Here is a 115343-nt window from a genome sequence, read left to right on the forward strand (position 1 = left end):
GACGCCGTCTGGGGCGGCGCGGCCCGCTGTTCGCTCGGCTTCAACGTCAGCCGGGGCGGCCGGGCGGCCTTCCTGACCGCCGGCCACTGCGGGAAGGCCACCGCCGAGTGGGCCGAGGACAAGGGCGGTTCACGGGCCGCGGTCACCGAGACGTCGGTCTTCCCCGGGCACGACTACGCCCTCGCCCGCTACACGGACGGCACCCCCCGTCCCAGCGCCGTCGACCTCCACGGCGGCGGCACCCGGGTCATCACCCGCGCCGGCGAGGCGCGTCCCGGCGAGCGGGTCCAGCGCAGCGGCTCCACCACCGGCGTGCGCGGCGGCACCGTCACGGGCGTCGACGCCACGGTCAACTACGAGGAGGGCCGGGTGGAGGGGCTGATCGAGACGGACGTCTGCGCCGAGCCGGGGGACAGCGGCGGACCGCTCTTCGACGGCGGGACCGCGCTCGGCATCACCTCGGGCGGCACCGGCAACTGCCGTACGGGCGGGAAGACCTACTACCAGCCGGTGCGCGAGGCGCTGCGCGCGCTGGGCGCGTCGATCGGCTGACGGCGGCGGGACGGGCCGGAAGCCGCACGGGCCGCGGCCCCCGGACACACCTCCACGGTGTCCGGGGGCCGCTTCACGTGCCGGTTCCCCACGGGTTCACGACCTGGGCCGTCGCTCCGGCCGGGGTCAGAACTCGAAGACGATGCCCTTGCCCGCCTTCAGCTCACAGGTGTTGCCGAAGGTGTGCTCGAACTTGACGCGCTGACCCTCCCAGACGCCCTCGGCGGTGACGACGTAGGGGTTCCACTCCTTGGTGCAGGCCGTGCCGGCCTTCACCTTGGTGATGTCCTCGAACTTGCCGCCGGCGGCGCGCAGTTCGTTGCAGGCCCCGCGGGCGTCGGGGTGCGTCCCGCCCGGCTTCGGCATGCAGGTGAGGGTCACGGCGCGCTGGACGCCGGAGTTGGTGGAGCTCTCGCCCTGGGCGACGGTCAGTACGAGCGCTGAGGGCGCGTACAGACTCTGCTGGGCAGCGGGCGCGGGCGCGGTGGCGGGTGCCGCGGTCGCGCTCGTCCCGGCGCCCACCAGGCTGCCCAGGATCAACGCTGACCCCAGGGCGATCCCCCCAGTGATGTACCGCATTCCGAACACTCCCTTGTTCGTGGGTTCCGATAACGACCGGCAGTCTGGCCCAACCCGGGCATGAACGCACATGGATCGATCACTTCCAGTCGTCACATGAAAACAGTCGGTAGTGGCCGGAATTGAGCACCCGGCGGTGCGGTCCCGGGGCGGTGTATGCGATCCGGGGCGGGGCGGGCGCCCGGTCCGGGGGAGAAGGGGCGAATTGTTGTTTCAGGAGTATTGACCTGCGACGATGCCTTGCCATCGTTGACCATGGCGGGTTCACGCCTCTGAAACGCAGGGTTGACGCCGGGGAAATCGAAGAATCCGGCGCCGGGGGGCTCCAGTCGGCGGGCGGGGGAGGCCCGGCCGAAAAGAGGGGCCCGCACGGGCCGGGGCGGGTTTCCGGACGGCCCCGGGGCGGCGCAGCAATGACCGAAGAGCGGCCATCCCGACCGTCTGGTATGCGGGTTCGCGTCAACTCACGGGACTCTTCGGCCTCTTGCGCTCGTGGAACACCGCGCACCCCAGGGTCACCAGGGCCCCGGCCGCCGCCCAGGCCGCCAGGACGAGCAGCGGACCGGTCAGCGCGTTCCCGTCGAAATACGCCAGGGAGCGGGCGGACCAGGTGCCCGCCCCGGGCGGGAGCGCCGGGCCGATCGCCCGCCAGAAGGGCGGCAGCAGGGGGTAGGGGTAGGCGCCGCCCGCGCTCGGGTTGCCCAGCACGACGACGATCGCGATGGCCAGCCCGATGCCGACGACGCCGGCCAGCCCCTGGAGGGCGAGGGTGAGGGCCGCGACGGCGAGGACGACGAGGGTGCCCAGCCCCCACAGCGGGGCGATGCCGGCGGGCAGCGCGTCCAGGACCGGCCCGGTGATCACCGCGCCGAGCAGGCCCGCGGCGGCCGCGTAGAGCAGGAGCGCGCCCAGCCGGATCACCGCCCGGCGGGGGTTCGCGGGCCGGGCGCCGGCGCTGATGGCGATGATCGCGGCGCACAGGTAGCCGCCCACGCACCAGCCGACCACCAGGTAGAAGGAGGTCAGCCCCCGGGCGTCCCCGGCGGCCGCGGGCGCGACGTCCTCGACCCGCACCGTCCGCTGCCGCCCGGCCTCGGCCCGTCCGACGACCGCCTCCGCGGCCTGGGCCAGCGAGGCGCCCGCCCCGCCCGCCACCAGCAGGGTGTCGGTGGTGCCGCGCGGGTCGGTCACCAGCGCCGCGTCGAGTTCGCGTGCGCGGATCCGGTCCGCGGCCCGCCCGGCGTCCTCCTCGGCGCCCGGGTCCAGGGGCCGGCCGGGCAGGGCGCCGAGCCGCTCCACCAGGGCCGCCCGGGTCTGCGCCGGCGCGACCACGCCGAGCCGGATCCCCGACGGCACCGGGTGGTGGAAGGCGCCGACGTAGGAGGCGATGAACGCGAGCTGGAGCAGCAGCACCCCGGTGACCAGGAGGGCGGCGTGGCCGGTCACCGCGGTGCGGACCTCCCGGGCGAACGCTCTCATGCCCCCGAGCCTGCGGGGAGCGGCGGGGCGGCGCAGGGCGGGCGGGCCGTTCGAGTGGTGGTGAACGGTGACGCGCGGTGGCGAGCGGTGGGGGAGGAGGGGCGCGTGCAGATGTTCGTACGGATGTTCGATGTGTGGTCTATGGTGGAGAGAAGGGGCGGAAATCAGCCAAGGGGGCGATGACGGCACGGCAAGGAGGTGCGATGACCCATCCCGCGTTCACGCACCTGCGCACCGCGTCGGGCTTCTCGGCGCGGTACGGCGCCTCGCACCCGGAACGGCTGGCCGAACGGGCCGCGGAACGCGGCCTGGACGCACTCGCCCTCACCGACCGCGACACCCTCGCCGGCGCCGTCCGGTTCGCCCGCGCGGCGACCGCGGCCGGCGTCCGCCCGCTGTTCGGCGTGGACCTGGCCGTGGCGCCCGCCGGCACCGCGGACACCCCGGCGGCGCGCCCCCGCACCCCCGTGCGCGGCGGCGCCTTCGTCGACGAGTCCGCGCCCCGGGCGGTCTTCCTCGCCCGCGACGGCGCGCTCGGCTGGGCCGCGCTGTGCGGCCTGGTCACCGCCGCCCACGCCGCCCCCGGGGAGCCGCGCGGCGGCCCGCCCGCGCCGCCCCGGCCCCTGCTGTCCCGTACGGACCTCGCGGCCGCCGCGGCCGGGCCGCGCCCCCCGGTGACCGTGCTGCTCGGCCCCGACTCCGAGGTCGGCCGCGCGCTCGCGGCCGGCCGCCCCGACCGGGCCGCCGCCCTGCTCGCCGCCTGGCGCGAACTGTACGGTGACGCCCTGCGCCTGGAGGCCGTCTGGCACGGCCGCACCGGCACCGGCCCCGGCTCGCTGCGGCTCGCCGCCCGCACCCTCGGCCTCGCCGCCGAAGCGGGCGTACCGGCCGTCCTCAGCAACGCCGTGCGCTACGCCGACCCCGGGCAGGGCCCGGTCGCCGACGTACTCGACGCCGCCCGGCGGCTCGTGCCCGTCGACTTCCGCACGCCCGGCGCCCTGGACTCCGGCGAGCGCTGGCTCAAGGCCGCCGGCGCCATGGCGGAGGCCGCCGGGCGCGTCGCCGAGGCCGCCGGCCTCGGCCCCGCCGGGGCCCGCCGGCTGCTGGCCGCCACCGAGGAGACCGCCGCGGCCTGCCGCGTCGAGCCCGGGGCCCATCTCGGCCTCGGCTCCGTCCACTTCCCCGAACCCCACCTCGTCGGGGCCCGCCTGCGCACCGCCGACCGGGTGCTGCGCTCCCGCTGCGACGCCGCCATGGTGCTGCGCGGCTACGCGGGCCGGCGCCCGTACTGGGACCGGCTGGCGGAGGAGCTGGACATCATCCGCCACCACGGCTTCGCCTCGTACTTCCTCACCGTCGCCCAGGTCGTCGACGACACCCGGGCGCTGGGCATCCGCGTCGCCGCCCGGGGCTCGGGCGCCGGCTCGCTCGTCAACCACCTGCTGGGCATCGCCCACGCCGACCCCGTCGCCCACGGCCTGCTGATGGAGCGCTTCCTCTCCCGCGGCCGCCGTGTGCTGCCCGACATCGACATCGACGTCGAGTCCGCCCGCCGCCTGGAGGTCTACCGGGCGGTCCTCGGCCGCTTCGGCGCGGAGCGGGTGGCGACCGTCGCCATGCCCGAGACCTACCGGGTGCGGCACGCGGTCCGGGACGTCGGCGCCGCCCTCGGCCTGCCGCCGGCCGACGTGGACCGGCTGGCCAAGGCCTTCCCGCACATCCGGGCCCGCGACGCCCGCGCCGCCCTGGCCGAACTGCCCGAACTGCGCGGCGTGGCGGCCGGGTTCGGGCGGCACGGCCGGCTCTGGGAGCTCGTCGAGGCCCTCGACGCGCTGCCGCGCGGCGTCGCCATGCACCCCTGCGGCGTCCTCCTCTCCGACGCGGCCCTGCGCGGCCGCACCCCGGTCGTGCCCACCAGCGGCGAGGGCCTGCCCATGTCCCAGTTCGACAAGGACGACGTCGAACACCTCGGGCTGCTCAAGCTCGACGTGCTCGGCGTGCGCATGCAGTCCGCGATGGCGCACGCGGTGGCCGAGCTCGAACGGGCCACCGGGCGGCGCGTCGACCTGGACGACCCCGCCCAGGTCCGCCCCGGCGACCCGGAGACCTACGCGCTCATCCGCTCCACCGAGACCCTCGGCTGCTTCCAGATCGAGTCGCCCGGCCAGCGCGACCTGGTCGGCCGGCTCCAGCCCGAGACCTTCCACGACCTCGTCGTCGACATCTCGCTCTTCCGGCCCGGCCCCGTCGCCGCCGACATGGTCCGCCCCTTCGTCGCCGCCCGGCACGGCCGCGCCCCCGTGCGCTACCCGCACCCCGACCTCGCCGGGGTGCTGGCCGAGACCTACGGCGTGGTCGTCTTCCACGAGCAGATCATCGAGATCCTGCGGATCATGACCGGCTGCGACCGGGGGTACGCGGACGAGACGCGCCGCGCGCTGTCCGACCCCGAGCGGGTGGGCGAGGTGCGCGCCTGGTTCGCGGAGCGGGCGGCCGGGCGCGGGTACACGCCCGACGTCGTCCGCCGCACCTGGGAGATCGTCGAGGCGTTCGGCTCGTACGGCTTCTGCAAGGCGCACGCGGTGGCCTTCGCGGTACCGACGTACCAGTCCGCCTGGCTGAAGGCCCACCACCCGGCCGCCTTCTACGCCGGGCTGCTCGCCCACGACCCCGGCATGTACCCCAAGCGGCTGCTGCTGGCGGACGCGCGGCGGCGCGGGGTGCCGGTCCTGCCGCTGGACGTCAACCGCTCCGACACCACCTATCGAATCGAACTGGTGTCCGGAGAGGGTGCGCGTGGTCGCTACGGGATCCGGCTCGCCCTCTGCGACGTGCACGGCATCTCCGAGGCGGCGGCGGCCCGCATCGCCGCCGGCCGCCCCTACAGCTCCCTGTCCGACCTGTGGCTGCGCGCCCGCCCCGGGCGGCCGGTCGCCGAACGGCTCGCGCGCGTCGGGGCGTTGGACGCCTTCGGGCCCAACCGGCGGGATCTGCTCCTGCACATCGCCGAACTGCACCGGCTGCACGGCCGGGTGCCCGCCGCCCAGCCCGTCCTGGTCGACGAGGCCCGGACCGGGCCGCTCGGCCTGCCCGACCTCGACGCGGCCGAGCGGCTCGGCGCCGAGCTGAGCGTCCTCGGCATGGACGCCTCGCGCCACCTGATGACCGAACACCGGGACTTCCTCCGCGAGTTGGGCGTGCTCCCCGCCGCCCGGCTGCGCGCCGCCGCGCACGGCGAGACCGTCCTCGTCGCCGGAGCCAAGGCCGCCACCCAGACGCCGCCGGTGCGCTCCGGCCGCCGCGTCGTCTTCGCGACCCTCGACGACGGGACGGGCCTGGTCGACTGCGCCTTCTTCGACGACTCCCACGCGGCCTGCGCCCACACGGTCTTCCACTCCTGGCTGCTGCTGGTCCGCGGTGTCGTCCAGCGCCGGGGGCCGCGCAGCGTGAGCGTGGTGGGGGCGCGGGCATGGGATCTGGCGCGGCTGGCGGAGCTGCGGTCGACGGGCGGACTGGGCGCGGTGGCCGGGGAGTTGTCGGCGCCGGCGCCCGTGCCGGACGCCGCCCCGCGGCGGCACGTCGACCTGCCCACGGGGTACGCCATGCACCCGTGGGCCGACCTGCGCCCGGCGGGCGAAGGGGCCGCGACCGGACGGAAGCTGTGGCACGCGAGCCGGGGGAGTGCGGGATGAGTGCGGTGAAGCGTACCCGCGGGAGGTGCGCCCCGGACCCGCCCTCTCCCCGTCTCCCCGGGGGCGGGCCCCCGGCCCCCCGCCCGCCCTTCGGGCGGAGCCCCCACGTGCCGGACGGTCCGGGCCGGGTCACCGCCCCGGGTCCCGCGGCACGGCTTCGCCGCGTCCGCCCCCAAGCGCCGGACGGGCAGCCCGTCCGGGCTTCGGGGGCGGCGCCCGGGGGGCGGTCCGAGGGGCGGTCCGAGGGGCGCGGCCCCGACTCGGCCCGTCCGGCGTTCGGGGACGAGGCAGCGCGGCCGCGCCGCGGGCCGGTGGGTACGGCCCGGACCGGGGGTCCGGGGGACGGGGCAACCGGCGGGGCGCGGGGGCCGGGCCCCGCCCGCCGGGAGCCCGTGGGGGCGCGGCCACCGTCCCACCGCGCGGAGCGCGGTGCCGGGCCGGGGGACGGGGCCCCGGAGGAAGCGGGGGAAGGGCGGGGGCGGGGCGCCCTCTTCCTGCACGTCCGCATCCGGCGGCGGCGCGGCGGCGAAGGCGGCCTGCCCGAACTCATGGCCGTCCTCGGGCGGTTCACGCCCGTCGCGCAGGCGCTCCCGCCGTGCGCCGCGGTCGCCCGCGTCGACGGCGCGCTGAGGCTGTTCGGCCTCGGCCCGGCCGACCTGGCCCGGAGGCTGCGCCTCCAGGCCGCCGCCTGGTACGGCCTGGACACGGCCGTCGGCATCGGCCCGTCCTGGACGGTGGCGGCCACCGCCTCCTCCCGCACGGGCCCGGACGGCGTCCGCCACGTACGGCCGGAGGACGTCGAGGACTTCCTCGGACCGCTCCCGGTGGGGGAGTTGTACGGGATCCGGCGGACGCAGGCCGAGGAGCTGGGCCGGCTCGGCGTGGAGACGATCGGGCAGCTGGCCGCCCTGCCCCCGGCGACCGCCCTGCGGATCCTGGGCCGGCAGGCCCGCCCGTTGCAGGAGCGCGCCCGGGGCGGCGACCGCCGCGCGGTCGTCCCGGGCCGGGCGACGGAGACGGTCGGTGTCCGGGCCGACTTCGCGGAGGACACGCTCGACGGCCCGCGGGCCCGCGCCACGGCCCTGCGGCTGGCCGCGGAGCTGGGCGCCCGGCTGCGCTCGCGCCACCAGGCCGCCCGCTCGGTCACCGTCGTCGTGCGCACGGCCGACCGGCGCGAGCTGTCGAGGACCCGGACGCTGCCCGCGCCCTCGCCGCACACGGACGACCTGCGCGAGGCCGTCTACGGCATCCTCGACGGATTCGGCCTCCAGCGGGCCCGCATGCGACGGATCGGCCTGGTCGCCGACGCCGTCGACGACACGCAGGCGCACACCCAGCTCACGCTGGACCGCGCCCGCGAGGCCCGGCTGCGCGTCGAGCCGGTCATCGACGCCCTGAACGCGCGCTACGGCCCCGGCACGATCGGCCCGGCCGCCGCCTTCGCGGCGTAGCCGCGGACGCGCCCGGAGGGGCGACACGTCGCACGAGTGCACGTCAAACGCCTTGACGAATTCATGACCATCCCGCAGCCTACTCGCAGGTAAGTTAACGACCTTTCAGCGCACGGCCGCTCATGGGCCGCTGTGCCGATGCCGTGCACCCTTCGGCACCCCCCACCCGCCCCCTCCCCTCACATCCCACCTGCGAGGAGACCTCCATGTCCGGAATGCGAAGACTGTTCCGCGCCCTGGGCGCGTACCTGGCCGCCCTGGCCCTGGTCCTGACCGCCGGCGCCGCCGCGACGGCGGCCCCCGCCCCCGCCGCCGGACGCACCGTCAGCAGCGGCTGGAACGACTACTCCTGCAGACCCTCGCCCGCCCACCCCCGCCCCGTCGTCCTCGTCCACGGCACCCTCGGCAACTCCGTGGACAACTGGCTCTTCCTGGCGCCCTACCTGGTGAACCGCGGCTACTGCGTCTTCTCCCTCGACTACGGCCAGCTGCCCGGCGTCCCGCTCTTCAACGGCCTCGGCCCGGTCGCCAAGTCGGCCGAGCAGCTCTCCGCGTACGTCGACCGGGTCCGCGCGACGACCGGCGCCGACAAGGTGGACCTCGTCGGGCACTCCCAGGGCGGCATGATGCCGCGCTACTACCTCAACTTCCTCGGCGGCGGCCCCAAGGTCAACTCCCTCACCGCGCTCGCCCCGTCCAGCCACGGCACGACGCTCTCCGGCCTCACCAGGCTGATGGACAAGATCCCCGGCGCCCGCGAGGCGATCCACGGGGTGACCCCCGGCCTCACCGACCAGGCCCTCGGCTCCGCCTTCCTCAAGAAGCTCAACTCCCGCCCCGACACCGTCCCGGGCGTCCGCTACACCGTCGTCGCCACCCGGTACGACGAGGTCGTCACCCCCTGGCGGACGTCCTTCCTCTCCGGCCCGAACGTCCGCAACATCCTGCTCCAGGAGCGCTGCGCCGTCGACGTCTCCGAGCACCTGGCGATCGGCACGGTGGACCGCGTGGCCTTCCACGAGGTCGCCAACGCCCTCGACCCCGCCTACGCCACGCCGTCGAGCTGCGCCTCCATGGTCACCGGCTGACGCCCCCGGTCACCCCTCGCCCTCGAACTCGCAGCACACCTCGTGCAGATGCCCGGCCTTCGCCGCGACCGTGACCTCGACGGGCCGCTCGTGATCGCTGTAGACCACGCGGAACGTCCGCAGCACGGGCAGGTCGCCCGGCAGCTCCAGCGCCGAGAACTGCTCCTGGGTGGGCACGCGGGCCGCGACCCGGTCCACCCAGCGGCGCGGCGGATGGCCGAGTTCCGCCAGGAGGGCGGGCGTTCCGCCGGGGATCCGGCCGCGCTCGGCGATCGCGGTGCCGCGCGCGATGTCGAGCGGGTAGAAGGACTTGACCAGCTCCGCCGGTTCCCCGTCGGACAGCAGCAGCCGGGACCGCATCAGCACCGGCTCGTCCCGGGCGAGGTTGAGCGCCGCCGCGACGTCCGCGGGCGCGGCCACCTCGGCGACCTCCAGGAGCCTGGCGCGGGACCGGCCGCCGGCGTCCGGATCGGCGTACGCGCCGGCGGGCGCCGTCCGCTGCCGGTGCGGGCGGACGGTGACCGCGGCGCCCGGCCGTCCCACGACGAGACCCTCCGCCTTGAGGGCCTGAAGCGCCTTCTGCACCGTGGCGTTGGAGGCGCAGAACCGGTCCTTGAGCCGCTGGGTGGAGGGCACCCTGCCGTCCGCCGGCAGGGTGCCGGACATGATCTCGTCCCGCAGGTCCGCCGCGATGCGCTGGTGGAGCGGACGCCGGTCGGACGCGCCGGCCCCCTCGCCGCCGTTCATGGATGCTGCCTCCCGCAGGGTCGCTCGCGCTACCCCCGAACCCTACTGCGCCGCGCCAACTGCCCGCTCACCAGGCGCCCTTGCCGCCTGTCGCGAACAGCGATAGGGTCGCGCACCCCGGGCGCCTTCGCGCACGGGCGGTCCGTTGTGCCGTGTACCACTGGGGAGTTGAGCGATGCGTGATCCGCGCATGTCCGTCCGGGCCACAGGCCGCCGCGTCGCCACGGTCACCGTGACCGGTGACGGCGTCCGCGTGGGCGACGTGGTGGCGATCGGCGGGATTCCGCACCGGGTGCGGGACGTCCGGTGCGTCCTCCCGGCGCGCACCCGGCTGGAGTTCGAGGACGGCAACGCGTACGTGGTGGGCCGCTCCCACCCCATCGAGGTCGCGCGGGCCTTCCCCTTCCCCGGGCCGATGCCGTCCGGCCCCCGCCGCTGACCCGTCCTACCCCGCGGCCGGCGCCGTCGTGCGGGCCATCTCGAACTCCCGGGCGTCCTCGCCCTCCCGGACCGACTGCACCGCCCCCGTCCGGACGAAACCGTGCCGGGCGTAGAGCCGTTCGGCCGGGTCGTTGCCCTCGGTGACCCACAGCCGCAGGCGGGCGAAGCCCTCCTCGGCCGCGCGGGCGAGGGCCGCTCCGACGAGCAGGCCGGCCGCGCCGCGGCCCCGGGCGGAGGGGGCCACCCACATCGAGACCAGATCGGCGTCCCCGGCGGACTCCGCGGGCACCACCGAGACCAGGCCGCACGGCTCGCCCCCGTCCTCGGCGAGGAAGGTGCCCCGCCGGGCCAGGCGCCCGCGCCACGTCTCCTCCGTGAACGCCTTCTCCCCGGCCCAGGTCGAGCAGAAGGCGTACGGCGCGTCGGCCAGGGCGGCCAGCCGGACCGTCCGGTACAGCCGCCACTCGTCCGGGGCCAGCGGGCGAACCGTGATGTCTGCCATGGGCGGACCCTGCCACCCGGCGGCGCGCGGGCGCAAACGGTTTTCCCCGGCGCGTCCGGCACGCACGGGCGCGGTCGACATAACGGCCCATAAGGTCCGTACGGCGGAGGTGAATTGACATGCTTAGGGCTGCCTAACCTAGTCTTTCCCGGTGTGACCGAGGCCCGCCGCACCGGTGCGACCGCACGGCCGGGACTCCTCGCGCTCCGTCCCACCGACTCCGTCACCTGGGGCTTTCCGTCGGGTCCGGCCCAGCGCCGCCGACGGGGACCGGATCGACCGTGCGTGGTGGAATGTCCGGCTTCCCGTCGATGGGAGATCTCATGAGCGACCGCCGTCCCGAGCCCTCCGCCCGTCCCGCCATACGCCCCCACGAACTCCCCGACGCCGCCGAGCGCGAGCTCCTCGCCCGGGTGCTCGACGCCCTCCTCCGCGAGGACGCCTACCGGCTGCGCGGCACCGCGCACCGGCACCGCCGTCCGGACGGGGACTGGCTGGCCCTGCGCGCCGGGGGACGCGTCGTCTGCGTCCCTGTCACCGGGGACGGCCTCCGCGAGCCGGTCCGGGTCCGCCGGCCGCTGCTGGAGACCGGCGGCGCCACCGTCACCCGGCTCGCGCCCGCCCTGGCGGTGCTGCGCTCCGCCGCCGGGCCCCGGGACCGGCCGGGCTTCGACGCGTTCGCCGCCGAGTGCGCCGAGGAGCTGGAGGCCCTGCGGCTGCGCGAGCGGCTGCGACCGGACGTCGCCGAACGGCTCGCCGCCGCCCACGGCCCCGGCCCCGCCGCCTGGAAGGGCCCGCGCGGCTCCCTCGCCTTCGACACCCTCGCCGCCTTCCGCCCCCACCCGCTCCACCCGGCCGGCCACGCCCGCTCCGGCCTCGCCCCCGGCCAACTCACGGGCCACGGGCCCGCGTTCCACCCCGGCTTCGCGCTGCGCTGGCTCGTCCTGCCGGACACGGCGCTGCGCACGCGGCCCGCGGACCCGCCCGCCTGGTGGCCCACCCCCGAGCGGCTCGGGCTGCCCGGCCCGGCGGACGGCCGCACCGCGCTGCCGGTGCACCCGCTGACCGCCGGCGAGCCGCTCGCCCGGGCGCTGCGCGCCCTCGGCGCGGAGGGCGCCCACCTCGCCGACAAGTCCCTCTGCGACGTGGTGCCGACGCTGTCCGCCCGCACCGTCGCCCTGGCCGACGACCCCGCCCTCCGCCTGCGGCTCCCGCTGGGGGAGCGGCGTCCCCTCCCGCCCGGCTCCCTCGCGGACGGCGCGGTGACGCAGCGCCTGCTGGAGGAGGTCCTCGCCCGCGAGCCGCGGCTCTCCCCGGCCGTCCTGCTCGCCGACGAGCGCACGTACCTGGACGCCGGACACGGGCTCCTCGCCGCCCTGGTGCGCCGCCGCCCGGACGGGCTCGCCGGCGCCCACGTCGTCCCCGTCGCCGCGCTGCCCGCCCGGGCGCCCGGCGGCGGCACGGTCGGCGACGCGCTCGCCGCCCTCTACTACGGCGGTTCGCCGCGCGCGTTCCTCGACGCCTACGCGGCGCTGCTCCTCGACTGGCACACCACGCTCTTCTCCTACGGCGTGGCCCTGGAGTCGCACCCGGGGAACGTCTCGGTGGTGCTCGACGCGCCCGGCGGCCGCACCCGGCTCCGGCTGCTGTACGAGGACCACGGCGGCCCGCGCGTCAACGCGGTGCGGCTCGCCGCCCGGCTCGGCGGCCAGGCCGCCGACCTCCTCGGCTTCGCCGACCGCCGCGTCCTCGCCGGGCACGACGGGCCGGTCGCCGACCTCTTCGCCGCCGTCACCGTCCACCAGTGCGCGGGCGCGCCCGCGGCCGGCCTCCTCGGCGACGACGGCCCGTCACTGGTGCGCGACCGGCTCGCCGAGGCCGTGGACCGGCTGGAGCCCGGCCCCGCCGCGGTGCTCCGCGCCCGGGTGCTGGACGCCCGGCTGCTGCCCGTCCAGGCGATGCTGACGGCCGGGACCCTCCGCGCGGGCGCGGCGGAGGAGACCAAGCACTATGTGAACGGACCCAACTACCTGCGGCGACCGGCGGGCCGAACGGCCGATGGCTGATTCCGTACGGGTTTTACGAGGCAATGGTTGGTACATGCATCTATAAGGCGTAGCGTCGCCACGAACCAACGGGGGCCCCGACCACCGCCACGAAAGGGGACACCGCGCCATGTGCGGAATCACCGGATGGATCGCCTTCGACCAGGACCTCACCGCCGACCCCACCGCCCGTCCGACGCTGGAGGCGATGACACGGACCATGGCGCTGCGCGGCCCGGACGCGGAGGGGGAGTGGGTGGACGCCCACGCCGCCCTCGGCCACCGCCGTCTCGCCGTCATCGACATCGAGGGCGGCCGCCAGCCCATGCTCGTCCAGCGCGACGGCCGCACCCAGGCCGTCGTCACCTACAGCGGCGAGGTCTACAACTACCGCGAGCTGCGCTCCGAACTCGCCTCCCGCGGCCACACCTTCCGCACCAGCAGCGACACCGAGGTCGTCCTGCACGCCTACCTGGAGTGGGGCGAGGGCTTCGCCGAGCGCCTCAACGGCATGTACGCCTTCGCCCTGTGGGACGCCCGCACCGAGGAACTCCTGCTGGTCCGCGACCGGATGGGCATCAAGCCGCTCTACTACGCGCCCACCCCCGACGGCGTCGTCTTCGGCTCCGAGCAGAAGGCCCTGCTCGCCCACCCCGCCGTGCGCTCCGTCGTGGACGCCGAGGGCCTCGCCGAGGTCCTCGCCTTCGTCAAGACGCCCGGCCACGCGGTCTACCGCGGGCTGCACGAGGTCCGTCCCGGCCACATCGTCCGCTTCCGCCGCGGCGCCGCCCCTTCCGTCCGCCGCTACTGGGCCCTCGAGGCCCACGAGCACACCGACGACACCGACACCACCGTCGCGCACATCCGCGAGCTCCTCGACGACATCGTCGCCCGCCAGCTCGTCGCCGACGTGCCGCTGTGCACCCTGCTCTCCGGCGGCCTGGACTCCTCCGCCATCACCGCCCTCGCCGCCAAGGGCCTCGGCGCGGCCGGGCGCGGCCCGGTGCGCTCCTTCTCCGTGGACTTCGTCGGCCAGACCGAGAACTTCGTCCCCGACGACCTGCGGTCCACCCCCGACGGCCCGTACGCCCACGCCCTCGCCGAGCACGTCCGCTCCGACCACCGCGACATCGTCCTCGACACCGCGACCCTCATGGACCGCGGCCACCGCCGCGCCGTCCTCGCGGCCCGCGACATGCCGCTCGGCTTCGGCGACGGCGACACCTCCCTCTACCTCCTCTTCAAGGCGATCCGCGAGCAGTCGACGGTCGCGCTCTCCGGGGAGTCCGCGGACGAGGTCTTCGGCGGCTACAAGTGGTTCCACGACCCGGCCTCCGTCAACGCCGACACCTTCCCCTGGATCGCGGCCGGCGTCGCCGACACCTTCGGCGGCGGCCGGAGCGGCGGCTACGCGGCCCTCCTCGGCAAGGACGTCCTCGACGCCCTCGACCTGCCCGGCTACATCGACGCCCGCTATCGCGAGGCCCTCGCCGAGGTCCCCCGGCTCCCCGGCGAGACCGGCCACCAGAAGCGCATGCGCGAGATCAGCTACCTCCACCTGACCCGCTTCGTCCAGATCCTCCTCGACCGCAAGGACCGGGCCAGCATGGCCACCGGCCTGGAGGTCCGCGTCCCCTTCTGCGACCACCGCCTCGTCTCCTACGTCTTCAACACCCCCTGGTCCATGAAGACGTTCGACGGCCGCGAGAAGTCCCTCCTGCGCGCCGCCGTCCGCGACGTCCTCCCCGCCGCCGTCGCCGACCGCGTCAAGAGCCCCTACCCCTCCACCCAGGACCCCCGCTACGGCGAGGCCCTCCGCGCCGAACTCCGCCAGCTCGCCGCCGACAAGGACGCCCCCGTCCGCCACCTCCTCGACGACTCCGCCCTCACCACCGCCCTCTCCCCCGACTCCGGCACCCGCTACCGCGGCGCCACGGAACTCGTACTGGGCCTGGACGCGTGGCTGCGGGACGGGGGGATCGATCTGAAGCTGTGATCCACCCCCGGTGGGGCGGCCGGCCGCCCCACCGGCCCGCCGGCGGCGTCCGTCACCGGCCCGGCGCGGCGGCCCTCCGGGCGAGCCGCGCGGCCGCGGCGCCGAGCGCGCCGCGGAGGTCGTCGGCGTCGGTGAGCACGTTCCACCGCCCGTCCCGCGGGAAGCCCCATACCCGGTGGCCCGCGTATCCGCCCGGCGGCGGCACGAACAGCTCCGGCCTCTTCTGGACGGACGCCGCCAGGGCCCTGCACGCCCCGGCGCGCGGCGTCCTGTACGCCGTCGTCTGCGCGGCGGGGCCCGCCAAGGACGCCGGGCGGCTGGTCACGGCCGCGGTGGAACGCGGCTGGGACGTCCGCGTGATCGCCACACCCGCGGCCGCCGAGGGGAGTTCATCGACTGTGCCGGGCTGGAGGCGGCCTCGGGGCGCCCGGTGCGCAGCACGTGGCGCCGCTCCGGGGAGGAGAAGCGCAACTCCGCCCGCCGACGCGGTCGTCGTGGCCCCGATGACGGTGAACACCGCGAACAAGTGGGCCGCGGGGATTGCGGATACGTACGCGCCGGGGGTCGTGGCGGAGGCCGTCGGGCTCGGACTGCCCGTCGTGGCCCTGCCGTTCTGGTCGACGGCCCTCGACGGGCATCCGGCGACGCGGCGTTCGGTCGAGGTGCTGCGCGGGACGGGCGTCCGGGTGTTGTACGGGGAGGGGGAGTGGCTGCCGCATCCGCCGGGCACGGGCGGACAGCGGCTGGATGCGTACCCGTGGCGGCTCGCCCTGGACGCCGTGAACCGGTGTGCGCGGCCCGCTCCTGCGAGCCGTGCCGGCGGCGCGACCGCGCGGAGCAGGCGTCGGTGACCGCAAGCCGGCCCCGGGCGGAGCCGGACGGAGCGGCCTGCCGGCCGGGCGCCGCCCGCTGACGCACAATGGGGGACCGTACAACCGCCCCACCAGCCAGGAGTACCGACATCGTGACCCTGCACGTGACCGTCGACCAGGACGCCCCCGAACCGCCCTACGAGCAGATCCGGGCCGGGATCGCCGAGCAGGTCCGCTGCGGGGAGCTGCCCGTGGGGTACCGGCTGCCGACGGTGCGGGGATTTGCCGGGCGGCTCGGGGTGGCGGCCAACACGGTGGCGAAGGCGTACCGGGTGCTGGAGGCCGACGGGGTGATCGAGACGCGGGGGCGCAACGGGACGTTCGTCGCGGCGGCGGGGGACACCGCGGAGCGGGAGGCCGCGGCGGCCGCGCGTGGCTATGCCGAGCGGGCCCGGCGGCTCGGTCTGGACCGGGCCGCGGCCCTCGTCGCCGCGGAGGAGGCGGTACGCGCCGTGTACGACGCCTGAGTTCGGGCGGAAGCCGTCCAAACCGTACGGCCCGCCGATACCCTTGCGGTGATGGGACGTCATGCCGGGGGGCCGTGGTTGTCGAAACGGGGGCGGTGGCGCCTGCTGGCGCTGCTCGCGGCCGTCGCGTGCGCGCTGGCCCTGCTGTTCACGGTCCGGCTCGGCGGCGGGGGATCCCGCGGCGGCGGGGCGGGCCACGACCGGCGGGCCGCGGTGGGCTGGGGCTTCACCCACACCAAGTACAGCGCCGACCGCGGCGAGGACGGCGCCCGGCGCACGGCGGCCGGGCTGCTCTCCGCCGACCCGATGCCGCAGAACCAGCACATCATGGGCTGGGGAGCGGACAACCCCGAGCCCAGACCGGGCAGTTACAACTTCACCGACCTCGACCGGCGCGTCGCGCTGATGCGCCGCACCGGCGCGACCCCGGTCCTCACCCTGTGCTGCGCGCCCGACTGGATGAAGGGCGGCGGAGCGCGCACCGACTGGTCCCAGAAGTCCCTGGAGAAGGCGCCGCTGCCGGCCCACTACAAGGACTTCGCCCACCTCGCCGGCGTGGTCGCCAAACGCTACCCCGACGTCCACCACTTCATCGTCTGGAACGAACTCAAGGGCTTCTACGACGAGTCGCGCAAACGCTGGGACTACGAGGGCTACACCGAGCTCTACAACCTCGTCTACGCCGAGCTGCGCAGACAGCGGGACGACGTCCTCATCGGCGGCCCGTACGTCGTCATGGACAGCAACTCCCCGGCGTCCGCCTCCAACGCCTCGTCCCTGCAAGGCCCTTGGGGCGTCGTGGACCAGCGCGCCCTCGACGCGCTCCTCTACTGGAACCGGCACAAGACCGGCGCCGACTTCGTCGTCGTCGACGGCTCCAGCTACACGAGGGACGGCAGTCTGCTCCTCCCCGACGAGTTCCGCGCCACGCAGAAGTTCGCCGACGTGACGGCGTGGCTGAAGGACGCGACCGGCCTGCCGGTGTGGTGGGCCGAGTGGTACGTCGAGCCCCCCGACGCCCAGGACAACCGCGCCGGCTGGACCGAGCCGCGCCGGGTCGCCGTCCAGGCGACGGCCATGATGCAGATGGCACGGGCGGGGGTCGCGGGGGCCTTCTACTGGAACCCGGAGAGCGACACCGGGGCGTGCCCGGGCTGCCTGTGGAGCAGCACCGAGCTGAGCGACGGGGGGGCGGGGCTGCCGATGATGGACCTGCTGGCGCGCTTCGGGAAGGTGTTTCCGCCGGAGGCGGGGGTGCGGGTGCCCGTCGTCGAGGGCGAGGCGCGGGCGCTCGCCGGGCGGGGGGCGACGCTGGTCGTGAACACGACCGATCACGGGGTGAGTGCGAAGGTGGACGGGCGGGGGATGGAGCTCGGGGCGTACGAGGTCCGCTGGCTCACGCCGTAGCGTCCGCCGGCCTCCCCTCCCCTTCCCTCCCCTTCCTCTCCCGGCAACGGCAATCGGCTACGACATCGTCGCCAGCCGCCACACCAGCACCGCCCCCAGCACCACCAGCAGCGGCACGGAGAACCAGAACGAGCCCTGGAGCCAGCGCAGTTGGCGGACGCCGGTGCGCATGCCGACGCGCGTCAGCTCCCGGACCGTGAGGAGGACGAGCAGCAGGAGCGCGGCCAGGCCGCCGACCACCGAGACCGGGTTCCAGGTCACCCGGGGGCCGGGCGGGCCGGGCCGGGGGGCGGGGGCCGTGCCGGAGGGCGGCGAGCGGAGCTCGTACAGGACCGCGTCCGGGTTGGAGAGGACCGGGCGGAGCTGCGGGCTGGCGCCGAGGGACGAGCGCAGGCGCCCGTCCCAGTCCGCCGCGTAGCCGGCGCTGAGTTCGAGATTCGCGGACTGGCCGCGGTTGACGACGAGGTAGGAGTTCGGGCCGGCCGCGCGGAGGGCCTTGACGAGGGCCGCGGCGCCCGCGGGCCCCGGGTCCCGGGGGGCGAGCGTCGGCTCGTACAGGACGCGCTCCATGTCCCGCGCGCCCCAGGGGAGCGCGGGGGTCACGTTGTTGACCGGGTCGCTGCTCATCCAGAGCAGCCGCACCGTCGGACGGTCGTGCGCGTACACGTAGTCCATCGCGGCGACCTCCCCCGCCCGCACCCGTTCGAAGTCCTCGTTGCCCCAGCGGGCGACCAGGAAGCCGAAGGCGAGCAGGAGCCCGGCGGTGAGGGCCGCCAGCGGGGCGGCCAGGGCGCGGCGGCGGCGCGCGGCGCCCGGGAAGAGCGCCAGGGCTGCCAGCACGCACGCCCCCGGGACGGCGAACAGGAAGACGCGCAGCGCCACTTCGCCGCCGTAGGACTGCATGCCGAAGGCGAGGAAGGGGACGCAGGTCAGGACCGCGAGCGAGACGTCCGAGAGCCCCGCCCGGCGGCGGCGCCACCAGCCCGCGGCCGCGAAGGCGAGCACCCCGCCCGCGAGGGCGACCCGGACGTACAGGACGAGCTTGTGGACGGGGTTGCCGCCCTCGATCCGCCCGGAGACCGACGAGGAGACGTTGCCGCCGAGCGAGCCGAGCCCGCCGAAGAGTTCGTCGAAGTGCCCGGACCAGTACGGCTCGGCCAGGAAGCCGATCCACACCGCCAGCATCACCCCGCACAGCAGCGGCAGCCCGCGCAGCACCGAGCGGCGTGCGAGCACCAGGGCGGTCACCACGCCCAGCATGACGAACGGGGTCAGCTGGTGGGACGCCACCGAGGCGGCGAACAGGGCGATCAGCAGGGCCAGCAGCGCCGTCAGCTCCCGCCGCCCGGCCGGCTCGACACGCCGCTCACCGGGCACCCGCCGGCCCGGGAGCTGGCCGGGCCAGCGGAACCAGACCAGCAGGACGGCCACGAAGAGCAGATAGAAGAGGTAGTTGAGGGCCTGGGGGGAGAAGTAGTCCTGGCCGACCCAGCCGCAGAGCGCGAAGAACCACAGCGCCGTCCACTTCGCCCGCCACCCCGCCCGGACCGCCCGCAGCAGCAGGGCCAGCGGCGCCAGGCACGCGAGCTGGACGGCCGACGGCCACCAGCGCAGCAGCTCGGTCAGGTCGTGGACGCCGCACGCCCGCGCGGCGAACGCGGCGAGCGCGAAGAAGCCGGGCCAGCTCCAGCGGGCGTCCAGGTCGGGCGCCGCGGTGCCGGTGCGGTCGATGTGGTCGAGGAAGCCCAGGTGCTGCCAGGCCGTCGCGAAGCGCGGCCGGTCCTCCAGCACGGCCGGCAGCGCGTGCAGGGACACCACCGTCGCCAGCAGGACGGCCGTCAGCAGCCAGGTGCGCGGCCGGGCGGGGACGAGGGCGGCGGCGAACGCCGCGACGAGGACGGCGGTGCCCACCAGCGTCGTGGTGGGCAGGACGGAGACCAGGCCGAGCCCGCCCATCCCGTCCAGGTTGACCTCGCCGAGGGCCTTCAACGGCGTCCAGTACAGGGCGAGTCCGGACAGCAGGAGCAGCGCGACGCCGGTCTCGGGGCGCCACCACGCGGGCGGGCGCCTGCCCGGGGAGGGGCGCCACCACGCGGGCCGGTGCCGGGCGCCCCTGGCGTCCTCCGCCGGACCGTCCGCCGGCGCCCCGTTCTCCGCCGCCGGCGCCGGGCCCTCGGCCCTCGCCCCCGCCCGCAGGACCAGCGTGTCCGGCGACGGCCGGACGTCCGGCCGCCGCTCCAGGTGGTCGAAGTCCAGCCGTACGCCCAGCGGCAGCGTGTCCGCGTCGAGCGCGGCGCGCAGCGCCCAGCGCGTGCCGTGGCCCGGGGCGGGCTGCGCCGGTTCCTCGTGGCGCGCCGTGCGGTCCGGGAGGTCCGCCAGGTCGCCGTCCGGCGCCGTCGCGTCGGCCGCCGCGGGGCGGCGGGCCGCGCCCGGGGGGGAGGCCGCCCGGAGGATCCCGCGGAGCTTCACCGCCGCGATGGAGACGATCACCGTGAGGCTGGAGATCTCCGCCACCCCCGCACCCGTCAGCCCCATGCGCGGCAGGAGCAACAGCGTCAGCCCCAGCACCAGCAGGCACAACAGCCCCTGGAGATAGGCGAGTCCGGCCGTGCGGCTCTGCGCCCGCAGCACCGCGAAGTACGTCTCCATCACCACGCGCAGCGCCGCCCCCGCCGCGAACCACCGCAGCAGCGGCGTCGCCTCGGTGTAACCGGGCCCGAACGCCGCGAGGATGTACGGCGCGAGGAGGAACAGGCCCCCGCACACCGGTGCCATGATCTTCGCCATCCGGCGCAGCGCCGCCCGGCAGTTCTCCGCCAGCCGCTCCGGGTCGTGCGAGCCCTCGACGGTCAGCGAGGCGCCCATGTTGATGGCGAGCAGGTTGACCGTGCCGCCGATGGTGGAGGCGATGTAGAAGTACGCGTTCTCGCTGGAGCTGATCTGCGCGGCGACGAGCACCGGCACCAGGTAGACGACGGCCAGCGAGAACAGCGACCCGGTGTAGTCCCCGGCCAGGAAGCGGCCGATCTCCCGGGCGCCCGCCGGGCGGGCGGTCGCCTCCGTGGCCCGTACGTGCGCGGGCACCAGCCGCCGGAACACCAGCCAGCCCAGCGGCAGGACGGACGCGCCGATCGACACGACCCACGAGACGAACACCCCCGACGCCGGCAGCACCGTCGCCAGCGCGATCAGCAGCGCCAGCTTCACGGCCGAGAAGACGGTGTTGCCGACCGGCACCCACACCGCGCTGCGCAGCCCGGTCAGGACGCCGTCCTGGAGGGTGAGCACGGACCAGGCGATGACCGCGGCGGTGAAGCCGAGCCCGTGCGAGAGCCCGCCGAGCACCCGGTAGGACGGCCCCCACCAGCCGAGGGTGAGCAGGAAGACGCCCGCCGCGGCGGCGACGATCACCGAACTGCCCGCGTAGGTGCGCAGCACCAGGCGGCCGGTGGTCCGGCCGGCGACGGGGATGAAGCGGGCGAGTGCCCCGGTCAGGGTGACCGCCGTGAGCCCGGCGAGCAGCTTCATCGCGGCGATGGCGGCCGAGCCGCGGCCGACGGACTCCTCGCTGTAGTAGCGGGCCGCGACGAGCCAGAAACCCACCCCGAGGACGGCGCTGATGCCGGTGTTGAGCATCAGCGCGAAGGCGTTGCGGAACAGCTGGCTCCCGTCGCCCCCGCCGCGTCCCGGCAGCCGTAGCCTGCGGCCCGCCGGTTCCACCGTCCGCTCCTCGGTCCGTGCGGACAGCCCCGGTTCGGAGGTGTCCTGTGTGGACGTGTCAGCCACGCGTCTCTCTGGCCCTTCCGATGCTTGCCGTGCTCGCCGTTCTCACCAGCCGCCGGGCCCCCCGGACGACCGCGTACCCCTTGGTCAGGGCCCGGTCGGCCGCGAACAGCCGGCCGACCGCCCGGCCGTGCACCATGCGCTCGAAGTCGCCGGCCGAGGTGGTGCGGCGCACGGTCACCCGCCGCAGCGCGTACGGGCCCTGGGCGCGCTCCGCCAGGCCGTTGCCGACCGCGAGCGAGATGCCGAAGCCGGCCGCCCGCACCGCCCGCCGCACCCGGCGGCTGGAGTAGCCGTAGGGGTAGGCGAAGGAGACCGGCGGCCGGCCGAGTTCACCGGTGAGTATGTCGCGGCACCGCTCGATCTCGAACGCCAGCCGCGCGTCGGCGAGTTGATCGAGCTGCGGATGTGTGTGGCTGTGCCCGCCCGCCTCGGCGCCGGCCGCGGTGAGGTCGCGGAGCTGGTCCCAGGTGAGCATCACGTCCAGGGCGCCGGCGGTCTCGTGCTCCCCGCGCAGCCAGCCGGTGGAGACGAAGACCGTCGACGGGAAGCCCCGCGCCGCCAGCACGGGGAGGGCGTGCCGGTGCACGCCCTCGTAGCCGTCGTCGAACGTGATCAGCACCGGTTTCGGCGGCAGCGGCCGCCGGTCCCGCCAGGCGGCGGCCAGCTCCCGCGTGGTCAGCGGCACGAAGCCGGCCGCGTCCAGCACCGCCATCTGCTCGGCGAACGCCTCGGGGCGCACGGAGAGCCCGCGCGCGGCCCGGGAGGGCGCGTGCGCCACGGAGTGGTACATGAGGATCGGCACGGGGCCGCCGGTGTCCGTCATGCGACGGCCTCCTCGCCGCCGGCGCCGGCCGGACGGCCCGTGCCGGCCGCCGGAGCGCCCGGCACGGCCGCCACCGCGAACCGCCCCGCCCCGCGCCGCGCGCGGGCCAGGCCGACCGCGTAGCCGCCGGTCGTCACGGCCAGGCCAGCGACGATCGCGCCGGCCCGGCCCGCGCCCCCGGCGCGCCCGAGCAGCGCGTCGCGCAGGCCGCGCACCACGCCGGCCGGGAGCACGCGGGTGGTGTAACGGCGCTCGCTGGCCAGTCCGTCGCGCGTGCCCACACTGTGCGCCACCAGGGCCTTCGAGAGGCCCTCGGCGTACGCCCGCGTGCGGAAGTAGCCGAAGCGCTCCCGCTCGGGCGGCACCCGGTGGTGGATGACGGAGCGGTCGTCGATGAGCAGCACCGCGTCCGGCACGGCCCGGCACAGCCGGATGCACAGCTCGGTCTCCTCGCAGCCCAGCGGCAGCCGGTGCCCGTCGCGCCCGATGCCGCTGGCGAACCCGCCGACGGCGAGCAGGCCCGATCTGCGGAACGAGGCGTTCCCGCCGAGGACGTTGCGCACCCGCACCCGGCCGGGCGGCAGACCGCGGTAGGTGCAGCCCACCACCCAGTCGAACTCCTCCGGGAACCAGGCGGGCCGCCCCCGGGAGGCCCACACCGGTTCGGTCCGGCCGCCCACCGCCATCACCCGGGGGTCGGTGTAGCCCTCGGCGAAGTGCCGCAGCCAGTCGCGCTCGGCCACCGCGTCGTCGTCGAGGAAGGCGATCACCTCGCCGGAGGAGGCGGCGACGCCGGTGTTGCGCCCGGCGGACAGCCCGCGCGGCCCGGCGTTGGCCAGCACCCGTACGCGGCCGTCGTCCGCGTAGTGCCCGGCGAGCCGGCGCAGCAGCGCCGGGTTGTGGTCCACCACCACGAGGGTCTCCAGCGCGGGGCGGGACTGCGCGGCCACCGAGGCCACCGCGGCGAGGATGTCGCCCCAGCGGTCCTCGGTGTAGACGCAGATGACCACCGACACGTCCGGCGGCGCGTCCGGCGTCGCAGCGTTCAAGAGACTTCCCCGCGGCTCGCGGCCGGGGCGATCGCCAGGGCCGGGCGCCCGGGGCGCTTGCGCCGCCGGGAGCCGCGCTCGCGCAGGATCACCCTGAGGACCCGCAGCCCGTCGCGCACGGCGCGCAGGTTGCTGGCCCCGTGGATGCGCACGAACTCGTGACTGGGGATCTCCTGCACCTTCAGGCCGGCCTTGACCACTCTGATGTTCATCAGCGTCTCCACCTCGAAGCCGGCGCAGTCCAGGGCGATGTCGTCCAGGACGCGCTTCCAGAAGGCGTTGTAGCCGTAGCACAGATCGGTGTAGCGGGCCCCGAACTTGTGGTTGACGAGCGAGCACAGGACGCGGTTGCCCAGCTTGCGGACGGGCGTCATGTCGTCCGTGCCGCCGCCGTTGGCGAAGCGGGAGCCCTTGGCGAAGTCGGCCCCGCCCACCAGGGCGGAGACGTAGCTGACGATCTCGCTGCCGTCGGCCGAGCCGTCGGCGTCGACCATGACGATGATCTCGCCCGAGCACGCGGCGAAGCCGGTGATCAGGGCGTCGCCCTTGCCCTTGCCGCGCTGCTCGACGACCTTGACCGAGGGCCACAGCTCCCGGGCCACCTTGACGGTGTCGTCCGTGGAGTTGCCGTCCACCAGGACCACCTCGTGGATCCAGGAGGGCAGGGTCTTGAAGACGTACGGCAGGTTCTCCGCCTCGTTCATCGCCGGGATCACCACACTGACCGGCGGCGCTATGGCGAACTGCGCGGTCACCGGGCGGTACTGGGCGGGTGGTTCGAGCGGGCGGCCGGATTCGGCCCGGCCGTCGGATGCCGGGGCCGGGTCAGAAGCCTGACCGGCCGCCGGGCGCAGGAACGAGCTCATGAGTCTCTGTTTCCCTCTCGTCCGGTGGACCGCCCGCCCCCGAGCGGTCCCTTGAAGTGTCCGGTTCGAAAAGGGGGTCTCGTCCTGCCTCGTACGACGGCGGAACCGCCGTGCTCACAGGGCGAGTTGGCGAGTAGCACAGGCCGCGCGGCACGCGACCCGGACCGGCTGGGCCGGCCGGGCGCGGCACCCCCTGCCGCGCCCCGCCCCGGAACCATCGCGCGGCGACTGGAACCCCTCCCCGGAGCCGCAGGAACTGATGGACCGATGCGGGTAGATGTACGACGGTATTGAAGCTTGAGACTGTATGGCAAGAGGTGAGCCGGACTCTCCTCCTTTGGTGTCCTTTGTTCCTGACGTGCCGTCCGCTGTGCGGACGCGCGCGCCGGAGCGCCCTGCCGTTTACGCGCCCCGCCTGAGCCGCCCCACCTGCTTGAGCAGCCGGTCGGCGGGTTCGAAGAGCTGGGGGCGCGCGAGCACGGCGTTGCGCAGCGCGCGCACCGGCGCACGCCGCGCCCGATACCCCAGGGCCACGGGGTGACGTCTCGTCACCCACCCCTCGGAGACGCTGAGTTCGCGCGTCTTCAGGGAATCCTTGTACGCCTTGCCGCCCCGCCCCAGGTCCAGGTACGCCAGCCCCGCCGCGGCCGCCCCCTCCGCCATCCGCACATGCAGCACCAGCCCCGGGGAGTACTTCGCGAAGTCCGGGTCGTACGCCGGGAACCAGCACGCCAGCACCGTCGGCGACCGCAGCCCGAAGTGCGCCGCCACCGGCCGTCCGCCCGCGTACAGCACGGACAGCAGGCCGCCGAACGACGCGGAGCGGGTGTGGAAGAGCTGCTCGACGAGATGGGATATCCAGGGGCGCGCGAAGCGGTCGCTGCGCCCTGTTCTTCGGTACTGCGCCGACTTCCAGGCGATCAGCCGGCGCAGCACCGCGGGATCGCGCTCGTCGTGCACGTACCGCACCCCGCCGGCGTCGCGGCCCAGCCGGCGCTCCTTGGCGAGCGTGGTGCGGGTGAACTTGGGCGACTGCTTGCGCAGCTGCGCCAGGTACGACGGGAAGCCCTGCTCCACGTCGATCACGGGCGAGGCGAACGAGCCGGAGGCGCTCGCCTCGAAGGGCTTCTGGCCCTCCACGAGATGGTCGAACTCCCACAGCGACAGCCCGCACGCGTCCAGCAGTTCCCGCGCGTCCCACTGGAAGCCGGGCCGGTGCACCAGGCCCTGGGCGTCCGAGACGCCCAGCCCGACCGCCCGGCCCACGCCCAGGGAGGTGCGCTGGTACGGGAAGAACGCCGCGGGCACCCCCTCCTCCCGCACGACCGCTATCCGGGTCCCGCGGCGGCAGCGCCCCACCGCGAGCGTGAACTCCGGTGCGAGGAAAGGATTCGCGAGCTGCGGCGAGCCGTCCTCCACCGCCCGGGCCTGCATGGCCGACCACGCCGCCCGGTCCGCGGCGGTCAGCTCGCCGGGGCGGCGCACGCTGATGTCCACGTCAGGACGTCCGGCTTCCCGTGGAGCGGCCCCGATGGCGCCACCCGTGGGCGAGCAGGAAGAGCAGCAGGCTGACGGCGCCGACGGCGGCGACGCCGCCGCGCACCGACCAGCTGTGCAGCGCGAGCATGGTCTGGGCGGTCAGCAGGTCGACCGCGACCGCCCCGCCGCCGGCCACCACGGCCCGGCTCAGCGGGTCGAGCCCGCGCAGCGCGGCCGCGATCCCGCAGGCGGGCGCGGTGAGCAGGAAGAAGAGGGTGAACGGGGCCCGCAGCGGCGAGCCGATGTCCGCGAGCGCCAGCGCCGCCCCCACCCCCGCCATCGCGACGGCGGCTCCCGCGACCACCGGGAGCGAGTCCGCGGCGGGCGGCCTCCTCCCGGAGCGGCCGGGCGGGCCGGTGGTGGCGGACGGGGCGGTGGTGCCGGACGGGGCGCCGTCCGGTGCGTGACCGTCCGCGTGACCTTCGATGGTGTCGATATGGAGTTCACCGGGATCGCTGAAGCTCTGCATTGGCGACTTAGCCCCCCGAAGCGCCGGATGCCGGGCTTCAATGTCGCGCAACGGGCGAAGGCCGTCAAGATGTGAAGGGCGTGCGAACGGCCTTCGGCCGATGCCTTCGGGCGCAACCGGAAGCCTTCCGTCGGATGAACGCCGGAGAAATCTGTTTTCCCGTCATTTCACCGTCGTACAAGGGTTTCCGGCCGTCGCACGGGAGAGCCCCGGCACCCCCGTTCGAGTGGTGGCGGACGGCGTCGTGGTGAAGGCGGCGGGCGGACGGAGTTCACGACGTGGCCACCCGGGCAGGGGATCATCGCAAGTTTTGACATGGACACTTCCAGCAGCCCCGTGGCGCTGCTACCACGGGGATGGCAGAGAACCCTTGCTAGGGAGGATCCATGAACGTGCACCGCCTCACCGGTGCCGCATCGGCCGTGGCCCTCACCGTCCTGATCGCCCTCACCGGGACCGGCGCGGCGCACTCCGCGCCCAGACCCGCCGCCGGCCCGGCCTACGTGGCGCTCGGCGACTCCTACTCCTCGGGCGTGGGCGCCGGTTCGTACCAGGACGACGCCTGCAAGCGCAGCGCCAAGGCGTACCCGGCCCTGTGGGCCGCCGCGCACGGCCCCGCGTCCTTCGCCTTCACCGCCTGCTCCGGGGCCCGCACCGGCGACGTCCTCGGCAAGCAGCTCGCCCCGCTCACCGCCTCGACGGGGCTCGTCAGCCTCAGCGTCGGCGGCAACGACGCCGGCTTCTCCGACACGATGACCGCCTGCGTCCTCGACGACGACCAGGCGTGTCTCGACAAGATCGACACCGCGAGCGCCTTCGTCCGCACCCAACTCCCCGCCAGACTCGACGCGGTGTACGACGCCGTCCGCTCCAGGGCGCCCCGGGCGCGCGTCGTGGTCCTCGGCTACCCCCGCTTCTACCGGCCGGCCGCCGACGACTGCGTCGGCCTCAGCGAGACCAAGCGGACGGCCATCAACGAGGCCGCGGACCTGCTCGACTCCGTCATCGCCGGCCGGGCGGCGGCCCACGGCTTCTCCTACGGCGACGTCAACACCACCTTCAAGGGCCACGAACTGTGCTCCGGGAGCGCGTGGCTGCACAGTGTGACCTTCCCCGTCGACGAGTCGTACCACCCGACGGCGGGCGGCCAATCCGGCGGCTACCTGCCCGTGTTCACCTCGGCCGCGACCCGCTGACGGCGGGGACGGCACCCGGTGCGCGACGGCCGTACCGCCCTGCGCGCGTTCGTCCGCCGGCCGGTGACGGACCCGGCCCGGCCGGTAACCGGCCCCGGACGGACGCCCGCAGCGGCCGCCGGGCGTCGCGCATCCCTCCCCGGGGCGAGCGATTGGGGGTGAATGTACCGCAACGGAGGGTGATTTCCGCCCGGTCGGAAAGGTTCCGGAACCCCGCGATGAGCTGGGGATACGGCAGGTTCACGCCAGCGGCGTCAACCCCCTTGACGGGGTGGTGAATCCGTTCGCGGATGCGCGGGTGACGCGATGGGGCGATAGGGTTACCCTGCCTTGGCCGGGTGCCTCGTACGGGTGGGGAGTCTCATGGACCAGATAGCAATGCGCAGCAGGCCGCGCGTGCCTGCGATCGATTGCGGGAGCGGCGCGTCCAGCGCGCGCCTCGACCGCCACCTCGCGGTGCTGGGTGGCCCCGCCCTGGACCGGCGCGAGGTGGAGGGCGCGACCCTGCTGATGCGCGAGCTGACGGCGCGCGACCACGCGCCCGCGGCCGGACCGAGCCGGACGGCGCGGGTGTCCCTGTTCGCGCCCCTGCGCCGGCTGCGCCGGTCGCTCTTCGGCAGCCGCAGCTGACGCCCCCTCCCGCCCCGCACCCGGCACCCCGCCCTCCCGGCCCGTTCCCGCGCCGCCGGCCGTCCACCCGACCCGTCCGGCACGCCCCGGCGGCGCGGCGCCTCAGTGGGCGTCGACCGTGACGGTGAAGGAGAAGCGGTCGCCGCGGTAGTGGATGCGCGCCACGTCCACGACGCGGCCGTCCCCGTCGTAGGTGACACCCGTGTAGTGCAGGATCGGGCTCAGCAGCGGTACGTGCAGCAGCCCGGCGGTCTCCGGGTCGGCCAGTCGTGCCTCCACGGTGTCCGTGATGCGGCTGATGCGGACGCCGAGTGCGTCGCGCAGCACCTTGGTCATCGGCCAGCGCGTCAGGTCGTCCAGGTCGATGCGGCCGGCCAGCTCCGGGTGCACCAGGTTCTCCGCCCAGTTGACCGGCTCGTCCGTCTCGCCGTCCCGCCGCAGCCGGCGGAAGGCGACCGCCTCGGACAGCCCCGGGAAGTGCTCCGCCAGATCGACGGGGACCGGGGCCGGGCCGTGCCCGAGGACGGTGGTGCGCTCGCCGGACTGCTGGGCGACGATCGCGTCCACCGAGCCGAGCAGCCGCACGGGGGAGCCCCGGCGGGCGCTCGGCTCGATGAACGTCCCGCGCCGGCGGTGCCGGCTGATGAGCCCCTCGGCCTCCAGCTCCTTGAGCGCCTGCCGCATCGTCAGCACGCTCACGCCGTAGTGCGCGGCGAGCGCGTCCTCGGTGGGCAGCCGCAGCGGATCCCCGGGGCGGCGCCCGAGTATCGAGGCGCGCAACGACTGCGACACCTGGTACCACAGCGGCAGCTTGCGGTTGAGCGCGAGGGAGTCGGGGGCGAAGACGGTCACGGGCAACTCCGGCTCTGCGGGCGGGACGACGGGCGGGTGGTCAAGGGCGGTAGTGCCGCTCCAGACCCTGCCACACGCCGTCGTATCCGGCCTGGAGGTGCCCGGCACCCGCGGCCTGCCCGGTGAGCGTCACCGGCCAGCGGGTCTCGAACATGAACGCCAGCCCGTCGTCGATCTTCTGCGGCCGCAGCTCGGCGGCGCTCGCCCGGTCGAACGTCTCCCGGTCCGGCCCGTGCGCGGACATCATGTTGTGCAGCGAGCCGCCGCCGGGGACGAAACCCCCCTCCCCGGCCGTCTTCGCGTCGTAGGCGCCCTCGATCAGGCCCATGTACTCGCTCATCACGTTCCGGTGGAAGTACGGCGGGCGGAAGGTGTCCTCGCCCACCAGCCAGCGCGGCGCGAAGACCACGAAGTCCACGCCGGCCAGGCCCGGGGTGTCGGACGGCGAGGTCAGCACCGTGAAGATCGACGGGTCCGGGTGGTCGTAGCTGATCGTCCCCAGGACGTTGAACCGGCGCAGGTCGTAGACGTACGGGACGTGGTTGCCGTGCCACGCGACGACGTCGAGGGGAGAGTGGTCGTACGTCGCGGCCCACAGGTTGCCGCAGAACTTGTTGACCACCTGGACCGGGCCCTCGCGGTCCTCGTACGCGGCCACCGGCGCGAGGAAGTCCCGTGCGTTCGCCAGGCCGTTGGCGCCGATGGGGCCCAGGTCGGGCAGGACGAAGGGCCGCCCGTAGTTCTCGCAGACGTAGCCGCGGGCCGTGGCGTCGAGGAGCTCGACGCGGAAGCGTATGCCGCGCGGGATCAGGGCCACGTGCCCCGGCTCGGCGCGCAGCAGCCCGAACTCGGTGCGCAGCAGGAGGCCGCCGCGCTCGGGGACTATCAGCAGCTCTCCGTCGGCGTCGCTGAACACCCGGTCCGTCATGGAGGAGTTGGCGGCGTAGAGGTGGATCGCCATGCCGGTGCGCTGCGTCGCGTCGCCGTTGCCGCCCAGCGTCCACAGCCCCGCGAGGAAGTCGGTCCCGGCCGGGGGCTCGGGGAGCGGGTTCCAGCGCAGCCGGTTGGGGTCGGGGACGGTCTCGGTGAAGGGGGCGCCGCGGAGGCCGCCGTTGTCGACCCGGGTGAACGGGGGGTGGGCGGCGGACGGGCGGATCCGGTACAGCCACGACCTGCGGTTGGTGTGCCGGGGTTCGGTGAAGGCCGTGCCGCTGAGCTGCTCCGCGTAGAGCCCCAGGGGGGCGCGCTGCGGGGAGTTGCGCCCTTGGGGGAGGGCGCCGGGGGTGGCTTCGCTGCTGTGCTCGTTGCCGAAGCCGGGCTGGTAGGTGAGGGTTTCGGCCGTCTTGCGGGCCTGTTCGTCGTTGTCCGTGCCGGGCATTGAGTGCTCCCACGTGCCGGAGGAATCCTATGGGTGACCGTAGGATTTGGGGGTGCGGTGCGTCAATGTCGTGCGGCGGCTCTTTTTTCTCCCCGCCCCGCCCTTTCACCGTTTCTCCCGGGGCTCCGCCCCTCGGCCCGGGGCGGCGGGGCCCACTGCGCTGCGCGCAGGCGGCGGGGGCTTCGCCCCCTGCGCCCCGTTGTGGTGCTGCGCCCCTTGCCCTGCGGGGGCCGCGCTGGGCGCGGTGGCTGGACCGCGCTGCCGCGCGAGGGGCGGGGGATCGCGCTGCGCCCCCCCCCGCACCGGGGCTTCGCCCCTGCACCCCACCGGGGGCTTCGCCCCCTGGACCCCTGCGAGGTTGCGCCCCCTGGCCCCCTCTTCGGGGCTGCGCCCCGGACCTCGCAACCGCGCTTCCCGAATCTCCAGACCGGTACATCTGGAGTGATCTTTGGTGGCGGTATCGACGCAGGTCAAGGGCGCTAGGCAAGGTTCGCTCCGCACGGGGAGCATGGAGAACAACACTACCCCCCTCGCAGGGACCGTCTTCAACGAGACCCTGCGGGGGGGGCGCTGTATCCGGCTGTCCGTCCTGACCGACGAGACCACCAGCCCGGAGCGGCAGCGCGAAGCATGTGACCGGGCCGCCGCGTTCTACAACATCGACTTCGGCGCGGGAGACGACCTCCGGGAAGTCGTAGACCTGGATCTGTCCGCGTCCAAGCTGTCCCCCTTCGCCGTCCGCAGCTCGGCATGTGGCTGTCCCTGCCCGGTACTTCGACGCCTTGGTGTGGTGACGGTTTGACCGGGCCATCCGGTCCATGGACGACATGCACGAGCCGGGCAAGTGGGCCAAGCAACACTGCAAGGTGATCGTGTTCGCCGAGGGGATCGGCAACGGCGCACGGATGATCTTCGACTTCCGCAACCCGCTCGACCCCATGTCGCAGCTTCAACTGACGATGCTCGCGTTCGCGGCCGAGGTGGAATCCACCAGTATCAAAGAACGCGTGATCGGTGCACAGTCCGCCATGCACAGGATGCCGCTCCGGTGGCGGGGCGGCGGACGGCCCGGCCCCGTCGGCGGGACTCCGGCGCGATGCTCATGCGGCGGGCGGGTCGTCACCCGGCCGCACCGCAAGTTTCGCAAGGACCCGCCGCCTTGGTACGAGGAGATGCACGCCCGGGAGAAGCACGCGCACTCGTCCCGGCGGATCCGCGTCGAGCACGGTATTGCCCACCTGAAAGACTGGCGCACCCTCGCCCGCCACCACGGTCACCGCGAAACCCTGCCGGAAACCATGCAAGCCGTCGCAGCCGTGGTCTCTCACCGGCAAAGCGCCACCAGGCCGTTGGCACGAACAGTTTGATCACAAGGCGCGACTCGACCGACGACGCGCCACGGCCACCTGTGCACGAGCTCGTCAGCCCTATACCGGGTTAGCGGGGCTTTGCCACGCCCAGGAGCAATCCACCCCGGCGCGCTCTGCTCGGGGACTGGTGTGCGGCGGCCTCATCCGTGTACCGGTTTGAGGGCCAGGCCGATCCTTCACCGTGCCGCAGTTGCCCTCTTCAGCGCATCGCGGTGCTCCCAAGTCCACGGAGCCTCTCGCAGCTCGGCCGGTAGCCCCGCAAGCCCTGCCGTGATGTGGTCCACGGCATCCGAATACCGCGCGAGCCCCAGGTTTGCCAGGCCCATGTTCAGGCGGTTGAACTCAGGCGTCAGCCAGTAGGCCGTTTCCGGCGGCGGCAGCGCCGCAGCCGTATCCACCAACCCCTCCGCGGCCTCGACCATGCGAAGGGCGTCGTCCCTCTCCCCCAGTTCTGCCAGGCCGGCAGCCGCCTGGAGCATGTCTCCGAGGCGCTGAGCGGGATGGGCGCCAGGCGTGTAGGCGGCAGCGGAGAACCAGCGGGCCATGCCTCGTGGGCGCCCCTGCTGGCGTGCGAGGTACCCCTTGAAGTTGAGCGCCTGGGCAGCCAGCGTGCCGTTCCCTGCTTCGTCAGCCAACTCAACGGCACTGTTGAGGAGTTGCACCGCTTTCGAGTCCTGCCGCGCCTGGGCGAGCAACCACCCACCGAACTGGACGAACTCCGAGGCGACTTCCGCGAGACGGTCACGGTGGGGTCCACGTGCTCCCTTGAGCAGGCGGGTGACCTCCTTCATCTGCGCCAGGGTCGCAGGGATCACAGACTGAGGCTTGACCGTGTCATCCAGCCGTCGATATGCGGCAAGCACCCCCGCCAAGGCGTCCACAGTGCCCGCATCGAGACGCAGACGAAGCCACGAGGGAGGGACCCCCGAACGGCACGCTTGTTGTGGATGAGCGCTCCGACCGGGGCGGGGGCGGCGTCGTGATGGGGCATGAGGGGCCGAACGTTCAGCTCCGGCCCCCGCGCGGGGGAAGGGAGCGGGAAGCGGACCCCCGCAAGTTGCGCCTGGCCACCGCCAGCGAAAGGCGGGAGTCGGGTGCGGGGCAGTCGCGCCCCACGTTCGTCGGCAACCGGTACAGCGGCATCGTGCGGGAACGCCGATGACCAACCTGCGTCCCACCTACCAGTACCCCCGCCCGCTGACCGGGGTCACCCGCTCGTCGGACACCGTGCTGCACACCTACCGCGGCGCACCGCTCGGAAGCGGGGCGACAGTGCGTCAGCCGACAAGTGCGCGGACGCGTACGTCAAGCACCACCACAACCGGCACCCGGGGGTCTGGTGACCACCGGAACGAGCGATCAGCGCATCCGATGGACCGTCGCTCTGAGGCTCGTCGTCGTCCTGGTCGCCGCAGTGGGAGCGGCCGTCTTGTGGCTCGCCGTGCACGGCACGGTGCGCCGGTAGCGGAGGCGTCGATGAGGCTCGTCACTCTCCCTCCACTCGTCCAGGGCTGCAACACCTGCCGGGCCTATGCCGAGATGATCACGACGGCGCTCTTCCGCGGGGCAGCCTCGACGGCCACAGCGGGACGGTACGGCCTTGCGGATCATCTGTGTGAGGCCCACGGGATCGAACCGGCTCCCATCCCCGGGTACGCGGTGCGATCCGGTGACACGGTCATGGACGCCGAGGGCGACGAGTGGATGTTGGTGCGCCGCGCTCCCTGGACCCTTGCCTCTCCGCTCACCCCTCAACGGGCGGGGAGGCAGGCTTAACCCCCGCTTCTATCGGTGGCCTTGGGCCCTGTACGGCTGATCGGGGCGGGTGGCAGAGGCCCGGCCGGCTGCGGGGTCGCTACCGCACCGGCCGGGCGGGGCCCGTTGGGCACAGACGGCCGGCCGGGGATACAAGTGAGTAGCCCGCAGAAGGGGAGACGCCATGGGTTCAACGCCGTGCACGACCTGTACCGGATCCGGGTACGTGACCGACGCCGAAGGCCTGACCCACCAGTGCACCGACTGCGGTGGGACCGGGCGTATTGAACACAGCTAGGCGGCGGAGGTAGCCATGTGCAGCAAGTGTTTCAACGTGGGGTACATCAACGAACAGCTACAGAACGGGACGCGCCTGGTGCATCCGTGCCCGGCCTGCAACAAAGCCGAGTCGGACAACCGTGAGCCCCGCAGGCAGCCTGCCTGGCTCAGCCGTCTGTCCGGCGCAGACAAGTCCCGTACCAAATAGGTAAGGAGTGAAAGGAAGAGGGCTCTGGGACACAAACCGGGGCCCTCAGTCACCTGTGGCCCGGCCTGTACTCACAGGCCTCCGACGCCGGTCGGTGCCCGATGGTGTCGGCAGTCAGCAGACCGGGGCCGCGACCAAGTGTCCTTCGCGTCCTCGGCTGGGCGCTCCGGCTGCTTCTGCCCGCCCACGGCGAGCACCGCACCACCGCCACGGCAGATCCAGAGTTCGTCACCGTTCCCGTCCGTATGTCCGTCTGGCAGAAGCCGTGGAGGGGCCCGAGCAGGGCCGAAGCCCGAGAGGTCTCCCACAGGACCGTACGCCGTAGTGATGGACCGCCGTTCCATGGGCTGGACGCCTGTGGCCCCGGGACGCACCCCCGATCGACCTTGCACACGGCTGGGTGGAAGAGCCGCACGACGGTACCGGCTGGGTCGTCGGCCCCGGCCCCTCCCCGCGCGCGAGCACCGATTCCGCGCTCGTTCCGACGCTGGAAGCGGCCGGGTGGTGGCTGCTCGGCTACTGGGCCCGCAACGGCGACTGAGCGCATACCGGGGTCTGTCGGACTCCCACCCCCGCGTGGTAGCAAGCAGAGATCACCACGGGGGGCAGCCACCAGGGGAGGGACCATGCAGCAGAAGACCAAGACGTGGCTCGGCGCTGGAGCCGTCGTGTTGGCACTCGAGGGCGGGGCGGGGAGGGGAAACCGCGCCGGGCGCGACGGCGTCAGTCGGGGAACGGCAGATGCACCACCACCAGAGCCAACCCACCCAGAACGACATCCCGCTCCGCCGCCCCCAGCCCGTTCCACCGCGACGACTGCCACATCGCGAACCACTCCCCGCCGATCGCGATGAAGCCGAGCCCGAAGAGCAGCAGGAACATCACGAGGCCCAACGACGCGGTGCGGCGGGCGCGTTCGTAGCCGGTGCCGCGCCGCCGGGACGAGCGCAGGGAGGTCAGCCACCGCAGGGTGGCGAGGGTCAGGACGGCGGCCGTCGCCGCCTCCCAGGCGATGATGAGGACGTAGGCGAGGTCCTGGAGCGAACGGACCGTGACGGCCCGCCACATGAGGTCCTCGTCCCCGAACGTCGTGTCCATCGCGAGGACATGACGGACGAACTCCCGGTTCGTACCGAAGTCGGTCACGTTGCCGAAGACGACCAGCAGCGTGTACACCGCCACCGTCCCCGTCAGCACCGTCGCCGCCACCGGCAGCCCGCCCAGCCGCCACACCCGCTCCGGCACACGCATCCGCGCCCCCTCCCAGGTCGTTCCCGCAGCATGCCCGGCCGCGCCGCCGTGTACGCGCTCGGTAGGGTGTTCGTCCTGCCGAGGGGGCCCCACCGGGGCCGGAAGGGGAGGGGAACGGATGGACGCGGAGGCCGGGCGGGGCGGGGAGCGGGCCGAGGAGTGGGCGGACGTCACCCCCGACGCGGCCCGGCGGCTGCTCGCCGCCGCGGTCGAGGCGTTCGCCGAGCGCGGCTACCACGCCACCACCACGCGGGACATCGCCGGCCGGGCCGGGATGAGCCCCGCCGCCCTCTACATCCACTACCGCACCAAGGAGGAACTCCTCTACCGCATCAGCGGCGTGGGCCACCGGCTCGCCCTCGACATCATCGGCCGGGCCCGCGACGGCGCCGGCAGCGCGGCGGAGCGCCTGGCGGACGCGGTGCGGGCCTTCGTGCGCTGGCACGCGGAGCACCACACCACGGCCCGCGTCGTGCAGTACGAACTGGGGGCGCTGGCCGAGGAGCACCACGCGGAGATCGTCGGCACGCGCCGGGAGACGGACGCGGCGGTGCGCGCGATCGTGGAGGACGGCGTCGCGGCGGGCGAGTTCGACGTCCCCGACGTGCCGGGCACCAGCCTCGCCCTGCTGTCGCTGTGCGTGGACGTGGCGCGCTGGTTCCGCGAGGACGGCAAGCGCACCCCGGAGGAGGTCGGCGACCTGTACGCGGGGCTGGCGCTGCGCATGGTGGGGCACGGGGGCGGAGCGTGACGGTCGTGACGGTCCCGCGGCGCGCGGCCGCCGCGGGACCGCCGCCTCACACGGCCGCGTACCGCGGCTCGCACGCGTACCGCCGGGCCGCGGACAGCGCCGCGGGGGTCAGGACGGCGACCGGCACGACGATGCCGCAGTCGGTGCAGACCGGCCCCTCCAGCGGGTAGCGCTCCAGGTCGGTGCGCCATTCGATGTGGTCCTGGGCGCAGACGGGGCAGTGGTCCCCGGGCGCCGACTCCATGGCCGTGATCACCCGGCGCAGCACGTCCGCGAGGCGGGCCCGCGGTGCCAGGGCGGGCGTCGCGCAGGGAACGATGTCACAGCCGCCCCAGGTGTTGCGGTGCCACTCGTCCACCGCCCCGGGCTGGCGGATCCCGTCGTGCTTCTCCCGGCGGCGCCGGCCGGCGAACTCGGCCTCGTAGGCCAGCCAGACCTCACGGGCCTCCTCCAGCTCCGCCAGGGCCCGGACCAGCCGGGCGGGGTCGGGGGAGCGGTCGTCGGGAGCGAAGCCCGCCTGGGCGCACAGGTGTTGCCACGTGGCCCGGTGGCCGTACGGGGCGAAGCGTTCGAGGCACTTGCGCAAAGAGGTCCGTCGCAGAGCGATCGTGTTCCCCGGATTGCGTACCTCTCGTGCGAGAGCTCTGAAACCTGCCACTGCATCCCACCTCCGGCGGTGCGGACTCGGACGAGAAACGACGGCCAAACACGGAAGGGACGTATCGCGGCGCGAATCGGATCCCTCCGGACGGCGCGAGCCCTCTCCGTCGTCGCCGGGGAGGACGCGCCCCGCTAACGCATGCCCCGTCCGGCCATCAGTACGACCCGCGCCAGCTCCGCGTGGCAGATGTCGCTGTGCGCCCCGGCGGGCGGGCCGCCGCGCCGCACGACCTCCCCTGCGTCGACGTTCGCGCAGCCGGACGCCGGGAGGGCGCCCGCCAGGGCGTCGGCGAGGGAGAGCGCCGCGCAGCCGGGCACGGCGCGCATCCCGTCGTGGCCCATGGCGCCCCACCGGGACTCGTCCAGTCCCAGCAGCGATTCCGCGTCCCCCGCCAGCCGGGAGGCCAGCGGGTAGAGCGTGCCGAGCGCCGTGTCGTGCCGGGACCAGCAGCAGGCCACGGTGCCGGCGATCCGCTCCGGCGCGTCGCGCAGCACGCCGGAGCGGCCGGGCGCGAACGGCAGCCGGGGGGTGAACGCGTAGTGCGAGAAGGCGCCTTGGAGCAGAGTGAGCGACTGGACGCGGACGCCGTCGGGGAGTCCGCCGGGCGCGAACGAGACGAGCCGGGCGCCGAAGCTGTGCCCCGACAGGTGCACCTTCAACTCCGGTGCCCGCCCGGCCAGTTCGCCCAGCGCCGGGCCGAGTCCCTGCCGGCCCACCACACCGGCCCGGCGCTTCATCTCCCAGTACGTGCCCTGACGCAGCAGTTCCAGCGCACCCCGCCAGACATGCTTGAGCACACCGCCGAACAGGCCGGGGGCGGGTGGGGCGAGGGACTCCAGCGCGGTGGCGAACGCGTCGCAGACCTCCACCGCGCTCTGGGTGAACATCACCGGGACCATGGGCTCCGAGTCGGTGTCCCGCACCCAGGCCCCGTCCTCCGCCCCGGAGCGGTCGGCCTCCCGGGGGCGCGGGCTGACCAGCGTGCGCACCAGCCCCGTGAACTCCTCCAGCCGCGCCCGGTCCGCCGGTTGCCGCTCGGCCAGTTCGGCGAGGCGGCCGACGACCGCGTCCCGCCCGGGGAAGGCGAGCGTCAGCGCCTCCCGGGTGCCGGGCGGCAGCCCCGGCCGGCCGGCGGCGGGCGCGACGGGGAGCCAGCCGGGCACGTCCTCGTCCGTGAACCGCATGGAGGGCCAGACGATCCCGCAGTACCCGAGGCGCTCTTGGGCCGGGAACGTGGCGAAGAAGGCGTCGTACAGCCGGGTGGCCGTCGAGCGCGTGTTGTTCCAGCCGTGGGCGAAGACGACCAGGTCGGTGAGGTGTTCGTCGGCGGCGCCCCGGAGCAGCGCGTCCAGTTCCCGCCGGTCGGCGCGCCCGTTCTTGTCGAAGGTCAGTTCCCAGTACGGCCGCACGCTGATGCCCGCCATGGCGTCTCCTGCCCCTCCGGTGTGGAGCGCATGGTCCTGCCGGTGCCGGGTGCTGTCCAGAGCGGCGCGGGATGGTATCGCGTGCGACGGGCAGGTGTGCGAGTGGCAAGATCCTCCGGGGGACGCCGCGTGCCCGGCGCGGCACCGCAGTCGAGGAGGGGTGGGGTTCAGTGGGGCCGACGAGGAGAGACGCGAGGACCGCTTCCGGCGGCCGGCCGGTGCCGCGGCGGCTGCTGGCCGCCGCGACCCGGCTCTTCGCGGACCAGGGCTACGACCGGACCTCCGTCCAGGAGATCGTCGAGGCGGCCGGGGTCACGAAGGGGGCGCTGTACCACTACTTCGGCTCGAAGGACGATCTCCTGCACGAGATCTACGCGCGGGTGCTGCGCGTGCAGCAGGAGCGCCTCGACGCGGTGGCCGCGTCCTCGGCGCCGGTGGCGGAGCGGTTACGGGCGGCGGCGGTGGACGTCGCGGTGACGACGATCGAGAACCTCGACGACACGAAGATCTTCTTCCAGAGCATGCACCGGCTGGGGCCCGAGAAGTACCGGCAGGTGCGGGCCGAACGGCGGCGGTATCACGAGCGCTTCCGCGCGCTGATCGAGGAGGGGCAGCGGGAGGGGGTGTTCAGCGGGGCCACCCCCGCGGATCTCGTGGTCGACTACCACTTCGGGTCGCTGCACCATCTGAGCAGTTGGTACCGGCCGGACGGGGCGCTGACGCCGCGGGAGGTCGGGGAGCATCTGGCGGATTTGCTGCTGCGGGCGTTGCGTCCGTAGGGGGTTTTGCTCCCCGCCCCGCCCTTTCACCGTTTCCCACCGCTCTGCCGCGCGGGGTGTCCTCAAACGCCGGACGGGCTGAACCGGCCCGTCCGGCGTTTGAGGACAAAACCGCGGCGTAGCCGCGCAGAAACGGTGAAAGGGCGAGGCGGGGAGCACAACCCGGGCCACCGCCCCCTACGCATGGCAGGACAGCGGACGCCCCCCGTTCATCTCCGCCATGTCCCGCAGGACGGCGGGAAGATCCAGCGGCGAGCCGTCCAGATCCGCGTACGCCCGGTGCAGATTGCCCACCAGCCGCTCGCTCTCCTTGAGCCCGGCGAACTCGCCGAGGTCGGCGTCCCGGGCCACCTCCAGCGGGGTGCGGCCCGCCGCCCGCCCCGCGGCGGCCAGTTCCGAGACGTACCGCAGGTACCGCTCGACCGTGTCGAAGACGCCGGGGTCGGTGACGGGCCCGTGCCCCGGCACGACCACCGACGCGTCCAGCCCCCGCAGCAGCTCCAGCGCCCGCAGCGACCCGCTCAGCGACCCGAAGGGGATGAAGGGGGTACCCCCGTTGAAGACGAGGTCGCCGGTGAAGACGATGCGCTGCCGCGGCAGCCAGACGACGGTGTCGCCGACCGTGTGCGCGGGCCCGGGGTGGAAGAGCCGCACCTCCGTGTCGCCGAGGTGCAGCGTGAGGGAGTCGGTGTACGTGAGCGTCGCGGGGGTGATGCGCACGTCGCCGTACTCCACCCACGGCCAGATCGCGTGCAGTTGGTGGCCGACGGCCAGCGTCTGCTCGCGGCAGCCGGCGTGGCCGACGACGGTCGCCCCGAGCGCGGCGAACACGCCGTTGCCGTACGTGTGGTCGCCGTGGTGGTGGGTGTTGACGACGAGGGACGGCGCCGGGGCCCCGCTCCCCGCGATCGCGTCGCGCAGGAGCTCGGCGCGCCGCACGGTCGGCGCGGTGTCGATCAGCAGCGTCCGGTCCCCGTCGGTGACGAACCCGGCGTTGTTCAGGCACCAGCCGCCGTCCGGCTGGACGTACGCGGTCACGCCGGGCGCGAGCGGCACGGTGTAGGGCTCGGGGACCGCCGAGGGGCCGGACACGGCCTCGGGGGTCGGGGACGTGTGGGTACTGCTCGCCATCTGCGCCTCTCCTCGTCGCCGGACAGGCCGTCAGAATACGGGCATGCCCGGCTGAGGGGCGTTCAGGAGCCGGGCCGCAGCCCGTCCCGCAGCCGCTCCAGCAGCGCGTAGAGCGCGGTCCGCTGCTCGGCGTCGAGCGCGTCCAGCGCGGTGTGCGTGGCGTGCATCCCGGCCCTGACCCGGCGGATGGTCTCGCGCCCCTCGTCCGTGGCGACGACGTTCTTGACCCGGCGGTCGGACGGGTCGGGCTCGCGGCGCACCAGGCCCCGGGCCTCCAGCCGGTCGACGATGCCAGTGACGTTGGAGGCGTCGCACACCAGCAGGGTGGCGAGGCCGCGCATGGGGACGGGGCCCTTGAGGTGCGCGAGCAGCTTGGCCTGGACGCCGGTGAGGCCGTGCCGCGCGGCGGAGGCGGAGAAGTCCTGCCACTGGGCGGTGCCGAGGGCCGCCACCAGTTCGAGGAGCCGCTCCTTGGTCGGGGAGGTCGGGGCGGTCATGCGGCCCAGTCTACTCAAGAGCTTGAACCCCTAAACCATTAACTTGACTACCTCAAGTATCGGGTCTAGCTTTGCCCGGTCGTCGGTGCTTGAAGACATCAAGCATTCAGCTCCTGAAGCATTCGGTACCCACCCGGAGGAACCCCCCATGTCCCCGTCCGCGTCGGCCCCGCCGAGAAGGCCGGCCCCGCCGAGAAACGAGACCCTGATCGTCTTCGCCCTGAGCCTCGCGGCGATGGTGGTCTCGATGATGCAGACCCTGGTCGTCCCGATCCTCGGTCTCATCCAGCACGACCTGGGGACCTCCTCGGCGAACGTCAGCTGGGTCACCACCGCGACCCTGCTGTCCGCCGCCGTCTTCACCCCGCTGCTCGGCCGCTTCGGCGACCAGCACGGCAAGAAGAAGACGCTCGTCGGCGTCCTCGTCGTGATGGTCGCCGGGTCCGTCCTGGCCGCCGTGACCCACTCCCTGCTCTGGCTGATCGTCGGCCGGGTGCTCCAGGGCGCCGCCACGGCGATCTTCCCGCTGGCGCTCTCCGTCCTCCGCGAGGAGATCCGCCCCGCCCGGCTGCCCGGCGCCATGGCCATGGTCAGCGGCACCCTCGCCTTCGGCAGCGGCCTGGCGCTCGTCGCCACCGGCCTGCTCACCTCCGGCGACGACCCCGACTACCGCAGCGCCTTCTGGCTGGCCACCGGGCTGGCCGCGCTCGCCCTGGTCGCCGTCGCCGCCCTCGTCCCCGCCACCCGCGAGACCACCGGCGGCCGCACCGACGTCCTCGGCGCCCTCGCCCTGGCCGCCACCCTCGTGCTGCTCCTGCTGCCCGTCACCCAGGGACACGAGTGGGGCTGGGGCTCCGGCCGCACCCTGGGCTGCTTCGCCGGCGCCGTGGTCACGGCCGTCGTCTGGGTCCTGGTCGAGCGGAAGGTGCGCGAACCGCTCGTCGACATGCGGATGTTCGCCCACCGGCCGGTGCTCTTCGCCAACCTCGCCGGGCTGCTCGTCGGCTTCGGCTCCTTCGCCCTCTTCATCGGCGTCTCCTACCTGGTGCAGATGCCGTCGGCGGTCGCCGGCTACGGCTTCGACGCGACCGTCCTGCGCGCCTCCGTCGAGTACCTGCTGCCCAGCACGATCGTCTCGCTGCTGGCCGCGCCCGTCGGCGGCAAACTGGTGCGGCACCACGGCCCGCGCCCGGTCCTGCTGATCGCCTCCCTGATCGGCACCGCCGGCTTCGTCTGGATCGCCCTCGACCACGGGCACACCGTCTCCGTGATCGCCGCCGGGATGTGCGTCGGCGCCGGCATCAGCTTCGGCTACGCGGCCATGCCCGCCGTCATCGTCACCAGCGTCCCGCCGCACCAGACGGGCATAGCCAACGGCATCAACTCCATCTCCCGCTCCACCGGCAGCGCCATCGGCAGCGCGATGATCACCACCGTGCTCGCCTCGAAGAGCGTCGGGCACCTGCCGCCGGGCGCGCCCGCGCTGCCCGCCGAGAGCCAGTTCACCCTGACCTTCGTCATCGCCGGCACCGCCTTCCTGCTCGTCTCGCTGGTCGCCTGGCCGGGACTGCGCGGTGCGCACGCCCCGCGCCCCGCTGGGGTGGCGGGCTCCGCCCCGGCGTCGGACGCTGAAACCGCAGGCGCCACGCGCTGAACACGAGACCGAGGAGCGTCAACATGAAGGCTGTCAGCTACCGCGCCTACGGCGGGCCCGAGGTCCTGGAGTACGGAGAGGTCCCCGAGCCCCCGGTCGGCCCGGACTCCGTGCTGGTCAGGGTCCGGGCGGCGGCAGTCAACCCGGTGGACTGGAAGGCCCAGGCGGGCTATCTGGACGGGATGATCGCCCCGGTCTTCCCCGTCGTCCCCGGCTGGGACGTGGCCGGCACCGTCGAGCGGCTCGGTGCGGACACGCCCGAGCTGGCCGTCGGGGACGAGGTCATCGGGTACGTCCGGGAGGACTTCCTCTCCCGGGGGACGTACGCCGAGTACGTCGCCGCGCCGGTGCGGACGCTGGCCCGCAAGCCGCGCAACCTCACCTTCGAGCAGGCCGCCGGGCTCCCGCTGGCCGGCCTCACCGCCTACCAGGCGCTCCGGGCGGCCCGGCTGCGGCACGGCGAGACGGTGCTCGTGCACGGCGCGGCGGGCGGGGTCGGCTCGATGGCGGTGCAGCTCGCGCGCAACGCGGGGGCGCGGGTGGTCGGGACGGCGAGCGAGCGCAACCACGCGTACCTGCGCTCGCTCGGGGCCGAGCCCATCACCTACGGGGAGGGGCTCGTCGACCGCTTCCGGGCGCTCGCCCCCGAGGGCGCGAACGTCGTCCTCGACCTCGTCGGCGGCGGTGTCGTCACGACGTCCTCCCACCTCACCGTGCCGGACGCCCGCCTCGTCTCGATCGCCGACCCCTCGGTCACGGAACTGGGCGGCCGGCTGCTCTGGGTCCGCCCCGACGCGGCCGATCTGACCGCCCTGACCCACCTGGCGGAGCGGGGACGGCTGTGCGTGGAGGTGGCGGAGGTGTTCCCGCTGGAGCGGGCCGGGGAGGCGCAGCGGCGCAGCGCGGAGGGCCACACGCGGGGCAAGATCATCATCGTCCCGTAGGGGTGCGCGGGCCGGGCCGGGGGGCGCGGCCCGCGGGCCGGGGCGGTCTCAACGCCCGCGGCGCCACTCCCGCAGCCGCCGGTACGCCTCCAGCCCGTCCGGCACCCACGCCCACTCCCGGAGGCGCGCCTCGAGCTCCGCCTCCGGGAGGAAGGCGTGCCAGGCCACCTCCTCCGCCTGGGGACGCACCGGCACCTCGCAGCGCACCTCGTACACCCCCGACCACCACGACCCCACCCCCTCCTCCTCGAAGAGGAAGCGGAAGAGCGGCGTCGGCGCGGGGAGGCCGGAGACGCCCAGTTCCTCGGACGCCTCGCGCAGCGCCGCCGCGTCGTACGACTCGCCCGTCCCGAGGACCCCGCCCACGAACATGTCGTACCGCGACGGGAAGATCAGCTTCCGCACCGTCCGCCGGTGGACGAAGATCCGCCCCTGCGGGTCGCGGACCTGGACGAACGTGCAGCGGTGCCGCAGCCCCCGCGCGTAGACCTCGCCGCGGGGCGCCTGCCCCACGACGCGGTCGTGCTCGTCGACGACGTCGAGGATCTCGTCCGCGGCGAGCGGTTGCGGTACATCGGTCATGTCAGCCATGAGGCCATCACATCAGCGCGGCTGGAGATCCCGCACCCTCTCCTCGGCCAGCCCCCGCGGCATCGCCGGGTGCCGTCCGATCAGCACGATCCCGACGACGATCGCCGCCAGCCCCGCCGCCTGCCAGGCCAGCGCCCCCGGCGAGGTCCGCAGCCGGTCGCCGAGGAACCCCACCCCGCAGAGGATGCCGGCCAGCGGCTGGGCGGCGGTCAGGGCGGGCAGGGACATCCGCAGCGGCGCCGTCTCGAAGGCGCTCTGCACCAGCACCAGCCCGGTGACGCCCAGCGCCAGCACCGCGTACGGCTGCCAGCTGACGATCAGCGCGGCGAGCCCGCCGTGCGTCCAGCGCTCGCCGCTGACGCGGGTCAGCGCGTCCTGGACGCCGTACAGCAGCCCCGCCGCCACGGCCAGCGTCGCCGCCTCCGCGCTCATCCGCAGCCGCTTGGAGACCGCCGCGAGGACCAGCGCGCCGCCGATCATGACCCCGACGATCAGCCAGTGCCGCAGCGGATCGGTCACCGAGTGGCCGCCCTGCGGCCGGCCCGCGACGATGAACGCGGTCACGCCGCCCGCCAGCAGCCACAGCCCGCCCCAGCCGGTGAGGCCCAGCGGCTGCTTGGTCTGCCAGCGGGAGAGGGCCATCGCGAACAGCAGGTTCGTCGCGAGCAGCGGCTCCACGAGGGAGATCTCGCCGCCGCCCAGCGCGACCGCGCCCAGCGCCATGCCGGCGACCATCAGCCCCAGGCCCGCCAGCCAGCGTGGCATCCGCACCAGGTCGAGCAGCAGCCGGAAGGAGAGGAAGTCGCTCATGGGGGCCCGCTGCGCCGCGTTCTGCTGGAGGACGAAGCCGAAGCCCAGGCAGAGGGCCGCGCTCAGGGCGAAGGCGAAGACCATGTGTCGCGCACCTCAAGACCGGCCGGAGGTCGGGGACTTGACCCGAGAACGATAGCCGCCTCACGGGCACTGTGCGGAACGAGTACCCCCCTTTCGGACGTTCATCCAGATCCGCCCGGGTCGCCCTGCGGGTTCCCGCCACCGCCCTTGACGGAAGCTGTGACTAACGCTTTGCTGTCCGTGATCAACAGCTGCACTGGAGGACCGTGGAGGACGCCCACCGATGACCCCTCCACGCCCCCTGGGCCGCTCCCGGCTCGGGGGCGGACGTCCGTCCTTCGACCCCGCGCTCGACGACGCCGAACTGGTCACCGTCCGCGACGAGCTGGCCCGCGGCCGCTGGGCCGAGGCCCGCAGGCTCCTCGCCGAGACCGGTGACGACTGGGACCGCCGCGGCCACCGCCTCCTCGTCCTCGGCCGCGTCCCGGCCGGCACCGCCTGGGCCCGCGAGTGGCAGCTCGCCGAGCCCGACAGCGCCGACGCCGCCGCCCTCCTGGCCTGCGCCGCCGCCCAGCAGGCCGCCCGCCGCCGGGAGGACCCCGAGCGGGCCCGCGCCCTGTGCGCGGCCGCCGCGCGCCTGGCGCCCCTGGACCCCACCCCCTGGCTGGCCCTGCTCCTCCTCGCGCACTCCGGCGCCGTCGACGACGAGCCCGCCCGCCACTTCGGCCAGGTCCGCGCCCGCCACCCCGAGCACCACCACGCCCACCACCTCATGGCCGCCGGCCTCGCCCGGCACAAGGCCGACCACGACGACCCCCTGCACGAGGTCTACGACTTCGCCGCCTGGGCCGCCGAACAGGCTCCCGCCGACTCCCCCCTGGCCCTCCTGCCCGTCGTCGCCCACGCCGAGCGCTACCGCGCCCTGGCCCGCGCCGGCGTCCTGCCCCGCGACCCCGCCGCCTCCGGCCACTGGACCGGCCGCCGCGCCCGCCAGGTGCTGGGGGCCGCCTTCGACTGGTGGCTGGAGTGGGACGTCGACGACGTCGCCGAGGACGGCGAGCGGGCCGCCGGCACCACCACCCACCCCCGGCGCAAGGTCGACCTCAACCACCTCGCCCACGCCAAGTTCCACGAGGGCCGGCTCGCCGAGGCCGCCGCCCTGCTGATCAGGATCGGCCCGCACGTCACCCGGGCCCCCTGGTCCTACCCCGACCGCGACCCTGCCGCGGCCTACCGCGCCGCCCGCCGGGCCGCCCTCGGCTCCCGCTGACCCCCCACCGCCGACCCCCGCACCCCCCCACACGACGAAGGACGACCCAGCATGCCAACGGGCCGCACGACACCCGCCGAGATCCACACCTTCAAGGGACAGGAACGGCGCCTGCGCGCCGACCGCATCGGCCTCCCCGGACTCCTCATGTCCGTCGTGGCCGCCAGCGCCCCCCTGATGGTGACCACCGGCGGCATGCCGGTCACCTTCGGCGTCCTCGGCGTGGTCGGCTCACCCCTGCTGTACGTGATCCTCGGCCTGGTCCTGCTGCTCTTCAGCTTCGGCTACGCCGAGATGAGCCGCCACGTCCACAACGCCGGCGCCTTCACCGCCTACATCGCCCGCGGCCTCGGCGGCACCGCCGGCGCCGCCTCCTCGATCGTCGCCCTCGTCTCCTACAGCGCCATGCAGTGCTGCATCTACGGCCTGTTCGGTTTCGAACTCTCCGGGCTGATCGCACGGCACCTGGACGTGACCGTGGCCTGGTGGATACCCGCCCTCGCCGCCGTCGTGGCCGTCGGCGTCCTCGGCTGGCTGAAGATCGACCTCAACGTCAAGGTGCTGGGCGTCCTGCTGCTCGTCGAGGTCGTCATGGTCCTCGTCTTCGACGTCGCCGGGCTCGGCTCGCCCGGCCCCGAGGGCCTCTCCCCGCGCGCCTTCCACCCCGACACGCTCGCGGGCCCCGGCCTCGGCACCGCCTTCTGCGGCACCATCGCCTCCTTCGTCGGCTTCGAACAGGCCGCCGTCTACTCGGAGGAGACCAGCCGCCCGGGCGTCGTCGTCGCCCGCGTCACCTACCTCGCCGTCGGCTTCGTCGCCGTCTTCTTCGCCCTCAGCGCCTGGGCCCTCACCGTCGCCGCCGGCCCCTCCCGCATCCACGAACTCGCCCTCCAGGAGGGCCCCAACCTCCTCTTCGGCCTCACCGAGGACCGGCTCGGCACCGGCTTCACCGACGTCATGCACCTCTTCTACGTGACCGGCATGTTCGCCGCCATGCTCAGCTTCCACAACGTCGTCGCCCGCTACGCCTTCGCCATGGGCCGCGAGGGACTGCTGCCCGCCGCCGTCGGCCGCACCTCCCGCACCAGCGGCGCCCCCGCCCACGGCTCCCTGCTCCAGAGCGGCGTGGCCCTCGCCGTCGTCGCCGTCTTCGCCGCCACCGACGACAAGCCCGCGGGCGACCCCACCGCCCCCGTCCTGCGGCTGTCCAACTGGCTCGGCAACGTCTGCGCGCTGGGCGTCACCGTCCTGATGATCGCCGCCTCCGCCGGCGTCGTCGTCTTCTTCGTCCGCCGCGGCGCCGCCCGCGCCCAGGCGTGGCGCCTGGCCGCCTCCGCCGTCGCCGGCCTCGCCCTGACCGCCATCGCCGTGATCAGCGTCCGCGACTTCGACGCGCTCGTCGGCTCGGGGCCGGACTCACCGCTGCGGTGGGCGCTGCCCGGCATCGTCCTGCTCGCGCTGGTGGCCGGACTGACGCTGGGCCTGGTCCTCAAGTCGGTGCGCCCCGAGGTGCACGCCCGCATCGGGCTCGGCAACGAGGCGTTCCAGCTGGAGAAGGCGGCGGAGGAGGGGCGTTAGCCCCCCGGCGGGCGGGAAGTCCGGGGAAACGGCCCGGACTTCCCGCCCGCCCGCAGCCGGCGCTACGGCGTCCGCGACCAGGGGGCGGTCTGCCGGTCGTCGCGGATCAGGTCCGTCTCGTGCTCCTCGCCGCCCTCGACCGTGACGACCCGGTACATGTTGTCGTGGAAGACCCAGTACCAGTTCTTCTTGCCGGGCACGGCCTGGACCGCCTCGACGCGCGTGACGCCCTGGAGGGACGGCCAGTCGGTGAGCATCCGGTTGGCGTCCCCCACCGGTCCGTCACGGTGGTCCTCGCCGGCGGGGGCGACGGCGATCCTCCGGTAGCGCTGGTTCCCCGGTCCGTCGGGGCCGACGAACGCCCAGTAGTGGTACCGGCCGTCGGGCCCGGGCTGCCAGGCGGGGTCGGGCAGGAAGGCGTCCACGCGGAGGGCGGAGTTGAGGGACGTCCACGTGAACACCATCATCCGGTCGGGGCCCGCCTTGGCGCTGGTGTACGGCGCGCTGTCCTTGACGGTGATGTAGCGGGAGTACTGCGACCCGTTGAGGGTGTGGAAGACCCAGTACGCGCTCTTCCCCCCGGAGCGCTGCTCGTCGGGGACGGGCAGGATCGTGTCGATCCGGGCGACGCCCTCCAGGGCGGGCCAGGACGACAGCGGGCCCGCGGTCTCGACGACGACGCCCGTCTTCGTGTCGTCGCCCGTGGTGAGCGCGGAGCGCTCGGCCGTGCCGACCTGGACCGTGCGGATGGTCCCCTGCTGGAAGGTCCAGAAACGGTCCTTCGCGTCGGGCACCGGAAGGATCGCGTCCACCGGCACGCTCTGCCCGGGGAGCGGCCGCGGCCGCTGCTCCTCCTGCCCGCCGGTCTGCGTCAGCTCCTCGGGGAGCCGGGCCCCGGGGTCGCCGAGGGCCAGGCGCTTGAGGGTGCTGATGGCGGGGACGAAGGCGTAGACGGCGCCCCGGGTGCGGACGAACGGCTTGAAGTCCAGCGGGATCGCGTCCCGTACGCCCGCGTTGGTGCGGCACTCGAAGGTGACCGTGCCGTCGTTCACGCCCTTGAGCTGGCCGCTGACCATGGCGTCGGGGCCGGGCTTGTGCTCCCGCTCGGGCGGGAAGTCGGACTCGTTGATCCAGTCGTGCTGGACGAACTCGAACTGGCCCACCAGATCGGCCTGGTAGCAGACGAAGGCCAGGCCGCGCTCGCCGTCGGGGCCCATCGCCGGGTCGTTGCTCATCGGGTTGAAGGGCCGGCCGTAGGGGATCCCGCGGCGCATGATGCGGGCGGTGTCGATGAGGTCCTCGGGGACGAACTCGCCTTTCTCGAAGAGCCCGTCGCGGGGGTTGGTCTTGCGCAGGTGGGAGAAGAGCGGCGTCCTCAGGCCGTCGACGTCGTCCTGCTTGAAGGCGAAGTCGTTGGTGGGGCCGGGCATGCAGTCCTGCTTCTCGGGGCAGAGGGCGACCGGGGTGCCGTCGCGCCAGCGGCCGACGTAGCGGGCGGCCAGCCACTCCTGGGTCTTGTCACCGGTGACGGCCTTGAGGTCCTGGAGCCGTCTGAGGTGGGTGGCGACCTGGGTCCACCAGCCGGGGACGTCCTGTTCGAGGCGGCGCAGCACCTGGAAGGAGCCGTTGCCCATCCAGGCCGGGATCCGGTCCACGGCCGCGGTCGCGAGGTTGTGCCTGGGGGCGCCCGGGAGCCCGATGACGAATTCGCCGGCGGGGATGAGGCGGGTGCCGGGCTTGCCGTCGACGTAGCCCTTGCGCTGCGGGTCCTCGGCGTCGAAGCCGGCGACGCCGGGCTGGCTGGTGCCGTCGACGAAGCCGAAGTGCTCCTTGCCCTCGGCGTCGCCGTGCAGGTGCTGTCCCTCCTGTGTGTAGACGACGGTGGCGTTGGCCCGGCTCAGCGCCAGCTTCTGCCGTTCCACGGCGCTGTCGAGGCCGTCGGGGTCGTCGGCGGCGACGGTGAGGACGGCGTGGATCTCGGTGCGGTAGGGGCTGCCGAAGTCCCAGTGCTTGGGGTCGCTGTCGTCGGTGTCGCCCAGCAGGAGCGCCCGGTCGCGGTCACCGGGGCCCTGCATGAACGCCTGGAGCGTGTCGCCGGTCCGGGCCTCCTGCTCCAGCAGGTCGTCCTTGCCGGTGAGGAACTGGAGGCCGGGGTAGGTGAGGCTGAGGCCGGTCCAGACGGCCTTGAGGTCGGGGTTGCCGCCGCCGGTGGCCTTCCTGGCCTCGCTGTAGCGGGCGTTGAACTCGGCCACCTTCCTGGTCGTGGCGATCTCCGGGGTGATCCCGCCGATCCACTCCCGGGCCGACCGGGGGTCGCCGAAGTTGATGAGGACGAGCCGTACGTGGTCCTTCTTGAAACCGGCCAGGACGTCGCCCTGGATCTCGGTGTTCTCGCGCAGGGAAAGGCCGTTGGTCATGGGTGATCCGTTCGTCGTGCGCTGATCGGGAAGGAGGCGCGGGCGTCCGGGGGCGCTCGCGGGCGTTCGGGGGGGGCGTGCGGGGGCGTCCGGTGGCAACGCCCGGGCGCGGGCCGCGCGTTCACCGCGAACGGCCCGCGCCGGCCGCGCGGGGGAGGCGGATCAGGCGTTCGGCCTCAGCTGGACCCACTGGGCCTCGCTGGGCACGCCGTTCCCGTCGAGCAGGAAGAGCATGTAGTAGCCGGGCGGGGCGTCCTGGGCCGACGGCGGGGCCTGGAGGCTCAGCGCGCCGCCCGCGTTCGCCCGGATCGGCAGCTCCAGCCGGCGCTGGCTGGTGTCGACGGCGTGCGTGGACGTGACGGGCGCGACCAGGACGGCCTTGGCGGCGCGGGTCGGGGTGTTGGTGTCCACCCGGAACGTCGCGCCGTACGCCACCGGCCCGTTCGGCGCGTTCCGCAGGTCGGGGCGGCTGCCCTGCTGGAGGTAGGGCGGCTCGAAGATCTCGATGGTGCCGTTGTAGCCCGACTTGATGTTCGGGTTGGCGGCCATCTGCTGGAGCTCGTCACCGGTGACCATGACCCGGCCGTCCGGCAGCAGCACCGCGTTGGAGTGGTAGCCGCGCGGCAGCCGCTGGGCCGGGCCGATCGTCCACCTGCCGCTCGCGTCCCGGGTCTCGGTGTAGCGGCGCTTCATCCACTCCTCCGAGACGTTGGGGTTGAGGAGGCCGGCCCCGTAGTCCCTGATGTGGAACGCCCCGTTGACGGTGAACAGGTTGCCGTTGGGCAGGATGAGGGTGTCATCCTGCGTGCGGCTGTAGTTGCGGGGGGTCTCCTCGGTCCACTGGCCGCCGTTCGGGCCGCTCGTGAACTTGAACACCTTGTTGCTGTGGTTGTCGCCGCCGAGGACGAGGACCGAGTCCGGCCCGTTGGTGCCGTTGGGGAGCGGGACGGCGGATCCGTAGAGGCGCATGCCGCCGTCGGGCCGGGCGGGCAGCCCGGCGCGGGTCTCGTTCTGCGGGTCGAAGGCGAACTGCTCGCCCGCCTCGCGGCCGAAGCCGTAGACCTTGCCGTCGCGCAGCGCGAACAGGTGCGGGTAGTCCTGGGTGTACGGGGCCTGCACCCGCCACGCGTCGAGCGGCTGGCGCTCGGGGGCCGGCGCCTTGTCCGTCAGGACCGGCATCGTCCTGGCCGGGAAGCGCTCGATGAGCGTGGACGGGGTGCCGTAACCGGTCTCGCGCTGGCCGGACATGATGAGCTGACGGCCGTCCGCCGTGGTGACCACGCCCGGGTACCAGCGGCCGTGCCGCATGTCCTGCTGCCGGTGCCACGTCTCCGTCCACGGGTCGAAGACGAACGCGAACCGGGCGCCCGCGCCGTCCCGGTCCGCGCCGAAGTTGCCGCCGAAGACGCCCACCATGCCGTTGGGCAGGTAGGAGTGGCCCGCGCAGAAGACGGGCGCGGCCCGCCGCACGCCCGTGTCGTCGTCCATGTCCACCTCGGGCGGCGGGACGGCCTTGAAGGCGCTCGGCCCGGTGCCGGCCTTCGGGTCCCAGACGTAGGCGCGGCCGGTGTTGTTCTTGCCGACCTGCTGGGTGGGCGCGGGCTCGATCGTCGGGTTGCTGTTGAACATCTCGAACGAGAACACCAGCACCTTGCCGGTGGGCAGCAGCGCGACGTGGTCGCCGAAGTCGGGGGAGGGGAAGTAGTCCGTCCACTTCCCGAACTGCCGGACGTCGTACGGTGCGTTCTCCTGCGCCTGCGACGCGGTCAGGTCGTTGAAGCGCTGCGTCCGCATGGACTGCGGATAGGTGTCGTCGGCCGCCACGAGCCGGCGCCAGGCCAGCGCCTCGGCCTCGTCCTTGCCGAGGGCGGCCACCTCGGCGGGCCGGACGGCGGCCCGCAGCCGCGCGGGAGCGAGGGACGGGGCCGTCGGGGTGGTGGTGGCGGGCGCGGGGGTGGACAGCAGGGTGAGGGTCGACAAAGCGATCACGGTGGCGGCGCCGGCCGCGAGCGCCGTCCTGGGTCTTCTGCGGGACAGGGCTCTTCTGCGGGGCAGGGGTCTTCTGGGAGACATGGGGCTCCTCGGGGAGACGACTTCGCTGTGCACGCAGTGCAGCACGCCCCGTAGTCATGACTGGGTAGACATACCGGTAATAGCATGAATATTTGTCGATATGGGCCACGTCGCGTGTCGACTTACTGACCCTGAGTGATCGAATGGCCGCCCCCGTCCACCCCTCGCCAGGAGGTCCGCATGTTCAGCAAGTCCGGGATCGTCATGGCCGCCCTCGCCGGGATCGTGCTCCTCGCCGCCGCGACCGGCGGCGGCTCGGCGGCACCCCTGCACACCGGCAACGCCCCGCACGCCGTCACCGGCCCCGTCCTCACCGGCGGCGCCGACGGCAGACCCCACCTCCTCCAGTGTCCGCCCTCGGAATGGGCCTACGGCGGCGGCTACACCATCACCCCCGGCGCCGGCCGCCAGCTCGGCACCCAGGCCGCCGATGTCCTGGAGAACCACCCCTCCGACAACGGCACCGGCTGGATCGTCGCCGTCCGCAAGGACCACTGGCGCGCCCCCTGGGGCATCGAGGCCTCCCCGGCCGACCTCACCGTCCACGCCGTCTGCACCGAGGGCCAGGGCGGCCCCCACGGCGGCTGACCGGAACCGCCGGAAGCGGCCCCGGGCAAAGAGAAGAGCCCCGGCTGGGCCGGGGCTCTCTCCGTGGTGTCCGAGGGGGGACTTGAACCCCCACGCCCGATAAAGGGCACTAGCACCTCAAGCTAGCGCGTCTGCCATTCCGCCACCCGGACAAGGTGTCTGTCTTCGCGGGGTGTTCCCCGCGGCGACATGGAAAACAATACCAGGCTTCCGGGGGTGCCCGATCACCCCGGCCGGCGGCCGGGCTCCGGCCCGACCAGCGGTTCTTTGCGGGAGTGTGTCGGCGGGATCACGGCCTTGGGGGGCGGGGGCCACGGGTAGCAGGATGGCGGCGGGCCCTGCCGGGCCCCGCGCCGGGCCGTTCCCGGTACCGGCGCCGCAGGAGGAAGCCAGAGGAGGCAGCGTGAGCGCGGAACACACGTCGGGTGCCGAGAGCGAGGTCGTGGATCTCTGCCGGGACCTGATCCGCATCGACACCAGCAACTACGGCGACCACTCCGGGCCCGGTGAGCGCGCCGCCGCCGAGTACGTGGCCGAGAAGCTCGCCGAGGTGGGGATCGAACCGCAGATCTTCGAATCCCATCCGGGGAGGGCCTCGGTCGTCGCCCGGATCGAGGGCGAGGACCGCTCGCGGCCCGGGCTGCTCATCCACGGGCACACGGACGTCGTGCCGGCGGACGCCGCCGACTGGACGCACCACCCCTTCGCGGGCGAGGTCGCCGACGGATGCGTGTGGGGGCGCGGGGCCGTCGACATGAAGGACATGGACGCGATGACCCTCGCGGTCGTCCGCGAGCGCATGCGCACCGGCCGCAAGCCCCCGCGCGACGTCGTGCTCGCCTTCCTCGCCGACGAGGAGGCCGGCGGCACCTGGGGCGCGCGGTACCTGGTGGACAAGCACCCCGGGCTGTTCGAGGGCGTCACCGAGGCGATCGGCGAGGTCGGCGGCTTCTCGTTCACCGTCAACGAGGACCTGCGGCTGTATCTGATCGAGACGGCCGAGAAGGGCATGCACTGGATGCGGCTCACCGTCGAGGGCACGGCCGGCCACGGCTCGATGACCAACACGGACAACGCGATCACCGAACTCTGCGAGGCCGTCGCCCGGTTGGGGCGGCACGAGTTCCCCGTCCGCGTCACCAAGACCGTACGCTCGTTCCTCGACGAGCTGTCCGACGCGCTGGGAACGTCGCTGGATCCCGAGGACATGGAGACGACCCTCGCCAAACTCGGTGGCATCGCCAAGATGATCGGCACCACGCTGCGCAACAGCGCCGCCCCGACGATGCTCGGCGCCGGCTACAAGGTCAACGTCATTCCGGGGCAGGCCACCGCGCACGTCGACGGCCGCTTCCTGCCGGGCTACGAGGAGGAGTTCCTCGCCGACCTCGACCGCGTCCTCGGCCCGCGGGTGCGGCGCGAGGACGTGCACGCGGACAAGGCCGTGGAGACCGGCTTCGACGGCGACCTGGTCAAGGCGATGCAGACCGCGCTGCGGGCGGAGGACCCCATCGCGCGGGCCGTCCCCTACATGCTCTCCGGCGGCACCGACGCCAAGTCCTTCGCCGACCTCGGGATCCGCTGCTTCGGCTTCGCCCCGCTGAAGCTGCCGCCGGAGCTGGACTTCGCCGGCATGTTCCACGGGGTGGACGAGCGGGTGCCCGTCGAAGGTCTGACATTCGGGACGCGCGTGCTCGACCGGTTCCTCGACGCGTGCTGAGCGGGTCCGTATCCAGTCCTGAACAGTCGTCAGTTTGGCGGGAGTTGGCGTCTCTTAGCCGGAAAGAGTGAACAGTCTCACGGTTACGTAGCCCTATTACCTTCCTCTCGTTACAGGGTGTGCGGTCCGCGGCTGGGACCGCATCCCAACAAGGAGGAACCCAATGCTCAAGAAGGTCGTCGCCACTGCGGCTGCCACCGGTGGTCTCGTGCTCGCGGGCGCGGGGCTGGCCGCCGCCAGCGGGGGCGCGCAGGGAGCTGCTGTGAACAGCCCCGGCGTCGTTTCGGGCAACGTCATCCAGGTTCCCGTCGAGGTGGACGCGAACGTGTGTGGCAACACCATCAACGTCGTCGGCCTGCTCAACCCCGCGACCGGCAACGTCTGCGTCAACAAGTGATGTTGCCCCTCGCCGGGTGAGGGTATGGAGAAACCGGGCGGCTCCGGGAGCGCGCGCCACGCGCCCCGGAGCCGCCGGGCTTTCGACCCGGACACCGCGTGCGGGCTCGGCGCCCGCGCGCGTTCCGTATGGCAAGAAGCAGCAGAGGGGCAAAGCAATGCGACAGGTCGCAAAAAAGGGCCTGCTCTCCGCGGCGGCGGCGGGCACCGTGCTCGCAGCCGCGGGTGGCTACGCGTACGCGGACTCGGGCGCCCAGGGCGCCGCCGCGCACTCCCCGGGCGTCGCGTCCGGGAACACCGTCCAGGCGCCGGTGCACGTGCCGGTCAACGTCTGCGGCAACACCGTCAACGTCGTGGGCCTGCTCAACCCGGCCACCGGCAACACCTGTGTCAACGGCGGCCACGGCCACCACGCGCACGGTGCGCACGGGTGGCACGGTGAGCACGGCCAGGGGCACCACGGCGGTGGCGCCCAGGCCGACGGCGCGGCGGTGAACTCACCCGGCGTCGTCTCCGGCAACGTCATCCAGGCGCCGGTGCACGTGCCGGTCAACGCCTGTGGCAACACCGTGGACGTCGTGGGGGCGCTCAACCCCGCCACCGGCAACACCTGTGTCAACGGCGGTCAGCACCACCCGCAGGGGCACGACCACGGCGCGCCGCACCACCCGGGCACGCCGGCTCACCACGAGCCCTCGCAGCACCACCCGCACCACCCGTCGACCGGGCACCCCGGGCCGAAGCCGTCCGAGCAGCCGCCGACGGGGCATGAGGCCCCGCCCGCCGAGCACTCGGTGCACAAGCCCGGCCCCGGTCACCACGCCGTCACCCCCGTCACCCCGGTGGTGAAGGGCTGGCACCGTCCCGCCGAGCACCCGGTCGCGGCCCCGGCCCCGGAGAAGGACACCGAGCTCGCGCACACCGGTGCGGGTGAGCTGGGCGTGGCCGGCGCGGCGAGCGCGGCCCTCCTGGCCGGCGGCACCATGCTCTACCGCCGGGCGCGCGCCGGGCAGCAGGGCTGATCCACGGGCGGTCCTCCCGGCCGCCGGACGGGAACGGAGCGGGCCCCAGGCGCCGGGGCCCGCTCCGTTCCCCGTGCTGTCCGGCCGCCCGTCCGCACGGTCACCAGGTGGCCTTGAGCTGGCGGATGATCCGCCGCCGCAGCCGCACTCTCCGGCTGCCGTCCGGGTTGAGGCGGAGTCGGTCCAACTCCCAGTGCCCGTACTCGGCGTGGTCGGTCAGCAGACGGGTCGCCGCACGCCGGGAGACCCCGCGCGGCACATACACATCACAGAATTCGTATTCCGGCATCGCATCTATTGTGCGGGAACGGGTCCGGTACGGATAGCGTCTGCACTATGTCTGATGCTGCGCAGCCAACCGCTGCCGAGGTACGGGCCGCCGCCGAGGCGGTCAAAGCCGCTCTGGACCGCCACCTCGACGCCGTCGAACGCCGGTCGGGGGAGGACGACCCGGCCGTCTACGCCGCGTTCAACGAGCTGGCCGCGGCAGCCGAGGCGTACGACGAGCTGCTGTACGACGCCTACGACGAGGTCACTCCGTTCGAGATCCCCGGGGACGACAGCCTGCCCGCCTACGCGGGGCCCGAGGAGCCCAGCGCGCTGAGCGTGCTGATCCGGCGCGACTACGCCGTCGTCGAGCCGCAGCGGCTGCTCTCGCAGGCCCAGCGGGTGGCCGATCTCGATCCCGACGCCCCTGACCCGTCGCTGGGTTCGAACCGGCCCGGGGCCGCGGCGGGCAGTGTGCACGCGGCGCTCGGGGTGCTCTTCGGCGAGTACGAACCCGACGAAATCGCCTCGCGGCACAAGGAGTTCGGCCTGGAGGAGGGCGACTCCACGCTGTGGGTGGCCGCCGTGGACGAGCTCGCCGAGCCGGGGGAGTGGCTGTCCGCCCCCTTCGACCAGGCCGATCCGCAGCGGGTGGTGTGCCGTTTCGACGTCAGCTCCGTCTTCGACGAGGAGCTCGACGGACTCGACGACGACGTGGACGAGATCGAGGACGAGGTCGAGGACGTCGATCTGGAGGAGGAGCCGGACGACGGGCCCGGGGGCGACGCGGGGGCGCGGGGCGGGCGGGCCGCCGGCCCCGCGCGCTGAGCCCCGCCCCCCTTCGCCCCGGGGCTCCCCGCGGGGCTCACCCGGCGGGTCGCACCTGCGCTCCGAGCAGGGACGCCAGCCGGGTGCTCCGCTCCTTCCCCGGCCGTTCGGCCACGGCCCGGGCGAGGGCCGGGCCGGCGCCGTGCACGACGGACAGGTGCCGCTCGCCGCGGCCGAACGCGGTGTGGACCCAGGGCCGGTCGAGCGCGTCCGTCGCGTCGCCCGGCAGCACCACGACGGCGGCCGGCCAGCGCGTACCGGCCGCCTGGTGGGCCGTCACGGCCCAGCCGTGCCGCACCTCGTCGGCGACGCGGGACGGGGGGACGGTGACGGGGGTGCCCGAGCAGTCCAGCCGCAGGCCCTCGGCGTCGGCCGAGACCACGGTGCCGGGGACGATCCGGCCGGGGGCGGGCACGTGGACGACGCGGTCGCCCGGGTCGAAGCCGCCGAAGCGGCCCGGGCCGGGGTTGAGCCGCTGCTTGAGCGCGGTGTTGAGGGCGCGGGTGCCGGCGGCGCCGCCGTGGCCCGGGGTGATCACCTGGGTGCCCTCCGGGGGGATGGCGAAGGCGCGCGGCACCGAGTCGGCGACGAGCTGCACCGTGCGGTGCACGGCCTCGCCCGCGTCCCGCACGGGTGTGATCACGACCTCCTTGCCGGGGGCGTCGACCTGGGCCAGCTCGCCGACGCCGATGCCCGAGACCAGCTCGCCGATCGGGCCCGGGTCGGGGGTGCGCGAGACCACGACGGGGCAGGCGCGGGCCGCCAGGACGTCGGCGAGGACGCGGCCGGGGCCCGCCGAGTCGAGGCCCGCCGGGTCGCCGCTCAGCACCAGGCGGGCGCCGTCGGCCAGCGACTCGACGAGCATCGCGGCCGTCTCGACGTCGAGTTGGGGAGCGTCCAGGACGGCGAGGAGGTCGAGGGGGAGCGTGCCCTCGGGGTCGCGCTCCGGGCCCTCCGCGCCGGAGAGCAGGCCGGCCACCGTGACCGCTTCCTCGTCGCCCGCCGCCGCGAGGCGCCGCCGGCCGTCCTCGGTGAACGCGGCCGCGACCGCCCGCAGGCCCAGCGAGCGGGCCGCCGCGACGACCGCGGCCGGCTCGGCCCGGGCGGCCTCGCCGCCGCTGTGGGCGACCAGGCCGGAGCCGGCCACGGCGCGGATCAGCTCGGCGGCCGAGGGCGTCGGGGCGCCGGCCGCCGCGGCCTCCCAGTCGAGCTCCCGCTCGGGCAGGGTGCCGAGCAGCCGGGCCAGGCCGTCGGCGAGGCTCTCCTCGGCCATCGCGTACCGGTCGAGCCCGAGCAGCAGCCGGACGGGCGCCTCCTCCCCGTCCTCGCCGGCCGGCTCGCGCAGGGGCTCCTGGAAGACCAGCACCGCGCCCTCCGCGACGGCGGCCTGCACGGCCTCGTCCGGGTCGGGGACGGAGCGCCGGGCGAGCTCCTCGGTCAGCTTCCCGGACTCCAGCACGGTGTGCCCCGCGAGGGCGGCCCGCTCCAGCAGCCAGGCGACCAGGGCGCGGGCCCGCCGCTCGTCGCCCGGCCCGCAGGCGGCGCCCAGCAGCGCGCGGGCGAAGCCGTCGGCCTGCTCGGGGCGCACGCCCCCGACCCCCAGCAGCAGCCAGGGGTCCTCACGGAGCAGGTCCGCGGCCTGCTCGCCGAGGGCGGCCACGGCCGCCGCCGCGAGCCGCTCCGGCGCCCCGCCGGCGGCCAGCACCTCCCGCACGCCGCCCAGGACGCCCTCGTCCACCACCCGCTCCGGCCGCGGCCGGGGCGGCCGGCTCTCCCGCACCACGGCCGTCCGCGGCGCGGGCCGCTCCCGCCGCACCGGCTCGTTGAAGAACGAATCGGCCGACCTCTCCCCGCTCTCCACCGCCCGCACAGCCGCGGCCAGCGCCTCCGCCACGGCGGACCGCCTGGGCCCCGCCGCGGCGCCTTCGGCCGCCCCCGAACTGGCGGCGCCCTCCGGCCCGTTGGCGTCCCCGGCCGCCTCCGAAGTGTCACGCGCGGTCGCGCCGCCGCCCTGGGCCGTGCCCTCGGCCCCCTCCGAACGCGCGGCCGCCTCCGGGCCGTTGTCGCCCTCCGCCGGTTCCGGGGTCGCCCCCGGCGCCGGGGAGTCCTGGGCCGCGTGGGCGTCGCCCGCGCCCGCCGTGTTGCCCGGGGGCGTAACCGGGGCGTCCCCGGCCGCATCCGAAGCGCCATGCGCGGCCGCGCCCGGCGCCGCGCCCTCGCCGCCCTCCGGAGCGGCACCCCGCGCCGGGGCTCCGGCCTCCGCCGGATGCCCGGCGGCGGGCGCGTCCGTGCGGGGTCCGGGGTCGCCCGCGGGGGCCGGGGCGGCCGCCCCGGCGCCCTCCGCCGGCGCGGCCGCTTCCGCGGCCGCGCCGGCCAACGCTTCCGCGGCCGCGTCGTCGTCCGGGGTTGACGCGGGGGCGGCCTCGTCGTCGAGGCGGTCCGTGTTCACAGCTCGCTCCAGTCGTGGTCGGGGTAGCGGTGGACCGGGGCCGACACGTCGTCGAGCGCCCGGCAGATCTCGTCGGGAAGAGTAAGGCTCTCCACTGACAACGCGGCCCGGAGCTGGTCCGCGGTGCGGGCGCCGACGATGGGGGCGGTGACGCCGGGGCGGTCGCGGACCCAGGCGAGGGCGACCTGGAGGGGGGTCGCGGCGAGGCCGTCGGCCGCGGTGGCGACGGCGTCGACGACGCGGCGGGAGGGCTCGTCGAGGTACGGGGCGACGAAGGCCGAGAGGGTCTCCGAGGCGCCCCGGGAGCCCGGCGGCGTGCCGCGGCGGTACTTGCCGGTGAGCACGCCCCGGCCCAGCGGCGAGGACGGCAGCAGCCCGACGCCCAGGTCGAGCGCGGCGGGCAGCACCTCGCGCTCGACGCCGCGCTGGAGCAGCGAGTACTCCATCTGCGTCGTGGCGAGGGGCACCCGCGCGCCCGGCGCGGCGAGCTGCCAGGTCGCGGCCTTCGCGAGCTGCCAGCCGCTGAACCCGGCGACACCGGCGTAGCGGACGCGGCCGCTGGCGACGGCCAGGTCGACGGCGTGCAGCGTCTCCTCCAGCGGCGTGGCCGGGTCGAAGGCGTGGACCTGCCACAGGTCCACGTGGTCGGTGCCGAGCCGGGCGAGGGACGCGTCGAGCGCGGCGAGGAGATGGCCGCGCGAGCCGTCCGTGCGGTGGCCGGGGTCCAGGACGCCGCCCGCCTTGGTGGCGATCACCAGCTCGCGGCGCGGGACGACGGTGCCGAGGAGCCGGCCGAGCAGGTACTCGGAGCCGCCGTCCGCATAGACGTCGGCGGTGTCGACGAGCGTCCCGCCGGCCTCGCGGAAGACCTTGAGCTGCTCGGCGGCCTCGTGCTCGTCGGTGTCCCGGGCCCAGGTGAGGGTGCCGAGCCCGATCCGGGACACCCGCAGGCCCGTGCGGCCCGCATGTCTTGGCTCCATGACGGCTGAGACTACTGGGCCGCCCGGGCCGGGCGAGGGGCGGCGGACCGGTGACGTACCGCAGGTCGGCGCGCTACAGTCGCCCGCGACGACGACGTTACTCATCGGTAGGGAGAGCGGGATGCGACTCGGAATCAACCTCGGCTACTGGGGCGCCGGGATGGACGAGGACAACCTCGCGGTCGCCCGCGAGGCCGACCGCCTCGGCTACGCGGTCTGCTGGGCCGCCGAGGCGTACGGTTCGGACGCGGCCACCGTCCTGTCGTGGGTCGCCGCCAAGACCGAGCGGATCGACGTCGGCTCGGCCATCTTCCAGATCCCCGCCCGCACCCCCGCGATGACCGCGATGACCGCCGCCACCCTCGACTCCCTCTCCGGCGGCCGCTTCCGCCTCGGCCTCGGCGTCTCGGGCCCCCAGGTCTCCGAGGGCTGGTACGGCGTCAGGTTCGACAAGCCGCTGGCCCGCACCCGCGAGTACGTGGAGATCGTCCGCAAGGCGATGTCCCGCGAGCGCCTGACCCACGAGGGCGAGCACTGGACGCTGCCGCTCCCCGGCGGCCCCGGCAAGCCGATCAAGCTCACCGTCCACCCCGTCCGCGAGCGCATCCCGCTGTACATCGCGGCCATCGGCCCGAAGAACCTGGAGCAGACCGGCGAGATCGCCGACGGCGCCCTCGTGCTCTTCTTCGCCCCGGAGCACGCCGAGGAGACCACGCTGGGCGCGCTGCGGGCCGGCCGCGCCAAGGCGGGCAAGGACATGGCCGGCTTCGACCTCGTCCCCACCGTCCCGCTCGCCGTCGGCGACGACGTCCGGGCCCTGGCCGACACCTTCCGCCCGTACACCGCCCTGTACGTCGGCGGCATGGGCAGCGCCAAGCAGAACTTCTACAACAGGCTGGCGCGGCGCATGGGTTACGAGAAGGAGGCCGCCGAGATCCAGGAGAAGTACCTCGCCGGCGACAAGAACGGCGCCGCCGCGGCCGTCCCCCACGAGCTGATCGACCGGACGTCGCTGCTCGGCCCCGTCGGGCGGATCGCCGACCGGATGCGGGCCTACGCGGAGGCCGGGGTCACCACCCTCTCCCTGACGCCCGCCGGCTTCACGCTGGAGGAGCGGATCGCGGGCCTGCGGGCCGGCGTCGAGGCCCTGGAGCGGGCCGGACTCGCCTGACCGCCGCCACCCCACCGACCGGGCGGGGAAACCCTGCGGCCGTGGTGGGGGCTCGGGGGTGTCTTCCCCGCCACGGCCGACACCGAGCACAACGCCCGTACGCCGCCGGGGTTACGCGCCGCGGCGACGGGGCGGCGGGCGCGGCGCCCGCGCGCGCCGTCCGCCGTTCGGCGGAGCGCGCCGGCCGCCCCGGCTGGCGCCCCCCTCGCCACGGCACTTGACTGGGTGTGCCCGACCGGAGGTGAGGGCCATGCTCACGGCCAGAAGTCTGTTCCAGGAAATCATCGAGGACGACGCGTCGTACCGGCTGTTCTGCTCCATCGCCGCCGGCGGCGAGGCGCAGGGCGGCTGGGAGAACGGCCGCATCGCGGCCCTGGTCCCCGAGCCGCTCCGCGCCCTCGCCCCCAAGATCGCCCGGCACGGCGCCGACGAGGACAAGCACGGCCGGATCTTCCTCGCCCTGCTGCGCAAGCGCGGGCTCGACCCCGTCGAAGTGCCCCCGGAGACCGACTACACCATGCTCCTGGAGCGCCGGGGCATCGGCCTGCCGCACGAGAAGCTGCGCCGGGACGAGCCGCTGACCGAGCGGGACGTCATCGTCTACCTCGCGCACAGCCGCGTCACCGAGCAGCGCGCCGCCGACCAGATGCGGATGCTCACCGCGCACTTCGGCGACCATCCGGAGATCGGCCGGGCGATCCGGATGATCTGCCACGACGAGGCCAACCACCTCGCCTACTGCCACGAGGAGCTGCTGCGGCTGGCCGCCGCCGGCCACGGCCCGGTGATCCGCTCCGTGCTGCGCGAGACCGCCCTCGCCGAGACCCGGATCCACCGGGACGTCGGCCTCGCGGTCATGGACCGCATGACCGGCCTCCTGGGCTGGCCGCGCGCCAAGTCCGCGGCGCTCGCCGCCGGGATCCACGCGCTGCACACGGCCGAACGGCTCGGCGGCTGGCGGCGGATGGTCAGCCTCCGGATGCCGGAGCGGCGGGACGCGCTCGGCGCCGGGGCCCTCGCCCGCCCGGCCCCGGAGTCCGTGTAGGACCGCCGGCCCCGAGTCCGTGCGGGACCGCCGTCCGGCCCCCTCACAGCCACCCCCGTCGCTTGAACCACCGGTGCAGCCCCAGCACCACCCCCGCCATCAGCAGCAGCACCGCCGGATAGCCCCAGGGCCGGCGGAGTTCGGGCATGTGGGTGAAGTTCATGCCGTAGATGCCGGCGATCATCGTGGGGACGGCCGCCATCGCCGCCCACGCCGAGATCTTGCGCATGTCGTCGTTCTGCTGGACGCCCGTCTGCGTCAGGTGGGCCGAGAGGACGTCCGAGAGCAGCCGGTCGAGCGCCTCCACGGCCTCGTTCGCCCGCGCGAGGTGGTCGCCCACGTCGCGGAAGAACACCCGGGCCGCCTCGTCCACGAACGGCAGGTCCGCCCCGGCCAGCCGGGCCACCGGCTCCGCCAGCGGCACCGTGGCCCGGCGGAACTCCACGACCTGGCGCTTGAAGCCGTAGATGCGCATGGCGATGTTCCGGTTGTCCACGCCCAGCGGGGCGAACACCTCGGTCTCCAGCTCGTCCAGGTCGTCCTGGAGCTGCGCGGCGACCTCCGTGTACCCGTCGACGACCGCGTCGGACACCGCGTACAGCACGGCCGTCGGCCCCCGCCGCAGCAGCTCCGGGTCGTCCTCCAGCCGGGCCCGGACGCCCGCGAGCGGGCTGCCCTCCCCGTGCCGGACGGTCACCACGAAGGAGTCGCCGAGGAAGAGCATCAACTCGCCGGTGGTCACGGTGTCCGCCGCGTCGTCGTAGACCACGGGCTTGAGCACGACGAACAACGAGCCCGCGTAGAGCTCCAGTTTGGGACGCTGGTGCGCCTTGAGCGCGTCCTCGACGGCCAGTGGATGGAGCGCGAACTCGCTGGTCACCAGCGAGAGTTCCGATTCCGTCGGCTCGTGCAGGCCGACCCAGAGGAAGGCGTTCCCCGCCGTCCGCGCCAGCTCCAGCGCGTCGGAGAAGTCCGCCGGCCCCTCGGCCCGCCGGCCGTCCCGGTAGAGGGCGAAGTCCACGATCACGCGGGCATTCTCCACCCGACGGCCGCCCGGGGCCCGTCGTAGGCTGGACCGCATGCCCACCCTGATCCTGGTCCGGCACGGCCGGTCCACCGCCAACACCGGTGGCGTGCTCGCGGGATGGACCCCCGGCGTCGCCCTCGACGAGCGCGGCGCCGCCCAGGCGGCGGCCCTGCCCGGCCGGCTGCGGGACGTGCCGCTGGCCGCGGCCGTCACCAGCCCCCTGCGGCGCTGCCGGGAGACCCTGGCCCCGCTGCTCGCCGCCCGGCCGGGGCTGCCGCTGCACACCGACGAGCGGATCGGCGAGTGCCACTACGGCGACTGGTCCGGCCGCAAGCTCGCCGAGCTGGGCGACGAGCCGCTGATGGCCGTCGTCCAGCAGCACCCCTCCGCCGCCGTCTTCCCCGGCGGCGAGTCCATCCGCGGCATGCAGGCCCGCGCCGTCGACGCCGTCCGCGAGTGGAACGACCGCATCGAGCACGAGCACGGCCCCGACGCGGTCTACCTGATGTGCAGCCACGGGGACCTGATCAAGGCGCTGGTCGCCGACGCCCTCGGGCTGCACCTCGACCTCTTCCAGCGCATCCACGTCGACCCGTGCTCGGTCACCGCGATCCGCTGGACCCGGCTCCGGCCCTATCTGCTGCGCCTCGGCGACACCGGCGAGCTCGCCGGCCTCGCGCCGCACGAGGACGCCCCCGGCGCCGGGGACTCCGCGGTCGGGGGCGGTGCGGGGGCACCGTGATCCCCGTGCGCAGTAGGGTGGTGGCGCGGGCGAGCGGCACGGGCCCCCGCCCCGCACCGGAGTTCACGACCGACCACCGACCAATGGAGCAGGACGTTGCCCCGTCAGGTGTTCCTCTATGATCCGCCGGACCGCTTCGTCGCCGGTACGGTCGGGCTGCCGGGCCGCCGCACCTTCTTCCTCCAGGCGAGCGCGGCCGGCCGCACCACCAGCGTCGCCCTGGAGAAGGCGCAGGTCGAGGCGCTGGCCGAGCGCATCGACGAGCTGCTGGACGAGGTCGTCCGGCGCACGGGCGGCAGCGCGCCCGTCCCGGCCGTGGCCCCCGCCGAGCTCGCCGACACCGCGCCCCTGGAGACCCCCGTCGAGGAGGAGTTCCGGGTCGGCACCATGGCCCTGGCCTGGGACGGCGAGAGCCAGCGCATGGTCGTCGAGGCGCAGGCCCTCGTCGAGCTGGAGGCCGACACCGACGAGGACCTCGCCGCGGCCGAGGAGCGCCTCCTCCAGGACGAGTCGAACGGGCCGCCCATGCTGCGCGTGCGCATCACCGGCACCATGGCCCGGGCCTTCGCCAAGCGCGCTCTGGAGATCGTCAACGCCGGCCGCCCGCCCTGCCCGCTGTGCAGCCTGCCGCTCGACCCGGAGGGACACGTATGTCCGCGCCAGAACGGATACCGTCGCGGAGCGTGAGCCCGCAGGAGCTGCTGGCCAAGGGCGAGCTGACGGTGCGCGGCCGGATCCGCGAGGCGTCCAACGCCGTCCTCTACTGCACGGTCGAGTACGAGGGCGTGAGCGCCGCCTGCGTCTACAAGCCCGTCGCCGGCGAGCGCCCGCTGTGGGACTTCCCCGACGGCACGCTCGCCCAGCGCGAGGTGGCCGCCTACGAGCTCTCCGAGGCCATGGGCTGGGGCCTGGTCCCGCCGACGGTGCTGCGCGACGGCCCGTACGGGCGGGGCATGTGCCAGCTGTGGGTCGAGGTGCCCGACGAGGCCGCCCAGGAGCGGCTGCTGGCCCTGGTCGAGGGCGAGGAGCCGGGCCCCGGCTGGAAGGCCGTGGGGTACGCGGACGTGGGGGAGGAGCGGCCGGCGCTGCTGGTGCACGCGGACGACGAGCGGCTGCGGCGGCTGGCCGTCCTCGACGCGGTGATCAACAACGGTGACCGCAAGGGCGGCCACCTGCTGCCCTCCGCCGACGGCCGGCTCTACGCCATCGACCACGGCGTCACCTTCAACGCGGACGACAAGCTGCGCACGCTGCTGTGGGGCTGGGCGGGCGAGCCGCTGACGGAGGAGGCGCTGGCGGCCCTGCGCCGGCTCTCCGCCGACCTGGCCGACGGCGGTCCGCTGGCCGCGCGCCTGGCCGAGCTCATCACCCCGGCCGAGATCGACGCCCTCCGCTCCCGCGTCGCCGGCCTCCTGCGCACCGGCCGCCACCGCGAGCCGAGCGGCCGCTGGCCGGCGATCCCGTGGCCGCCGGTCTGAGCCCGGCCGCGCCGGGGCGAGCGGAGCCGGGGGCCCCACTTCACTGAACCGACGGATCCGGTTCGTATCCGGAAGCCGCGTCCGGTTACGCTCGGAGCATGCATGCCTGGCCCGCTTCCGATGTGCCCGCCCTGCCCGGCAGTGGCCGCGACATCCGGATCCACGACACCGCGACCGGTGGACGGGTGACCCTCGTCCCCGGCCCCGTCGCCCGCCTCTACGTCTGCGGCATCACGCCCTACGACGCGACCCACATGGGGCACGCGGCGACCTACAACGCGTTCGACCTCGTGCAGCGCGTGTGGCTCGACACCAAGCGGCAGGTTCACTACGTCCAGAACGTGACCGACATCGACGATCCGCTGCTGGAGCGGGCCGCCGCCAACGGTGACGACTGGGAGGCCCTCGCCGAGCGCGAGACGGCCCTGTTCCGCGAGGACATGACCGCGCTGCGGCTCCTCCCGCCCCGGAACTACGTGGGCGCCGTGGAGTCGATACCCAAGATCGTCCCGATCGTCGAGCGCCTGCTCGCCGCCGGTGCCGCCTACGAACTCGACGGCGACGTCTACTTCTCGGTGGCCTCCGACGCCCACTTCGGCGAGGTCTCCGGCCTGGACGCCGAGGCCATGCGCCTGCTGTCCGCCGAGCGCGGCGGCGACCCCGACCGGCCGGGCAAGAAGAACCCGGTCGACCCGATGCTGTGGATGGCCGCCCGCCCGGGCGAGCCCAGCTGGGACGGCGCCTCGCTCGGCCCCGGCCGCCCCGGCTGGCACATCGAGTGCGTCGCCATCGCCCTGGAGCACTTCGGCATGGGCTTCGACGTCCAGGGCGGCGGCTCCGACCTGATCTTCCCGCACCACGAGATGGGCGCCTCGCACGCCCAGGCGCTCACCGGCGAGCACCCCTTCGCCAAGGCGTACGTGCACGCGGGCATGGTCGCGCTGCACGGCGAGAAGATGTCCAAGTCCAAGGGCAACCTGGTCTTCGTCTCGGCGCTGCGCCGCGCGGGCGTGGACCCGGCGGCCATCCGCCTGGCCCTGCTGGCCCACCACTACCGCGCCGACTGGGAGTGGACGGACGCCGTCCTGGCCGAGGCCGTCGAGCGCCTGGGCCGCTGGCGCGCGGCCGTCTCCCGCCCCGACGGCCCGTCCGCCGACGCCCTCCTGGAAGAGGTCCGCGAGGCGCTCGCCGACGACCTCGACGCCCCCGCCGCGCTGGCCGCGGTGGACCGCTGGGCCGCCGCCCAGGCCGCCGGCGGCGGCACGGACGAGGGCGCGCCCGGCCTGGTGTCGCGCACGGTGGACGCGCTGCTCGGCGTGGCGCTCTGACCCGGTTCCGTTCCCGCGGGGTGCCCGCCGCCGTCAGGCGGCGGGCACCCCGTTTTCGCGTCCGCGCACACCGAGTTGACGGAGTATCAACTTCCGGATGTGTTCTTCCGTGAAGGCCGGGGCGGATCCCGTGTGTCGCGGGCGGGCCCTGTGCTGAGGTGGGCGCCGGGCGCGAGACCCGTTCACCGACCGCCGCAGGGCGGCGACGACTGGAGGGACATGCCATGCACCGCACCGCAGCACGCCGCCCGTTCGCCCGCCGAAGACTGCTCGGCGCCGGCGCGGCCGCGGCCGTCGGCACCCTCGCCCCGGCCGCCCGGGCCGCCGCCGCGCCGGCCTCCTGGCCCACGCGCCTGCCCCTGCCCGACGGCTTCCGCCCCGAGGGCATCGCCATCGGACCCGGCCCCTGGGCCTGGCTCGGCTCCCGGGCCGGCTCCGCACTCTACCGCGCCCACCTGCCCACCGGCCGCGGCTCCCTGCTGCCCACCGGCATGGACGGCCCCTCGCTCGGCCTCAAGACCGACCGCCACGGCCGGGCCTTCGTCGCCGGCGCCTTCGCCCGGGACCTGCGCGTCGTCGACACCCGCGACGGCCGGCTCCTGGCCCGCTACCCCGTGGGCGGACCCGGCACCCTGGTCAACGACGTCGTCCTGACCCCCGGCGCCGCCTGGTTCACCGACTCCACCCGGCCGTACGTCTACGGCCTCCCGCTCGGCCCGCGCGGCGAACTGCCGCCCGCCCGCGACGTGGTGGCGCTGCGGCTGACGGGGGAGTGGCAGGAGGCGCCCGACGGCGGCTTCACCTCCAACGGCGTCTCGGTCACGCCCGACGGCCGGGCCCTCCTCGTCGTCAACGTCTTCCAGGACGGCGGCGGCCTGCTGCGCGTCGACCCGCGCACCGGGGACGCGCGCCGCGTGGACCTCGGCGGCGTCCGGCTGCCCGACGGCGACGGGGCGCTGCTCACCGGCCGCACGCTCTACGTCGTCCAGCAGGTGCAGAACGCCGTCGACGTCTTCCACCTCGACGCCGCCGGCCTGCGGGGCGTACGGGTCGCCCGCATCACCGACCCGCGCTTCCGCGTCCCCACCACCGCAGCCGCCTACGGGGACCGGCTCTACCTGCCCAACTCCCGCTTCACGGAGGAGCCTCCGCCGCGGGAGTACGACGTGGTGGCGGTGCGCCGGGTGCGCTGAGCGGGACGCACCGGGGACGTTCGGTCACGAACCAGGGGTAACCGTACGGTAGTTGATCACATCTGGTCCGATTCCCTTGACCCCGGCGGACCGGACGATCAAGACTCGTCGCATACGGCCGTACTGTCCTGTCCTGTCCGGGTTGCGTCCGCGTGGCCCGGTCCCGTTCGGAGGTCGCGCCGTCATGCCCGCATTACCCTCGGAAGGAAGCCCCGCCGGCCCCAGCCGCCGCCAGGCCCTCGGTCTGCTGGGCGGCACCGCCGCCGCCCTCGCCCTGTCCACAGCAGCCGGACCCGCCGCCCAGGCCGCGCCGGCCGCCGCGCCCGCCGCCCTGCCCGAGCGGGTGCGCACCCTGCTCGGCAGGCTCACCCTCGACGAGAAGATCTCCCTCGTGCACGGGGCCGCCGACCCGAGGAGAACCGGCGCCGCCGGATACCTCCCCGGCGTCCCGCGCCTGGGCATCCCCGAACTGCGGCTCACCGACGGGCCGGCGGGCGTCAACCTCGCCAGGTCCGCGACGGGACTGCCGCCCGTCTCCACCCTCGCCGCCTCCTTCAACCCCCGGCTCGCCCGGGAGTACGGCGCGGTGATGGGCCGCGAGGGACGCGCCCTGGGCATGGACCTCATGCTCGCCCCGCAGATCGAGCTCTCCCGCACCCCGCTGTTCAGCCGCGACAAGGACCAGGCCGGCGAGGACCCGTACCTCAACGGGGTCATCGGCGCCGCCCAGGTCGAGGGCATCCAGGCCCAGGGCATGCTCGCCCAGGCCAAGCACTTCCTCGCCAACAACCAGGTCCTCGGCCAGACCGGCGACTGGACCACCGGCGAGGGCGCCTACGACTTCCGGGTCGACGACCGCACCCTGCACGAGATCTACCTGCCCGCCTGGGAAGCCGTGATCCGCGCGGACGTCGCCTCCGTCATGGCCGCCTACAACCACCTCAACGGCCGCTGGAACAGCGACAGCGGACCCACCCTCACCGGCGTCCTGCGCGACGAACTCGGCTTCGAGGGCTTCGTCACCTCCGACTGGGGCGCCACCCACGCCGTCTCGGTCGAGGCCGGCCTGGACATGGAGATGCCCGACGGCGCGTACTTCGGCGACAAGCTGAAGGCGGCCATCGCGGACGGCTCGGTGCCGCCGGCCGCGCTCGACACGGCCGTCGGCCGCGTCCTCGGCCGCTACGACGCGCTCGGGCTGCTGGACGGCTCCCGCGTCCCCGCCCCCTCCTCCGTCGACGTCGAGGCGGGCGCGAAGGTCGCCCGCGAGGTGGCCGTCCAGGGCGCGGTGCTGCTCGCCAACTCCGGCTCCCTGCCGCTGGGCCGGGACGCCCTCGCCGGCCTCGTCCTCATCGGCCCGAGCGCCGCCCAGGTCCTGGTCTCGGCGGGCGGCGAACGCGCCTACGGCTTCGAGGACCGGATGGTCGGCCCGCTGGACGCGCTCCGGCGCGCGGCGGGGAGCGCCGCGCACATCCGCCACGCCGTCGGCAACGACCTCACCGGCACCGCCGTGCCCGCCTCCGCGCTCCCCGGCGGCCTCGCCCGCGAGGGCGGCACGGACGCGACCCTCGACCTCACCGGCGACAGGGCGCTGCCCGCCGGCACGAGCCGCACCTGGACGGGCGTCCTGCGCGCGCCCTCGACAGGTGACTACCTGCTGGCCGTCCAGGGCTGGGGCGCCGCCCTCGCGCTCTCCCTCGACGGCGAGGAGCTGGTCACCGCGGCGGTGCCGCGCGACGACTTCGTCCGCAAGTGGGCCACCGTCCTGCCCACCACGGACGGCCTCGACAACGGCCGCACGGCGGTGCGGCTGACCGCCGGCCGCGACTACCGGATCAAGGTCACCGCCCAGGGCTGGGCGGCGTCCGTCGCCGGCCGGGGCCCGGTGCAGGTCCGCCTCGCCTGGGTCACCCCCGAACAGCGCGCCGCGAACGTCCGCGAGGCGGCGGACCTGGCACGCTCGGCGCACACGCCGGTCGTCTTCGCCTGGAACGGCTCCGGCGGATCCATCGGCAGCGCCGACGACTTCACCTCCCTCGCCCTCCCCAACCACCAGGACGACCTCATCGACGCGGTGGCGCGGGCCAACCCCCGCACCGTCGTCGTCCTCAACACCGGCGGCCCGGTGGCCATGCCGTGGCGCTCCTCCGTGGGCACGATCCTGCACGCGGGCTACGTCGGCCAGGAAGGCGGCCGGGCCATCGCCGACCTCCTGCTCGGCCGCGCCAACCCCGGCGGGAGGCTCGTCGTCACGTACCCGCGGAAGCTCACCGACCACCCGGTGCACGACCCGGCCCACCCCGAGCGCTACCAGGGCGTCGACAAGGTCGTCACCTACAGCGAGGGCGTCTTCACCGGCTACCGCGGCTTCGACAGGGCGGGCACCGAGCCGCTCTTCCCGTTCGGCCACGGGCTGTCGTACACGACGTTCGCCTACGACGCCCTCGAGGTCCGCGCCGAAGGCTCCGGTCACGCGGTGACCTTCACCGTCACCAACACCGGCGACCGGGCGGGCGCCGACGTCCCCCAGGTCTACCTGGGCCCGCCCGCCGGCTGCCCGGTGGAGCTGCCGCCGAGGTCGCTGGTGGGCTTCGAGCGCGTCGAACTGAAGCCGGGCGAGTCGCGCGGCGTCACGGTACGGATCGACGAGCGGCAGCTGTCGTACTGGGACGCGGGGCACGGCGGTTGGGTCCGCACGCGGGGGGCGCGGCCGGTGTACGTCGGGGCGTCCTCGCGGGACGTACGGCTGACGGGCAGCGCGGGCTAGCGGGTGTCCGGGGCGGGGCCGGCCGTCGGCCCGACAGGCCGGCCCCGCGGCCGCAGGGCGACGGCCCGGACGGGCGGGCGGTGCTTCCCGCGCCACGCGCCGGAGGGCGGCGGCCCGTTCGCACGCGAACCCCCGCCGTGCGCGGGCCTCGTGGGGGAGCGTGGTGCCGGGCCCGGGGCAACTCCTCGGGCACGGCCCATGGTCGTGCACACGACAGATGCGATAGGCATGCCCCCATGGACAATCGCACCCGATGGAGAACAGCGATCGTCACCACCGTCGTCGGCCTCCTCGCGGCCCTGACCGGCGGCCCGGCCCGGTCGGCGGCCGGCACCCAGGCCGGCACCCAGGCCGGCACCCAGGCCCGCCTCCACCCCGGTGCCCCGGCAGGGGAAGAACACACCGTGGGCAAGGTGACCGCCTTCACCGCCGCCCCCGCCGAATTCCGCATCCAGGCCGGCCCGGCGACCGCCCGCATCCGTTTCCCCACCCCCGAGACCCTCCACCTCGAACTCTCCCCGGAAGGCCCCTTCGCCGACCCCACCGGCGGGGACATCGTCCTGCCCCAGGGCCCACCCCCGCCCACCCGCTGGCGCGACCGCGGCGACCACTACGAACTGGGCACCTCCCGGCTGACGTTGCGCGCCTACAAGAACCCCCTCCGCTTCGCGCTCCACCGCGCCGACGGCACCCGCCTCTGGTCCGAGACCAAGGGGCTGACCTGGACCGAGGACCGCACCACCCAGACCCTCTCCCGCGGCGCGACGGAGCAGTTCTACGGCGCGGGCATGCAGAACGGCCGCGGCAGCACCTCCCACCGCGGCAAGAAGGTCGAGGTCGGCGTCGACTACAACTGGGACGACGGCGGCCACCCCAACTCCGTGCCGTTCTACCTCTCCTCGGCCGGCTACGGCGTCTACCGCAACACCTACGCGCCCAACACCTACGCCTTCGACGACCCGGTGACCGCCACCGCCCGCGAACGCCGCTTCGACGCCTACTACTTCGCGGGCCGCACCCCCAAGCAGGTCATCGGCGGCTATACGAAGCTCACCGGCCGCCCCTTCCTCCCGCCCCTCTACGGCCTCGAACCCGGCGACTCCGACTGCTACCTGCACAACAAGAACCGCGGCGAGCGCCGCACCCTGGACGCGCTGAAGGTCGCCGACGGCTACGTCGCCCACGACCTGCCCCTCGGCTGGATGCTGGTCAACGACGGCTACGGCTGCGGCTACGAGCACCTCCCCGAGGCCGCCGAGGGCCTGGCGGACCGGAAGGCGCACCTGGGCCTGTGGACCGAGGACGGCCTCGGCCGGCTCGCCGACCAGGTGAGGGCCGGCCAGCGCGTGGCCAAGCTGGACGTCGCCTGGGTCGGCGAGGGCTACAAGTTCGCCCTGGACGGCTGCAAGGCCGCCTACCGGGGCATCGAGGACAACAGCGACGCCCGCGGCTTCACCTGGGCCCCGGAGAGCTGGTCCGGCGCACAGCGCTGCGGGGTCCAGTGGTCCGGCGACCAGAAGGGCTCGTGGGACTACATCCGCTGGCAGATCCCCACGTACGCGGGCGCCACGATGTCCGGACTCGCGTACACCACCGGCGACATCGACGGCATCTTCGGCGGCAGCCCGAAGACGTACGTCCGCGACCTCCAGTGGAAGGCGTTCCTGCCGGCCGTGATGACGATGGACGGCTGGGCGCCGAGCGACAAGCAGCCCTGGCGGTACGGCGAGCCGTACACGTCCGTCAACCGCAAGTACCTGAAGCTCAAGGAGTCCTTGCTGCCCTACATGTACACCTACGCGGCCGAGGCGGCCCGCACGGGCGTCGGCCCGGTCCGCCCGCTGGCCCTGGAGTACCCGGACGACCCGAAGGCGGCCACGGACGCGGCCACGTACGAGTTCCTGAGCGGCGAGCACTTCCTCGTGGCGCCCGTCTACGAGGACAAGGAGACCCGCGACGGCATCTACCTCCCCAAGGGCACCTGGACCGACTACTGGACGGGCCGTACGTACCGGGGCCCGGCGACGCTGAACGGCTACCGCGCCCCGCTGGACACCCTCCCGCTCTTCGTCAAGGGCGGTGCCGCGATCCCGATGTGGCCCGGCATCCGCTCCTCCCGGGACCGCACGCCCGACTCCCCGCTGGCCTGGGACGTCTACCCCGAGGGCGACTCCTCCTTCACCCTCTACGAGGACGACGGGGTCACCCGGGCCCACCGCGAGGGCGCCGCCGCCCGGCAGCGGGTGCACGTGGCGGTGGACCGCGGCGGGGTGACCGTCGACGTCGGCGCGTCCGTGGGGCACTTCCGCGGCAAGCAGACCGCCCGCCCGTACGTCTTCACGGTCCACTCCCGCACGGCGCCGACCGCCGTGACCCTGGACGGCCGTCCGCTGCCCCGCGGCAGCTGGTGGTACGACCCGTCCGACCGCGGCGGAGCGCTCCATGTCACCACCCCGCGCCGGGCGACGGACCGTCCCTTCACCCTGGTGCTGAAGAACGCGGGCGCGGTGACGGGTTGACGTCCCCGGCGGGGAACGCCCCTGTGCGCCCGGGGCGTTCCCCGCCCACGAAGGTCAGCGGGCGCGCCCGACCCGGCGTCCGTCCCACACCGGCCCGGTCGTCTCCCGGACGCGGCCGTCGGAGCCGAGGACCGGATGGCGGTCGAAGGAGCGGGCGCGGGACTGGAGACGGTGCGTTGACCACGGAAGCGGGCGGACGGCACGGCGCACGCCCCTGCCCTTCTACGTGTACGCCGTCCTCGCCAACTCCCTGTTCCAGCGCGGCGTGTTCTCGGGGCCACCACCATGGCCCTGGCCATCGCGCTCGGCGGCAGCCTGCAGAAGGTGTCCTGGCAGCTGGTCTACCTGGGGTCCGCCGGGGCGTTGCTGCTGGCCGCCGCGGTCCTGCTGGCCAGGGCGCCTCGTCGGCGGGTTCGCGCCGCTGCTGGCGGAGCGGGCCGACGAGCGCCTGGGCGTACGGCTGTTGGTGCCGGGCACCCCGGTGGTCCTCATGGCCGCGCTGATCGGCTGCGGCCAGCTCGTCCTGGGCCTGCTGGTGGACGCGTTCGGCCCCGGCCGCGGATTCGCGTGGTACGCGCTGGTCCCCGCGCTGGCCCTGCTGATCAGCGTCCCGGCGCCGAGACGGGGCACCTGGGCCGCCCGGCGGGACTGCCGCCGGCGGCCGGGTCAGCTCTTCCGGTCGAAGTCCTTCATCGACTTCTCGAAGACCTCGCGCTGCAACTGCTCGGAGGTGAGCACGTCGTCCGCCGCCGGGGCGCGCAGCTTCGGGTCCACCCCGAAGTCCCGGTACTCCTCGGTCAGCAGGGTCTCGCCCTTCGAACCCCTGCCGTGCTCACGGGCCTTGAGCGGGAGGTCGTCCCGGCCGATCCACATGTCGATCTCGACGCGGTCGAGGCCGGCCTTGCGCTGGTCCTTGACGTAGGACTCGCGCAGCCAGCCGCGCAGCGCGTTGCCCTTGTACCGGGCCAGGTCGTCCAGGACGACCGTGCCCTTGAAGTGGGCGGCCTTCGCGCCCCCGACGTCCTCGGTGCCGACCCGGCGGACGTCCTTCGTCGAGCGCAGCACGCCCAGCAGGACGGGGAGGTCGCCCTCGGCCCGCTTCTGGACGTCCTCGGGCTTGGGGGCCGGGCCCTCGTGCAGGGGGATGCTGTACCAGGAACGGCCCTTGCCGTACGTGCGCATCGTCTCGTCGTCGGAGCGCTTGGTGTAGAGGCTCCGGCCGTCGCCGATGGCGTGCTCGAAGACCTCCTTGCCCTTCGGGCCGGGCCGCCAGGTCCTGCGCTCGTCCATGTCGGGCCGGCGGGTGAAGGCGTACTCGCCGCGCTCCGTGCCCTCCCGGTCCGTGCGCTTGCGCTTGGTGCGGTAGGAGTTCTGTTCCGCGGTCTTCTTCGACGCCGCCGTCAGGACGGTCTGCGGATCGCGGGTGTCCTCCTTCTCGCCGCCGCCGCAGGCCGCGAGGGAGAGGAGAAGGGCGGTGCCCAGGGACGCCGCCAGGGCGTTCTTCGTGAATGTGGTGATCGTTCGCATGTTCGCGGTCCAGCGTACGCGGGGCCCGGACGGCGCAGGGCGCCGCCCCCGGTGAGGGGTCGGCGCCCTGCGCGGCGGTCACTTCTCCGGGCCGTCCTGCGGCGGGGTCTCGTCCCCCTCGTCCCGCGGCTTCGGCCGCGGCGGGCGGGTGCGCCCGCTGGTCGTGTCCCGCAGGTACGACGCGTCGGCCACGCCCGGCTCGGCCGCCAGGCCGCCCGGCTGGCCGGGGGCGGGCGGGGTGCCCGGACCGCCCTGGGACTGCCCGTCCCGGCGGCGCAGATACCGCTCGAACTCGCGGGCGATGGCCTCGCCCGACGCCTCCGGCAGATCCGCCGTGTCCCGCGCCTGCTCCAGCGACTGGACGTACTCGGCGACCTCGCTGTCCTCCGCCGCGAGCTGGTCCACGCCCAGCTGCCACGCCCGCGCGTCCTCCGGCAGCTCGCCCTGCGGGACGCGCAGGTCGATCAGGTCCTCCAGGCGGTTGAGGAGGGCCAGCGTCGCCTTGGGGTTCGGCGGCTGCGAGACGTAGTGCGGCACGGCCGCCCACAGGCTCACCGTCGGGACGCCCGCGTGCGTGCACGCCTCCTGCAGGATGCCGACGATGCCGGTCGGGCCCTCGTAGCGGGACTCCTCCAGGTCCAGCGTGCGGGCCAGGTCCGGATCCGAGGTGACGCCGCTGACCGGCACCGGCCGGGTGTGCGGGGTGTCGCCGAGCAGCGAGCCCAGGATCACCACCATCTCCACGCCCAGCTCGTGCGCGAAGCCCAGGATCTCGTTGCAGAACGACCGCCAGCGCATGCTCGGTTCGATGCCCCGGACCAGCACCAGGTCGCGCGTGCCGCCCCGGCCGTCCGCGCCCCCGCCGGCACGCACCACGGACAGCCGCGTCGTCGGCCAGGTGATCTTGCGGACCCCGCCGTCGAGCCAGACCGTCGGCCGGTTGACCTGGAAGTCGTAGTAGTCCTCCGCGTCCAGCGCGGCGAACACCTCGCCCTTCCACTCCCGGTCCAGGTGCGCGACGGCACCGGACGCGGCGTCACCGGCGTCGTTCCAGCCCTCGAAGGCACAGATCATGACCGGGTCGATCAGCTCGGGAACTCCCTCAAGCTCGATCACCCAGCGCCTCCTTCCGACCGGGGCGGACGGGTCTCGTACCACCGCCGGTTGCCGTTCCGTGCAGTTGTCTTGCGTCCCCCAAGCCTACGACTTCGGCGACGCGCGGTCGCAGTCCCCGGAAGGGACGCTCGTCACCCTTCCCGTCCCTCGCCGCCCCGCACGCCCCAACCGCTGCGGTACGCGCGCCAGTCGTCGTCCGTGGCGGCGAAGTCGGCGTACAGGGCGAGGCCGAACCGCTCGCGGTGCCGGTCCTCCCGGGTCAGCCCGAGCCGGGCCCCGCGCAGCGCCGCCGCCGCGGTCTCGGCCGAGCCGTGGTGGCCCATGTCGTCGGTGTGGAAGAAGGGCAGGCCCATCAGGAGGTCGGTGCCCGAGGGGGTGGCCTCCAGCGCCAGCCGGGTCTGCTGCGCGACGTAGCCGCCGTACAGGCTCTCCCACGGCAGCGCGGTGTCGTAGGACATGACCGCTATCTGGTCGGTGCGCCGGGCGACCTTGGCGAAGTACGCCTGCGACCACCACTTGGGGCTGCCGAACGCCCGCGAGGCGGAGTGCATCGACGGCAGCGGGTCGATCTGCTGCGCGGCGACGGACAGGACGCCGCCGGCCGCGCGGACGGCGGGCCGGAGCGCGCCGAGGAGGGCCAGGAAGTCGCGGTCGCCGTCGCGTATGGGCTCGACGTCGAGGTGCACGCCCCCGAAGCCGTCCCTCATCACCTCGGCCGAACTGGCCACCACCGCCTGCCTGGTGCGGGCGCGGTCCAGGCGCAGCCCGCCCGTCCCGTCGCGCGCGACGACGTCGCCGAGCCACGCCTGCACCCGGATCCCGGGCAGTGCGCGGTGCACGGCGTCCAGCAGCCGGCGGGCGCCGCGGTGGGCGGAGGCGGGCAGGGTGCCGTCGTGCTCCAGCGGCCCGGCGTGGACGTACAGGTCGCGGATGCCGGTGCCGGCGATCCGCCGCTCCAGCCGGGCGAGGTCCTCGTCGGTGCGGCGGCCGTCCAGCCAGGCGTGGCCCAGCCAGAGCGCGTCGCGGCCGCGGGTGACGGCGTCGTCGGCCGGCACCCCCGCGTAGGAGGCCCGCAGCGCCCCGGCGGCGGCCACCACCGGCACCACGACGACGAGCACGACGGCGATCAGGAGCCGTTTGACGGCGCGCCGGCTCGGCGGCCGGACGCGGGCCAGGAAATCCGGGCGCTTCATGGTGCTCCCCCCTCTTCTTCCCTTGACGGGCGGGGGCCGCGAGGGGTTGCCTCGCGGACACGGAGGGCGGGGAGGGACGTCGTCCCTCCCCGCCCTCCGTGAGCGGTGCCGCGGATCAGCCCTTGCGGTCCAGCATGTCCTTGACCTTGGCGCGGACGTCCTCGTCGTCCAGGCCGCGGATGGTCAGGGTGGTGCGGCGGCGCAGGACGTCGTCCACCGTCTCCGCCCACTCGTGGTCGCGGGCGTAGGCGACCTGGGCCCAGATCTCCGGGCCGTCGGGGTGGATGCGCTCGCCCAGCTCCGGGTTCTCGTTGACCATGCGGGCGATGTCGAAGGACAGCGAGCCGTAGTGGGTGGCGAGGTGACGGGCCGTCAGCGGGTCCATGCGGCTGCCGGGCTCGCGGTCCACGAGCAGGCGGTGGGCCACCGCGTTGGGGTTGGCGACACCGGGCAGCGGGGTGCGGCGGACCAGGCTGGAGACGGGCTCCATCTCCTCGGTCAGCGGGCTGCCGGGCACCTTGGCGAGCTTGTTCATGACCGTACGGCCGATGTGGCGGTAGGTCGTCCACTTGCCGCCGGCGACGGAGAGCATGCCGCCCCGGCCCTCGGTGACGACGGTCTCGCGCTTGGCCTGGGCCACGTCGCCGGGGCCGCCCGGCAGCACGCGCAGGCCGGCGAAGGCGTAGGTCATCAGGGAGCGGTCGAGGTCCGCGTCCACGATGGAGAACGCCGCCTCGTCGAGGATCTGCTGGATGTCGTCCTCGGTGGCGCGGACGTCCGCCGGGTCGCCCTCGTACTGGGTGTCGGTGGTGCCGAGGAGGAGCTGGTCCTCCCAGGGCAGGGCGAAGGTGATGCGGTACTTGTCGATCGGGGTGGCCATGGCGGCCTTCCACGGCGACTTGCGCTTCATCACGATGTGCGCGCCCTTGGAGAGGCGGATGGAGGGGGCCGCGCCCTTGTCCTCCATCTTCCGCAGGTGGTCCACCCACGGGCCGGTGGCGTTGAGCACGACGCGGGCGTCGATGCCGAACTCGGTGCCGTCGATGCGGTCCTTGACCTCGGCGCCGGTGACCTTGCCGTGGGTGAAGCGCAGGCCCTGGACCTCGGCGTGGTTGAGGACGACCGCGCCGGACTCGACGGCCGCGCGGACGGTCATGATCGCCACGCGGGAGTCGTTCATCTGGTGGTCGTAGTAGACCGCCACGGCCTTGAGGTCGTCCGTGCGCAGACCGGGGTTGTCGGCCTTGGCGCGGGCCGGGGAGATCACCTTGCCGACGCCGTCGCCGAAGGCGGACAGCGCCGAGTAGGCGAACACGCCGGCGCCGAGCTTGGCCGCGCCGACCGGGCCGCCCTTGTAGACGGGCAGGTAGAAGGTCAGCGGGTTGACCAGGTGCGGGGCCACGTCCTTGGCCAGCACCCGGCGCTCGTGGTGGTTCTCCGCGACCAGCTTGACCGCGCCGGTCTGCAGGTAGCGCAGACCGCCGTGGACGAGCTTGGAGGACGCGGAGGAGGTGGCGCCGGCGAAGTCGCCGGCGTCCACCATGGCGACCCGCAGTCCCGACTGCGCGGCGTGCCAGGCGACCGAGGTGCCCAGGATGCCGCCGCCGATGACCAGGAGGTCGTACGTCGCGTTGGACAGTCTCTCCCGGGCCTCGGCGCGGCCCGGGTTGACGCCGGCGGCCGGGTGCGTTCCCAGGGTCGGAACGCTCTGCGGGGTTGTCATGATTACTCCTCGTCCTCGATCCAGCCCATGGTCCGCTCGACGGCCTTGAGCCAGTTCTTGTACTCGCGGTCACGCGTGTCCGCGTCCATGCGGGGGGTCCACTCGGCGGCCCGGCGCCAGTTGGCGCGCAGCGCGTCGGTGTCCGGCCAGAAGCCGACGGCCAGGCCGGCGGCGTAGGCGGCGCCGAGGCAGGTGGTCTCGGCGACCATCGGGCGCACCACGGGGGCGTCCAGGAAGTCCGAGAGCGTCTGCATCAGCAAGTTGTTGGAGGTCATGCCGCCGTCGACCTTGAGGGCGGTCAGCTCGACGCCGGAGTCCTTGGTCATGGCGTCGGTGATCTCGCGGGTCTGCCAGGCGGTGGCCTCGAGCACGGCGCGGGCGATGTGCGCCTTGGTGACGTAGCGGGTCAGGCCCGCGATCACGCCGCGCGCGTCGGAGCGCCAGTAGGGGGCGAACAGGCCGGAGAAGGCCGGCACGAAGTAGGCGCCGCCGTTGTCCTCGACGGAGCTGGCGAGCGTCTCGATCTCGGCGGCGCTCTTGATGAGGCCCATCTGGTCGCGCATCCACTGCACCAGGGAGCCGGTGACGGCGATGGAGCCCTCGAGGGCGTAGACCGGCTTCTGGTCGCCGATGCGGTAACCGACGGTGGTGAGCAGGCCGTTGTACGACTGGACGGGCTCGTCGCCGGTGTTCATGAGCATGAACGTTCCGGTGCCGTAGGTGGACTTGGCCTCGCCCTTGTCGTAGCAGGTCTGGCCGAAGAGGGCGGCCTGCTGGTCGCCGAGCGCGGAGGCGACCGGGACGCCGTCGAGGGCGCCGCCCTTGGCGGTGCCGTAGACCTCGGCGGAGGAGCGGATCTCCGGCAGCACGGCGGCCGGGATCTCCATGGAGGAGAGGATGCGGTCGTCCCACGCGAGGGAGCGCAGGTTCATCAGCATCGTGCGGGAGGCGTTGGTGACGTCGGTGACGTGGACGCCGCCGTCGACACCACCGGTGAGGTTCCAGATGACCCAGGAGTCCATGGTGCCGAAGAGGATGTCGCCGCGCTCGGCGCGCTCGCGCAGGCCCTCGACGTTGTCCAGCAGCCAGCGGACCTTGGGGCCGGAGAAGTAGGAGGCCAGCGGGAGGCCGGTCTCGCGGCGGAAGCGGTCCTGGCCGACGTTGCGGCCGAGCTCCTTGCAGAGGGCGTCGGTGCGGGTGTCCTGCCAGACGATGGCGTTGTGGACGGGCTCACCGGTGTTCTTGTCCCAGAGCAGCGTGGTCTCGCGCTGGTTGGTGATGCCGATGGCCTTGACGTCGGCGGCGGTGATGCCGGCCTTCTCGACGGCGCCGGCGACGACCTGCTGGACGTTGGCCCAGATCTCCTTGGCGTCGTGCTCGACCCAGCCCGGCTTGGGGAAGATCTGCTCGTGCTCCTTCTGGTCGACGGAGACGATGCGGCCGTCGCGGTCGAAGACGATGCAGCGGGAGGAGGTGGTGCCCTGGTCGATCGCCGCGATGAACGGACCGTGGCCGTGGGTGCTGGTCATGTGGTGTGTGCTCCTGAGGTCTGAAGGTCTCGGCTGTCGTCGTGCGTGCGTCAGAAGGCCTGGTGGATGCCGGCGGCGACGGCGGCGCCGACGAGCGGGCCGACCACCGGGATCCAGGCGTAACTCCAGTCCGATCCGCCCTTGTTGGGCAAGGGCAGCAGCGCGTGCACGATACGCGGACCGAGGTCGCGCGCGGGGTTGATCGCGTAACCGGTCGGGCCGCCGAGCGAGAGGCCGAGGCCCACGACGACGAGCGCGACGATCAGGGTGCCGGTGCCGCTGACGGCGAGGCCCTTGGTCAGGCCGAGGTTCAGGATGGCCAGGACGAGCACCGTGGTGGCGATGATCTCGGTGGCCAGGTTCTGCACGACGTTGCGGATCTCCGGCCCGGTGGAGAAGACACCCAGCACGGGACCGGCCTTGGGGGCGGCGGCCCGGTCGACGAGGCCCTCCTCGTCGAGCTTGGCGACCAGCTCCGGGTCGGTCAGGTGGGCCTTGAACTGCCCGTAGTAGGCGAGCCACACCAGCGCGGCACCGATCATGGCGCCGAGCATCTGGGAGCCGATGTAGACGGGTACGTCACCCCACTCGGTGCCGCCGTCGATGGCGAGACCGAGCGTGACGGCCGGGTTGAGGTGCGCGCCGGAGGGGGCGGCGATGTACGCGCCCGCCAGGACGGCGAGGCCCCAGCCGAACGTGATGGCGACCCAGCCCGCGTTGAGCGCTTTCGAACGCTTCAGCGTGACGGCGGCACAGACGCCGCCACCGAGCAGAATCAAGACAGCGGTACCCACGGTCTCGCTGATGAAGATGTCGGAGCTGGACACCCGCGACTCCTTTGTCCTTCGTCCAGGGGAAGGCGAACCCCGGGTCCCTCCGGTGGTCCGCGCCCTCCGTGAGGGCGGTGATCGGTCCCGTGGCACTGCACACCATAGCGAATATTGTCGGTAGGTGTTCGACAATGCCGACCGATGCACGGCAGTTTTCTGCACGGTTAAGGGCACGTCAAGGCCTGTGTGACCGGAAACTCCCGGACAACTGGCCAGAAATCTCCGTTTGAATACCGACCGGTAACGAGGGGGTCTCGGCCCGTTCGAACGGACCCGGCCAAGGGGTCAGAACCGGCCGGCGCCGAGGTCGCGGGAGACCGCCCGCGCGCAGTCCCGCACCGCGGCCACGAGCTGGGCCCGCAGCTCGCCGTCCGCGCAGACGCGCTCCACGGCGCCGGTGATGCCGACCGCGCCGACCGGCATCCGCCGGCGGTCGTGGATGGGGGCGGCCACCGACGCGACGCCCGCCCAGGTCTCCTCGACGTCCGCCGCCCAGCCCCGGGCGCGGGTGAGGTCCAGGACGCCCTCCAGCTCGGCGAGGTCGGTGACCGTGCGGTCGGTGAACGCCTCGCGGCCGGTCTCGGCGAGCTGGCTGTGCGCGACCGGGTCGTAGGCGCAGAGCACCTTGCCCAGGGCGGTGCTGTGCAGCGGCTGCATCGCGCCGACCTCCAGCACCTGCCGGCTGTCGTCCGGCCGGAAGACGTGGTGGATGATCAGGACGCCCTGCTGGTGCAGCACGCCCAGGTGGACGCTCTCGCCGCTGGCGCGGGCCAGGTCGTCCGCCCACACCAGGGCGCGGGCCCGCAGCTCGTGCACGTCCAGGTAGCTGTTGCCCAGCCGCAGCAGTTCGGCGCCCAGCTGGTAGCGGCCGGAGGCGGGGTCCTGCTCGACGAAGCCCTCCTGCTGGAGGGTGCGCAGGATGCCGTGCGCGGTGCCCTTGGCGAGCCCCAGCGCGGAGGCCACGTCGGACAGCCCCAGCCGCCGCTCGCCGCCCGCGAGCAGCCGCAGCATCGCCGCCGCGCGTTCGAGCGACTGGATGGTCCGTGCCATCGGGCAGCCTCCTCCACAGTGCCGTTCCCCATATGCCGTTCGGCATTGCTGAACACTATCGGCCGATGCCGACCAGGGGGTAGCCGACGTGGCGTGATCATGATCGCTGAGGGCGGGGCCGGGCCGGTGCCCCGCCCGTCCGGGGCGTGGGACGCCCCCTGCGCCGAACGGGTTGTACGGCTACGCTTGCCGCGTGCGTCCTCTCCGGGAGGGCGCAAAGCCGACAGCCGTCGCAACCACGGGAGCTCCCCATGGCCTCGAAGCCATTGACCGTCAGTTCTTCCCGCTCCGACCGCCTTCGGGAGGCCCTCGCCTCCCGCGTCGTGGTCGCCGATGGGGCCATGGGCACCATGCTCCAGGCTCAGGACCCGAGCCTGGAGGACTTCCAGCAGCTGGAGGGCTGCAACGAGGTCCTCAACGTCACCCGCCCCGACATCGTCCGCTCCGTCCACGAGGCGTACTTCGCGGCGGGCGTGGACTGCGTGGAGACCAACACCTTCGGCGCCAACCACGCGGCCCTCGGCGAGTACGACATCGCCCACCGCGTCTTCGAACTCTCCGAGGCCGGCGCCCGCGTGGCCCGCGAGACCGCCGACTCCTTCGCCGAGGCGGACGGCCGCGACCGCTGGGTCCTCGGCTCCATGGGCCCCGGCACCAAGCTGCCCACCCTCGGCCACGCCCCCTACACCGTCCTGCGCGACGCCTACCAGGCCAACGCCGAGGGCCTGATCTCCGGCGGCGCCGACGCGCTGCTCGTCGAGACCACCCAGGACCTGCTGCAGACCAAGGCGTCCGTCCTCGGCGCCCGCCGCGCCCTGGAGGCCACCGGCCGGAACCTGCCGCTGATCGTCTCGGTGACGGTGGAGACCACCGGCACCATGCTCCTCGGCTCGGAGATCGGCGCGGCGCTGACCGCGCTGGAGCCGCTGGGCATCGACATGATCGGCCTCAACTGCGCCACCGGGCCGGCCGAGATGAGCGAGCACCTGCGCTACCTCTCCCGGCACGCCCGCATCGGCCTGTCGTGCATGCCCAACGCGGGCCTGCCGGTCCTGGGCAAGGACGGCGCCCACTACCCCCTGTCGCCGGGCGAACTGGCCGACGCGCAGGAGACGTTCGTCCGCGAGTACGGCCTCTCGCTCGTCGGCGGCTGCTGCGGCACGACGCCGGAGCACCTGCGGCAGGTCGTGGAGCGCGTCCGCGGCCTGACCCCCTCGCCGCGCGAGCCGCGCCCCGAGCCGGGCGCCGCCTCCCTCTACCAGTCGGTGCCCTTCCGGCAGGACACCTCCTACCTGGCCATCGGCGAGCGGACCAACGCCAACGGCTCCAAGAAGTTCCGCGAGGCCATGCTGGAGGGCCGCTGGGACGACTGCGTGGAGATGGCCCGCGACCAGATCCGCGAGGGCGCGCACATGCTCGACCTGTGCGTCGACTACGTCGGCCGGGACGGCGTGGCGGACATGGAGGAGCTGGCCGGCCGCTTCGCGACCGCCTCCACGCTGCCCGTCGTGCTGGACTCCACCGAAGTCGACGTCATCCGCGCCGGGTTGGAGAAGCTGGGCGGCCGCGCCGTCATCAACTCGGTGAACTTCGAGGACGGCGACGGCCCCGACTCCCGCTTCTCCAAGGTCGCGGCCCTGGCGCGCGAGCACGGCGCGGCGCTGATGGCCCTGACCATCGACGAGGAGGGCCAGGCCCGGACCGCCGAGAAGAAGGTGGAGATCGCCGAGCGGCTGATCGCGGACCTGACACAGAAGTGGGGAATACGCGAATGCGACATCCTCATCGACACGCTGACGTTCACCATCTGCACGGGCCAGGAGGAGTCCCGCAAGGACGGCATCCACACCATCGAGGCGATCCGCGAGCTCAAGCGCCGCCACCCCGACGTCCAGACGACGCTCGGTCTGTCGAACATCTCCTTCGGCCTCAACCCGGCCGCCCGCATCGTGCTCAACTCGGTGTTCCTGGACGAGTGCGTCAAGGCGGGCCTGGACTCGGCGATCGTCCACGCCTCGAAGATCCTGCCCATCGCCCGGCTGGACGAGGAGCAGGTCCAGGTCGCCCTCGACCTCATCCACGACCGGCGGCGCGAGGGCTACGACCCGCTCCAGCGGCTGCTGGAGCTCTTCGAGGGGGCGACGGCCAAGTCGCTCAAGGCCGGCAAGGCGGAGGAGCTGGCGGCGCTGCCGCTGGAGGAGCGGCTCCGGCGCCGCATCATCGACGGCGAGAAGAACGGCCTGGAGGCCGACCTGGACGCCGCGCTGGCCGAGCGCCCGGCCCTCGACATCGTCAACGACACGCTGCTGGAGGGCATGAAGGTCGTCGGTGAGCTCTTCGGCTCCGGCCAGATGCAGCTGCCGTTCGTCCTCCAGTCCGCCGAGGTCATGAAGAGCGCGGTGGCCTACCTCGAACCGCACATGGAGAAGAGCGACGCGGAGGGCAAGGGCACCATCGTCCTGGCCACCGTGCGCGGCGACGTCCACGACATCGGCAAGAACCTCGTCGACATCATCCTCTCCAACAACGGCTACACCGTGGTCAATCTGGGCATCAAGCAGCCCGTCTCGGCGATCCTGGAGGCCGCCGAGGAGCACAAGGCCGACGTGATCGGCATGTCCGGCCTGCTGGTGAAGTCCACGGTGATCATGAAGGAGAACCTGGAGGAGCTCAACCAGCGCAAGCTCGCCGCCACTTACCCCGTCATCCTCGGCGGCGCCGCCCTGACCCGGGCCTACGTCGAGCAGGACCTCCACGAGATCTACGAGGGGGAGGTCCGCTACGCCCGCGACGCGTTCGAGGGCCTCAAGCTCATGGACGCCCTCATCGCCGTCAAGCGCGGCGTGCCCGGCGCGACCCTGCCCGAGCTCAAGCAGCGCCGGGTCGCGAAGACCGCGTCCCCGCTGGTCGTGGACGAACCGGAGCCGGAGGGCGCCGTCCGTTCCGACGTCGCCGTCGACAACCCCGTCCCCGAGCCGCCGTTCTGGGGCACCCGGGTCGTCAAGGGCATCGGGCTCAAGGACTACGCGTCCTGGCTGGACGAGGGCGCCCTCTTCAAGGGCCAGTGGGGGCTGAAGCAGTCGCGCGACGGCGGCCCGACGTACGAGGAGCTGGTGGAGACCGAGGGGCGGCCGCGGCTGCGCGGCCTGCTGGACAAGCTCCACACGGACAACCTGCTCGAAGCCGCCGTCGTCTACGGCTACTTCCCCTGCCACTCCAAGGGCGACGACCTGATCCTGCTCCACGAGGACGGCAGCGAGCGCACGCGCTTCACCTTCCCGCGGCAGCGGCGGGGGCGGCGGCTGTGCCTGGCGGACTTCTTCCGCCCGGAGGAGTCGGGCGAGCGGGACGTGGTCGGCCTCCAGGTCGTCACGATCGGCTCGCGCATCGGCGAGGCGACCGCCTCCCTCTTCGCGGCGGACGCCTACCGCGACTACCTGGAGCTGCACGGCCTCTCCGTCCAGCTGGCCGAGGCGCTGGCCGAGTACTGGCACGCCCGCGTCCGCGCCGAGCTCGGCTTCGCCGGGGAGGACCCGGACCGGGTGGAGGACATGTTCGACCTCAAGTACCGCGGCGCCCGCTTCTCCCTGGGCTACGGCGCCTGCCCGAACCTGGAGGACCGCGCGAAGATCGCCGAGCTGCTGCGGCCGGAGCGGATCGGCGTCCACCTCTCCGAGGAGTTCCAGCTCCACCCCGAGCAGTCCACGGACGCGATCGTGATCCACCACCCGGAGGCGAAGTACTTCAACGCCCGGTAGCGCGGAGAGCGGCGGCGCGGAAAAGGGAGGCGCGCTCCGGGGCTTGGGCGCCGTAGAATTGCTGTCCGGTGAAGGCCGGTCCGCGCGTCGCGGGCCGGCCTTCTTGTCCCCCCAGGAGGTGTGCGGATGACCAGCGGCATCCCCGCGCTCACGATCGCCCAGCACCCGACACGGAGCCTGCAGGCCGTCCTGCTCGACATGGACGGCACCCTCGTCGACACCGAGGGCTTCTGGTGGGAGGTGGAGGTCGCGGTCTTCGCGGAGCTGGGCCACCAGCTCCTGGAGGAGTACCGCGAGATCGTCGTCGGCGGTCCCATGCACCGCAGCGCGTCCTTCCTCATCAAGGCCACCGGCGCCAAGATCGCCCTGGCCGAGCTCACCGCCCTCCTGAACAGCCGGTTCTCGGAGATGATCGGCCACGGCGTCCCGCTGATGCCGGGGGCGAGGCGGCTGCTCACCGAGCTGGCCGCGCACGGCGTGCCCACCGCCCTCGTCTCCGCCTCGCACCGGGAGATCATCGACCGGGTGCTGCGCACCCTCGGCCCCGAGCACTTCACCCTCACCGTCGCGGGCGACGAGGTCGAGCGCACCAAGCCGCACCCGGACCCCTACCTCACGGCCGCCGCCCGGCTCGGCGTCGACCCGGCCCGCTGCGCCGTCGTCGAGGACACGGTCACCGGGGTGGCGGCCGCGGAGGCGGCCGGCTGCCGGGTGGTGGCCGTGCCGTCGGTGGGCGCCATCCCGCCGGCCGCCGGACGGACCGTCGTCCGCTCCCTCGAAGAAGTCGATCTCGGATTCCTGCGGAAGGTGATCGGCGCCTGAGCGTGCTGGAATCCTCAAGAAACGCAGAGCGCAGGTCCGACTGTTTTCCGTGACCGATGGCGCGGTAATTGCCAAGGGGCGCAAGGTCATTCGCCGAGTGATGTTCGTCACCGCATACGGCGGACCAGGTGGATCCATGACCCCTGGAAGGGGGCCTTCCAGGGGTCATGGCGCACCCTTGTGTCCGCATTCGGCCGTTGGTGCACGAATCGTTCCCGCGTCCGCGATATCGGCCGACGCCCCGTTGTTATCGCCGCGTGATATCGCATCAGGTAGACCACGTTCCGGTCATGGTGGTGGTGCGCACTAATCTCTTCGCGAGTACTTCACGGCCGCCTCCGTGGGGCCCGTGCACAGTGCTTCCGTACGGGTCCCGGCGCGCGCCGTTCGCACCACAGGGAGAACACCGCACAATGAACCGCAAGACGTTGGTGCTGCCGACCGTGGTGGGCCTGCTGGCCCCCGTGCTCGTCGCCTGTGGGGGCGGCGACGGAGCCGGCAAGGGCAAGGGCGCCATCGTCGTCGGCACCACCGACCGGTTCGAGGAGACGACGGACGCCCCCGCGCCCTTCGACCCGGCCGCGGCCTACGACGTCGGCGTGTGGAACGTGCTGCACAGCACCTTCCAGACCCTGCTCCGGCTGCCCCGCTCGGGCTCCGAGCCCGCCCCCGACGCCGCCGAGCGGTGCGGCTGGAGCGACCGCCGCAACGAGCAGTACCGCTGCACCCTGCGCAAGGGGCTCACGTTCTCCAACGGCGACGAACTGACCGTCAAGGACGTCAAGTTCTCCATCGAGCGCGCCCGCGCGATCAACTTCGAAAACGGCCCGGTCTCGCTGCTGAGCAACATCGACCAGGTCGAGACGCCCAACGACCGCGAGATCGTCTTCCAGCTCAAGGCGCCCGACGCGACCTTCCCGCAGAAGCTCGCCACCCCGGCCGCGGCCATCGTGGACGCCAAGGCGTACCCCAAGGACAAGCTGCTCACCGACGGCTTCAAGGTGGTCGGCTCCGGCCCGTACACCCTGGAGACCGAGGAGCAGGACAACCGCGTCGTCAAGGCCGTCCTGACGAAGAACCCCGACTACAAGGGCTCCGTCACCGTGCAGAACGACAAGGTCGAGATGCGCTTCTACGACGACGCCAGGACGATGGAGAACGCGCTCAAGGCCGGCGACATCGACGTGATGAACCGGACCCTGGCGCCGGAGCAGATCGCCAAGCTGCGCAACTCCGCCGGCCAGCAGGTCAAGCTGCTGGAGTCGCCGGGCCACGAGATCGGCTACCTGGCGTTCAACGTGGACGACCCGGCCGTCAAGCCCAAGGCCGTCCGCCAGGCCATGGCCCAGCTCGTCGACCGCCAGGCGCTGGCCCGCGAGGGCTACGACCGCACCAGCGACGCGCTCTACTCGCTGGTCCCCAGCGGCATCCCCGGCCACCAGAACTCCTTCGCCAACCAGTACGGCGGCCCCAGTGTCGACAAGGCCCGCGCCCTGCTCAAGGGCGCCGGCATCAGCACCCCGGTGCGCTTCACCCTCGCCTACTCCTCCGACCACTACGGCGAGGCGACGGCGCGGGCGTTCAAGACGCTCCAGAAGCAGCTGAACGGCAGCGGGCTGTTCGACGTGAAGCTCCAGGACGTCAAGTGGGCGGAGTTCCGGCCCAACGCCGCCAAGGGCCAGTACGCGGTCTACGGCATGGGCTGGTTCCCCGACTTCCCGGACCCGGACAACTTCATCGCGCCCTTCTTCGGCAAGGACAACTTCCTCCGGTCCCGCTACCAGAACAACAAGATCAACGACCTGATCCCGCGCACCCGTCAGACCTCGCAGCGCGACTCGGCGGCCAGGCTCTTCCAGCAGGCGCAGGACATCGTCGCCGACGAGGTGCCGGTCCTGCCGCTGTGGCAGGGCAAGCAGTACGTGGCGACCCGGACCAACGTCACCGGCGGGGAATGGGTGCTCAACGCGGCCTCCGAACTCCAGCCGTGGGAGCTCGCCCGGGGCAAGTGACCCCGGCCCGGCGGCACTTCGGGGCCCGGCGGAACCCCTCGTAGGACCACGACGCACCACCACGACGCAACATCACCACGCAACACCAACGCTCCACCTGCACCACCAGCACCACAGAACTCCCCACCGGGCGGACATCCGTCCGCCCGGACGACTCGAACTGTGAGGAACGTGTACGTGAGGAAACGTGACCAGTGGCTTGCCGCCCCGCTCGGCGCGGGGCTCGCCGCCGCGCTGCTCGGCGGGTGCGGCTCGGACGACGGCAAGGCGGCGGGCACCGGTGAGTCGGTGGTCATGGGGATGTCCGACGAGGTCGTGGCCACCGACCCGGCCTCGGGCTACGACCCGGGCTCCTGGCTGCTCTTCAACAACGTCTTCCAGTCGCTGCTCAGCTTCCCCAAGGGCAGCAACACCCCGCAGCCCGAGGCCGCGAAGAAGTGCGGCTTCAAGGACCGCACCAGCACCGTCTACGAGTGCGCCCTCAACGACGGGCTGACGTTCAGCAACGGCCACACCCTCACCTCCGAGGACGTCGCCTACTCGTTCCGCCGCACGATCAGGATCAACGACAAGGCCGGTCCGGCCGCGGCCATGCTCTCCACGATCAAGGAGATCCGGACGCCGGACAAGAAGACCGTCGTCTTCCGGCTCAAGCGGCCCGACGCCACCTTCCCGCTGAAGATCGCCTCGGGTGCCGGCTCGATCGTCGACCACACCGAATACCCCGCCGACCGGCTGCGGACCGACGGCAAGGCGGTGGGCTCCGGCCGCTACACGCTGGACTCCTACGACAAGGACAAGGCCGTCTTCAAGGTCAACGGCTCCTACCGCGGCCCCGCGGCCGTCCAGAACAGCGGCCTGACCCTCAAGCTCTTCCACGGCAAGCAGGACGAGCTCAAGGACGCCCTCAAGAAGGGCGACGTCGACCTCGCCTACCGTGGCCTGGCCATGGACGACATCGCCTCCCTGGAGGCCGCCGGCTCCCGCAACGACCTCAAGGTCGTCCAGGGCACCAGCGCCGAGGTCCAGCACCTCGTCTTCAACACCAAGGACCCGGTGGCCGGCAAGCTCGCCGTCCGCAAGGCCGTCGCCTACCTCGTGGACCGCGGCGCCCTCGTCCGCGACATCTACAAGCGCACCGCCGAACCGCTGTACTCCGTCGTCCCCAGCGGCATCACCGGCCACCGCACGTCCTTCTTCGACGTCTACGGCGACCGGCCCCAGCCGGACAAGGCCGCCGCCGTGCTCAAGGACGCCGGCATCAAGGGCAAGGTCAAGCTCACCCTGTGGGGCACGCCGATCCGCTACGGCCCCGGCACCGTCCCCGAGCTGAAGGCCATCGCCAAACAGCTCAACGCCAGCGGGCTGTTCGAGGCCGACGTGCGGAGCGTCCCCCTCGACGAGTACCAGAAGGGCATCGAGGCCGGCCGGTACCCCGTCTACGTCAAGGGCTGGGTCCCCGACTACCCGGACCCCGACAACTTCACCGCGCCCTTCTTCGGCGAGGACAACGAACTCGCCAACCACTACGAGTCGAAGGAGATCTCCGGCCGCATCCTCCCGGCCACCGCCGCGGAGAACAGCCGCGCCGCCACCTCCGGGGACTTCTCCAGGCTCCAGCAGACCGTGGCGCAGGACGTGCCGGTCCTCCCGCTGTGGCAGGGCAAGCAGTACGCCGTCGCCAACGAGCGGATATCCGGCCTCCAGTGGACCCTGGACGCCTCGACCGTCTTCCGCTTCTGGGAGATCGCCAAGGGCAAGAAGGACTGACCCCGCGTCACCCGCGACGGAGGGCCCGCCGGTGCGTCCGGCGGGCCCTCCGTCGTATCCGGCGTCACTGCGAGCCGGGGCGCACCAGCCCGCTCTCGTACGCGTAGACCGCCGCCTGCACCCGGTCGCGCAGCCCGAGCTTGGTGAGCACATGGCCCACGTGCGTCTTGACCGTCGTCTCGCTCACGAACAGGTCCGCCGCGATCTCCGCGTTGGACAGGCCGCGGGCCACCAGCTTGAGCACCTCGACCTCGCGCTCGGTCAGCGTGTTCAGCGTGTCCGGCAGCGGCTCCTCGCCGGACGGCAGGTGGGTCGCGTACTTGTCGAGCAGCCGGCGGGTGATGCTGGGCGCGAGCATCGCCTCGCCGCCGGCGACCACCCGGATCGCCTGCACCAGCTCGTGCGCCGGGGCGTCCTTCAGCAGGAAGCCGCTCGCCCCCGCCCGCAGCGCCTCCACCACGTACTCGTCCAGGTCGAAGGTGGTGAGCACCAGCACCTTCGCCGGACCGTCCCGGTCCGGGCCGGTGATCTGCCGGGTCGCCTCCACCCCGTCCATGCGCGGCATGCGGATGTCCATCAGCACGACGTCGGGTTGCAGGGCGCGCACCTGGTCGAGCGCCTGGAGGCCGTCGCCGGCCTCCCCGACGACCGCGATGTCCTGCTCGGCCTCCAGGATCATGCGGAATCCCGTACGCAGCAGGGGCTGGTCGTCGACCAGCAGGACACGGATCGCCACGGAACACTCCTTCGCTAGACCGCGTCCATTCTGCCCTGACCCGCGCGGGGCGCGGGCAGCGGCAACGGGTAGGGCGGGGGAGTGCCGCCGAACTCGGGGCAGCGCTCCCGGTGGTCGCACCAGCCGCACAGCTTCGTCGGCCGCGGGCGCCAGTCGCCCGTCTCCGTCGCCAGCTCGATGGCCTCCCACAGGGCCCGCAGCTTGCGCTCCACCGCCCGCAGCTCGGGCTCCACCGGGTCGTACGTCACGACGTCGCCGCTGCCCAGGTAGACGAGCTGGAGCCGGCGGGGCACGACGCCGCGCAGCCGCCAGACCACCAGCGCGTAGAACTTCATCTGGAACAGGGCGTCGTCGCGGTACCGCGGGGCGGGGGCCTTGCCCGTCTTGTAGTCGACGATGCGCACCTCGCCGGTCGGCGCGACGTCGATCCGGTCGACGATGCCGCGCAGCACCAGCCCCGAATCCAGCGTCGTCTCCACGAACAGCTCGCGCTCGGCGGGCTCCAGCCGCGTCGGGTCCTCCAGGGTGAACCAGCGCTCGACGAGCCGCTCCGCCTCCGCCAGCCAGGCGGCCAGCCGCTCCTCGTCCCGCGCGCCGTCCTCACCGGTGAACAGCTCCGCCAGCTCGGGGCGGGCCGCCAGCAGCTTCTCCCACTCGCCGGGCACCAGGCCGCGCGCCCGCGGTGCCGTGCGCTCCCCGGCCGGGGCGTCGAAGAGCCGCTCCAGCACGGCGTGCACCACAGTGCCGCGCGTCGCCGCCGCGCTCGGCCTCTCCGGCAGCCGGTCGATCACCCGGAACCGGTAGAGCAGCGGACAGCGCATGAAATCGGCCGCGCGCGAGGGCGAGAGGGAGGCCGGCCGGGCGGGGCCGGCCGCTGCCGGGAGCACCGCCGGGGCCGGCGGGGCCGGCGCGGCGTCGGGGGCGTCGGGAGCGGATTCCATGGCACAGACCCTACGGCCCCCCACCGACGGTCGCCGACGCTCACCCCGCGTGCACCCGCGGTTCCGGCCGGGGGTCCGGGGGTTGCCCCCCGGGAAGGCCCGGCAGCGGCATACCATCGACGCCAGAAGCCCTCGCACTGCATGATCGTGGCAGGGCGCGCGCACCGGGCGGTGCGCGAGCGGCATCCGACGAGGGGACACCGTGGACAACACCGGGCAGGGCGGTTCCGGCACCGGTCACCAGGACGGGCGGCAGGGACCCGGGCCGCAGCGCCCGCGCGAGGCCGGCGGGGGCATCCTCATGGGCCGCCCCTTCGGCGTGCCCGTCTACGTGGCACCCAGCTGGTTCCTCGTCGCGGCCCTGATCACCTGGGTGTTCGGCGGCCAGCTCGACCGCGTCCTGCCCGAGCTGGGGCGCGCCCGCTACCTCGTCTCCCTCTTCTTCGCCGTCGCCTTCTACGCCTCGGTCCTCGTCCACGAGCTGGCGCACACCGTCGCCGCGCTCCGCTTCAAGCTCCCCGTGCGCCGCATCCAGCTCCAGTTCTTCGGCGGGGTCTCGGAGATCGAGAAGGAGACCGAGACCCCCGGCCGGGAGTTCGTCCTCGCCTTCGTCGGGCCGCTGCTCTCCCTCGTCCTCGCCGGGGTCTTCTGGCTGGCCCTCCAGGCCGTCGAGCCGGCCACCGTCCCGGGCGTGCTGCTCGCCGGGCTCATGGTCTCCAACCTCCTGGTGGCCGCCTTCAACCTGCTCCCCGGACTGCCGCTGGACGGCGGCCGGATGCTGCGCGCCGTCGTCTGGAAGATCAGCGGCCGGGCCATGACCGGCACCGTCGCCGCCGCCTGGGTCGGCCGCGCGCTCGCCGTCAGCGTCCTCGTCGGCCTGCCGCTGCTCACCCAGGCCGACCGGGCCGAGAGCTTCGGCAGCGTGGACTCGCTCACCGACGCCCTGCTCGCCGCCATCCTCGCCGCGATCATCTGGACCGGGGCCGGCAACAGCCTGCGCATGGCCCGGCTGCGCGAGCGGCTGCCCGGCCTGCGCGCCCGCACCCTCACCCGCCGCGCCGTCCCCGTCACCGCCGCGACGCCGCTCTCCGAGGCCCTGCGCCGGGCGAACGAGGAGGGCGCCCGCGCCCTGGTCGTCGTGGACGGCGCGGGCGTGCCCGCCGCCCTGGTCCGCGAGTCCGCCATCGTCGGCATCCCCGCCCACCGCCGCCCCTGGGTGGCCGTCGGCAGCCTCGCCCAGGACCTCCAGGACGGCATGCGGATCTCGGCCGAACTCTCCGGCGAGGAGCTCCTGGAGACCCTGCGGCAGACGCCCGCCACCGAGTACCTGGTCGTCGAGGAGACCGGCGAGGTCTACGGCGTCCTGTCCACCGCCGACGTCGAGCGCGCCTTCGTCGCGGCCATGGCCCGGACGCCGTCCTAGGGCACCCCCGGCGGCACCGGGAAACCGGGGCGCCCACCCACCCGTACGAGCAGGGCGCGGCGACCCGGTACGCTGGTCACATGTCCGAACCGACCGGTGCCGCCCGCCGTCGCGGGCCCTTCCAGGTCGGGGACCAGGTCCAGCTCACCGACCCCAAGGGACGCCACTACACCTTCACGCTCGAAGCCGGGAAGCAGTTCCACACCCACAAGGGTGCCTTCCCGCACGACGAGCTGATCGGTGCTCCCGAGGGCAGTGTTGTCCGTACCACGGGAAACGTCGCCTACCTCGCGCTGCGCCCCCTGCTCCCCGACTACGTCCTGTCCATGCCGCGCGGAGCCGCCGTGGTCTACCCCAAGGACGCGGGGCAGATCCTGGCGATGGCCGACATCTTCCCCGGCGCCCGCGTGGTGGAGGCCGGAGTCGGCTCCGGCTCGCTGAGCAGCTTCCTGCTGCGCGCCATCGGCGACCAGGGCATGCTGCACTCCTACGAGCGCCGCGCCGACTTCGCCGAGATCGCCACCCAGAACGTGGAGCGCTACTTCGGCGGCCCGCACCCGGCCTGGCGGCTCACCGTCGGCGACCTGCAGGACAACCTCTCCGACACCGACGTCGACCGGGTCATCCTGGACATGCTCGCCCCCTGGGAGTGCCTGGAGGCCGTGCGCAAGGCGCTCGTCCCCGGCGGCATCCTCTGCTGCTACGTGGCGACCACCACCCAGCTCGCGCGCACCGTCGAGTCCATCCGGGAGATCGGCTGCTTCGCCGAGCCGTCCGCGTGGGAGACGATGGTCCGCACCTGGCACGTGGAGGGCCTGGCCGTCCGCCCCGACCACCGGATGATCGGCCACACCGGCTTCCTGCTCACCGCCCGCCGCCTGGCGGACGGCGTGGAGCCGCCGATGCGCCGCCGCCGTCCGGCCAAGGGCGCCTACGGCGAGGACTACACCGGTCCGGGCTCCGCGGAGCGCTGACCGGACGCGCGGTGCGAGGGCGCCGTCCCCGGGTGACGAACTCGGGGGCGGCGCCCTCGTGTTGACCCGGGGACATGTGCGACGATGCGCACCGTCCCCCGCGATTCCGGCACTTCACAGGAGCCAGCGCAGCGTGCAGCCCCCGGCAGGACTCCCGCACACCCACTCCCGCCCCCTCCACTGGGTGCTGACCGCCCTGGGCGTGGCCGCCGTCCTGCTCGGCGCGGCCCTCGTCGGCCCCGGTGACGGCACCGCCACCGCGTCGGCCCCGGCGCCCGATCCGGCCGCCGTGCGCTACCCGTTCGACTGCGGGGGCGCGGGCGTGGAGGTCGTGCGGCACGCCGCCGCGGAACTGGACGGCACCGCCGCGACGATCGCGGTCGTGCGCTGCCGCGCGGGCGCCGGCACCGCGCCCAGCGGCGTCTACGTCCTCACGGCCGCGCCCGGGGGAACGGCGGGAACGGGCGAACAGGGCGGCGCGGCAAGGGTCGCGGCGACCCTGGTCGACCCCGCGCAGCGGATGGACGTCACCGGGTTCGCGGTGCGCGGCGATGTGGTTTCGGCCACTCTGCTCGGCTACTCCTCGGCGCGGGTGCCGCGGTGCTGCCCCGACCGGCGCCGCGACGTCCAATGGCGGTGGCGGGACGGGAAGTTCGCGCTGACGGCGCTGCCGGTCGCGGGCGGTGCCTGAGCCGTCACGCGGCGTCGGGGCCGTAGACCTCGACCTTGTCCGAGACGCGGCGCACGTGGATGCAGTCGCCGGGGCAGTCCTTGGCCGAGTCGCGCACGTCGGCCAGCAGCGGCAGCGGAACGCGCGTCGTCGCCCCGGGTTCCTGCAGGAGTTCGTCGTCGGCGCTCTTCACGTACGCCAGGCCGTCGATGTCGAGCTCGAACACCTCGGGGGCGTACTGCGCGCAGATGCCGTCCCCCGTGCACAGGTCCTGGTCGATCCAGACCTCGAGGGCCTCGCCGGGGCCCCCGGCCGCCGGGTCGTCGGCGGCGGTCGCACGGTCTGCGTTCTGGACGGTCATTGCGGTGACGTTCCTGCCTACGTGAATCAATTGGAGCCAGCACGGACGGGTGTTGACCGAGTTCGACAATACAACCGCCCGCTTTCCGATGTTGATGGGTGGGTATTCCCCTGTCGTGAGGACGTGCGCAAGGGTGAAGATCGGACACACTCCGACCGGGTTTGTGATCTAGGGGTTTCAACCTGCACCGGCCCAGGTAGGGTCTGGAAGCGTCCAGCTCCCCTTGGAGGAGGTGAGGACCGTGGCAGCCCACGACGACGACATGAACCGCGGCATCCGGCCGGGACGGGGCGGTGACGACCCCGCCGGCCAGGTTGCCTACCTCGAGCAGGAGATCGCCGTCCTGCGGCGCAAGCTCGCCGACTCTCCGCGGCACACGAGGATTCTCGAAGAGCGGATCGTCGAGCTCCAGACCAACCTGGCAGGGGTGTCCGCACAGAACGAACGGCTCGCCAACACCCTGCGCGAGGCCCGCGACCAGATCGTGGCCCTCAAGGAGGAGGTCGACCGGCTCGCCCAGCCGCCGGCCGGCTTCGGGGTCTTTCTCCAGGCGAACGACGACGGCACGGTGGACGTCTTCACCGGGGGGCGCAAACTCCGGGTCAACGTCAGCCCGAGCGTCGACGCCGACGAGCTCAGGCCCGGCCAGGAGGTCATGCTCAACGAGGCGCTCAACGTGGTCGAGGCCATGGCGTTCGAGCGGGCCGGGGACATCGTCACCCTCAAGGAGATCCTGGAGGACGGCGAACGGGCCCTGGTCATCGGGCACACCGACGAGGAGCGGGTGGTGAGGCTCGCCGAGCCGCTGCTGGACGTCACCATCCGCCCCGGCGACGCCCTGTTGCTCGAATCCCGTTCCGGCTACGTCTACGAGGTCATCCCGAAGAGCGAGGTCGAGGAGCTCGTCCTCGAAGAGGTCCCGGACATCGACTACTCGAAGATCGGCGGCCTGGGCAACCAGATCGAGCTGATCCGCGACGCGGTCGAACTCCCCTATCTCTACCCGGACCTCTTCAAGGAGCACCAACTCCGGCCGCCCAAGGGCGTCCTGCTCTACGGGCCGCCCGGCTGCGGCAAGACGCTCATCGCCAAGGCCGTCGCCAACTCCCTTGCCAAGAAGGTCGCGGAGGTCACCGGCAAGCCCGCGGGGAAGAGCTTCTTCCTCAACATCAAGGGCCCGGAGCTGCTCAACAAGTACGTGGGCGAGACCGAGCGGCACATCCGGCTGATCTTCCAGCGGGCGCGGGAGAAGGCCGGCGAGGGCACCCCGGTGATCGTGTTCTTCGACGAGATGGACTCCCTGTTCCGCACCCGCGGCTCGGGCGTCAGCTCCGACGTGGAGAACACCATCGTCCCCCAGCTCCTCTCGGAGATCGACGGCGTCGAGGGCCTGGAGAACGTGATCGTCATCGGCGCCTCCAACCGCGAGGACATGATCGACCCCGCGATCCTGCGCCCCGGCCGGCTCGATGTGAAGATCAAGATCGAGCGTCCGGACGCCGAGGCCGCCAAGGACATCTTCTCCAAGTACCTGACCGAGACCCTGCCGCTGCACGCGGACGACCTCGCCGAGCACGGCGGTTCGGCGCGGGCCACCATCGACGGCATGATCCAGTCGGTCGTGGAGCAGATGTACGCGGAGTCCGAGGAGAACCGCTTCCTGGAGGTCACCTACGCCAACGGTGACAAGGAGGTCCTCTACTTCAAGGACTTCAACTCCGGGGCGATGATCCAGAACATCGTGGACCGGGCCAAGAAGATGGCGATCAAGGCCTTCCTGGACCACAACCAGAAGGGTCTGCGCGTCTCCCACCTGCTCGCCGCCTGCGTCGACGAGTTCAAGGAGAACGAGGACCTGCCCAACACCACCAACCCCGACGACTGGGCCCGCATCTCCGGCAAGAAGGGCGAGCGGATCGTCTTCATCCGCACCCTCGTCACCGGCAAGCAGGGCGCGGACACCGGCCGCTCGATCGACACGGTGGCCAATACCGGTCAGTACCTCTAGCACCTCCGTCCGGCTGCGGATGACTGTTTCCTTCCGGTTCCCCGCCTCCCGGCGGGAACCGGGCCGGAAACCGTCCGTCCGCGGCCGGACGCGTTTTGCGCCAGATGTCCCGCGCACGGCACGACCGTGCCGATGTGCCGCATGAACCGGAGCGACGACTGTGCCGCACTTTCCCGGGGGGCACCGCACCCGACGGCAGCCGCGCGGCGGGCCGGGCCCCCGGCCGGAACCGCCGGTCCACGCGGTGCGCCGGCCCGGCGACGCGAAGCAAAAGCCAGTAATGATCTCCCCAGGGCCGCAAAGCCGTTCTAGGCTCGTCGGTACCACCGCGACGCGCGTGGGGGATGCACACGGACCGGATGCGCAGCGGTACTTGAGTGGCGACCCCGCCCGGGGGCGCCACCGGGCAAGGAGGGCCGCATGACCGTACGGCGAGTAATGGGCATCGAGACGGAGTACGGGATCTCCGTCCCCGGTCACCCGAACGCCAATGCCATGCTCACCTCGTCCCAGATCGTCAACGCCTACGCGGCCGCGATGCACCGGGCACGCCGTGCCCGCTGGGACTTCGAGGAGGAGAACCCGCTGCGGGACGCCCGCGGCTTCGACCTCGCCCGCGAGGCGGCGGACGCCAGCCAGCTCACGGACGAGGACATCGGCCTGGCCAATGTGATCCTCACCAACGGCGCCCGGCTGTACGTGGACCACGCCCACCCCGAGTACAGCTCCCCGGAGATCACCAACCCCCGCGACGCCGTCCTCTGGGACAAGGCCGGGGAACGGATCATGGCCGAGGCCGCCGAGCGCGCCGCCCAGCTCCCCGGCGCCCAGCCGATCCACCTCTACAAGAACAACACCGACAACAAGGGCGCGTCCTACGGCACCCACGAGAACTACCTGATGAAGCGGGAGACCCCCTTCTCGGACATCGTGCGGCACCTGACCCCCTTCTTCGTCTCCCGCCAGGTGGTCACCGGCGCCGGCCGGGTGGGCATCGGCCAGGACGGCCGCGAGCACGGCTTCCAGATCAGCCAGCGCGCCGACTACTTCGAGGTCGAGGTCGGCCTGGAGACCACCCTCAAGCGCCCCATCATCAACACCCGGGACGAGCCGCACGCCGACGCCGAGAAGTACCGCCGGCTGCATGTGATCATCGGCGACGCCAACCTCTCCGAGATCTCCACCTACCTCAAGCTCGGCACCACCTCGCTCGTCCTCTCCATGATCGAGGACGGCTTCATCTCCGGGGACTTCGCCGTCGACCAGCCCGTCCGCACGCTCCACCGGATCAGCCACGACCCCTCCCTGAAGCGGCTCATCACGCTGCGCAGCGGCCGGACGCTGACCGCGGTGCAACTGCAGATGGAGTACTTCGAGCTGGCCCGCAAGCACGTCGAGGACCGTTTCGGGGCCGACGCGGACGAGCAGACCAAGGACGTCCTCGCGCGCTGGGAGGACGTCCTGGGCCGGCTGGAGAGCGACCCGATGAGCCTGGCGGGCGAGCTGGACTGGGTGGCCAAGCGCGAGCTGCTGGAGGGCTACCGCCGGCGCGACGGCCTGGGCTGGGACGCGGCCCGGCTGCACCTGGTGGACCTCCAGTACGCGGACGTCCGCCCGGACAAGGGGCTCTACAACCGGCTGGTGGCCCGCGGCCGGATGAAGCGGCTGCTGGACGAGACCGAGGTCGAGCAGGCCCGCACGGCCCCGCCGGAGGACACCCGCGCCTACTTCCGCGGCCGCTGCCTGGAGCAGTACGCGGACGACGTGGCCGCGGCCTCCTGGGACTCGGTGATCTTCGACCTGCCGGGCCGGGACTCGCTCCAGCGGGTGCCGACCCTGGAGCCCCTGCGGGGCACCCGCAACCACGTCAAGGAGCTGCTGGACCGCTGCCGCACGGCGGAGGACCTGGTGCGGGTGCTGTCCGGGGGCTGATCCCGGAGTCTGGAAGTGACCCCGCCCGGGAATCATGACCGTGGTTCCCGGGCGTTCCGGAAAGTACGGGGCCGATGTCGGACCCGGCTTGTAGGGTCGGCAACAGAACGTCCGATCTTGTACGTGATCTTGTACGTCGAACCGAGCGGGGTGAGGGGTATGGCGACCAAGGACACCGGCGGCGGGCAGCAGAAGGCCACGCGCTCGACGGAGGAGGTCGAGGAGCAGGCGCAGGACGCGCAGGCTTCCGAGGACCTCAAGGAACGGCACGAGAAACTGTCGGACGACGTGGACTCGGTGCTGGACGAGATCGACGACGTCCTCGAGGAGAACGCCGAGGACTTCGTGCGCTCCTTCGTGCAAAAGGGCGGCCAGTAGGCACTCCCCGTTCCTCCGTGCCGGACGGCTGCGGCGCCCTCGCGGCGTGCCGCATCCGTCCGGAGGCTCCACCGGCACATGTGGATCATCGCCATGGGACCGATAGGGTCCGTGGTGTCCGGTGCCCCGACCGCGGCATCGGGATATGGGACTGTTACCTGGAAGGAAACTCGTGGAAGCCAACCCTCGAAGCACCGGGCGTCTACCTGCTGCCTTCCTGACGCCTGGCTCCTCCTCCTTCATGGACTTCCTCGCGGGCCACCAGCCCGAGCTGCTGCCGCGCAACCGGCAGCTGCCCGCGCAGGGCGTGATCGAGGCACCGCACGGCACGACCATCGTCGCGGTCACCTACCGCGGCGGGGTGGTGCTGGCCGGTGACCGGCGCGCCACCATGGGCAACGTCATCGCGCAGCGCGACATCGAGAAGGTCTTCCCGGCCGACGAGTACTCGGCCGTCGGCATCGCCGGCACCGCCGGTCTCGCCGTGGAGATGGTCAAGCTCTTCCAGCTCGAGCTGGAGCACTTCGAGAAGGTGGAGGGCACCCAGCTCTCCCTGGAGGGCAAGGCCAACCGGCTCTCCACCATGATCCGCAGCAACCTCGGCATGGCCATGCAGGGCCTGGCCGTCGTGCCGCTCTTCGCCGGCTGGGACGTGGACCGGGAGAAGGGCCGGATCTTCTCCTACGACGTCACCGGCGGGCGCTCCGAGGAGCACGTCGGCTACGCGGCCACCGGCTCCGGCTCGATGTTCGCGCGCGGCGCGCTGAAGAAGCTCTTCCGGGACGACCTGTCGGAGGAGGAGGCCATCACCCTCGTCGTGCAGGCGCTCTACGACGCGGCGGACGACGACTCGGCCACCGGCGGCCCGGACCTGGCCCGCAGGATCTACCCGATCGTGACGGTCGTCTCCGACGAGGGATACCGCAAGCTCTCCGAGGAGCAGCTCGTCGGCACGGTCAGGGCGATTCACGAGCGTCGGCTGGAGGAGCCGGACGGCCCCCGCGCCGCCCTCCTCTAGACATGCTTCCCCTACGAACAGAAAGGGATGGGTAGCCGGTGTCGACGCCGTTCTACGTCTCTCCCCAGCAGGCCATGGCCGACCGGGCCGAGTACGCCCGCAAGGGCATCGCGCGCGGCCGCAGCGTCGTGGTCCTCCAGTACAACGATGGCGTGGTCTTCGTTGCCGAGAACCCGTCCCGTGCGCTGCACAAGGTCAGTGAGATCTACGACCGCATCGCGTTCGCGGCGGTCGGCAAGTACAACGAGTTCGAGAACCTGCGCATCGGCGGCGTCCGCTACGCCGACCTGCGCGGCTACACCTACGACCGCGAGGACGTCACCGCGCGCGGCCTCGCCAACGTCTACGCCCAGACGCTCGGTTCGATCTTCTCCAGCGCGGGCGAGAAGCCGTACGAGGTCGAGCTGATCGTCGCCGAGGTCGGGGACGGCCCCGAGGACGACCAGATCTACCGGCTGCCCCACGACGGCTCGATCGTCGACGAGCACGGCTCGGTCGCCGTCGGCGGCAACGCCGACCAGATCAGCAACTACCTCGGGCAGCGGCACCGGGACGGGATGACCCTCTCCGAGGCCCTCAAGCTCGCGGTGGAGTCGCTGGCGCGCGACACGAACGGGGGCGAGCGGACGCTCACCGCCGAGCAGTTGGAGGTCGCGGTGCTGGACCGTACGCGTCCCCAGACGCGGAAGTTCAAGCGGGTGCTGGGCCGGCAGCTGTCGCGGCTCCTGGAGGAGGGCTCGCCGGAGCCGGAGGGGGAGGGGGAGGGCGAGGGCGGCGACGCGTCGTAGTCCGCGCCGGGGGTTCCTCCCCGCCCGTCCTTCCACCGTTTCCGGCGCGGCTTCGCCGCGAGGTGTCCTCAGGCGCCGGACGGGCCGGACATCGGCCCGTCCGGCGCCTGAGAACTACCCCACCGCAGCCCCGCTCGACCCGCGCACGACCAGCTCCACCGGCAACTCCCCGGCTCCGTCCGGCACACCGCCCAGCACGGCCATGAGGGCCCGCATCCCCGCCTCTCCCACCGCCTCCGCGGGCAGCCGCACGGTCGTGAGCTCCGGATCCACCGCCGTCGCCAGCGACAGGTCCGTGAAGCCGGTCACCGAGACGTCCGAGGGCACGCGCACGCCCAGCCGCCGCGCCGCCTTGCACGCTCCCGCGGCCAGCATGTCGTCGTCGCAGACGAGGGCGGTCGGGCGGGGACCGGCCGCGGTGAGGACGCGCTCCGCCGCGGCCCGCCCGGCCTCCACGTTCAGGGCCGCCGGCTCCGTCCGTACCAGCACCGCGTCGGGCGCGGCCCGCAGCGCGGCCTCCAGGGCGCGGGCCCGGACGCGGAAGGTCCAGGAGTCGACGTCGGCGGCGAGGTGCGCGAAGCGGCGGTGGCCGAGGCCCAGCAGGTGCCCGACGACCTGCCGCACGCCGTCCGCGATGGCCGGGTTGACCGTCGCCGAGGCGTCCGCGCCGGCCGGGTCGCTGTCGAGCATGACCAGCGGCAGGCCCCCGGCCCGCAGGTCGGCCAGCGCGTCGACGGCCATCGAGGACGCGATGACGCCGTCGATCGCCGAGCGCGCGGAGGCGAAGGGGTCGCGCGCGGGCCCGATGCCCTCGGGGGAGGGGTAGAGCAGGACGCCGACGCCCTGCTCGCCGGCCGCCCGGGCCGCCCCGGCGTAGACGCGGGCGAAGAACTCGTTGGTGAGGGCTGGCACCACGAGCAGCGCGGTGCGCGTGCGCCCGAGCCGCAGGTCGCGGGCGGCGAGATTGGGCCGGTAGCCCAGCTCCCGGGCGGCCGCCCGTACGGCCTCCGCCCGCCGCTCGGAGACCCGCCCGCGCCATTTGTCCCCCATGACCAGGGATACTGTCGCCTGGGAGACGCCGGCCGCGCGGGCCACGTCCCGGCTGGTCGCCCGGGCGGGCGTCGCGTGCGCCCCCCGGACCGTGGGCCACCGCCCGCCGGTCTTCTCGCGCTCCGTCACCGCTGTGACGCCCCCTTCCGCGGCGCGTTCGCCGCTGGACCCGTGAGTTACCGGCATGGTACGTATAACGACCGAGGTTATACGTAAAACCACCACCGAGAGGGACATGATGGCAGCCGGTTACGGCGAGATGCTGAGGACGCGCTACGCGGCACGTCTGCTGACGGGCACCCTGGTGGGCCGCCTGCCCACCGCCACCGCCGCGCTCGCGATCGTGCTGTTCGTCCGCGCCGAGGGCGGCAGCTACACCCTCGCGAGCGCCCTCTCGGCCACCTACGGCGTGGCCAACGCCGTCGGCCAGCCGCTGCTCGGCCGGGCCGTGGACCTGCGCGGGCAGCCCAAGGTCATGCTGCCCGCCGCGCTGCTGTCGGCGCTGGGCATGGGGCTGTTCGCCGTCGTCGGCCTGGAGCCGCTGCCCGTCGGGTACGCCGCGATGATCCTCGCCGGCTTCTTCACCCCGCCGCTGGAGGGCGGCCTGCGGGCCCTGTGGCCGTCCGTCCTCAAGGACGAGGGCCGCATACACGCCGCGTACGCGCTCGACGCCGTCGCGCAGGAAGTGATGTACGCGGCCGGTCCGCTGATCGTGATGCTGCTCGTCCACGAGTGGTCCGCGGCCGCCGCGCTGCTCGTCATCAACGTCCTCGGCCTCCTCGGCGCGCTGGCCGTCGTCACCTCCGCGCCCTCCCGGCAGTGGCGCAGCGAGCCCCGCGAGGCCCACTGGCTGGGCGCGCTGCGTTCGCGCGGGCTGCTGGTCCTGCTCGGCGCCTTCTTCTTCGTCGGCTCGGCCCTCGGGGCCATCAACGTGGCCGCCGTGGCCTACGCCGACCTGCACGGCAGCGAGATGATCTCCAGCTGGCTGCTCTCGGCCCTCAGCGCCGGCGCCCTGGTCGGCGGTGTCGTCTACGGCGCCCGGCAGTGGGCCGGCACCCCGGAGGTCCGGCTCCGGGCGATCATCGGCCTGCTCGCGCTCGGCTACCTGCCGCTGCTGCTCATGCCCGGCGTCATCGCGATGACGGTCCTCGCCGGGGTGGCCGGCATCTTCCTCGCGCCCGCGCTGGCCTGTGCGTTCGTCGTCGTGGACCGGCACGCGCTGCGGGGCACCGCCACCGAGGCGTTCTCCTGGCTGATCACCGCCTTCGGCGTCGGCGCCTCCATCGGCGTGGGCGTCGTCGGCCCGGCCGTCGAGGCCGGCGGTGCCCGGGCGGGCTTCGCGGTCGCGGCCGGAGGCGGCGTGGCGGCGGTGCTCGTCCTGCTCGCCGCCCGGCGCGCGCTGTCCGCTCCCGAGGCCCCGTCGGCCGTCGTCGCGCGGTCGGAAAACGATCGGAACGCCGTCGTCGAACCCGGTTTCAGCGCAGGGCATCAGGCGTAGTGTTCAGGCATGGACCGCCGCATTTTCGGGCTGGAGAACGAGTACGGCGTCACGTGCACCTTCAGGGGACAGCGCCGGCTGTCCCCTGACGAAGTGGCGCGGTACCTCTTCCGTCGTGTCGTTTCCTGGGGCCGCAGCAGCAATGTCTTCCTGCGCAACGGCGCCCGTCTCTACCTCGATGTGGGATCGCACCCGGAATACGCAACGCCGGAGTGCGACAACGTGACCGAGCTGGTCACCCACGACAAGGCGGGCGAGCGCATTCTCGAGGGCCTGCTCGTCGACGCCGAACGCCGCCTGCACGAGGAGGGCATCGCGGGCGACGTCTACCTCTTCAAGAACAACACCGATTCGGCGGGGAACTCCTACGGCTGTCACGAGAACTATCTCGTGGCCAGACACGGGGAGTTCTCCCGTCTCGCGGACATCCTCATCCCGTTCCTGGTCACCCGGCAGCTGATCTGCGGAGCCGGGAAGGTCCTCCAGACGCCGCGCGGCGCCGTCTACTGCGTCAGCCAGCGCGCCGAGCACATCTGGGAGGGCGTCAGCTCCGCCACCACCCGCTCGCGCCCCATCATCAACACCCGGGACGAGCCGCACGCCGACGCCGAGCGCTACCGCCGCCTCCACGTCATCGTCGGCGACTCCAACATGTCGGAGACCACGATGCTCCTCAAGGTCGGCGCCACCGACCTCGTGCTGCGCATGATCGAGGCCGGCACCGTGATGCGCGACCTGACGCTGGAGAACCCCATCCGGGCCATCCGCGAGGTCAGCCACGACACCACCGGCCGGCGCAAGGTCCGCCTCGCCAGCGGCCGCGAGGCCTCGGCCCTGGAGGTCCAGCAGGAGTACTACGAGAAGGCCGTGGACTTCTGCGAGCGCCGCGGCATCCGCACCGGCACCGTCGAGCGCGTCCTGGAGCTGTGGGGCCGCTCCCTGGAGGCGATCCGCGACGAGGACCTGGACCGGATCTCCACCGAGATCGACTGGGTGATGAAGTATCAGCTCATCGAGCGTTACCGCACCAAGAACAACATCAGCATGTCCCACCCGAGGGTGGCCCAGATAGACCTGGCCTACCACGACATCCACCGCCGCCGGGGCCTGTACTACCTGCTGGAGCGGCGCGGCCAGGCGGCCCGGGTGTGCAACGACCTGAAGATCTTCGAGGGCAAGTCCGTCCCCCCGCAGACCACCCGGGCACGGCTGCGCGGCGACTTCATCCGCCGGGCCCAGGAGCAGCGCCGGGACTTCACCGTCGACTGGGTGCACCTCAAGCTCAACGACCAGGCGCAGCGCACCGTGCTGTGCAAGGACCCGTTCCGGTCGGTCGACGACCGGGTGGAGAAGCTGATCGCCGGAATGTGAGCGGCCGCGGATCCGGTGCGCCGGGGCGCCGTCCCCGGCGCACCGCCGTGTCGCGGGGGAGCGGACGGGGCGGGCACAGGCCGTAGAGTGGCGGGCACTGTTCAGCCACCCCCTAGCCCGAGTTGGACCGATGCTGCGATTCACCGCGGGACGAACCCCGCACCCCCGTCCCCGTCCGAGGAGTACGCACCGGACGTCGTCCCGTCTGGCGACCGCGCTGGCCGTGCCCGTCCTGCTGCTGGGCGCCGCCGCGTGCGGGTCCGACAACGGCGGCGGTTCGGGCTCCAGTTCTCCCTCCGCCTCCGCCTCCGGCAACGGCTCGGCCGCGGCCGGTTCCGGGAAGGTCTCGGTGCAGGGTGCCTTCGGGCAGGAGCCGAAGATCACGGTGGCCAAGGGCGCGAAGGCGCCTGACGAGATCAAGTTCAACACGGTGACCGAGGGCAAGGGCGCCCCGGTGGCCAAGGGCGACTTCGTCATCTTCGACTACGCGGTGCAGACCACCCGGGAGGGCACGACGCCGGAGGGCTCGTGGGCCCAGGTGCCGGGCGCCCCCAAGGGGCCGCGCCGTTCGATGGTGCAGCAGGTGGGCGGAAACGGTTCGGTGCCCTCTGCGGTGTTCGACAAGCTGGTGGGCCACAAGGCCGGCAGCCGCGTGTGGGCCGAGGGCAGCGTCAAGACGATGTACGGCGCCCAGCTCCCGCAGAACGGGCTCAACCCCGACGACGGGCTGATCTGGGTCATCGACGTGGTGAACACGGCGAAGATCGACCCGAAGGGGGAGGCCAAGGGCGAGCAGGCCAAGCCCGAGGCGGGCATGCCGGAGGTCAGGGCCGAGTCGGGCAAGGCCGCCGAGATCACCGTTCCCAAGGGGGAGAAGCCCCCGAAGGAGCTCAAGGAGCAGGTGCTCATCAAGGGCGACGGCCCGGAGCTCAAGGCCGGTGACGGTCTGGTCGGCCAGTACACGGGCGTGCTGTGGGACGGCGGCAAGAAGTTCGACGCGTCCTGGGACCACAAGCCGACGCCCGGTGCCACGGGCTTCCAGATCGGCACCTCCTCGGTGATCGCCGGCTGGGACAAGGCCCTGGTCGGCAAGCACGTCGGCGACCGCGTCCTGCTGGTCGTCCCGCCGGAGCTGGCCTACGGCGACAACCCGCCGCCGGGCAGCGGCATCCCGGCCGGGGCCACGCTGGTCTTCGTCGTGGACATCGTGGGCAAGGTCTGATCGCCGATCTGCGAAACTTGCACGGTTGTCCGCAGAATCCGTTCGTAGGAGCACTTACGTGAACATCGAGAAGCCCGAGATCGACTTCCCCGAGGGTCCGGCCCCGACCGACCTGGAGATCGTCGACCTCTGGGAGGGCGACGGCGCGGTGGCCAAGGCCGGCGACTTCGTCAAGGTCCACTACGTGGGCGTCGCCTACTCCACCGGTGAGGAGTTCGACGCGAGCTGGAACCGCGGCCGTCCGCTGGAGTTCAAGCTGGGCGCCGGCCAGGTCATCGAGGGCTGGGACAAGGGCATCCAGGGCATGAAGGTCGGCGGCCGCCGCCGGCTGACCATCCCGGCCCACCTCGCGTACGGCGAGCGCGGCGCCGGCGGCGGTGTCATCGCCCCGGGCGAGACGCTGATCTTCGTCTGCGACCTGATGGGCGTCTGAGGTCCCGCAGCGCCTTCCCGAGGGCCCGCGCCTGGTGCGCGGGCCCTCGGCTTTTGCCGTGTGACGCGTGAGCGGTACGGTCATCGGTTGAAAGAACATGAGAAGAGGGCGAGAGGGCGTCGATGGCGATTGCCAAGGCCGAGCGGCTGATGAACCTGGCGCTGTGCCTGCTGGGGACGCGACGTCCGCTCAGCAAGCGGGAGTTGCGGGCGTCCATCGAGGCATACGTTGAGGCCTTCGGCCGGGGGGATGGGGCGGCCTTCGGCCGGGGGAACGGCGCGGCGGCGTCGGGTGCCGACGCCCGGGACGCCGGCGGCGGCAGCGAGGACGCCTTCAACCGCATGTTCGAGCGGGACAAGGAGGACCTCCGCGAGCTCGGCCTGATCATCGAGACCGTCGAGGGCGCCGACGGCGAGACCGGCTACCTGGCCCGCCGCGACAGCAACCGCCTCCCCCCGATCACCCTGGACGCCGAGGAGGCCGCGGCCCTGGGCCTGGCGGCCAAGGTCTGGCAGCAGGCCCGGCTCGCGGCCGCGGCCAGCGGCGCCCTGCAGAAACTGCGCGCGGCCGGCATGCCCGAGGCGGAGGACGCGTACGAGGGCCACGGCGCCCTGGAGACCCGCATCCCCGTCCACGAGGCCGCGTTCGAGCCGCTGATGCTCGCCGCCCGCGACCGCCGTCCCGTCGTCTTCGACTACCGCAAGGCCAACGCCGCCCGGCCCGAGCAGCGGCACGTCGAGCCGTGGACGCTGGAGTGCTGGCGCGGCCACTGGTACCTCGCGGGCTGGGACCGCGACCGCGGCGCCGAGCGCGTCTTCCGGCTCTCCCGGATCACCGGCAAGGTCCGCTCCCGCGCCCTGCCGTTCACCGCGCCCGTCCCCGACCACGTCACCGTCCGCGAGACCGTCGAGACCTGGGCGGGCGAGACGGCCACCGGCACCGCCCGGATCAAGGTCCGGGCCGGGCACGGCTATCCGCTGCGCGCCCGCGCCACCGCGCTGCACGACCTCGGCGACGGCTGGGACGAGCTGGAGATCCCGTACGGGCACGGGCTCGACGCCTGGCTCGTCGAGTTCGGCCCGGACGTGGTCGTCCTGGAACCCGCCGAGCTGCGGGACGGCGTACTCGACCGGCTGCGTGCCGTGGCCAAGGGCTGACAAGGGAACGGGGAGACGGACTTCTCATGGCCGGAAACGCCATCGACCAGACGCGCCGCATGCTGTCCCTGGTCACCTATCTGCGCGAGCGCCCGGGCGCCCGCGTCGCCGACGTCGCGCGCGCCTTCGGCATCACCGAGGACGAGCTGATCGGCGACCTCGACGTCCTGCCGATGTGCGGCACCAGCTTCCGCGGCGGCGACCTGCTGGACATCGACACCGACGGCGACCGCATCTGGTGGCACAACCCGGACGCGTCCGGCACCAGCACCGGCGAGCCGCTGCGGCTGGCCGCCGACGAGGCCACCGCGCTGCTCGTCGCCGCCCGCGCGGTGGCCACCCTGCCGGGGCTCAGGGAGAGCGACCGGAACGCGCTCGTCCGGGCCACCGCCAAGATCGAGGCCGCCGCCGGGGAGGCGGCCGGCGCCAGCTCGCGGCTCTCGGTGACCTTCGAGTCCGAGGGCGGGGTCTTCGCCGACGTCGACCGGGCCATCGCCGAGCGCCGCCGGCTGTGGGTGCGCTACTACTCGCCCGCCCGCGACGAGCTCACCGAACGCGAGGTGGACCCCATCCGGCTCTTCGCCGTCGGGCACACCTATATGGAGGCCTGGTGCCGGCTCTCCGAGGCCCGCCGCACCTTCCGCCTCGACCGGGTGGCCGAGATCCGGCTGCTCGACGAGCCCGCCGACCCGCCGCCGGTCGAGCCGCGCGACCTGTCGGCCGGGCTGGTGCAGCCCGCCGCCGAGGACCCCGAGGTCGTCGTCGAGGTGGGGCCGGGCGGCCGCTGGGTCGCCGAGTACTACCCGCACGACAGCGCCGAGGAGCTGCCCGACGGCGGCCTGCGCATCACGCTGCGCACCCCCGACCCGGCCTCCCTGCGCCGGCTGGCGCTGCGGCTGGGCCGCGACGGCCGGATCGTCTCCCCGCCGGAGCTGGCCGCGAGCGCCCGGGAGGCGGCGCGCGAGGCCCTCGCGGCGTACGGCGAGTGAGGAGGGGGAGCGGGCGCGTGAGGGACGCCATGGACACGGCGGTGTTCAAGGCCGCCTGCCCCGACTGCCGGGGCTGCTTCGAACTGGCGGCGGGGGCGCTGCGGCTGGCGATCGGCGGCAGCCGGCGCACCACGTTCTACTCGTTCACCTGCCCGGACTGCGGCGCGGCCGTCCGCAAGCCGGCGGGGGAGCGGATCGTCGAGCTGCTGACCGGCGGCGGGGTGCGCACCCTGCGGCTGCACTCGACCGCCTGACGTCCCGCTCCGTCCGCCCCGGTAGGTTGGCCCCCATGCTCTACCCCATGCTCGCCGTCGTCCTCGCCTTCTGCGGCATCGCCGTCCTCGGCGTCCTCGCCGCCCGTGTCCTGGCGGAAGTGCGGCGGCTGGCGCGGCAGGTGGAGGAGAGCTCGCGGCGGATCACCCGGGCGACCGAGGACCTCGAACGGGCCGCGGTGCCGCTCGCGGCGGAGGCCGCCCGAGTCGCCGCCGACCGGCCCCTGCTGCACCGGGAGGGCTGACGGTACGCTGGGGCGGGTGACCCTGCCGACGAAGCGGAGGGTCGCAGGCCGGAACAGCGGGAACGACGCGCGGGCATTGCCCGGCGTTCACCCCTGCGCGTTACGATCGCTGCCGGTACGAACGGTGGACAAGTCCCACCGGTCGTGCGCTCCACACCCCATACCGCTTCGGTGAGAAGGTAAACGCTTATGTTGTTCGGACGGCTCGGGGCCCCCGAGATCATCCTCATTCTCGTCGTTGTCGTGCTGCTGTTCGGCGCCAAGAAGCTCCCCGACATGGCGCGTGCCCTCGGCAAGTCCGCCCGCATCCTCAAGAGCGAGGCCAAGGCGATGAAGTCGGAGGGCGGCCAGGCGCAGTCCGCGCCGGCCGACACGTCCGCCGGTGCGCAGGCCGAGGCCCCGCGTACGATCAAGGCCGCTCCCGGCGACGTGACCTCCCGGCCGGTCCAGGAGCCGGCCGACCGTACGACGCAGCGCTGAAACACCGGATCAGTCGCGGTTAGCCGCACCGCACGAGATAGGGACGTGGGTTGCCCAAGTCTGCCCGCAAGAAGGTGAAGGACCCCGAGGGGCGGATGCCGCTCGCGGAGCACCTCCGTGAGCTGCGCAACCGGCTGGCGAAGTCGGTCGCCGCGATCGTGGTCGTCGCTGTCGCGGCGTGCTTCTACTACATGGACATCATCGATGTCTTCAAGCACCCGATCGAGCAGTCGATCGGCTGTGACGTCTCCCTGTCGCAGATACTCAAGGGCGGCAAGGAGACGCAGGCGACCTGTGCCACGCTGACGATGTCGGGCCTGATGAAGCCCTTCTCCCTCATGGTCAAGGTCTCGCTGGTGTCCGGCCTCGTGATCTCCAGCCCGGTGTGGCTCTACCAGCTGTGGGCCTTCCTCGCGCCCGGTCTGCACCGCAACGAGAAGAAGTACGCGCTGAGCTTCGTCGCGGCCGGTGTCCCGCTCTTCGCCGCGGGTGCCTGGTTCGCCTACGCCATCCTCCCCGCGGCCTCGCAGGTCCTCATCGACTTCACGCCGAAGGGCGTCAACAACCTCCTGCCGCTCGACGAGCTCATCGACCTCATCGTGCGCCTGGTCCTGGTCTTCGGCCTCTCCTTCGAACTGCCGCTGCTGCTCATGCTGCTCAACTTCGGCGGCATCCTCACCGGCCGCCGGATGCTCGGCTGGTGGCGCGGCATGATCATGGGCGTCACGGTCTTCGCCGCCGTGGCCACGCCCACGGTCGACCCCTTCTCGATGTTCATGCTCGCCGGCCCGATCATCGCCCTCTACTTCATCGCCGTCGGCATCGCCCTCCTCAACGACAAGCGCAAGGTCCGGGCCAACCCCGACCGTCTGCTCGACGACGACGAGGCCGCCCCGCTGGACCTGACCCCCGAACCGGTCGGCGACGTGGAGCCGCTGCCCGCCCGCGAGGGCCACAACGGGACGCCCGTCCACCGCTCCGGGTACGACGACGTCACGTGACGACCGGCCCTGCCCGGCACGACCGGGTAGGGTCCGCGCGTGACCGCCGACATCACGCTCTTCGTCAACCCCGCGGCCGGGCGCGGCCGCGGGGTCCGGGCCGTCGGGCCCGCGGCCCGGGTCCTGCGCGACGCCGGGTACGCCGTCCGCACCGTACTGGGCACCGACGCCGCCGACGCCCTGCGCCGCGCCCGCGAGGCGGTGGCCGGCGGCGCGGGCGCGCTGGTCGCGGTCGGCGGGGACGGTCTCGTCTCGCTCGCCCTGCGGGCGGTCGCGGGGACGGAGGTACCGCTGGGCGTCGTGGCCGTGGGCACCGGCAACGACTACGCCCGCGCCAACGGCCTCCCCGTGCGCGACCCGGCCGCCGCCGCCCGGCTGATCGCCCGCTCCCTCAAGGAGGACGGCGGCCGGCCCCTCGACCTCGGCCGCACCGGCGACGGCACGTACTTCGGCACCGTCCTCGCGTCCGGCCTGGACTCCCGCGTCAACGACCGCGGCAACCGCATGCGCCTGCCCGTCGGCGGCCTGCGCTACGACCTCGCGCTCGTCGCCGAGCTCGCCGCCCTGCGGACCGTCCCCTACCGGCTGCGGCTCGACGACGGGCCCGTGCGGGAGGTGGAGGCCACGCTGATCGCCGTCGGCAACGGCAGCTCCTACGGCGGCGGGATGCGGATCTGCCCCGGCGCCCGCGCGGACGACGGGCTCTTCGACGTCACCGTCGTCGGCCCGTGCCGCCGCGGCACCCTGCTGCGGGTCTTCCCCCGCGTCTACCGGGGGACGCACCTCTCCCACCCCGCCGTCTCCGTCCTCCGTGCGGCGCGAGTGACGCTGGAGGCACCCGGGGCGACCGGCTACGCGGACGGGGAGCCGCTCGGGCCGCTGCCGGTCACCGCCGAGACCGTGCCGGGGGCCGTGCGGCTGCTGGGGGCTCGCTAAAGATCAGGTGGCTGTCCGGGGGCACCGGTAGGCTCGTAGACAAGATGACCGAGGACATGTCCCCTGCTGAGCGCTACGCCCTGGCGAAGCGGCGCGCCGCGGAGCAGGCCACCGCGCTGGCCCCCTTCCGCGAGATGTACGACTTCGAGCTGGATCCCTTCCAGATCGACGCCTGCAAGGCCCTGGAGGCCGGAAAGGGCGTGCTGGTCGCGGCGCCGACCGGCTCCGGCAAGACCATCGTCGGCGAGTTCGCCGTCCACCTGGCCCTCACGCAGGGCCGCAAGTGCTTCTACACCACGCCGATCAAGGCGCTGTCCAACCAGAAGTTCAACGACCTCGTCAGGCGTTACGGCGAGGGCAGGGTCGGTCTGCTGACCGGCGACAACAGCATCAACGCCGACGCCCCGGTGCTCGTGATGACCACCGAGGTCCTGCGCAACATGCTCTACGCGGGTTCCCAGGCGCTGGCCGGCCTGGGCTATGTGGTGATGGACGAGGTCCACTACCTCTCCGACCGCTTCCGCGGCGCCGTCTGGGAAGAGGTGATCATCCACCTCCCCGATTCGGTGACCCTGGTGTCCCTGTCCGCCACCGTCTCCAACGCCGAGGAGTTCGGCGACTGGCTGGACACCGTCCGCGGCGACACGGAGGTGATCGTCTCCGAGCACCGGCCCGTCCCGCTGTGGCAGCACGTGCTGGCCGGCCGCCGGATGTACGACCTCTTCGAGGAGAAGAACGGCCGTACCGGCACGCCCGGTTCGGGCCGCCGCGAGGTCAACCCCGACCTGGTGCGCCTGGCCCGGATGGAGAACAGCCGCCCGTTCGGCCGCGACCGCCGCCGCGGCAAGATGCTGCGCGAGGCCGACCGCGAGCGCGAACGCCGCGAGCGCAGCCGTATCTGGACGCCCAGCCGGGTCGAGGTGATCGAACGGCTCGACGCCGAGGGCCTGTTGCCCGCCATCACCTTCATCTTCAGCCGCGCCGGCTGCGAATCGGCCGTCCAGCAGTGCCTGTACGCCGGGCTGCGGCTCAACGACGACGAGGCGCGCCGCCGGGTCCGCGAGATCGTCGAGGAGCGCACGGCCGCCATCCCCGACGAAGACCTGCACGTCCTGGGCTACTTCGAGTGGCTGGAGGGGCTGGAGCGGGGCATCGCCGCGCACCACGCCGGCATGCTGCCGACCTTCAAGGAGGTCGTCGAGGAGCTCTTCGTCAAGGGCCTGGTCAAGGCGGTGTTCGCCACCGAGACCCTGGCCCTGGGCATCAACATGCCCGCCCGCTCGGTGGTGTTGGAGAAGCTCGTCAAGTGGAACGGCGAGCAGCACGCCGACATCACCCCCGGCGAGTACACCCAGCTGACCGGCCGGGCCGGCCGGCGCGGCATCGACGTCGAGGGGCACGCGGTCGTCCTGTGGCAGCGCGCCATGGACCCGGGCGCGCTCGCCGGCCTGGCCGGCACGCGGACGTATCCGCTGAGATCCAGCTTCAAGCCGTCGTACAACATGGCGGTCAACCTCGTCGCGCAGTTCGGCCGGCACCGCTCGCGGGAGCTGCTGGAGACCTCGTTCGCCCAGTTCCAGGCGGACCGCTCGGTCGTCGGCATCTCGCGGCAGGTGCAGCGCAACGAGGAGGGCCTGGCCGGCTACCGCGAGGCGATCACCTGTCACCTCGGCGACTTCGAGGAGTACGCGGCGCTGCGGCGCGAGCTCAAGGAGCGCGAGACGGAGCTGGCCAAGCAGGGCGCCGCGCAGCGCCGGGCCGCCGCGGCCGCCTCGCTGGAGAAGCTCAAGCCCGGCGATGTCATCCACGTGCCGACGGGCAAGTTCGCCGGGCTCGCGCTGGTGCTGGACCCGGGGCTGCCCGGGCGCGCCGACCGGCACCGCGGCTTCGACGCGTACGACGGGCCGCGCCCGCTCGTGCTCACCGCCGAGCGGCAGGTCAAGCGGCTGGCGGCGATCGACTTCCCGGTGCCCGTGGAGCCGCTGGAGCGGATGCGCATCCCGCGCACCTTCAACCCGCGCAGCCCGCAGTCGCGGCGCGACCTGGCGTCCGCGCTGCGCACCAAGGCGGGGCACATCGTGCCGGAGCGGCACCGCAAGGCCCGCTCGGCCGCCGCGGACGACACCGGGATCTCCCGGCTGCGCGCGGCGATCCGCGCGCACCCCTGCCACGGCTGCGACGAGCGCGAGGACCACGCGCGCTGGGCCGAGCGCTACCACCGGCTGCTGCGCGACACCCGCCAGCTGGAGCGCCGCATCGAGGGCCGGACGAACACCATCGCCCGCACCTTCGACCGCATCTGCGCGCTGCTGACCGACCTGGACTACCTGCGCGGCGAGGAGGTCACCGAGCACGGCCGGCGGCTGGCCCGGCTCTACGGCGAGCTGGACCTGCTCGCCTCGGAGTGCCTGCGCGAGGGCGTATGGGAGGGTCTGGGCCCGGCCGACCTGGCGGCCTGCGCCTCGGCCCTGGTCTACGAGGCCCGGGCGGCCGACGAGGCCGTGGCCCCCAAGCTGCCCTCCGGCGCGGCGAAGGCGGCGCTCGGCGAGATGGTCCGCATCTGGGGCCGTCTCGACGCCCTGGAGGAGGAGCACCGCATCAAGGCCGCCGAGGGCGTGGGCCAGCGCGAGCCCGACCTCGGCTTCGCCTGGGCGGCCCACCAGTGGGCGTCCGGCCGCGGCCTGGACGAGGTGCTGCGCGAGATCGAGATGCCCGCCGGCGACTTCGTCCGCTGGTGCAAGCAGCTCATCGACGTCCTCGGGCAGATCGCCGCGGCCGCCCCCCACGGCAGCCCCGTGGCGCGCAACGCCCGCAAGGCGGTCGACGGGCTGCTGCGCGGAGTCGTGGCGTACTCGTCGGTGGGCTGAGGCCGTCGGCCCGACGGAGCGGGCGGTGGCAGCCACCGCCCGCTCCGCCCACCGCGGGGGCTTTCGTCAGCCGGAGATCTGCTTCGGCTTCGAGCCGCCGCTGATCTCGATCTTCCGCGGCTTGGACTCCTCGGCCACCGGGATGCGGACCGTCAGCACACCCGCGTCGTACGACGCCTCGATCCGCTGCGTGTCCAGGCTCTCGCCGAGGAACAGCTGCCTGCTGAACGTGCCGGAGGGCCGCTCCGACGCGATCGGCTCCGCCCCTTCGGGCACCGGCGAGCGCCGCTCGGCGTGCACGCCGAGCACGTTCCGCTCGACGTCGAGGTCGATGGACTCGGGGTCGACGCCCGGCAGGTCGAAGTGGACC

99 protein-coding genes, 1 tRNA gene and 2 pseudogenes (2 of these 102 cut by a window edge) are annotated in these 115343 nt (G+C 73.5%); 62 read left to right on the forward strand and 40 right to left on the reverse strand.

Features of this window, described 5'->3' with window-relative positions:
- On the forward strand, positions 1-552 hold the 3' portion of the coding sequence (locus AC230_RS22650; RefSeq protein WP_053161351.1) for a S1 family peptidase. The gene continues 360 nt to the left of window position 1, outside the view; 552 of the gene's 912 nt are visible here — the last part of the coding sequence; its start codon lies off the left edge, out of view; its stop codon occupies positions 550-552.
- 126 nt (positions 553-678) lie between these two features.
- On the opposite strand, the gene AC230_RS22655 is transcribed toward AC230_RS22650, so the two are convergent.
- Entirely contained in the window at positions 679-1131 is a 453-nt protein-coding gene (locus AC230_RS22655) for a subtilase-type protease inhibitor (protein ID WP_049718189.1), read from the reverse strand.
- Between the two features lie 459 nt (positions 1132-1590).
- On the reverse strand, positions 1591-2610 hold the full coding sequence (locus tag AC230_RS22660) for a DUF3533 domain-containing protein (protein ID WP_107082219.1): 1020 nt from the start codon (positions 2608-2610) through the stop codon (positions 1591-1593).
- A gap of 203 nt (positions 2611-2813) precedes the next feature.
- On the opposite strand from AC230_RS22660, the gene AC230_RS22665 reads away from it, so the two are divergent.
- The 3 genes from AC230_RS22665 (at position 2814) to AC230_RS22675 (ending at position 8841) form a co-directional block, all read left to right on the forward strand.
- Positions 2814-6302, forward strand: a complete 3489-nt coding sequence (locus tag AC230_RS22665) for a DNA polymerase III subunit alpha (protein ID WP_049718190.1) — start codon at positions 2814-2816, stop codon at positions 6300-6302.
- Positions 6303-6694: 392 nt separating this feature from the next.
- Positions 6695-7753, forward strand: coding sequence for a DinB/UmuC family translesion DNA polymerase (locus AC230_RS34395; protein ID WP_049718191.1), 1059 nt, complete (start codon positions 6695-6697; stop codon positions 7751-7753).
- A gap of 206 nt (positions 7754-7959) precedes the next feature.
- Positions 7960-8841, forward strand: coding sequence for an esterase/lipase family protein (locus AC230_RS22675; RefSeq protein ID WP_049718192.1), 882 nt, complete (start codon positions 7960-7962; stop codon positions 8839-8841).
- A 9-nt stretch (positions 8842-8850) separates the two neighbouring features.
- Here the strand turns inward: AC230_RS22675 and AC230_RS22680 are convergent, their stop codons facing one another.
- Positions 8851-9588: a GntR family transcriptional regulator gene (locus tag AC230_RS22680; RefSeq protein ID WP_049718193.1), complete on the reverse strand. Its 738-nt coding sequence runs from the start codon at positions 9586-9588 to the stop codon at positions 8851-8853.
- 175 nt (positions 9589-9763) lie between these two features.
- Here AC230_RS22680 and AC230_RS22685 point away from each other — a divergent pair, with 175 nt between their 5' ends.
- Positions 9764-10027, forward strand: coding sequence for a hypothetical protein (locus tag AC230_RS22685; RefSeq protein ID WP_049718194.1), 264 nt, complete (start codon positions 9764-9766; stop codon positions 10025-10027).
- A 6-nt stretch (positions 10028-10033) separates the two neighbouring features.
- Here the strand turns inward: AC230_RS22685 and AC230_RS22690 are convergent, their stop codons facing one another.
- Entirely contained in the window at positions 10034-10531 is a 498-nt protein-coding gene (locus AC230_RS22690; RefSeq protein ID WP_049718195.1) for a GNAT family N-acetyltransferase, read from the reverse strand.
- A gap of 323 nt (positions 10532-10854) precedes the next feature.
- Between AC230_RS22690 and AC230_RS22695 the strand changes: the two genes are divergently transcribed.
- Both AC230_RS22695 and asnB read left to right on the forward strand, forming a co-directional pair.
- The gene (locus tag AC230_RS22695; RefSeq protein ID WP_049718196.1) at positions 10855-12597 is read left to right on the forward strand and encodes an IucA/IucC family protein; all 1743 of its coding nucleotides are present in this window, start codon (positions 10855-10857) and stop codon (positions 12595-12597) included.
- A gap of 109 nt (positions 12598-12706) precedes the next feature.
- Complete coding sequence (gene asnB / locus AC230_RS22700) at positions 12707-14572, forward strand: asparagine synthase (glutamine-hydrolyzing) (protein ID WP_049718197.1); 1866 nt, start codon at positions 12707-12709, stop codon at positions 14570-14572.
- Between the two features lie 52 nt (positions 14573-14624).
- Here the strand turns inward: asnB and AC230_RS33995 are convergent, their stop codons facing one another.
- On the reverse strand, positions 14625-14897 hold the full coding sequence (locus AC230_RS33995; RefSeq protein WP_241833381.1) for a hypothetical protein: 273 nt from the start codon (positions 14895-14897) through the stop codon (positions 14625-14627).
- A 7-nt stretch (positions 14898-14904) separates the two neighbouring features.
- Between AC230_RS33995 and AC230_RS34745 the strand changes: the two are divergent.
- The 4 genes and pseudogenes from AC230_RS34745 to AC230_RS22715 form a co-directional block, all read left to right on the forward strand.
- A pseudogene (locus AC230_RS34745) lies at positions 14905-15072 on the forward strand (flavoprotein); the annotation flags it as partial.
- Positions 15073-15075: 3 nt separating this feature from the next.
- Positions 15076-15423, forward strand: a complete 348-nt coding sequence (locus AC230_RS22705; protein ID WP_422125642.1) for a hypothetical protein — start codon at positions 15076-15078, stop codon at positions 15421-15423.
- A 113-nt stretch (positions 15424-15536) separates the two neighbouring features.
- Positions 15537-15911, forward strand: coding sequence for a GntR family transcriptional regulator (locus AC230_RS22710; protein WP_049718198.1), 375 nt, complete (start codon positions 15537-15539; stop codon positions 15909-15911).
- Between the two features lie 51 nt (positions 15912-15962).
- Complete coding sequence (locus AC230_RS22715; RefSeq protein WP_049718199.1) at positions 15963-17318, forward strand: glycoside hydrolase family protein; 1356 nt, start codon at positions 15963-15965, stop codon at positions 17316-17318.
- 57 nt (positions 17319-17375) lie between these two features.
- On the opposite strand, the gene AC230_RS22720 is transcribed toward AC230_RS22715, so the two are convergent.
- The 6 genes from AC230_RS22720 to AC230_RS34000 all read right to left on the reverse strand — a co-directional run bounded on the left by AC230_RS22720 (position 17376) and on the right by AC230_RS34000 (position 25850).
- A complete protein-coding gene (locus AC230_RS22720) occupies positions 17376-21104 on the reverse strand; it encodes a lipopolysaccharide biosynthesis protein (RefSeq protein ID WP_049718200.1) in 3729 nt (1242 codons plus the stop codon).
- Complete coding sequence (locus tag AC230_RS22725) at positions 21097-21927, reverse strand: polysaccharide deacetylase family protein (protein WP_049718201.1); 831 nt, start codon at positions 21925-21927, stop codon at positions 21097-21099. The genes AC230_RS22720 and AC230_RS22725 overlap by 8 nt, the downstream gene beginning before the upstream one ends.
- Positions 21924-22976, reverse strand: coding sequence for a glycosyltransferase family 2 protein (locus tag AC230_RS22730; protein ID WP_049718202.1), 1053 nt, complete (start codon positions 22974-22976; stop codon positions 21924-21926). Before AC230_RS22730 ends, AC230_RS22725 begins: the two co-directional genes overlap by 4 nt.
- On the reverse strand, positions 22973-23842 hold the full coding sequence (locus tag AC230_RS22735) for a glycosyltransferase family 2 protein (protein WP_049718203.1): 870 nt from the start codon (positions 23840-23842) through the stop codon (positions 22973-22975). Before AC230_RS22735 ends, AC230_RS22730 begins: the two co-directional genes overlap by 4 nt.
- Before the next feature lie 402 nt (positions 23843-24244).
- The gene (locus tag AC230_RS22740; RefSeq protein WP_049718204.1) at positions 24245-25339 is read right to left on the reverse strand and encodes a GNAT family N-acetyltransferase; all 1095 of its coding nucleotides are present in this window, start codon (positions 25337-25339) and stop codon (positions 24245-24247) included.
- A 1-nt stretch (position 25340) separates the two neighbouring features.
- A complete protein-coding gene (locus AC230_RS34000) occupies positions 25341-25850 on the reverse strand; it encodes a hypothetical protein (protein ID WP_078871506.1) in 510 nt (169 codons plus the stop codon).
- A gap of 386 nt (positions 25851-26236) precedes the next feature.
- On the opposite strand from AC230_RS34000, the gene AC230_RS22750 reads away from it, so the two are divergent.
- Positions 26237-27046: an SGNH/GDSL hydrolase family protein gene (locus AC230_RS22750; protein ID WP_049718205.1), complete on the forward strand. Its 810-nt coding sequence runs from the start codon at positions 26237-26239 to the stop codon at positions 27044-27046.
- 363 nt (positions 27047-27409) lie between these two features.
- The gene (locus AC230_RS22755; protein ID WP_049718206.1) at positions 27410-27676 is read left to right on the forward strand and encodes a hypothetical protein; all 267 of its coding nucleotides are present in this window, start codon (positions 27410-27412) and stop codon (positions 27674-27676) included.
- 102 nt (positions 27677-27778) lie between these two features.
- On the opposite strand, the gene AC230_RS22760 is transcribed toward AC230_RS22755, so the two are convergent.
- Together AC230_RS22760 and hmgA are read right to left on the reverse strand one after the other, a co-directional pair.
- Positions 27779-28528 (reverse strand): GntR family transcriptional regulator, encoded by a 750-nt coding sequence (locus tag AC230_RS22760; RefSeq protein WP_049718207.1) that lies wholly within the window; start codon positions 28526-28528, stop codon positions 27779-27781.
- Positions 28529-28568: 40 nt separating this feature from the next.
- Positions 28569-29906, reverse strand: coding sequence for a homogentisate 1,2-dioxygenase (gene hmgA, locus AC230_RS22765; RefSeq protein WP_049718208.1), 1338 nt, complete (start codon positions 29904-29906; stop codon positions 28569-28571).
- A 508-nt stretch (positions 29907-30414) separates the two neighbouring features.
- On the opposite strand from hmgA, the gene AC230_RS34005 reads away from it, so the two are divergent.
- Positions 30415-30708, forward strand: coding sequence for a hypothetical protein (locus AC230_RS34005; RefSeq protein ID WP_241833346.1), 294 nt, complete (start codon positions 30415-30417; stop codon positions 30706-30708).
- Positions 30709-30724: 16 nt separating this feature from the next.
- A complete protein-coding gene (locus AC230_RS34010) occupies positions 30725-31273 on the forward strand; it encodes a hypothetical protein (RefSeq protein WP_241833347.1) in 549 nt (182 codons plus the stop codon).
- 179 nt (positions 31274-31452) lie between these two features.
- Here the strand turns inward: AC230_RS34010 and AC230_RS22780 are convergent, their stop codons facing one another.
- Complete coding sequence (locus tag AC230_RS22780) at positions 31453-32067, reverse strand: NsdA family TPR-like regulatory protein (protein ID WP_241833348.1); 615 nt, start codon at positions 32065-32067, stop codon at positions 31453-31455.
- A 59-nt stretch (positions 32068-32126) separates the two neighbouring features.
- Between AC230_RS22780 and AC230_RS34015 the strand changes: the two genes are divergently transcribed.
- The 3 genes from AC230_RS34015 to AC230_RS32720 all read left to right on the forward strand — a co-directional run bounded on the left by AC230_RS34015 (position 32127) and on the right by AC230_RS32720 (position 34059).
- Positions 32127-32438 carry a hypothetical protein gene (locus AC230_RS34015; RefSeq protein WP_241833349.1) on the forward strand — a complete coding sequence of 104 codons (312 nt, stop codon included), beginning with the start codon at positions 32127-32129 and terminating at the stop codon, positions 32436-32438.
- A gap of 177 nt (positions 32439-32615) precedes the next feature.
- The gene (locus AC230_RS34400; RefSeq protein ID WP_277816929.1) at positions 32616-32741 is read left to right on the forward strand and encodes a hypothetical protein; all 126 of its coding nucleotides are present in this window, start codon (positions 32616-32618) and stop codon (positions 32739-32741) included.
- A 1177-nt stretch (positions 32742-33918) separates the two neighbouring features.
- Positions 33919-34059, forward strand: coding sequence for a hypothetical protein (locus AC230_RS32720; protein ID WP_157868643.1), 141 nt, complete (start codon positions 33919-33921; stop codon positions 34057-34059).
- 182 nt (positions 34060-34241) lie between these two features.
- Here AC230_RS32720 and AC230_RS22795 read toward each other — a convergent pair whose 3' ends face one another.
- Positions 34242-34769, reverse strand: coding sequence for a DUF2165 domain-containing protein (locus AC230_RS22795; protein WP_049718212.1), 528 nt, complete (start codon positions 34767-34769; stop codon positions 34242-34244).
- Positions 34770-34887: 118 nt separating this feature from the next.
- Here AC230_RS22795 and AC230_RS22800 point away from each other — a divergent pair, with 118 nt between their 5' ends.
- Entirely contained in the window at positions 34888-35520 is a 633-nt protein-coding gene (locus AC230_RS22800) for a TetR/AcrR family transcriptional regulator (RefSeq protein WP_049718213.1), read from the forward strand.
- Positions 35521-35566: 46 nt separating this feature from the next.
- Here the strand turns inward: AC230_RS22800 and AC230_RS22805 are convergent, their stop codons facing one another.
- Both AC230_RS22805 and AC230_RS22810 read right to left on the reverse strand, forming a co-directional pair.
- Positions 35567-36178, reverse strand: a complete 612-nt coding sequence (locus AC230_RS22805; protein ID WP_049718214.1) for a Rossmann-fold NAD(P)-binding domain-containing protein — start codon at positions 36176-36178, stop codon at positions 35567-35569.
- Positions 36179-36312: 134 nt separating this feature from the next.
- Positions 36313-37605 (reverse strand): hypothetical protein, encoded by a 1293-nt coding sequence (locus tag AC230_RS22810; protein WP_049718215.1) that lies wholly within the window; start codon positions 37603-37605, stop codon positions 36313-36315.
- Positions 37606-37676: 71 nt separating this feature from the next.
- Between AC230_RS22810 and AC230_RS22815 the strand changes: the two genes are divergently transcribed.
- On the forward strand, positions 37677-38384 hold the full coding sequence (locus AC230_RS22815) for a TetR/AcrR family transcriptional regulator (protein ID WP_078871507.1): 708 nt from the start codon (positions 37677-37679) through the stop codon (positions 38382-38384).
- 177 nt (positions 38385-38561) lie between these two features.
- Here the strand turns inward: AC230_RS22815 and AC230_RS22820 are convergent, their stop codons facing one another.
- Together AC230_RS22820 and AC230_RS22825 are read right to left on the reverse strand one after the other, a co-directional pair.
- Positions 38562-39515, reverse strand: a complete 954-nt coding sequence (locus AC230_RS22820; RefSeq protein WP_049718217.1) for an MBL fold metallo-hydrolase — start codon at positions 39513-39515, stop codon at positions 38562-38564.
- Between the two features lie 62 nt (positions 39516-39577).
- On the reverse strand, positions 39578-40012 hold the full coding sequence (locus AC230_RS22825; RefSeq protein WP_049718218.1) for a MarR family winged helix-turn-helix transcriptional regulator: 435 nt from the start codon (positions 40010-40012) through the stop codon (positions 39578-39580).
- A 148-nt stretch (positions 40013-40160) separates the two neighbouring features.
- On the opposite strand from AC230_RS22825, the gene AC230_RS22830 reads away from it, so the two are divergent.
- Together AC230_RS22830 and AC230_RS22835 are read left to right on the forward strand one after the other, a co-directional pair.
- Positions 40161-41666 (forward strand): MFS transporter, encoded by a 1506-nt coding sequence (locus tag AC230_RS22830; protein ID WP_049718219.1) that lies wholly within the window; start codon positions 40161-40163, stop codon positions 41664-41666.
- A 23-nt stretch (positions 41667-41689) separates the two neighbouring features.
- Entirely contained in the window at positions 41690-42610 is a 921-nt protein-coding gene (locus AC230_RS22835) for an NADP-dependent oxidoreductase (RefSeq protein ID WP_049718220.1), read from the forward strand.
- Between the two features lie 48 nt (positions 42611-42658).
- On the opposite strand, the gene AC230_RS22840 is transcribed toward AC230_RS22835, so the two are convergent.
- Both AC230_RS22840 and AC230_RS22845 read right to left on the reverse strand, forming a co-directional pair.
- On the reverse strand, positions 42659-43201 hold the full coding sequence (locus AC230_RS22840) for an NUDIX hydrolase (protein WP_078871508.1): 543 nt from the start codon (positions 43199-43201) through the stop codon (positions 42659-42661).
- 12 nt (positions 43202-43213) lie between these two features.
- Positions 43214-44095 (reverse strand): DMT family transporter, encoded by an 882-nt coding sequence (locus tag AC230_RS22845; protein WP_049718222.1) that lies wholly within the window; start codon positions 44093-44095, stop codon positions 43214-43216.
- A gap of 223 nt (positions 44096-44318) precedes the next feature.
- On the opposite strand from AC230_RS22845, the gene AC230_RS22850 reads away from it, so the two are divergent.
- On the forward strand, positions 44319-45305 hold the full coding sequence (locus tag AC230_RS22850; RefSeq protein ID WP_049718223.1) for a hypothetical protein: 987 nt from the start codon (positions 44319-44321) through the stop codon (positions 45303-45305).
- 51 nt (positions 45306-45356) lie between these two features.
- Complete coding sequence (locus tag AC230_RS22855; protein ID WP_049718224.1) at positions 45357-46883, forward strand: APC family permease; 1527 nt, start codon at positions 45357-45359, stop codon at positions 46881-46883.
- 62 nt (positions 46884-46945) lie between these two features.
- Here AC230_RS22855 and AC230_RS22860 read toward each other — a convergent pair whose 3' ends face one another.
- Together AC230_RS22860 and AC230_RS22865 are read right to left on the reverse strand one after the other, a co-directional pair.
- Complete coding sequence (locus AC230_RS22860) at positions 46946-49300, reverse strand: Dyp-type peroxidase (protein WP_049718225.1); 2355 nt, start codon at positions 49298-49300, stop codon at positions 46946-46948.
- A gap of 162 nt (positions 49301-49462) precedes the next feature.
- Complete coding sequence (locus AC230_RS22865; RefSeq protein WP_049718226.1) at positions 49463-51373, reverse strand: galactose oxidase early set domain-containing protein; 1911 nt, start codon at positions 51371-51373, stop codon at positions 49463-49465.
- Positions 51374-51553: 180 nt separating this feature from the next.
- Here AC230_RS22865 and AC230_RS22870 point away from each other — a divergent pair, with 180 nt between their 5' ends.
- On the forward strand, positions 51554-51961 hold the full coding sequence (locus tag AC230_RS22870) for a hypothetical protein (RefSeq protein WP_049718227.1): 408 nt from the start codon (positions 51554-51556) through the stop codon (positions 51959-51961).
- Between the two features lie 64 nt (positions 51962-52025).
- Here AC230_RS22870 and AC230_RS22875 read toward each other — a convergent pair.
- Positions 52026-52113 (reverse strand) — tRNA-Leu (locus AC230_RS22875).
- A gap of 251 nt (positions 52114-52364) precedes the next feature.
- On the opposite strand from AC230_RS22875, the gene AC230_RS22880 reads away from it, so the two are divergent.
- The 3 genes from AC230_RS22880 to AC230_RS22890 all read left to right on the forward strand — a co-directional run bounded on the left by AC230_RS22880 (position 52365) and on the right by AC230_RS22890 (position 55099).
- Positions 52365-53681: a M20/M25/M40 family metallo-hydrolase gene (locus AC230_RS22880; RefSeq protein WP_049718228.1), complete on the forward strand. Its 1317-nt coding sequence runs from the start codon at positions 52365-52367 to the stop codon at positions 53679-53681.
- A gap of 163 nt (positions 53682-53844) precedes the next feature.
- Positions 53845-54078 (forward strand): chaplin, encoded by a 234-nt coding sequence (locus AC230_RS22885; RefSeq protein ID WP_049718229.1) that lies wholly within the window; start codon positions 53845-53847, stop codon positions 54076-54078.
- 157 nt (positions 54079-54235) lie between these two features.
- Positions 54236-55099, forward strand: a complete 864-nt coding sequence (locus AC230_RS22890) for a chaplin (protein WP_049718230.1) — start codon at positions 54236-54238, stop codon at positions 55097-55099.
- A gap of 100 nt (positions 55100-55199) precedes the next feature.
- Here AC230_RS22890 and AC230_RS22895 read toward each other — a convergent pair whose 3' ends face one another.
- On the reverse strand, positions 55200-55388 hold the full coding sequence (locus AC230_RS22895) for a DUF5703 family protein (protein WP_049718231.1): 189 nt from the start codon (positions 55386-55388) through the stop codon (positions 55200-55202).
- 47 nt (positions 55389-55435) lie between these two features.
- Here AC230_RS22895 and AC230_RS22900 point away from each other — a divergent pair, with 47 nt between their 5' ends.
- Positions 55436-56194: a hypothetical protein gene (locus tag AC230_RS22900; RefSeq protein ID WP_049718232.1), complete on the forward strand. Its 759-nt coding sequence runs from the start codon at positions 55436-55438 to the stop codon at positions 56192-56194.
- Between the two features lie 37 nt (positions 56195-56231).
- Here the strand turns inward: AC230_RS22900 and AC230_RS22905 are convergent, their stop codons facing one another.
- Both AC230_RS22905 and AC230_RS22910 read right to left on the reverse strand, forming a co-directional pair.
- Positions 56232-58643, reverse strand: a complete 2412-nt coding sequence (locus AC230_RS22905; RefSeq protein ID WP_078871509.1) for an ATP-dependent DNA helicase — start codon at positions 58641-58643, stop codon at positions 56232-56234.
- Positions 58640-59623, reverse strand: a complete 984-nt coding sequence (locus tag AC230_RS22910; RefSeq protein WP_049718233.1) for an aldo/keto reductase — start codon at positions 59621-59623, stop codon at positions 58640-58642. The genes AC230_RS22905 and AC230_RS22910 overlap by 4 nt, the downstream gene beginning before the upstream one ends.
- Positions 59624-59744: 121 nt before the next feature.
- On the opposite strand from AC230_RS22910, the gene AC230_RS22915 reads away from it, so the two are divergent.
- Positions 59745-60794, forward strand: coding sequence for an LLM class F420-dependent oxidoreductase (locus AC230_RS22915; protein WP_049718234.1), 1050 nt, complete (start codon positions 59745-59747; stop codon positions 60792-60794).
- 250 nt (positions 60795-61044) lie between these two features.
- Complete coding sequence (locus tag AC230_RS22920) at positions 61045-61839, forward strand: hypothetical protein (RefSeq protein ID WP_049718235.1); 795 nt, start codon at positions 61045-61047, stop codon at positions 61837-61839.
- 43 nt (positions 61840-61882) lie between these two features.
- Here the strand turns inward: AC230_RS22920 and corA are convergent, their stop codons facing one another.
- Positions 61883-62920 (reverse strand): magnesium/cobalt transporter CorA, encoded by a 1038-nt coding sequence (corA, locus tag AC230_RS22925; protein WP_049718236.1) that lies wholly within the window; start codon positions 62918-62920, stop codon positions 61883-61885.
- Between corA and AC230_RS22930 the strand changes: the two genes are divergently transcribed.
- The 7 genes and pseudogenes from AC230_RS22930 to AC230_RS22960 all read left to right on the forward strand — a co-directional run.
- Complete coding sequence (locus AC230_RS22930; protein WP_049718237.1) at positions 62919-63608, forward strand: histidine phosphatase family protein; 690 nt, start codon at positions 62919-62921, stop codon at positions 63606-63608. The two genes, corA and AC230_RS22930, sit on opposite strands and share 2 nt — an antisense overlap.
- Before the next feature lie 96 nt (positions 63609-63704).
- A complete protein-coding gene (locus AC230_RS22935) occupies positions 63705-64295 on the forward strand; it encodes a DUF3090 domain-containing protein (protein ID WP_049718238.1) in 591 nt (196 codons plus the stop codon).
- The gene (locus AC230_RS22940) at positions 64259-65086 is read left to right on the forward strand and encodes an SCO1664 family protein (RefSeq protein WP_049718239.1); all 828 of its coding nucleotides are present in this window, start codon (positions 64259-64261) and stop codon (positions 65084-65086) included. The genes AC230_RS22935 and AC230_RS22940 overlap by 37 nt, the downstream gene beginning before the upstream one ends.
- Before the next feature lie 98 nt (positions 65087-65184).
- On the forward strand, positions 65185-66414 hold the full coding sequence (gene mshC / locus AC230_RS22945) for a cysteine--1-D-myo-inosityl 2-amino-2-deoxy-alpha-D-glucopyranoside ligase (protein WP_049718240.1): 1230 nt from the start codon (positions 65185-65187) through the stop codon (positions 66412-66414).
- Positions 66415-66638: 224 nt separating this feature from the next.
- Complete coding sequence (locus tag AC230_RS22950) at positions 66639-67607, forward strand: SMP-30/gluconolactonase/LRE family protein (RefSeq protein ID WP_049718241.1); 969 nt, start codon at positions 66639-66641, stop codon at positions 67605-67607.
- A 184-nt stretch (positions 67608-67791) separates the two neighbouring features.
- Positions 67792-70374 (forward strand): beta-glucosidase family protein, encoded by a 2583-nt coding sequence (locus tag AC230_RS22955; RefSeq protein ID WP_078871510.1) that lies wholly within the window; start codon positions 67792-67794, stop codon positions 70372-70374.
- 236 nt (positions 70375-70610) lie between these two features.
- Positions 70611-72890 (forward strand): annotated as a pseudogene (locus tag AC230_RS22960) (glycoside hydrolase family 31 protein); the annotation flags it as partial.
- A 669-nt stretch (positions 72891-73559) separates the two neighbouring features.
- On the opposite strand, the gene AC230_RS22965 reads toward AC230_RS22960, so the two are convergent.
- The 7 genes from AC230_RS22965 to AC230_RS22995 all read right to left on the reverse strand — a co-directional run bounded on the left by AC230_RS22965 (position 73560) and on the right by AC230_RS22995 (position 81861).
- Positions 73560-74420, reverse strand: coding sequence for an SCO4651 family lipoprotein (locus tag AC230_RS22965; RefSeq protein WP_049718243.1), 861 nt, complete (start codon positions 74418-74420; stop codon positions 73560-73562).
- 78 nt (positions 74421-74498) lie between these two features.
- Positions 74499-75536 (reverse strand): PAC2 family protein, encoded by a 1038-nt coding sequence (locus AC230_RS22970; protein WP_049718244.1) that lies wholly within the window; start codon positions 75534-75536, stop codon positions 74499-74501.
- 131 nt (positions 75537-75667) lie between these two features.
- A complete protein-coding gene (locus AC230_RS22975) occupies positions 75668-76729 on the reverse strand; it encodes a glycoside hydrolase family 18 protein (RefSeq protein ID WP_049718245.1) in 1062 nt (353 codons plus the stop codon).
- Between the two features lie 115 nt (positions 76730-76844).
- On the reverse strand, positions 76845-78452 hold the full coding sequence (locus AC230_RS22980) for a glycerol-3-phosphate dehydrogenase/oxidase (RefSeq protein WP_049718246.1): 1608 nt from the start codon (positions 78450-78452) through the stop codon (positions 76845-76847).
- A gap of 2 nt (positions 78453-78454) precedes the next feature.
- Complete coding sequence (glpK, locus tag AC230_RS22985) at positions 78455-79981, reverse strand: glycerol kinase GlpK (RefSeq protein ID WP_049718247.1); 1527 nt, start codon at positions 79979-79981, stop codon at positions 78455-78457.
- Between the two features lie 50 nt (positions 79982-80031).
- A complete protein-coding gene (locus tag AC230_RS22990; protein WP_049718248.1) occupies positions 80032-80808 on the reverse strand; it encodes an MIP/aquaporin family protein in 777 nt (258 codons plus the stop codon).
- A gap of 288 nt (positions 80809-81096) precedes the next feature.
- Entirely contained in the window at positions 81097-81861 is a 765-nt protein-coding gene (locus AC230_RS22995; RefSeq protein ID WP_049718249.1) for an IclR family transcriptional regulator, read from the reverse strand.
- 251 nt (positions 81862-82112) lie between these two features.
- Here AC230_RS22995 and metH point away from each other — a divergent pair, with 251 nt between their 5' ends.
- From metH to AC230_RS23015, 4 genes are all read left to right on the forward strand, one after another.
- Positions 82113-85619: a methionine synthase gene (metH, locus tag AC230_RS23000; protein WP_049718250.1), complete on the forward strand. Its 3507-nt coding sequence runs from the start codon at positions 82113-82115 to the stop codon at positions 85617-85619.
- 126 nt (positions 85620-85745) lie between these two features.
- The gene (locus AC230_RS23005; RefSeq protein WP_049718251.1) at positions 85746-86441 is read left to right on the forward strand and encodes an HAD family hydrolase; all 696 of its coding nucleotides are present in this window, start codon (positions 85746-85748) and stop codon (positions 86439-86441) included.
- Positions 86442-86854: 413 nt separating this feature from the next.
- Complete coding sequence (locus tag AC230_RS23010; RefSeq protein ID WP_049718252.1) at positions 86855-88453, forward strand: ABC transporter substrate-binding protein; 1599 nt, start codon at positions 86855-86857, stop codon at positions 88451-88453.
- Positions 88454-88630: 177 nt separating this feature from the next.
- Complete coding sequence (locus AC230_RS23015; protein ID WP_049718253.1) at positions 88631-90223, forward strand: ABC transporter substrate-binding protein; 1593 nt, start codon at positions 88631-88633, stop codon at positions 90221-90223.
- A 64-nt stretch (positions 90224-90287) separates the two neighbouring features.
- Here AC230_RS23015 and AC230_RS23020 read toward each other — a convergent pair whose 3' ends face one another.
- Together AC230_RS23020 and AC230_RS23025 are read right to left on the reverse strand one after the other, a co-directional pair.
- Entirely contained in the window at positions 90288-90959 is a 672-nt protein-coding gene (locus tag AC230_RS23020; RefSeq protein ID WP_049718254.1) for a response regulator, read from the reverse strand.
- A gap of 14 nt (positions 90960-90973) precedes the next feature.
- Positions 90974-91900 (reverse strand): RecB family exonuclease, encoded by a 927-nt coding sequence (locus AC230_RS23025; RefSeq protein WP_049718255.1) that lies wholly within the window; start codon positions 91898-91900, stop codon positions 90974-90976.
- A 202-nt stretch (positions 91901-92102) separates the two neighbouring features.
- On the opposite strand from AC230_RS23025, the gene AC230_RS23030 reads away from it, so the two are divergent.
- The 3 genes from AC230_RS23030 to AC230_RS23040 all read left to right on the forward strand — a co-directional run bounded on the left by AC230_RS23030 (position 92103) and on the right by AC230_RS23040 (position 94988).
- Positions 92103-93323: a site-2 protease family protein gene (locus tag AC230_RS23030; RefSeq protein WP_049718256.1), complete on the forward strand. Its 1221-nt coding sequence runs from the start codon at positions 92103-92105 to the stop codon at positions 93321-93323.
- 80 nt (positions 93324-93403) lie between these two features.
- Entirely contained in the window at positions 93404-94297 is an 894-nt protein-coding gene (locus AC230_RS23035) for a tRNA (adenine-N1)-methyltransferase (protein WP_049718257.1), read from the forward strand.
- Between the two features lie 133 nt (positions 94298-94430).
- Positions 94431-94988 carry a hypothetical protein gene (locus tag AC230_RS23040; RefSeq protein ID WP_049718258.1) on the forward strand — a complete coding sequence of 186 codons (558 nt, stop codon included), beginning with the start codon at positions 94431-94433 and terminating at the stop codon, positions 94986-94988.
- A 4-nt stretch (positions 94989-94992) separates the two neighbouring features.
- On the opposite strand, the gene AC230_RS23045 is transcribed toward AC230_RS23040, so the two are convergent.
- On the reverse strand, positions 94993-95328 hold the full coding sequence (locus AC230_RS23045) for a ferredoxin (RefSeq protein WP_049718259.1): 336 nt from the start codon (positions 95326-95328) through the stop codon (positions 94993-94995).
- A 241-nt stretch (positions 95329-95569) separates the two neighbouring features.
- On the opposite strand from AC230_RS23045, the gene arc reads away from it, so the two are divergent.
- The 5 genes from arc to prcA all read left to right on the forward strand — a co-directional run bounded on the left by arc (position 95570) and on the right by prcA (position 101452).
- Positions 95570-97336, forward strand: a complete 1767-nt coding sequence (arc, locus tag AC230_RS23050; protein WP_049718260.1) for a proteasome ATPase — start codon at positions 95570-95572, stop codon at positions 97334-97336.
- A 420-nt stretch (positions 97337-97756) separates the two neighbouring features.
- Positions 97757-99268 (forward strand): depupylase/deamidase Dop, encoded by a 1512-nt coding sequence (dop, locus tag AC230_RS23055; protein ID WP_078871511.1) that lies wholly within the window; start codon positions 97757-97759, stop codon positions 99266-99268.
- A 159-nt stretch (positions 99269-99427) separates the two neighbouring features.
- The gene (locus AC230_RS23060) at positions 99428-99646 is read left to right on the forward strand and encodes a ubiquitin-like protein Pup (RefSeq protein WP_030608326.1); all 219 of its coding nucleotides are present in this window, start codon (positions 99428-99430) and stop codon (positions 99644-99646) included.
- Between the two features lie 172 nt (positions 99647-99818).
- Positions 99819-100664 (forward strand): proteasome subunit beta, encoded by an 846-nt coding sequence (gene prcB, locus AC230_RS23065; protein WP_049718262.1) that lies wholly within the window; start codon positions 99819-99821, stop codon positions 100662-100664.
- A gap of 38 nt (positions 100665-100702) precedes the next feature.
- Positions 100703-101452 (forward strand): proteasome subunit alpha, encoded by a 750-nt coding sequence (gene prcA / locus AC230_RS23070; RefSeq protein WP_049718263.1) that lies wholly within the window; start codon positions 100703-100705, stop codon positions 101450-101452.
- A gap of 114 nt (positions 101453-101566) precedes the next feature.
- Here prcA and AC230_RS23075 read toward each other — a convergent pair whose 3' ends face one another.
- Positions 101567-102547: a LacI family DNA-binding transcriptional regulator gene (locus AC230_RS23075; RefSeq protein WP_049718833.1), complete on the reverse strand. Its 981-nt coding sequence runs from the start codon at positions 102545-102547 to the stop codon at positions 101567-101569.
- Between the two features lie 193 nt (positions 102548-102740).
- Between AC230_RS23075 and AC230_RS23080 the strand changes: the two genes are divergently transcribed.
- From AC230_RS23080 to AC230_RS23135, 12 genes are all read left to right on the forward strand, one after another.
- On the forward strand, positions 102741-104000 hold the full coding sequence (locus AC230_RS23080) for an MFS transporter (RefSeq protein ID WP_049718834.1): 1260 nt from the start codon (positions 102741-102743) through the stop codon (positions 103998-104000).
- A gap of 9 nt (positions 104001-104009) precedes the next feature.
- Positions 104010-105371 carry a Pup--protein ligase gene (gene pafA, locus AC230_RS23085; protein WP_049718264.1) on the forward strand — a complete coding sequence of 454 codons (1362 nt, stop codon included), beginning with the start codon at positions 104010-104012 and terminating at the stop codon, positions 105369-105371.
- Positions 105372-105501: 130 nt separating this feature from the next.
- Positions 105502-106593 carry an FKBP-type peptidyl-prolyl cis-trans isomerase gene (locus tag AC230_RS23090; RefSeq protein WP_078871513.1) on the forward strand — a complete coding sequence of 364 codons (1092 nt, stop codon included), beginning with the start codon at positions 105502-105504 and terminating at the stop codon, positions 106591-106593.
- A gap of 58 nt (positions 106594-106651) precedes the next feature.
- On the forward strand, positions 106652-107026 hold the full coding sequence (locus tag AC230_RS23095; RefSeq protein ID WP_049718265.1) for an FKBP-type peptidyl-prolyl cis-trans isomerase: 375 nt from the start codon (positions 106652-106654) through the stop codon (positions 107024-107026).
- A 122-nt stretch (positions 107027-107148) separates the two neighbouring features.
- Positions 107149-108183, forward strand: a complete 1035-nt coding sequence (locus AC230_RS23100) for a helix-turn-helix transcriptional regulator (protein ID WP_049718266.1) — start codon at positions 107149-107151, stop codon at positions 108181-108183.
- A gap of 26 nt (positions 108184-108209) precedes the next feature.
- A complete protein-coding gene (locus tag AC230_RS23105; RefSeq protein WP_049718267.1) occupies positions 108210-109172 on the forward strand; it encodes a helix-turn-helix transcriptional regulator in 963 nt (320 codons plus the stop codon).
- Between the two features lie 29 nt (positions 109173-109201).
- Entirely contained in the window at positions 109202-109426 is a 225-nt protein-coding gene (locus AC230_RS23110; protein WP_049718268.1) for a hypothetical protein, read from the forward strand.
- A 35-nt stretch (positions 109427-109461) separates the two neighbouring features.
- On the forward strand, positions 109462-109689 hold the full coding sequence (locus AC230_RS23115; RefSeq protein ID WP_049718269.1) for a hypothetical protein: 228 nt from the start codon (positions 109462-109464) through the stop codon (positions 109687-109689).
- Between the two features lie 192 nt (positions 109690-109881).
- On the forward strand, positions 109882-110169 hold the full coding sequence (tatA, locus tag AC230_RS23120) for a Sec-independent protein translocase subunit TatA (protein WP_049718836.1): 288 nt from the start codon (positions 109882-109884) through the stop codon (positions 110167-110169).
- Positions 110170-110219: 50 nt separating this feature from the next.
- Positions 110220-111170: a twin-arginine translocase subunit TatC gene (gene tatC / locus AC230_RS23125; protein WP_049718270.1), complete on the forward strand. Its 951-nt coding sequence runs from the start codon at positions 110220-110222 to the stop codon at positions 111168-111170.
- 39 nt (positions 111171-111209) lie between these two features.
- Positions 111210-112106, forward strand: coding sequence for a diacylglycerol kinase (locus AC230_RS23130; RefSeq protein ID WP_049718271.1), 897 nt, complete (start codon positions 111210-111212; stop codon positions 112104-112106).
- A gap of 44 nt (positions 112107-112150) precedes the next feature.
- Complete coding sequence (locus AC230_RS23135) at positions 112151-114973, forward strand: DEAD/DEAH box helicase (protein WP_049718272.1); 2823 nt, start codon at positions 112151-112153, stop codon at positions 114971-114973.
- Between the two features lie 66 nt (positions 114974-115039).
- Here AC230_RS23135 and AC230_RS23140 read toward each other — a convergent pair whose 3' ends face one another.
- Positions 115040-115343 carry the 3' portion of an Hsp20/alpha crystallin family protein gene (locus AC230_RS23140; protein ID WP_049718273.1) on the reverse strand. The gene runs 119 nt beyond the window's last position, so 304 of the gene's 423 nt are visible here — the last part of the coding sequence; its start codon lies off the right edge, out of view; its stop codon occupies positions 115040-115042.

The sequence above is a fragment of the Streptomyces caatingaensis genome (assembly GCF_001187435.1).
GTDB lineage: Bacteria > Actinomycetota > Actinomycetes > Streptomycetales > Streptomycetaceae > Streptomyces > Streptomyces caatingaensis.

Coding starts and splice junctions, on each gene's coding strand:
- AC230_RS22955 (WP_078871510.1), top strand. CDS start 67,792: ATGCCCGCATTACCCTCGGAAGGAAGCCCCGCCGGCCCCAGCCGCCGC.
- AC230_RS22695 (WP_049718196.1), top strand. CDS start 10,855: ATGAGCGACCGCCGTCCCGAGCCCTCCGCCCGTCCCGCCATACGCCCC.
- AC230_RS22750 (WP_049718205.1), top strand. CDS start 26,237: ATGAACGTGCACCGCCTCACCGGTGCCGCATCGGCCGTGGCCCTCACC.
- AC230_RS22995 (WP_049718249.1), bottom strand. CDS start 81,861: ATGGCACGGACCATCCAGTCGCTCGAACGCGCGGCGGCGATGCTGCGG.
- AC230_RS23035 (WP_049718257.1), top strand. CDS start 93,404: ATGTCCGAACCGACCGGTGCCGCCCGCCGTCGCGGGCCCTTCCAGGTC.
- pafA (WP_049718264.1), top strand. CDS start 104,010: ATGGACCGCCGCATTTTCGGGCTGGAGAACGAGTACGGCGTCACGTGC.
- AC230_RS34015 (WP_241833349.1), top strand. CDS start 32,127: ATGCGGCAAGCACCCCCGCCAAGGCGTCCACAGTGCCCGCATCGAGAC.
- AC230_RS23100 (WP_049718266.1), top strand. CDS start 107,149: ATGGCGATTGCCAAGGCCGAGCGGCTGATGAACCTGGCGCTGTGCCTG.
- AC230_RS22910 (WP_049718233.1), bottom strand. CDS start 59,623: ATGGAGCCAAGACATGCGGGCCGCACGGGCCTGCGGGTGTCCCGGATC.
- AC230_RS22855 (WP_049718224.1), top strand. CDS start 45,357: ATGCCAACGGGCCGCACGACACCCGCCGAGATCCACACCTTCAAGGGA.
- mshC (WP_049718240.1), top strand. CDS start 65,185: ATGCATGCCTGGCCCGCTTCCGATGTGCCCGCCCTGCCCGGCAGTGGC.
- AC230_RS22820 (WP_049718217.1), bottom strand. CDS start 39,515: ATGGCGAGCAGTACCCACACGTCCCCGACCCCCGAGGCCGTGTCCGGC.
- AC230_RS22950 (WP_049718241.1), top strand. CDS start 66,639: ATGCACCGCACCGCAGCACGCCGCCCGTTCGCCCGCCGAAGACTGCTC.
- AC230_RS22920 (WP_049718235.1), top strand. CDS start 61,045: ATGCTCACGGCCAGAAGTCTGTTCCAGGAAATCATCGAGGACGACGCG.
- AC230_RS22735 (WP_049718203.1), bottom strand. CDS start 23,842: ATGAGCTCGTTCCTGCGCCCGGCGGCCGGTCAGGCTTCTGACCCGGCC.
- AC230_RS22725 (WP_049718201.1), bottom strand. CDS start 21,927: ATGACGGACACCGGCGGCCCCGTGCCGATCCTCATGTACCACTCCGTG.
- AC230_RS22830 (WP_049718219.1), top strand. CDS start 40,161: ATGTCCCCGTCCGCGTCGGCCCCGCCGAGAAGGCCGGCCCCGCCGAGA.
- AC230_RS22980 (WP_049718246.1), bottom strand. CDS start 78,452: ATGACAACCCCGCAGAGCGTTCCGACCCTGGGAACGCACCCGGCCGCC.
- AC230_RS22795 (WP_049718212.1), bottom strand. CDS start 34,769: ATGCGTGTGCCGGAGCGGGTGTGGCGGCTGGGCGGGCTGCCGGTGGCG.
- AC230_RS22690 (WP_049718195.1), bottom strand. CDS start 10,531: ATGGCAGACATCACGGTTCGCCCGCTGGCCCCGGACGAGTGGCGGCTG.
- AC230_RS22665 (WP_049718190.1), top strand. CDS start 2,814: ATGACCCATCCCGCGTTCACGCACCTGCGCACCGCGTCGGGCTTCTCG.
- AC230_RS22850 (WP_049718223.1), top strand. CDS start 44,319: ATGACCCCTCCACGCCCCCTGGGCCGCTCCCGGCTCGGGGGCGGACGT.
- AC230_RS22930 (WP_049718237.1), top strand. CDS start 62,919: ATGCCCACCCTGATCCTGGTCCGGCACGGCCGGTCCACCGCCAACACC.
- AC230_RS22655 (WP_049718189.1), bottom strand. CDS start 1,131: ATGCGGTACATCACTGGGGGGATCGCCCTGGGGTCAGCGTTGATCCTG.
- AC230_RS22755 (WP_049718206.1), top strand. CDS start 27,410: ATGGACCAGATAGCAATGCGCAGCAGGCCGCGCGTGCCTGCGATCGAT.
- AC230_RS22705 (WP_422125642.1), top strand. CDS start 15,076: ATGACGGTGAACACCGCGAACAAGTGGGCCGCGGGGATTGCGGATACG.
- AC230_RS22825 (WP_049718218.1), bottom strand. CDS start 40,012: ATGACCGCCCCGACCTCCCCGACCAAGGAGCGGCTCCTCGAACTGGTG.
- AC230_RS22965 (WP_049718243.1), bottom strand. CDS start 74,420: ATGCGAACGATCACCACATTCACGAAGAACGCCCTGGCGGCGTCCCTG.
- corA (WP_049718236.1), bottom strand. CDS start 62,920: ATGCGGTCCAGCCTACGACGGGCCCCGGGCGGCCGTCGGGTGGAGAAT.
- glpK (WP_049718247.1), bottom strand. CDS start 79,981: ATGACCAGCACCCACGGCCACGGTCCGTTCATCGCGGCGATCGACCAG.
- AC230_RS23025 (WP_049718255.1), bottom strand. CDS start 91,900: ATGGAATCCGCTCCCGACGCCCCCGACGCCGCGCCGGCCCCGCCGGCC.
- AC230_RS23135 (WP_049718272.1), top strand. CDS start 112,151: ATGACCGAGGACATGTCCCCTGCTGAGCGCTACGCCCTGGCGAAGCGG.
- AC230_RS22810 (WP_049718215.1), bottom strand. CDS start 37,605: ATGGCGGGCATCAGCGTGCGGCCGTACTGGGAACTGACCTTCGACAAG.
- AC230_RS22860 (WP_049718225.1), bottom strand. CDS start 49,300: ATGACCAACGGCCTTTCCCTGCGCGAGAACACCGAGATCCAGGGCGAC.
- AC230_RS22940 (WP_049718239.1), top strand. CDS start 64,259: ATGTCCGCGCCAGAACGGATACCGTCGCGGAGCGTGAGCCCGCAGGAG.
- AC230_RS22675 (WP_049718192.1), top strand. CDS start 7,960: ATGTCCGGAATGCGAAGACTGTTCCGCGCCCTGGGCGCGTACCTGGCC.
- AC230_RS22715 (WP_049718199.1), top strand. CDS start 15,963: ATGGGACGTCATGCCGGGGGGCCGTGGTTGTCGAAACGGGGGCGGTGG.
- AC230_RS23115 (WP_049718269.1), top strand. CDS start 109,462: ATGCTCTACCCCATGCTCGCCGTCGTCCTCGCCTTCTGCGGCATCGCC.
- AC230_RS22885 (WP_049718229.1), top strand. CDS start 53,845: ATGCTCAAGAAGGTCGTCGCCACTGCGGCTGCCACCGGTGGTCTCGTG.
- AC230_RS23105 (WP_049718267.1), top strand. CDS start 108,210: ATGGCCGGAAACGCCATCGACCAGACGCGCCGCATGCTGTCCCTGGTC.
- dop (WP_078871511.1), top strand. CDS start 97,757: ATGACCGTACGGCGAGTAATGGGCATCGAGACGGAGTACGGGATCTCC.
- AC230_RS22915 (WP_049718234.1), top strand. CDS start 59,745: ATGCGACTCGGAATCAACCTCGGCTACTGGGGCGCCGGGATGGACGAG.
- AC230_RS23010 (WP_049718252.1), top strand. CDS start 86,855: ATGAACCGCAAGACGTTGGTGCTGCCGACCGTGGTGGGCCTGCTGGCC.
- AC230_RS22900 (WP_049718232.1), top strand. CDS start 55,436: ATGTCTGATGCTGCGCAGCCAACCGCTGCCGAGGTACGGGCCGCCGCC.
- AC230_RS23060 (WP_030608326.1), top strand. CDS start 99,428: ATGGCGACCAAGGACACCGGCGGCGGGCAGCAGAAGGCCACGCGCTCG.
- AC230_RS22800 (WP_049718213.1), top strand. CDS start 34,888: ATGGACGCGGAGGCCGGGCGGGGCGGGGAGCGGGCCGAGGAGTGGGCG.
- AC230_RS22845 (WP_049718222.1), bottom strand. CDS start 44,095: ATGGTCTTCGCCTTCGCCCTGAGCGCGGCCCTCTGCCTGGGCTTCGGC.
- AC230_RS22865 (WP_049718226.1), bottom strand. CDS start 51,373: ATGTCTCCCAGAAGACCCCTGCCCCGCAGAAGAGCCCTGTCCCGCAGA.
- metH (WP_049718250.1), top strand. CDS start 82,113: ATGGCCTCGAAGCCATTGACCGTCAGTTCTTCCCGCTCCGACCGCCTT.
- AC230_RS22840 (WP_078871508.1), bottom strand. CDS start 43,201: ATGGCTGACATGACCGATGTACCGCAACCGCTCGCCGCGGACGAGATC.
- AC230_RS22660 (WP_107082219.1), bottom strand. CDS start 2,610: ATGAGAGCGTTCGCCCGGGAGGTCCGCACCGCGGTGACCGGCCACGCC.
- AC230_RS23090 (WP_078871513.1), top strand. CDS start 105,502: ATGCTGCGATTCACCGCGGGACGAACCCCGCACCCCCGTCCCCGTCCG.
- AC230_RS22780 (WP_241833348.1), bottom strand. CDS start 32,067: ATGAAGGAGGTCACCCGCCTGCTCAAGGGAGCACGTGGACCCCACCGT.
- AC230_RS23005 (WP_049718251.1), top strand. CDS start 85,746: ATGACCAGCGGCATCCCCGCGCTCACGATCGCCCAGCACCCGACACGG.
- AC230_RS22685 (WP_049718194.1), top strand. CDS start 9,764: ATGCGTGATCCGCGCATGTCCGTCCGGGCCACAGGCCGCCGCGTCGCC.
- AC230_RS22815 (WP_078871507.1), top strand. CDS start 37,677: ATGGTATCGCGTGCGACGGGCAGGTGTGCGAGTGGCAAGATCCTCCGG.
- AC230_RS22680 (WP_049718193.1), bottom strand. CDS start 9,588: ATGAACGGCGGCGAGGGGGCCGGCGCGTCCGACCGGCGTCCGCTCCAC.
- AC230_RS34005 (WP_241833346.1), top strand. CDS start 30,415: ATGGAGAACAACACTACCCCCCTCGCAGGGACCGTCTTCAACGAGACC.
- asnB (WP_049718197.1), top strand. CDS start 12,707: ATGTGCGGAATCACCGGATGGATCGCCTTCGACCAGGACCTCACCGCC.
- AC230_RS22975 (WP_049718245.1), bottom strand. CDS start 76,729: ATGAAGCGCCCGGATTTCCTGGCCCGCGTCCGGCCGCCGAGCCGGCGC.
- AC230_RS22895 (WP_049718231.1), bottom strand. CDS start 55,388: ATGCCGGAATACGAATTCTGTGATGTGTATGTGCCGCGCGGGGTCTCC.
- AC230_RS23045 (WP_049718259.1), bottom strand. CDS start 95,328: ATGACCGTCCAGAACGCAGACCGTGCGACCGCCGCCGACGACCCGGCG.
- hmgA (WP_049718208.1), bottom strand. CDS start 29,906: ATGCCCGGCACGGACAACGACGAACAGGCCCGCAAGACGGCCGAAACC.
- AC230_RS22870 (WP_049718227.1), top strand. CDS start 51,554: ATGTTCAGCAAGTCCGGGATCGTCATGGCCGCCCTCGCCGGGATCGTG.
- AC230_RS22890 (WP_049718230.1), top strand. CDS start 54,236: ATGCGACAGGTCGCAAAAAAGGGCCTGCTCTCCGCGGCGGCGGCGGGC.
- AC230_RS23080 (WP_049718834.1), top strand. CDS start 102,741: ATGGCAGCCGGTTACGGCGAGATGCTGAGGACGCGCTACGCGGCACGT.
- AC230_RS22835 (WP_049718220.1), top strand. CDS start 41,690: ATGAAGGCTGTCAGCTACCGCGCCTACGGCGGGCCCGAGGTCCTGGAG.
- AC230_RS34010 (WP_241833347.1), top strand. CDS start 30,725: ATGGACGACATGCACGAGCCGGGCAAGTGGGCCAAGCAACACTGCAAG.
- AC230_RS23110 (WP_049718268.1), top strand. CDS start 109,202: ATGGACACGGCGGTGTTCAAGGCCGCCTGCCCCGACTGCCGGGGCTGC.
- AC230_RS34000 (WP_078871506.1), bottom strand. CDS start 25,850: ATGCAGAGCTTCAGCGATCCCGGTGAACTCCATATCGACACCATCGAA.